The sequence below is a fragment of the Arsenicicoccus sp. oral taxon 190 genome, from assembly GCF_001189535.1.
Lineage (GTDB): Bacteria > Actinomycetota > Actinomycetes > Actinomycetales > Dermatophilaceae > Arsenicicoccus.
Genome location: NZ_CP012070.1, coordinates 2,927,115 through 3,040,680, shown reverse-complemented (window position 1 = coordinate 3,040,680; position 113,566 = coordinate 2,927,115). Strand labels below are relative to the sequence as shown.

The 113,566-nt window shown below is 73.6% G+C and carries 98 protein-coding genes, 3 tRNA genes, 1 other RNA gene, 2 pseudogenes and 2 riboswitches (2 of these 106 only partly in view); of the genes and pseudogenes, 51 read left to right on the top strand and 53 right to left on the bottom strand.

What is annotated here, in order from left to right:
- Window positions 1-276, top strand: partial view of a tRNA dihydrouridine synthase DusB gene (dusB, locus tag ADJ73_RS14140; protein ID WP_050348797.1) — the final stretch only. It extends 912 nt beyond the left edge of the window; the window shows 276 of its 1,188 coding nt (coding positions 913-1,188); the start codon falls outside the window, past its left edge; it ends in the stop codon at window positions 274-276.
- Between the two features lie 39 nt (window positions 277-315).
- Here dusB and ADJ73_RS14135 read toward each other — a convergent pair whose 3' ends face one another.
- Window positions 316-1,182, bottom strand: a complete 867-nt coding sequence (locus ADJ73_RS14135; RefSeq protein ID WP_050348796.1) for a sulfurtransferase — start codon at window positions 1,180-1,182, stop codon at window positions 316-318.
- Between the two features lie 43 nt (window positions 1,183-1,225).
- Complete coding sequence (locus ADJ73_RS17740; protein ID WP_301280698.1) at window positions 1,226-1,357, bottom strand: hypothetical protein; 132 nt, start codon at window positions 1,355-1,357, stop codon at window positions 1,226-1,228.
- Between the two features lie 138 nt (window positions 1,358-1,495).
- On the opposite strand from ADJ73_RS17740, the gene ADJ73_RS14130 reads away from it, so the two are divergent.
- From ADJ73_RS14130 to ADJ73_RS14115, 4 genes are all read left to right on the top strand, one after another.
- Window positions 1,496-2,779 carry a deoxyguanosinetriphosphate triphosphohydrolase gene (locus tag ADJ73_RS14130; protein WP_082177019.1) on the top strand — a complete coding sequence of 428 codons (1,284 nt, stop codon included), beginning with the start codon at window positions 1,496-1,498 and terminating at the stop codon, window positions 2,777-2,779.
- A gap of 53 nt (window positions 2,780-2,832) precedes the next feature.
- Complete coding sequence (gene dnaG, locus ADJ73_RS14125; RefSeq protein WP_050349482.1) at window positions 2,833-4,737, top strand: DNA primase; 1,905 nt, start codon at window positions 2,833-2,835, stop codon at window positions 4,735-4,737.
- A complete protein-coding gene (locus ADJ73_RS14120) occupies window positions 4,737-5,375 on the top strand; it encodes a hypothetical protein (RefSeq protein ID WP_050348795.1) in 639 nt (212 codons plus the stop codon). Before dnaG ends, ADJ73_RS14120 begins: the two co-directional genes overlap by 1 nt.
- Window positions 5,376-5,459: 84 nt before the next feature.
- Window positions 5,460-5,532: transfer RNA gene (locus tag ADJ73_RS14115), tRNA-Asn, on the top strand.
- A gap of 97 nt (window positions 5,533-5,629) precedes the next feature.
- Here the strand turns inward: ADJ73_RS14115 and ADJ73_RS14110 are convergent.
- Entirely contained in the window at window positions 5,630-6,451 is an 822-nt protein-coding gene (locus tag ADJ73_RS14110; protein ID WP_172669733.1) for a transporter substrate-binding domain-containing protein, read from the bottom strand.
- A 118-nt stretch (window positions 6,452-6,569) separates the two neighbouring features.
- Between ADJ73_RS14110 and ADJ73_RS14105 the strand changes: the two genes are divergently transcribed.
- Window positions 6,570-7,400, top strand: a complete 831-nt coding sequence (locus ADJ73_RS14105; protein ID WP_050349481.1) for a DUF1206 domain-containing protein — start codon at window positions 6,570-6,572, stop codon at window positions 7,398-7,400.
- A gap of 12 nt (window positions 7,401-7,412) precedes the next feature.
- On the opposite strand, the gene ADJ73_RS16710 is transcribed toward ADJ73_RS14105, so the two are convergent.
- Both ADJ73_RS16710 and ADJ73_RS14100 read right to left on the bottom strand, forming a co-directional pair.
- Complete coding sequence (locus tag ADJ73_RS16710; protein ID WP_082177017.1) at window positions 7,413-8,477, bottom strand: hypothetical protein; 1,065 nt, start codon at window positions 8,475-8,477, stop codon at window positions 7,413-7,415.
- Window positions 8,478-8,514: 37 nt separating this feature from the next.
- Window positions 8,515-8,588 (bottom strand) — tRNA-Ile (locus ADJ73_RS14100).
- 357 nt (window positions 8,589-8,945) lie between these two features.
- Between ADJ73_RS14100 and ADJ73_RS14095 the strand changes: the two genes are divergently transcribed.
- The 3 genes from ADJ73_RS14095 (at window position 8,946) to ADJ73_RS14085 (ending at window position 12,601) form a co-directional block, all read left to right on the top strand.
- Entirely contained in the window at window positions 8,946-10,445 is a 1,500-nt protein-coding gene (locus ADJ73_RS14095) for a DUF1800 domain-containing protein (protein WP_050348793.1), read from the top strand.
- Window positions 10,446-10,459: 14 nt separating this feature from the next.
- Window positions 10,460-11,932, top strand: coding sequence for a DUF1501 domain-containing protein (locus tag ADJ73_RS14090; RefSeq protein WP_216593644.1), 1,473 nt, complete (start codon window positions 10,460-10,462; stop codon window positions 11,930-11,932).
- 132 nt (window positions 11,933-12,064) lie between these two features.
- Window positions 12,065-12,601, top strand: coding sequence for a DUF3145 domain-containing protein (locus ADJ73_RS14085; RefSeq protein ID WP_050348792.1), 537 nt, complete (start codon window positions 12,065-12,067; stop codon window positions 12,599-12,601).
- Window positions 12,602-12,771: 170 nt separating this feature from the next.
- On the opposite strand, the gene fabF is transcribed toward ADJ73_RS14085, so the two are convergent.
- The 5 genes from fabF to ADJ73_RS14060 form a co-directional block, all read right to left on the bottom strand.
- Window positions 12,772-14,025: a beta-ketoacyl-ACP synthase II gene (gene fabF, locus ADJ73_RS14080; RefSeq protein ID WP_050348791.1), complete on the bottom strand. Its 1,254-nt coding sequence runs from the start codon at window positions 14,023-14,025 to the stop codon at window positions 12,772-12,774.
- Between the two features lie 120 nt (window positions 14,026-14,145).
- Window positions 14,146-14,394, bottom strand: a complete 249-nt coding sequence (locus tag ADJ73_RS14075) for an acyl carrier protein (RefSeq protein ID WP_050348790.1) — start codon at window positions 14,392-14,394, stop codon at window positions 14,146-14,148.
- Between the two features lie 172 nt (window positions 14,395-14,566).
- A complete protein-coding gene (locus ADJ73_RS14070) occupies window positions 14,567-15,637 on the bottom strand; it encodes a beta-ketoacyl-ACP synthase III (RefSeq protein ID WP_050348789.1) in 1,071 nt (356 codons plus the stop codon).
- Window positions 15,634-16,587, bottom strand: a complete 954-nt coding sequence (locus tag ADJ73_RS14065; protein WP_050348788.1) for an ACP S-malonyltransferase — start codon at window positions 16,585-16,587, stop codon at window positions 15,634-15,636. Before ADJ73_RS14065 ends, ADJ73_RS14070 begins: the two co-directional genes overlap by 4 nt.
- Window positions 16,588-16,704: 117 nt before the next feature.
- Window positions 16,705-17,883, bottom strand: a complete 1,179-nt coding sequence (locus tag ADJ73_RS14060) for a PucR family transcriptional regulator (protein WP_050348787.1) — start codon at window positions 17,881-17,883, stop codon at window positions 16,705-16,707.
- A gap of 154 nt (window positions 17,884-18,037) precedes the next feature.
- On the opposite strand from ADJ73_RS14060, the gene ADJ73_RS14055 reads away from it, so the two are divergent.
- Entirely contained in the window at window positions 18,038-19,207 is a 1,170-nt protein-coding gene (locus ADJ73_RS14055; protein WP_050348786.1) for a glycerophosphodiester phosphodiesterase, read from the top strand.
- Window positions 19,208-19,518: 311 nt separating this feature from the next.
- Here the strand turns inward: ADJ73_RS14055 and ADJ73_RS14045 are convergent, their stop codons facing one another.
- Both ADJ73_RS14045 and ADJ73_RS14040 read right to left on the bottom strand, forming a co-directional pair.
- Entirely contained in the window at window positions 19,519-20,289 is a 771-nt protein-coding gene (locus tag ADJ73_RS14045) for a hypothetical protein (protein ID WP_050348784.1), read from the bottom strand.
- Window positions 20,290-20,454: 165 nt separating this feature from the next.
- Complete coding sequence (locus ADJ73_RS14040) at window positions 20,455-21,480, bottom strand: DDE-type integrase/transposase/recombinase (RefSeq protein ID WP_050346700.1); 1,026 nt, start codon at window positions 21,478-21,480, stop codon at window positions 20,455-20,457.
- A gap of 565 nt (window positions 21,481-22,045) precedes the next feature.
- Here ADJ73_RS14040 and ADJ73_RS14035 point away from each other — a divergent pair.
- Complete coding sequence (locus ADJ73_RS14035) at window positions 22,046-23,257, top strand: IS256 family transposase (protein ID WP_156188332.1); 1,212 nt, start codon at window positions 22,046-22,048, stop codon at window positions 23,255-23,257.
- A 165-nt stretch (window positions 23,258-23,422) separates the two neighbouring features.
- Here the strand turns inward: ADJ73_RS14035 and aceE are convergent, their stop codons facing one another.
- The gene (aceE, locus tag ADJ73_RS14030; RefSeq protein ID WP_050348782.1) at window positions 23,423-26,176 is read right to left on the bottom strand and encodes a pyruvate dehydrogenase (acetyl-transferring), homodimeric type; all 2,754 of its coding nucleotides are present in this window, start codon (window positions 26,174-26,176) and stop codon (window positions 23,423-23,425) included.
- 174 nt (window positions 26,177-26,350) lie between these two features.
- Complete coding sequence (gene fdhD / locus ADJ73_RS14025) at window positions 26,351-27,196, bottom strand: formate dehydrogenase accessory sulfurtransferase FdhD (RefSeq protein WP_050348781.1); 846 nt, start codon at window positions 27,194-27,196, stop codon at window positions 26,351-26,353.
- 152 nt (window positions 27,197-27,348) lie between these two features.
- Here fdhD and ADJ73_RS14020 point away from each other — a divergent pair, with 152 nt between their 5' ends.
- From ADJ73_RS14020 to ADJ73_RS13995, 6 genes and pseudogenes are all read left to right on the top strand, one after another.
- Window positions 27,349-27,777 carry a DUF3052 domain-containing protein gene (locus tag ADJ73_RS14020; RefSeq protein ID WP_050348780.1) on the top strand — a complete coding sequence of 143 codons (429 nt, stop codon included), beginning with the start codon at window positions 27,349-27,351 and terminating at the stop codon, window positions 27,775-27,777.
- Window positions 27,778-27,899: 122 nt separating this feature from the next.
- A pseudogene (locus tag ADJ73_RS14015) lies at window positions 27,900-28,378 on the top strand (peroxiredoxin).
- Window positions 28,379-28,443: 65 nt separating this feature from the next.
- Window positions 28,444-28,516, top strand: a tRNA-Val gene (locus ADJ73_RS14010).
- A 1-nt stretch (window position 28,517) separates the two neighbouring features.
- Window positions 28,518-29,492, top strand: coding sequence for a Nif3-like dinuclear metal center hexameric protein (locus ADJ73_RS14005; RefSeq protein WP_082177014.1), 975 nt, complete (start codon window positions 28,518-28,520; stop codon window positions 29,490-29,492).
- Window positions 29,489-30,229 carry a zinc ribbon domain-containing protein gene (locus ADJ73_RS14000; RefSeq protein ID WP_050348779.1) on the top strand — a complete coding sequence of 247 codons (741 nt, stop codon included), beginning with the start codon at window positions 29,489-29,491 and terminating at the stop codon, window positions 30,227-30,229. Before ADJ73_RS14005 ends, ADJ73_RS14000 begins: the two co-directional genes overlap by 4 nt.
- Entirely contained in the window at window positions 30,226-31,401 is a 1,176-nt protein-coding gene (locus tag ADJ73_RS13995; RefSeq protein ID WP_050348778.1) for a bifunctional RNase H/acid phosphatase, read from the top strand. Before ADJ73_RS14000 ends, ADJ73_RS13995 begins: the two co-directional genes overlap by 4 nt.
- Before the next feature lie 72 nt (window positions 31,402-31,473).
- On the opposite strand, the gene ADJ73_RS13990 is transcribed toward ADJ73_RS13995, so the two are convergent.
- The gene (locus ADJ73_RS13990) at window positions 31,474-32,238 is read right to left on the bottom strand and encodes a YaaA family protein (protein ID WP_050348777.1); all 765 of its coding nucleotides are present in this window, start codon (window positions 32,236-32,238) and stop codon (window positions 31,474-31,476) included.
- 32 nt (window positions 32,239-32,270) lie between these two features.
- Between ADJ73_RS13990 and ADJ73_RS13985 the strand changes: the two genes are divergently transcribed.
- From ADJ73_RS13985 to ADJ73_RS13970, 5 genes are all read left to right on the top strand, one after another.
- The gene (locus tag ADJ73_RS13985) at window positions 32,271-33,728 is read left to right on the top strand and encodes an RNB domain-containing ribonuclease (protein WP_050349479.1); all 1,458 of its coding nucleotides are present in this window, start codon (window positions 32,271-32,273) and stop codon (window positions 33,726-33,728) included.
- A gap of 57 nt (window positions 33,729-33,785) precedes the next feature.
- Window positions 33,786-34,153, top strand: an RNA gene (gene rnpB, locus ADJ73_RS16355) — RNase P RNA component class A.
- Window positions 34,154-34,220: 67 nt separating this feature from the next.
- Window positions 34,221-35,762: a GGDEF domain-containing protein gene (locus ADJ73_RS13980; RefSeq protein WP_050348776.1), complete on the top strand. Its 1,542-nt coding sequence runs from the start codon at window positions 34,221-34,223 to the stop codon at window positions 35,760-35,762.
- The gene (locus ADJ73_RS13975) at window positions 35,755-37,185 is read left to right on the top strand and encodes a GGDEF domain-containing protein (RefSeq protein WP_050348775.1); all 1,431 of its coding nucleotides are present in this window, start codon (window positions 35,755-35,757) and stop codon (window positions 37,183-37,185) included. The genes ADJ73_RS13980 and ADJ73_RS13975 overlap by 8 nt, the downstream gene beginning before the upstream one ends.
- A gap of 9 nt (window positions 37,186-37,194) precedes the next feature.
- Window positions 37,195-37,845: an MBL fold metallo-hydrolase gene (locus ADJ73_RS13970; RefSeq protein WP_050348774.1), complete on the top strand. Its 651-nt coding sequence runs from the start codon at window positions 37,195-37,197 to the stop codon at window positions 37,843-37,845.
- Between the two features lie 57 nt (window positions 37,846-37,902).
- Here ADJ73_RS13970 and ADJ73_RS13965 read toward each other — a convergent pair whose 3' ends face one another.
- From ADJ73_RS13965 to map, 4 genes are all read right to left on the bottom strand, one after another.
- Window positions 37,903-39,003 carry an RNA polymerase subunit sigma-70 gene (locus ADJ73_RS13965; RefSeq protein WP_050348773.1) on the bottom strand — a complete coding sequence of 367 codons (1,101 nt, stop codon included), beginning with the start codon at window positions 39,001-39,003 and terminating at the stop codon, window positions 37,903-37,905.
- A gap of 10 nt (window positions 39,004-39,013) precedes the next feature.
- Entirely contained in the window at window positions 39,014-39,556 is a 543-nt protein-coding gene (locus tag ADJ73_RS17345; protein ID WP_216593643.1) for a VOC family protein, read from the bottom strand.
- A gap of 131 nt (window positions 39,557-39,687) precedes the next feature.
- Entirely contained in the window at window positions 39,688-40,461 is a 774-nt protein-coding gene (gene ppgK / locus ADJ73_RS13955) for a polyphosphate--glucose phosphotransferase (RefSeq protein WP_050348772.1), read from the bottom strand.
- A gap of 47 nt (window positions 40,462-40,508) precedes the next feature.
- Window positions 40,509-41,387 (bottom strand): type I methionyl aminopeptidase, encoded by an 879-nt coding sequence (gene map, locus ADJ73_RS13950; protein WP_050348771.1) that lies wholly within the window; start codon window positions 41,385-41,387, stop codon window positions 40,509-40,511.
- A 75-nt stretch (window positions 41,388-41,462) separates the two neighbouring features.
- Here map and ADJ73_RS13945 point away from each other — a divergent pair, with 75 nt between their 5' ends.
- A complete protein-coding gene (locus ADJ73_RS13945) occupies window positions 41,463-41,678 on the top strand; it encodes a hypothetical protein (RefSeq protein WP_050348770.1) in 216 nt (71 codons plus the stop codon).
- Between the two features lie 94 nt (window positions 41,679-41,772).
- On the opposite strand, the gene ADJ73_RS13940 is transcribed toward ADJ73_RS13945, so the two are convergent.
- Window positions 41,773-42,192 carry an SRPBCC domain-containing protein gene (locus ADJ73_RS13940; RefSeq protein ID WP_050348769.1) on the bottom strand — a complete coding sequence of 140 codons (420 nt, stop codon included), beginning with the start codon at window positions 42,190-42,192 and terminating at the stop codon, window positions 41,773-41,775.
- Between the two features lie 161 nt (window positions 42,193-42,353).
- Between ADJ73_RS13940 and glnA (ADJ73_RS13935) the strand changes: the two genes are divergently transcribed.
- The 3 genes from glnA (ADJ73_RS13935) (at window position 42,354) to ADJ73_RS13925 (ending at window position 48,974) form a co-directional block, all read left to right on the top strand.
- Window positions 42,354-43,703 (top strand): type I glutamate--ammonia ligase, encoded by a 1,350-nt coding sequence (glnA, locus tag ADJ73_RS13935; protein WP_050348768.1) that lies wholly within the window; start codon window positions 42,354-42,356, stop codon window positions 43,701-43,703.
- A gap of 29 nt (window positions 43,704-43,732) precedes the next feature.
- On the top strand, window positions 43,733-46,747 hold the full coding sequence (locus ADJ73_RS13930) for a bifunctional [glutamine synthetase] adenylyltransferase/[glutamine synthetase]-adenylyl-L-tyrosine phosphorylase (protein WP_050348767.1): 3,015 nt from the start codon (window positions 43,733-43,735) through the stop codon (window positions 46,745-46,747).
- Window positions 46,748-46,943: 196 nt separating this feature from the next.
- Window positions 46,944-48,974 (top strand): PhoX family protein, encoded by a 2,031-nt coding sequence (locus ADJ73_RS13925; RefSeq protein WP_050349477.1) that lies wholly within the window; start codon window positions 46,944-46,946, stop codon window positions 48,972-48,974.
- 79 nt (window positions 48,975-49,053) lie between these two features.
- Here ADJ73_RS13925 and ADJ73_RS13920 read toward each other — a convergent pair whose 3' ends face one another.
- The 9 genes from ADJ73_RS13920 to glnA (ADJ73_RS13880) form a co-directional block, all read right to left on the bottom strand.
- Window positions 49,054-49,917, bottom strand: coding sequence for a diacylglycerol/lipid kinase family protein (locus ADJ73_RS13920; RefSeq protein ID WP_050348766.1), 864 nt, complete (start codon window positions 49,915-49,917; stop codon window positions 49,054-49,056).
- A gap of 36 nt (window positions 49,918-49,953) precedes the next feature.
- Window positions 49,954-50,877, bottom strand: a complete 924-nt coding sequence (gene citG, locus ADJ73_RS13915) for a triphosphoribosyl-dephospho-CoA synthase CitG (protein ID WP_050348765.1) — start codon at window positions 50,875-50,877, stop codon at window positions 49,954-49,956.
- Window positions 50,858-51,433 carry a citrate lyase holo-[acyl-carrier protein] synthase gene (gene citX / locus ADJ73_RS13910; RefSeq protein WP_216593642.1) on the bottom strand — a complete coding sequence of 192 codons (576 nt, stop codon included), beginning with the start codon at window positions 51,431-51,433 and terminating at the stop codon, window positions 50,858-50,860. The genes citG and citX overlap by 20 nt, the downstream gene beginning before the upstream one ends.
- Window positions 51,430-52,944: a citrate lyase subunit alpha gene (gene citF / locus ADJ73_RS13905; protein WP_050348764.1), complete on the bottom strand. Its 1,515-nt coding sequence runs from the start codon at window positions 52,942-52,944 to the stop codon at window positions 51,430-51,432. The genes citX and citF overlap by 4 nt, the downstream gene beginning before the upstream one ends.
- A 9-nt stretch (window positions 52,945-52,953) precedes the next feature.
- Window positions 52,954-53,862, bottom strand: coding sequence for an aldolase/citrate lyase family protein (locus ADJ73_RS13900; protein WP_050348763.1), 909 nt, complete (start codon window positions 53,860-53,862; stop codon window positions 52,954-52,956).
- A complete protein-coding gene (locus tag ADJ73_RS13895; RefSeq protein WP_050348762.1) occupies window positions 53,859-54,218 on the bottom strand; it encodes a citrate lyase ACP in 360 nt (119 codons plus the stop codon). The genes ADJ73_RS13900 and ADJ73_RS13895 overlap by 4 nt, the downstream gene beginning before the upstream one ends.
- A 26-nt stretch (window positions 54,219-54,244) precedes the next feature.
- Entirely contained in the window at window positions 54,245-55,411 is a 1,167-nt protein-coding gene (citC, locus tag ADJ73_RS13890) for a [citrate (pro-3S)-lyase] ligase (protein WP_050348761.1), read from the bottom strand.
- Between the two features lie 10 nt (window positions 55,412-55,421).
- Window positions 55,422-56,168: a SanA/YdcF family protein gene (locus tag ADJ73_RS13885; RefSeq protein WP_050348760.1), complete on the bottom strand. Its 747-nt coding sequence runs from the start codon at window positions 56,166-56,168 to the stop codon at window positions 55,422-55,424.
- Window positions 56,169-56,244: 76 nt separating this feature from the next.
- Window positions 56,245-57,669: a type I glutamate--ammonia ligase gene (glnA, locus tag ADJ73_RS13880; RefSeq protein ID WP_050348759.1), complete on the bottom strand. Its 1,425-nt coding sequence runs from the start codon at window positions 57,667-57,669 to the stop codon at window positions 56,245-56,247.
- 86 nt (window positions 57,670-57,755) lie between these two features.
- Between glnA (ADJ73_RS13880) and ADJ73_RS13875 the strand changes: the two genes are divergently transcribed.
- Entirely contained in the window at window positions 57,756-58,253 is a 498-nt protein-coding gene (locus tag ADJ73_RS13875; protein WP_050348758.1) for an RDD family protein, read from the top strand.
- Window positions 58,254-59,014: 761 nt separating this feature from the next.
- Here the strand turns inward: ADJ73_RS13875 and ADJ73_RS13870 are convergent.
- Window positions 59,015-59,785, bottom strand: a complete 771-nt coding sequence (locus ADJ73_RS13870; protein ID WP_082177013.1) for a DUF4191 domain-containing protein — start codon at window positions 59,783-59,785, stop codon at window positions 59,015-59,017.
- A 41-nt stretch (window positions 59,786-59,826) separates the two neighbouring features.
- Window positions 59,827-60,837 (bottom strand): lipoyl synthase, encoded by a 1,011-nt coding sequence (gene lipA / locus ADJ73_RS13865; RefSeq protein ID WP_050348757.1) that lies wholly within the window; start codon window positions 60,835-60,837, stop codon window positions 59,827-59,829.
- 161 nt (window positions 60,838-60,998) lie between these two features.
- Here lipA and ADJ73_RS13860 point away from each other — a divergent pair, with 161 nt between their 5' ends.
- Entirely contained in the window at window positions 60,999-61,505 is a 507-nt protein-coding gene (locus tag ADJ73_RS13860) for an ASCH domain-containing protein (protein WP_050349474.1), read from the top strand.
- 50 nt (window positions 61,506-61,555) lie between these two features.
- On the opposite strand, the gene lipB is transcribed toward ADJ73_RS13860, so the two are convergent.
- Window positions 61,556-62,266 carry a lipoyl(octanoyl) transferase LipB gene (gene lipB, locus ADJ73_RS13855; protein ID WP_082177012.1) on the bottom strand — a complete coding sequence of 237 codons (711 nt, stop codon included), beginning with the start codon at window positions 62,264-62,266 and terminating at the stop codon, window positions 61,556-61,558.
- 150 nt (window positions 62,267-62,416) lie between these two features.
- Between lipB and ADJ73_RS17735 the strand changes: the two genes are divergently transcribed.
- Window positions 62,417-64,042 (top strand): serine/threonine-protein kinase, encoded by a 1,626-nt coding sequence (locus ADJ73_RS17735; protein WP_050348756.1) that lies wholly within the window; start codon window positions 62,417-62,419, stop codon window positions 64,040-64,042.
- A gap of 174 nt (window positions 64,043-64,216) precedes the next feature.
- Window positions 64,217-64,567: a hypothetical protein gene (locus tag ADJ73_RS13845; protein ID WP_050348755.1), complete on the top strand. Its 351-nt coding sequence runs from the start codon at window positions 64,217-64,219 to the stop codon at window positions 64,565-64,567.
- On the opposite strand, the gene ADJ73_RS13840 is transcribed toward ADJ73_RS13845, so the two are convergent.
- From ADJ73_RS13840 to ADJ73_RS13825, 4 genes are all read right to left on the bottom strand, one after another.
- Entirely contained in the window at window positions 64,533-65,546 is a 1,014-nt protein-coding gene (locus ADJ73_RS13840) for a TIGR01777 family oxidoreductase (RefSeq protein WP_082177011.1), read from the bottom strand. The two genes, ADJ73_RS13845 and ADJ73_RS13840, sit on opposite strands and share 35 nt — an antisense overlap.
- 93 nt (window positions 65,547-65,639) lie before the next feature.
- Window positions 65,640-67,547: a 2-oxoglutarate dehydrogenase, E2 component, dihydrolipoamide succinyltransferase gene (gene sucB / locus ADJ73_RS13835; RefSeq protein WP_050348754.1), complete on the bottom strand. Its 1,908-nt coding sequence runs from the start codon at window positions 67,545-67,547 to the stop codon at window positions 65,640-65,642.
- Window positions 67,548-67,656: 109 nt separating this feature from the next.
- Window positions 67,657-69,027, bottom strand: coding sequence for a dihydrolipoyl dehydrogenase (gene lpdA / locus ADJ73_RS13830; protein WP_050348753.1), 1,371 nt, complete (start codon window positions 69,025-69,027; stop codon window positions 67,657-67,659).
- A 272-nt stretch (window positions 69,028-69,299) separates the two neighbouring features.
- Window positions 69,300-70,811, bottom strand: a complete 1,512-nt coding sequence (locus ADJ73_RS13825) for a leucyl aminopeptidase (protein WP_050348752.1) — start codon at window positions 70,809-70,811, stop codon at window positions 69,300-69,302.
- Between the two features lie 122 nt (window positions 70,812-70,933).
- On the opposite strand from ADJ73_RS13825, the gene gcvT reads away from it, so the two are divergent.
- The gene (gene gcvT, locus ADJ73_RS13820) at window positions 70,934-72,043 is read left to right on the top strand and encodes a glycine cleavage system aminomethyltransferase GcvT (protein ID WP_050348751.1); all 1,110 of its coding nucleotides are present in this window, start codon (window positions 70,934-70,936) and stop codon (window positions 72,041-72,043) included.
- Window positions 72,044-72,158: 115 nt separating this feature from the next.
- Entirely contained in the window at window positions 72,159-73,082 is a 924-nt protein-coding gene (locus ADJ73_RS13815) for a DMT family transporter (RefSeq protein WP_050348750.1), read from the top strand.
- Here the strand turns inward: ADJ73_RS13815 and ADJ73_RS13810 are convergent.
- Genes ADJ73_RS13810 through ADJ73_RS13785 form a run of 6 tightly spaced genes read right to left on the bottom strand, consistent with a single transcriptional unit; the run spans window position 73,045 to window position 78,766 of the window.
- Window positions 73,045-73,830: an adenosylcobinamide-GDP ribazoletransferase gene (locus ADJ73_RS13810; protein ID WP_050348749.1), complete on the bottom strand. Its 786-nt coding sequence runs from the start codon at window positions 73,828-73,830 to the stop codon at window positions 73,045-73,047. The genes ADJ73_RS13815 and ADJ73_RS13810 overlap by 38 nt on opposite strands.
- Window positions 73,827-74,372: a bifunctional adenosylcobinamide kinase/adenosylcobinamide-phosphate guanylyltransferase gene (gene cobU, locus ADJ73_RS13805; RefSeq protein WP_050348748.1), complete on the bottom strand. Its 546-nt coding sequence runs from the start codon at window positions 74,370-74,372 to the stop codon at window positions 73,827-73,829. Before cobU ends, ADJ73_RS13810 begins: the two co-directional genes overlap by 4 nt.
- Window positions 74,369-75,181, bottom strand: coding sequence for an ECF transporter S component (locus ADJ73_RS13800; protein ID WP_050348747.1), 813 nt, complete (start codon window positions 75,179-75,181; stop codon window positions 74,369-74,371). Before ADJ73_RS13800 ends, cobU begins: the two co-directional genes overlap by 4 nt.
- The gene (locus ADJ73_RS13795) at window positions 75,178-76,818 is read right to left on the bottom strand and encodes an ABC transporter ATP-binding protein (RefSeq protein WP_050348746.1); all 1,641 of its coding nucleotides are present in this window, start codon (window positions 76,816-76,818) and stop codon (window positions 75,178-75,180) included. Before ADJ73_RS13795 ends, ADJ73_RS13800 begins: the two co-directional genes overlap by 4 nt.
- Window positions 76,815-78,026 (bottom strand): energy-coupling factor transporter transmembrane component T, encoded by a 1,212-nt coding sequence (locus ADJ73_RS13790; protein WP_253272591.1) that lies wholly within the window; start codon window positions 78,024-78,026, stop codon window positions 76,815-76,817. The genes ADJ73_RS13795 and ADJ73_RS13790 overlap by 4 nt, the downstream gene beginning before the upstream one ends.
- A 2-nt stretch (window positions 78,027-78,028) precedes the next feature.
- A complete protein-coding gene (locus tag ADJ73_RS13785; protein WP_156188243.1) occupies window positions 78,029-78,766 on the bottom strand; it encodes an SCO2322 family protein in 738 nt (245 codons plus the stop codon).
- A 97-nt stretch (window positions 78,767-78,863) separates the two neighbouring features.
- Window positions 78,864-78,929: riboswitch (cobalamin riboswitch) on the bottom strand.
- Window positions 78,930-79,129: 200 nt separating this feature from the next.
- Here ADJ73_RS13785 and ADJ73_RS13780 point away from each other — a divergent pair.
- From ADJ73_RS13780 to cobM, 6 genes are all read left to right on the top strand, one after another.
- The gene (locus ADJ73_RS13780) at window positions 79,130-80,275 is read left to right on the top strand and encodes a hypothetical protein (protein WP_050348744.1); all 1,146 of its coding nucleotides are present in this window, start codon (window positions 79,130-79,132) and stop codon (window positions 80,273-80,275) included.
- Window positions 80,276-80,366: 91 nt separating this feature from the next.
- Complete coding sequence (locus tag ADJ73_RS13775; RefSeq protein ID WP_082177010.1) at window positions 80,367-80,771, top strand: cobalamin biosynthesis protein; 405 nt, start codon at window positions 80,367-80,369, stop codon at window positions 80,769-80,771.
- Between the two features lie 9 nt (window positions 80,772-80,780).
- Window positions 80,781-81,791, top strand: a complete 1,011-nt coding sequence (locus tag ADJ73_RS13770) for a cobalamin biosynthesis protein (RefSeq protein ID WP_253272590.1) — start codon at window positions 80,781-80,783, stop codon at window positions 81,789-81,791.
- A complete protein-coding gene (locus ADJ73_RS13765; protein ID WP_050348742.1) occupies window positions 81,788-83,287 on the top strand; it encodes a cobyric acid synthase in 1,500 nt (499 codons plus the stop codon). The genes ADJ73_RS13770 and ADJ73_RS13765 overlap by 4 nt, the downstream gene beginning before the upstream one ends.
- Window positions 83,284-84,507: a precorrin-6y C5,15-methyltransferase (decarboxylating) subunit CbiE gene (cbiE, locus tag ADJ73_RS13760; RefSeq protein ID WP_216593640.1), complete on the top strand. Its 1,224-nt coding sequence runs from the start codon at window positions 83,284-83,286 to the stop codon at window positions 84,505-84,507. Before ADJ73_RS13765 ends, cbiE begins: the two co-directional genes overlap by 4 nt.
- Window positions 84,504-85,280 (top strand): precorrin-4 C(11)-methyltransferase, encoded by a 777-nt coding sequence (gene cobM, locus ADJ73_RS13755; protein WP_050348741.1) that lies wholly within the window; start codon window positions 84,504-84,506, stop codon window positions 85,278-85,280. The genes cbiE and cobM overlap by 4 nt, the downstream gene beginning before the upstream one ends.
- On the opposite strand, the gene ADJ73_RS13750 is transcribed toward cobM, so the two are convergent.
- Entirely contained in the window at window positions 85,267-86,406 is a 1,140-nt protein-coding gene (locus ADJ73_RS13750) for a cobalt-precorrin-5B (C(1))-methyltransferase (protein ID WP_050348740.1), read from the bottom strand. The two genes, cobM and ADJ73_RS13750, sit on opposite strands and share 14 nt — an antisense overlap.
- Window positions 86,407-86,431: 25 nt before the next feature.
- Between ADJ73_RS13750 and ADJ73_RS13745 the strand changes: the two genes are divergently transcribed.
- Window positions 86,432-87,181 carry a cobalt-precorrin-6A reductase gene (locus ADJ73_RS13745; protein ID WP_050348739.1) on the top strand — a complete coding sequence of 250 codons (750 nt, stop codon included), beginning with the start codon at window positions 86,432-86,434 and terminating at the stop codon, window positions 87,179-87,181.
- Window positions 87,182-87,608: 427 nt separating this feature from the next.
- Here the strand turns inward: ADJ73_RS13745 and ADJ73_RS13740 are convergent.
- The 3 genes and pseudogenes from ADJ73_RS13740 to ADJ73_RS17050 form a co-directional block, all read right to left on the bottom strand.
- Window positions 87,609-88,375, bottom strand: a pseudogene (locus ADJ73_RS13740) (LssY C-terminal domain-containing protein); the annotation flags it as partial.
- Between the two features lie 53 nt (window positions 88,376-88,428).
- Entirely contained in the window at window positions 88,429-89,148 is a 720-nt protein-coding gene (locus ADJ73_RS13735) for a hypothetical protein (RefSeq protein WP_156188242.1), read from the bottom strand.
- On the bottom strand, window positions 89,079-89,477 hold the full coding sequence (locus ADJ73_RS17050; RefSeq protein ID WP_156188241.1) for a hypothetical protein: 399 nt from the start codon (window positions 89,475-89,477) through the stop codon (window positions 89,079-89,081). Before ADJ73_RS17050 ends, ADJ73_RS13735 begins: the two co-directional genes overlap by 70 nt.
- Window positions 89,478-89,687: 210 nt before the next feature.
- Between ADJ73_RS17050 and lysX the strand changes: the two genes are divergently transcribed.
- Window positions 89,688-92,999: a bifunctional lysylphosphatidylglycerol synthetase/lysine--tRNA ligase LysX gene (gene lysX / locus ADJ73_RS13730; RefSeq protein WP_253272589.1), complete on the top strand. Its 3,312-nt coding sequence runs from the start codon at window positions 89,688-89,690 to the stop codon at window positions 92,997-92,999.
- 28 nt (window positions 93,000-93,027) lie between these two features.
- Window positions 93,028-93,528 (top strand): hypothetical protein, encoded by a 501-nt coding sequence (locus tag ADJ73_RS13725; RefSeq protein WP_050348736.1) that lies wholly within the window; start codon window positions 93,028-93,030, stop codon window positions 93,526-93,528.
- Window positions 93,529-93,552: 24 nt separating this feature from the next.
- On the opposite strand, the gene ADJ73_RS13720 is transcribed toward ADJ73_RS13725, so the two are convergent.
- Both ADJ73_RS13720 and ADJ73_RS13715 read right to left on the bottom strand, forming a co-directional pair.
- Window positions 93,553-94,206 (bottom strand): class I SAM-dependent methyltransferase, encoded by a 654-nt coding sequence (locus ADJ73_RS13720; protein WP_253272588.1) that lies wholly within the window; start codon window positions 94,204-94,206, stop codon window positions 93,553-93,555.
- A 178-nt stretch (window positions 94,207-94,384) separates the two neighbouring features.
- Complete coding sequence (locus tag ADJ73_RS13715; RefSeq protein WP_050348734.1) at window positions 94,385-94,729, bottom strand: hypothetical protein; 345 nt, start codon at window positions 94,727-94,729, stop codon at window positions 94,385-94,387.
- On the opposite strand from ADJ73_RS13715, the gene ADJ73_RS13710 reads away from it, so the two are divergent.
- Window positions 94,728-95,291 (top strand): hypothetical protein, encoded by a 564-nt coding sequence (locus ADJ73_RS13710; RefSeq protein ID WP_050348733.1) that lies wholly within the window; start codon window positions 94,728-94,730, stop codon window positions 95,289-95,291. The genes ADJ73_RS13715 and ADJ73_RS13710 overlap by 2 nt on opposite strands.
- Window positions 95,292-95,333: 42 nt before the next feature.
- Here the strand turns inward: ADJ73_RS13710 and ADJ73_RS13705 are convergent, their stop codons facing one another.
- The 5 genes from ADJ73_RS13705 to ADJ73_RS13685 form a co-directional block, all read right to left on the bottom strand.
- The gene (locus tag ADJ73_RS13705) at window positions 95,334-95,870 is read right to left on the bottom strand and encodes a DinB family protein (RefSeq protein ID WP_050348732.1); all 537 of its coding nucleotides are present in this window, start codon (window positions 95,868-95,870) and stop codon (window positions 95,334-95,336) included.
- A gap of 185 nt (window positions 95,871-96,055) precedes the next feature.
- Window positions 96,056-97,396, bottom strand: coding sequence for an HNH endonuclease (locus tag ADJ73_RS13700; RefSeq protein ID WP_050348731.1), 1,341 nt, complete (start codon window positions 97,394-97,396; stop codon window positions 96,056-96,058).
- A 189-nt stretch (window positions 97,397-97,585) separates the two neighbouring features.
- Window positions 97,586-99,094, bottom strand: a complete 1,509-nt coding sequence (gene cobJ / locus ADJ73_RS13695; RefSeq protein ID WP_050348730.1) for a precorrin-3B C(17)-methyltransferase — start codon at window positions 99,092-99,094, stop codon at window positions 97,586-97,588.
- Entirely contained in the window at window positions 99,094-99,723 is a 630-nt protein-coding gene (locus tag ADJ73_RS13690; RefSeq protein WP_050348729.1) for a precorrin-8X methylmutase, read from the bottom strand. The genes cobJ and ADJ73_RS13690 overlap by 1 nt, the downstream gene beginning before the upstream one ends.
- A complete protein-coding gene (locus ADJ73_RS13685; protein ID WP_216593638.1) occupies window positions 99,720-101,033 on the bottom strand; it encodes a nitrite/sulfite reductase in 1,314 nt (437 codons plus the stop codon). The genes ADJ73_RS13690 and ADJ73_RS13685 overlap by 4 nt, the downstream gene beginning before the upstream one ends.
- A gap of 174 nt (window positions 101,034-101,207) precedes the next feature.
- A riboswitch (cobalamin riboswitch) is annotated at window positions 101,208-101,287 on the top strand.
- Between the two features lie 48 nt (window positions 101,288-101,335).
- On the opposite strand from ADJ73_RS13685, the gene cobN reads away from it, so the two are divergent.
- The 9 genes in view from cobN to ADJ73_RS13640 are tightly spaced (at most 30 nt apart) and all read left to right on the top strand, a layout consistent with a single transcriptional unit that may run on beyond the window.
- The gene (cobN, locus tag ADJ73_RS13680; protein ID WP_050348727.1) at window positions 101,336-105,034 is read left to right on the top strand and encodes a cobaltochelatase subunit CobN; all 3,699 of its coding nucleotides are present in this window, start codon (window positions 101,336-101,338) and stop codon (window positions 105,032-105,034) included.
- Between the two features lie 11 nt (window positions 105,035-105,045).
- On the top strand, window positions 105,046-107,142 hold the full coding sequence (locus ADJ73_RS13675; RefSeq protein WP_253272587.1) for a magnesium chelatase subunit D family protein: 2,097 nt from the start codon (window positions 105,046-105,048) through the stop codon (window positions 107,140-107,142).
- Window positions 107,142-107,756: a cob(I)yrinic acid a,c-diamide adenosyltransferase gene (gene cobO / locus ADJ73_RS13670; protein ID WP_050348725.1), complete on the top strand. Its 615-nt coding sequence runs from the start codon at window positions 107,142-107,144 to the stop codon at window positions 107,754-107,756. Before ADJ73_RS13675 ends, cobO begins: the two co-directional genes overlap by 1 nt.
- The gene (locus ADJ73_RS13665) at window positions 107,753-109,141 is read left to right on the top strand and encodes a cobyrinate a,c-diamide synthase (protein ID WP_156188240.1); all 1,389 of its coding nucleotides are present in this window, start codon (window positions 107,753-107,755) and stop codon (window positions 109,139-109,141) included. Before cobO ends, ADJ73_RS13665 begins: the two co-directional genes overlap by 4 nt.
- The gene (locus ADJ73_RS13660) at window positions 109,138-110,319 is read left to right on the top strand and encodes an aminotransferase class I/II-fold pyridoxal phosphate-dependent enzyme (protein ID WP_050348723.1); all 1,182 of its coding nucleotides are present in this window, start codon (window positions 109,138-109,140) and stop codon (window positions 110,317-110,319) included. Before ADJ73_RS13665 ends, ADJ73_RS13660 begins: the two co-directional genes overlap by 4 nt.
- On the top strand, window positions 110,316-112,082 hold the full coding sequence (gene cobT, locus ADJ73_RS13655) for a nicotinate-nucleotide--dimethylbenzimidazole phosphoribosyltransferase (RefSeq protein ID WP_050348722.1): 1,767 nt from the start codon (window positions 110,316-110,318) through the stop codon (window positions 112,080-112,082). Before ADJ73_RS13660 ends, cobT begins: the two co-directional genes overlap by 4 nt.
- The gene (gene cobA / locus ADJ73_RS13650) at window positions 112,079-113,140 is read left to right on the top strand and encodes a uroporphyrinogen-III C-methyltransferase (protein WP_050348721.1); all 1,062 of its coding nucleotides are present in this window, start codon (window positions 112,079-112,081) and stop codon (window positions 113,138-113,140) included. Before cobT ends, cobA begins: the two co-directional genes overlap by 4 nt.
- A gap of 30 nt (window positions 113,141-113,170) precedes the next feature.
- Window positions 113,171-113,389, top strand: coding sequence for a hypothetical protein (locus tag ADJ73_RS13645; RefSeq protein WP_050348720.1), 219 nt, complete (start codon window positions 113,171-113,173; stop codon window positions 113,387-113,389).
- Between the two features lie 2 nt (window positions 113,390-113,391).
- Window positions 113,392-113,566: the beginning of a serine hydrolase domain-containing protein gene (locus tag ADJ73_RS13640; RefSeq protein ID WP_253272586.1), read on the top strand. Its footprint extends 1,181 nt past the window's final position; 175 of the gene's 1,356 nt are visible here — the first part of the coding sequence; its start codon is at window positions 113,392-113,394; its stop codon lies off the right edge, out of view.

Genomic DNA, 113,566 nt, shown 5'->3' with positions numbered 1-113,566 from the left:
CGCAAGCACATCGCGTGGTACCTCAAGGGATTCCCCGCCGGCCACGAGATCCGCAACCAGCTGGCCCTGGTCGACTCCCTGGCCGCCCTGGACGCGCTGATCGCCTCCCTCGACGGCGACCAGCCGTGGCCGGGCGACGCCGCCGAGGGCCCGCGCGGCCGCGCAGGCTCGCCCAAGGCGGTGGCCCTGCCCGACGGCTGGCTGGACTCGCCGCAGATCGACGAGCGCCAGCAGCGGCTGATCGCCGAGGCGGAGCTGAGCGTCAGCGGCGGCTGATCGCGCGAGGCGGGGCGTGCGGCATACGGCCTCGGGCGCTCAGGCGCCGGTCGCGACCGGCCGGCCCGGGTCGGTGATGTAGTCGCTCCACGACCCGGCGTAGACCGCGAGGTCGCCGCTGAGGCCCACCGCCGCCGCCGCGAGCGCGACGTGGCAGGCCTGCACCCCGGAGCCGCAGTAGACCGCGACCGCGCCGCCGTCCCGGACGTCGCGGTCGTGGAAGGCCTTGGTGAGCTGCTCGCGCGGCAGGAACCGCCCCGTCTCGTCCACCAGCTCCAGCGCCGGCAGCGAGACGGCGCCGGGGATGTGACCGGCGACGGGATCGACCGTCTCGTCCTCGCCCCGGAACCGGTTGGCCGGCCGGGCGTCCAGCAGGGTCCCGCTCTGCGCGTAGCGCTGGGCCTGGTCGGCGTCCAGCACGGTGAGCCGACCGGGCGCCACCGTCACGTCGCCCTCCTGCGGGACGACCTCGCCGGTCTCCACCGGCAGGTCGGCGGCCTGCCAGGCCTGCCACCCGCCGTCGAGGACGCTCACCTGGGCGTGGCCGGCGTGCCGCAGCAACCACCAGGCCCGGGCCGCGGCGATGGAGCGCCAGTCGTCGTAGACCACCACCTGGCTGTCCGACCGCACACCTGCCGCGCGGAGCCCGGCCTGCAGCCGCTCCGGCTCGGGCAGCGGGTGCCGACCGCCACGACCGTCCTCCCGGACGTGGGCGAGGACGGTGTCGAGGTCGAGGTAGGCGGCGCCGGGGATGTGCCCCGCCGCGTGCTGCTCACGCCCGTCGGAGCGCCCCACCTGGTAGCGGACGTCGAGCACGACCGGGCGGTGCTGGTCGGGGGCCTGCAGGGCCTGGCTCAGCTCGTGGACGGACAGGAGCGGACGCTGGGTGAGCTCGGGGGCGGTCATGCCCGACAGCGTAGGCGCCGTGACGGGCGCCCGGGCGGCGGGGTCAGCGCCCGGCGGAGATGGACTGGCTCGCGCTGGTCGCGGCGTCGGCGTGCCGTGCCGCGATGCCGGCCTGGGCGCCTCCCAGCGCCAGCAGGACGATCAGGACGTAGGGCGCGATGCGCTTGGTGCTCATGTGACTTCCCCCCGAGACGAGGCGCGGAGCATCCGCGCTCACCATCCTGACATCCCAGCGGGCCATCAGGTTGCCCCGGGGTCTGTCAGTGGTCGCGACTACCGTGCGGGGCAGGTGCAGGAGGGGATGATGAGGCGTATGACGCAGCAGGGCAGGCCGGTCGCGGTGGTCGGGGTCGCGGGGGACGGCTACGAGCCGCCGGACCGTCAGCGGTGGGTGAGCGAGGACCCGGCGCAGAAGTCGGGGGACCGGGACGACTTCGCCCGCGACCGGGCGCGGCTGGTGCACTCCGCGTCGCTGCGGCGGCTGTCGGCCAAGACCCAGGTGCTGCGGCCGGGCTCCAGCGACTTCGTGCGCAACCGGCTGACGCACTCCCTGGAGGTGGCGCAGATCGGGCGGGAGCTCGGGGGAGCCCTGGGGTGCAACGCCGACGTCGTGGACACCGCCTGCCTGGCGCACGACCTGGGGCACCCGCCCTTCGGCCACAACGGCGAGGCGGCGCTGGACGAGGTGTCCGCGGACATCGGGGGGTTCGAGGGCAACGCGCAGACCTTCCGGCTGCTCGTGCGACTGGAGGCTAAGAGGTTCCACCCGGGGACGGACCGGTCGGCGGGCCTCAACCTGACGCGGGCATCCCTCGACGCCGCGACGAAGTACCCCTGGGCCCGCGGTCACGGGCCGACCGCGACCCGCAAGTTCGGCGTCTACGAGGACGACCTGGACGCCTTCGCCTGGGTGCGGGAGGGGGCTCCGACCAGCCACCGGTGCCTCGAGGCCCAGACGATGGACTGGTCCGACGACGTGGCCTACTCCGTCCACGACGTGGAGGACGCCATCGCCTCCGGGGGGCTGGACGCGCGCGAGCTGCACGCCGGGGGCGCCGTCGAGCAGGTGCTGCCCATCGCTCGTGACCGCTACGCCCCCGATATCGAGATCGGCTCGCTGGAGGAGGCCTACTGGCGGCTGGTGGTGCCGCACCTGGTCCCGGCGAGCTTCGACGGGGGCTCGCGGCGGGACCTGGCCCGGCTCAAGGACCTCACCTCCCGGCTGGTGGGCCGGTTCGCGGGGGCCGCGGAGCGGGCGACGCGGGAGCGCTACGGCGCGGGCGTGCTGACGCGCTACGCCGCCAACCTCGTGGTGCCGGCCGACGTGCGGGCCGAGGTGGCGGTGCTCAAGGCGGTGGCGGCGCACTACGTGATGCAGACCCGCGAGCGGGTCGACCTGATGGCCGAGGAGCGGGTCGTGGTGCGCGAGCTCGTCCAGGCCTACCTCGCCGACCCCGAGGCGCGGCTGGACCGCGACCTGTGGGCCGACTTCGCCGCCGCGGGGGACGAAGCGGCGCGGCTGCGGGTCGTGGTGGACCAGGTGGCAGGGCTGACCGACGCCCGCGCGCTCGCGCTGCACCAGCTGTGGAGCAGGTGAGCGGGCGTGGCCGGGCGACGGCCTAGACTCGCTGACGACGACGGGAGGTGCAGGTGGCCCTGATCAAGGCCGAGGACATCGCGCTGGTCAAGGAGCGCACCTCGATCGAGGACGTCGTGCGCGAGCACGTGACGCTGCGCAGCGCCGGGCCCGGCAGCCTCAAGGGCCTGTGCCCCTTCCACGACGAGAAGACGCCATCCTTCACGGTGCGCCCGACGGTGGGGGCCTACCACTGCTTCGGCTGCGGGGCGGGCGGCGACGTGCTGCGCTTCGTGCAGGAGGTCGACCACCTGAGCTTCGTCGAGGCGGTGGAGCGGCTCGCGGCCAAGGCGGGCGTCGAGCTGCACTACGAGGACGGCGAGGCACCGCAGCGCGAGCCCGCCGGCAAGCGGCAGCGGCTGGTGGAGGCCCACCGGGTCGCCAGTGAGCTGTATGCCGAGGCCCTGCTCGCGATGCCGGAGGCCCGGACCGGGCGAGACTTCCTGCGCGCCAAGGGTTTCAGCGGCAAGGACTGCTCGGTCTTCGGGGTGGGCTACGCCCCCCGGGGCGGCGAGGTCGTCACCGACCACCTGCGGTCCAAGGGGTTCACCGACGAGGAGATCGTCACCTCGGGGCTCGCGGCGCAGGGGCGCCGTGGTCCCTACGACCGCTTCCGCGGGCGGGTGGTCTGGCCGATCCGCGACGTCACCGGCGACACGGTTGGCTTCGGGGCGCGGCGGATCTTCGACGACGACCGCATCGAGGCCAAGTACCTCAACACCTCCGAGACCCCCATCTACAAGAAGACGTCCGTGCTCTACGGTCTCGACCTCGCCAAGCGCGCGATGGCCCGGGACCGGCAGGCCGTCGTGGTCGAGGGCTACACCGACGTGATGGCCTGCCACCTGGCCGGCGTGGAGACCGCGGTCGCCACGTGCGGCACCGCCTTCGGGGTCGACCACATCAAGACGCTGCGCCGGATCCTGCGCGACGAGGCGGGACAGGCGCCCGCCAAGGTGATCTTCACCTTCGACGGCGACGCCGCGGGGCAGAAGGCTGCCATGCGCGCCTTCGCCGAGGACCAGCGCTGGGCGTCCCAGTCCTTCGTCGCGGTCGCGGACGCAGGCCAGGACCCCAACGAGCTGCGGCAGCGGGGCGGCGACGACGCGGTGCGCCACCTCGTCGAGGACGCCGTGCCGATGTTCGAGTTCGCGGTGCGCACCACGATCGGCCGCTTCGACCTCGGGACGGCGGAGGGTCGGGTCATGGCGATCCGGTCCGTCGCGCCGATCATCGCCGGCATCCGCGACGAGGGGCTGCGCCCGGAGTACATCCGCACCGTGTCCGGATGGCTCGGCGTGACGGTCGAGCAGGTGGCCCACGAGGTGTCGGTGGCCGGGACCGCCGCCGCCCAGGTGCCCGTCACCTCCAGCCGCGCCCAGCGGCCGGAGCCGTCGCAGGAGGCCGGGAGCACCGCGCTCCCGCCGCCCGACCTGCGCGACCCCGTCGTCTTCGCCGAGCACCAGCTGCTCCAGTGCCTGCTGCAGTACCCCTCGCTCTTCGACGTGGCCGAGGTCGACGCTATCGAGCCCGAGGCCATGGTCGCGCCCGCCTACCAGCTCGTCCTCGAGGCGGTGCGCGCAGCCGGGGGGCTGTCCACCGCCGTCGCCCTCTCCGGGCAGGGCTGGATCTCCCGGGTCGGCGAGCACGCCGACGAGGAGGTGCGCCCCCTCGTCACCGAGCTCGCGGTGGCCCCCGTGCCCGCGAGGCTGGACGGCGCCACCGGGCTGCCGGGACGCCGCTACACCGACGAGCTGGTGCGCCGGGTCCGCGAGGTCACGCTGCGCCGTCGCATCGCCGACGCCATCAGCGCGCTGCAGCGCATGGACCCGGCCCAGGCCGAGGAGTCCCGCGCGCTCGGCATCCGCATCCAGGGGCTCCAGCGCGAGCTCGCCGTGCTCCGATCGGAGATGACCTGATGGCCTGGCTGCGACGGGTGCGCCCCCAGCTCTCCCCGACCGACCGGGACCGGGTCGGTCTCTCGAAGGGGGACGAGCTGCTGGCCCTGCTGGAGCTCCCGCAGGTGCAGGCCCGGCTCCTCGTGACCACCCACCACGTCGTGCTGCTGCCCGACGCGGGCACCCCGGTCGCCAGGCCCTGGCACCTCGTCGACCGGGCCGGCTGGGCCCGCGACGAGGCGGCGCTGACGATCAGCTGGGTCGACGACCTCACCACCTGGCGTCTCACGATCACCGACCCGGAGCCGCGGGCCCTGCAGGCCCTGCGCGAGCGGGTCCAGGCCAGCGTGGTCGCCCACGAGGACGTCTCCGCCGGGGCCCGGGGGAGCGTGCGGGTCGTGGTCCGCCAGGACCTCGCCACGCGCGAGCTGCTGCTGCAGACCCTCTATGCCCGCGGCGCGCGCCCGCAGGACCCGGGCGTGCGCGACGCGGTCGCCCGAGCCGACCGGGCGCTGCGCGACGCGGTGGGCCTGCCACCCGCGGACGCCCCTCTCGACAACCGCCTCGACAGCCCCCTCGACAGCCCCTCGGACCGCCACCCGGGCAGCCCCTCGGACGCACCCGTGGACCGTGCCGCCGGGGGCACGGTCCACGGGTGAACGCCCGGCGACCTTCGGGTGTCGACGGATTCGGATCCAGGCGCCGATCCTGATACAGTCTCACTCGCGCCGGACGCGGCGCGATCCCCTGTAGCTCAATTGGCAGAGCAGCCGGCTGTTAACCGGCAGGTTATTGGTTCGAGTCCAATCGGGGGAGCAGCCACGGCCCTCGACCCCCAGCGGTCGGGGGCCTTCGTCGTGCCCTGCCTTCGTCGTCCCCTGCATCTGACTCGAGCGGCCGGCCTCGGTGCCCGTCAGCCGGTGCAGCCCGTGATCGCGCGCGGCGGCGCCGGCACCCGCTCGGTCACGCCGGTGCGCACCAGCTGCTCCTCGTAGGCGCGCGCCCAGCCGCCGTCCGCCACCGCTGCCGTCAGGGCGTCCTTGACGCGGCCGCAGAGCCGGGGGTCCTTGCGCCGCACCGCGAGGTAGTAGTCGAACGTGGCGATCGAGACGCCGGCGACCCTGATCGTGCCCCGGAAGGGCTGCTCGGCGGCGTAGCCGCGCAGCGCCAGCCGCTCGTCGGTGACCGCATCCACCGTCCCGCGCCGCAGCTCGGTCAGGCACGTGGACAGCGTGCTGCGGTAGGCGATCGTCGCGCCGGGGAAGGCGGTGGGGGCGGTCCGGCCGATCTCCGATCCCGCCACCGCGCACACCCGACGCCCGGCCAGCGAGGTCGCCGAGACGGCATCCCGCTCGTCGGCCCGCACCGCGAGGTCCTGCACGCCCGAGAGGTAGGGCCCGACGAGGTCGGCCTTCGCGCGCAGCGCGTCGGTGGCGGGGTAGGCGGCGACCAGCACGTCATACGGCAGCTCACCGGTGGGGGGAGTGGTGCGGCGCTCGGGGACGTTGATCAGGGAGACGTCCTTCTTGCCCGGGTGCCCGAGCCGCCGGGCGAGGTCGCGTCCCAGGACGGTGTCGAAGCCCGAGAAGTCGTTGCCGGCCCGGATCGCCAGCCCCGGGCGGTCGTAGGAGACCCCCAGCGTCAGCACGCCCGGACCGCACCCGCTCACCACCCCGACCGACAACCCCGCGAGCACCGCGGCGAGCACCCGTCGCGGGCGAGACCTCACGGTCATGGGCATCCTCTCCACGGGTGGTCGACAGGCTTACCGTATCCGCCACGCGGGTCACTTCACGCCACCGACAACGCCGAGGTGACCACGCGGACGGCTCCCCGGCGTCATGATGTCCTCCATGAGTGATGGCACACCGCGGCGGGGGTCCGGCAAGAACCTCGGCGGACGCCTCGAGGACGCGGCGCAGACGGCGGGCAACCACCCCGCCCTGGAGAAGGCCGCGCGGGCCGGGTACGCAGTCAACGGGCTGCTGCACCTCGTGATCGCGTGGATCTGCCTGCAGCTGGCCATGCTGCGGCCGACCGGCGACGCCGACCAGTCCGGGGCCCTCGCCACGCTGGCGTCCACCGGTGCCGGCCTGCTGGCGCTCTGGCTCGGGGTCGTGGGCTTCGCGGGGCTGTGCCTGTGGCAGCTCACCGAGGTGCTGGTGCCCGGGCTCGCGGGCGACAGCTGGCAGTCGCGGGCCAAGGACGCGGCCAAGGCTGTGATCTACCTCGTCCTCGCCGTGTCCTGCTTCGGCTTCGCGACCGGCGAGCACTCGTCGGGCAAGAACCGGATCCGCGACCTGACGACCGCGCTGATGCGGGGGTTCGGCGGCCGGCTGCTCGTGGCGATCATCGGGCTGGCCATCATCGGCGTCGGGATCTACCACGTGGTCAAGGGGCTGCGGAAGAAGTTCCTCGCGGACAACGAGCGAGACCCGGGCCCGCTCGCCGTCTACGCGGGCATGCTCGGCTACCCGACGCGCGGCGTGGCGCTCGGCGTCGTGGGCCTGCTCTTCGTGCTGGCCGCCATCGACAACTCGACGGCCCAGGCCAGCGGTCTGGACGCGGCCTTCCGGTTCGTGCTGGAGCAGCCCTACGGGCGGGTCCTGGTGGGCTTCATGGCGCTCGGGTTCGCGGCCTTCGGGATCTACCTGTTCTTCCGGGCGCGGCACGCCGACGTCTGAGCGGGCGCCGGCCTACGGCTTGCCGTAGTCGACCGGTAGCACCTCGAGCCGCTCCAGCGGGAACGGCTGCTCACCCTGGCCCGGGTCCCCGTGCAGCGCCTCCCACCCCGTGGCCACCCCGAAGAGGCCGGGGTAGGGGTCGGTGACGAAGGCCGACGGGTTCTCCGCGCGGAGGCTCACGTTGCCGGCCGTGTCCCAGACGACGAGGCCGTAGTCCTGGGCCGCCTGGGCGACGACCCGCGCGGTCCGCGACAGCCGCAGGCTGTCCAGGTCGAGGTCGGCGGGCAGCCGCAGCCGCTGGCCCTGCCGCAGCACCTGGTAGCCGCGCGGGTTGCGCCCGTCCGAGCGCGACGCCGGCCAGCTGTGCGCGGGGGCGGAGGCGGCATACGGCACCGCCAGCCCGAGGACGTGGTCGATGTGCCCCCGCTGCAGCTCCGCGACCCGGATCATGCCGCCCCCGAAGGGCAACCCCGTCGCGGTCGTCCCGATCGGGAACGGGAACCGGCCGTCGCTGCGCCGAGGGTTGGCGATCGAGCCGCCCCCGCACGCCGTCCAGCGCCCCTGCCCGTCGCGCCGCACCCGCCACAGGTCGGTGTAGCGGCGCGCCTGCGGGTCGAAGAGCGTCACCTCCGCGTCCGAGCCCCCCGCGGGTCGCAGGTCGGCAGGCACGCGTATGCCGCGCAACGTCGCCGCCACCTCCGGGTGCAGCGAGCAGCCCGGGCCGGCCACGACGTCGACCGTCGGGGCGTCGGGCGGGACCGTGACGAGCGGCGGGGAGTAGTCGGCGGTGTTGATGCCGACGTTGGCGAGCGTGCCGTCGCCGTGCTCGACCGCCGCCCGGTGCAGGTCACGGACGATGTCGGCGCTGCGCGGGTCGGTGGGCGTGCTGCGGGGGAGCGGGTGGTACCAGAACGACGTCTCCGCGAAGACCCGGTCGGGCAACGCCGGCCAGCGACGCTGCGGCTCGGCGGTGGGGCTGCCCGCAGAGGTGGTGGGTGGGCGGTGCGCCGGGGCCGAGCAGGCGAGCAGCGTCGCCGCGCACAGGGCCGTGACTGCCACGGCTGGGGTGGGACGCATCACCGGAGCCTGCCTGCGTCGTCGGACGGTGGTCGGGTAGGACGGGTCGGGCTTGAACCGACGACCGACGGATTATGAGTCCGCTGCTCTGACCGACTGAGCTACCGTCCCGGGCCCCGCTGGGCGGGTCTCCCAGCCTACCGGCCGCGCGGAGGAGGTCGGTGCAGCCCGACCCGGGCATCCGGGGTTCGTCATCCGGACGGCCATGACGCGGTGTGCATGAATCTCGCCCGACAAGACCCCCAAACGAGGTAGAAGGGCTCACTATCTGGCTTTGATCGTTACAGAATGTGCACATCCCCTCTGTGAAGGTGTTGCCCCATGCCTGCTCCCACCATCCTCGGCCGACTCCTCCCCGGCTCGCCCACACCCCCGCCGCCCGCCCCTCGGACGGCCGGCACCCGACCTCCCACCCAACCTCGGACGGGGCGCCCAGACCCCCGGCTCGGGCACCAGGTCCCGGCGCAGGTGACCTCGGCCTTCGCGGCCTCCCTGCCGCTGCGGACGACACCGGCCTGGCACCTCGCCCGCCGGGCAGCGCAGGCGCCCACGGCCGCGATCGTCGCCGACATCGAGCGCCTCGGCACCCGCGCCTGGCTCGACCAGCAGCTCGACCCGGGCCGGCTGACCGACCCCGCCTGGGACGCCATCGTGCAGCAGAGCTTCGCGTGGCTGCCGATGACCAGCAAGCAGGTCGACGACGTGACGGGCGGGCAGGGCTTCCGCGGCGGCCCGGTCATGGCCCACGCCCAGGCCGTCCGCCCCCTCTTCACCACCAAGGTGCTGTGGGAGAACGTCGTGACGATGTGGGGCGACCTGCTCTACGTCCCCTACCGCAGCAAGGCCGACGCCTTCGTCCTGGAGTACGACTGGGCGGTGCTGCGTCGCCACGCCTTCGGCCGGTATGCCGACCTCCTGCACGCCGCCGTCACGCATCCCGCGATCCTGCGCAACCTGGACAACGACGTGAGCTCGGCGGACAACCCCAACGAGAACCTCGGGCGCGAGCTGCTCGAGCTCTACACCGTCGGGGTGGGCAGCTACACCGAGACGGACGTGCGGCAGTCCGCGCTGCTGCTGACCGGCCACAGCATCGACTGGACGACCCGCACCTACCGCTTCGACCGGTGGGCGCACCACGTGGGCCCGGTCAAGGTCATGGGCTTCAGCCACCCCAACGGCTCCGCCGACGGCGGCCCGGCGGTGCTGCGCGCCTACACCGACTACCTGGCCAGGCACCCGCGGACCGCCCGGCACGTCGCCCAGGTGATCGCCACGAGGTTCGTGTCGGACACGCCGAGCGAGTCGTTGCTGCAGACCCTCGCCTCGACCTACCTGGCCGCCGACACCGCCATCGTGCCGGTGCTGCGCCGCCTCTTCGACCACCCGGAGTTCTGGTCCTCGGTGGGCGCCAAGTGGAGCCGCCCGGCCGAGCTGTGCGCCCGGTCCGTGCGGGCCGCCAAGCCCACCGGCTACAGCTTCGAGCAGCCGATCACCAGCAACCCCTGGGCGATGAGCAACTACTTCTGGTTCCTCTACGAGTGCGGTCACGCCCCCCGCGACTGGCCGCGCGTCGACGGCTACCCGGACACGGCGCTGGAGTGGCGCACCACGATCGCCACCCTCTCCTCCTGGAACATGACGCACAGCATCGCCTGGGGCTGGGGCGACGGCCCCAGCTACCCCGCCCAGGTCGACCCGAAGGACACGAACAACCGCCCCCGCTGGGACCTCGCGCTGCAGGCCAAGCTGGGCGACAACGTCCTCGCCACCGCCCGCCGCATCACCCGCGACCTCACCGGCTACACCTGGCGGGACCAGGACATCGCCCCGATCGCCTCGTGGCTGTGCAGCTACGGCGACCGCCCCGCCACCGCCACCGACGTCCTCAGCGCCGACGCGCTTACGTGGTGGCTGCCCGAGGCCGTGCGCCTGGTCCTCGCCAGCCCCTACTCCTTCCTGCGCTGACCCCGGAGCCTGCCGTGACCACACCTGACCCTGCCGTGACCGCACCGGACCCCTACAGCCCGCTGCTGCACGAGGACCTCGTCACCCCCATGCACCACCACGACGAGTCCCGCAACCACCTCGTCGTCCGCACCGAGGACGGCGACCGCGTGATGTCGGCGGCCGACGCGGCGGCATACGTCTCCCACGCACGGCCGGGACCGTGCCCGCACGAGGTGACCGAGGCTGCCGGCTGGCGCGGGCCGCTGCGGCGGCGCACCGTCCTGCAGGGCGCCGCGCTCGGCCTCGGGGCGCTGCTGGCCGAGTCCGCGGTGCCGCGCTACGCGTTCGCGAGCACGGCGACGCAGCGCGACCTGCTCGTCGTGATCTTCGTGCGCGGCGGCGCCGACGGGCTGTCGCTGGTCCCGCCGCTGACCGACAGCGCCTACCTCGCCGCACGGCCGACCATCAAGGTGACCGCACAGCAGGCGCTGGCGCTCGACGGTCGCTACGGCCTGAACCCCGCGATGGCCAGCCTCAAGACGCTCTACGACGCCGGGGACCTGGCCGTGGTCGTCGGGGCCGGCAACCCGGGCGTGCTGCGCTCCCACTTCGAGGACATGAACGCGATGGAGTGGGCCGCACCGGCCAACATGCGCTCCGGGTGGCTGGCGCGGCACCTCACCAGCTCCGGACCGACCACCGGGACCCTGCGCGCCATCACGCGCGGCCGCCAGGTCGCCCTGTCCCTGAGCGCGCCCTCGCTCGAGGTGCCCGCCGTCGCCGAGCTCGCGAGCTTCGGGCTGCAGCCCACCTACACCACCGACGGCATCACCCGAGAGCGGATCAGCGCCATCGTCGACGGGATGTACGCCCGCGCCGGCGGTGCCGCCGCCGCGACGGCTCGCTCGACGCTGGACGCGGTGGCGCGACTGGCCGACCAGCGCGCCATCGCCGCCGCGAAGGGCTACCAGCCCTCCGGGGGAGCGGTCTACCCGGACTCCACCTTCGGCAAGGGAATGCAGGACATCGCCCAGATCGCCAAGGCGGGCAAGGGCCTGGAGGTGGCCTGCATCGACAGCGACGACTGGGACATGCACCACGACCTCGGGTCGGCGCAGGACACGGGGGCCTGGATGTGGCGCCGCGCTGCGGACCTGTCCGCAGGCATCGCCGCGCTGCGCACCGACCTCGGGGCCCTGTGGGCGCGCACCACGGTCGTGACGATGAGCGAGTTCGGCCGCCGCGTGCAGGAGAACGGTGACCGGGGCCTGGACCACGGCCACGGCAACGTCATGTTCGTCGCCGGGGGCGGGATCAACGGCGGGAAGGTCTACGGCACCATGCCGGCCCTGACCCCGGCCAACCTGGTGCAGGGCGACGTCCCCATCACCACGGACTACCGCCTGGTGCTGTCCGAGCTCGTCGAGAAGCGGCTGCTCAACGGCGCCAACCTCGCGACGATCTTCCCGGGCTACACCCCGACGGCTCGGCTGGGTCTGGCCTGAGCCCCGGGCGTGTCGTGCCGGGGCAGGGCTGGTCTCGACCGCCATCATGGGGCATGATTGACGACGCAGAGTGACCGTGCCTGCTGGTCCGAGGTCGTTGGGGAAGACGTCCCTCGCACACAGGAGGTCCGGATGTCTGTTGCAGCAGATCTGCATCGTGACGGGGACACCGTCCCCACGACGCGAGGCGTGGTGTTCATCCACAGCGCCTCCACTGCCCTGTGCCCGCACGTCGGGTGGGCGCTCGAGGGTGTCCTCGGCGCTGCCGTCACCCTTGACTGGACCAGCCAGCCCGCGGATGCCCGCGCCATGCGCACCGAGGTCAACTGGGTGGGCCCGGCGGGCACCGGCGCCGCGCTGGCCAGCGCGCTGCGCGGCTGGGACTCGCTGCGCTACGAGGTGACCGAGGAGCCCAGCCCCGGCTGCGACGGCTCGCGCTGGTCCCACACGCCCGACCTGGGCCTGCACCACACCTGGATCTCGGCCAGCGGCGACGCGGTGGTCAACGAGAGCCGGCTGCGTCACGCCGTGGCCCAGGCGCAGGGCGACCCGCGCGTCTTCTCCGACATCGTCGACCAGATCCTCGGCGGCTCCTGGGACGCCGAGCTCGAGCCCTACCGCGAGGCCGGGGAGGGCGCGCCGGTGCGCTGGCTGCACAAGGTCGGCTGAGCGCGACGAGACGATCCCGGCCGGCAGTGTGCGTGCCGCCGGGAGACCGGACGTATGACGGAGGGCCGGGGGCACCACATTCCTGTGGTGCCCCCGGCCCTCCGTGCGTCCTCGATGCACCTACCGGCGGCCGCACGATCAGCCTGGTGAAGGGAGGCCGGTCGATCCTCCTACCGCCGGTAGGTCTTGAGGACGAGGGCGACGTTGGCGCCGCCGAAGCCGAAGGAGTTGTTGAGCGCGGCGAGATCGCCCTCGGGCAGCGGCCGCGGCTCGCCGGTCACCACGTCGAGGTCGATCTCGGGGTCCTGGTGCTCCAGGTTGATCGTGGCGGGGACCACGCGGTCGCGCAGCGAGAGCAGGGTCAGGACCGACTCCAGAGCCCCGGCCGCCCCGAGCAGGTGCCCGGTCATCGACTTGGTGGCGGTCACCGCGAGCGAGGGCGTGTGGTCGCCGAAGGCCCGGTGGATCGCCCGGGTCTCCGCGACGTCCCCGACGGGCGTGGACGTGGCGTGGGCGTTGACGTGGCAGACGTCGCTCGGCGTCAGCCCGGCGTCCTCGATCGCCTCGAGCATCGCGCGCGCCGCCCCCTTGCCCTCGGGCTCGCCCGCGGTGATGTGGTAGGCGTCCGCGGACGCGCCGACCCCGGCCACCTCGCCGTAGATCGTGGCGCCACGAGCGAGCGCGTGCTCCTCGGACTCCAGGACCAGGATCGCGGCGCCCTCGCCGAGCACGAAACCGTCTCGCTCGGTGTCGTAGGGACGCGACGCGCGCTCCGGGGCGTCGTTGCGCGTCGACAACGCCTGCATCGCCGCAAAGCCGGCGACCGGCAGCGGGTGGATGGCGGCCTCGGTGCCACCGGCCACCGCGACGTCGACCTTGCCGCTGCGGATCAGGTCGACCGCCTGGCCGATGCCCTCCGCGCCGGAGGCGCAGGCGCTCACGGCGGTGTGGGCGCCGGCGCGGGCACCGAGCTCGAGCGAGACGGCGGCCGACGGGCCGTTGGCCATGAGCATGGGCACGGCGAGCGGGAAGACCCGGCGGGGGCCCTTCTCCCGCAGCACGTCCCACTGGTCCAGCAGCGTCTGGACGCCGCCGATGCCGGTCCCGATGCAGACCGCGAGCCGCTCCGGCTCGACCTGCGGCTCGCCGGCGTCGCTCCAGGCCTCGCGGGTGGCGACCAGGGCGCTCTGGGTGCTGGGGTCGTTGCGGCGCACCTCGACCTTGGACAGCACCTCCGAGGGCGGGACGGCCAGGGTCGCAGCGAAGTGGACGGGCAGGGAGTACTCCTCCACCCAGTCGAAGGTCATGGTGCGGGCGCCGGAGCGGCCCGCGAGGATCGCGTCCCAGGTGTCCGGGACGGTCCCACCGACGGGCGTCGTGGCACCGAGGCCGGTGACGACGACCTTGCGGTTGCTAGTGGTCATCTCGCTGCTCCTTGTGTGGTGGGGCTGGCTCGGCGGCGAGCCGTGGTTGCCCGGGGCGGGCCGGAGCCGTCCTGGTGAGGACCGGTCCCGACCCGCCCCGGGGCACGCGCGGCTGGTCGCTCAGCCCTGCGCCCCGGCGATGTAGGTGACGGCGTCGCGGACGGTCTTGAGGTTCTTGACCTCCTCGTCCGGGATGCGCACCCCGAACCGCTCCTCGGCGTTGACGACGATGGTCATCATGGACAGCGAGTCGATGTCGAGGTCCTCGGTGAAGGACTTGTCCATCTGCACCTCGCCGGCGTCCAGGCCGGTCTCCTCGTTGACGATCTCGGCGAGGCCCTCGAGGATCTCGTTCTCGGTCATGGCCATGTCGGGCTCCTTCTCGTTGACCGTCGCCTGCGGCGACGGGGTCTGTGGGTGATGTCGGTCGTGCAGTCTCCCGATGGGTCCCGTCGGGAGGCGGGAGTCGAGGTCGTATGCCGCCCCGCCGTGGCCCGGGTCGTGGCACCGGGTCGTGGTCCGCGGCGGCGCGGCCCTGGCGTCACGGCAGCACGATCACCTGCGCCGCGTAGACGAGGCCGGCGCCGAAGCCGATCTGCAGGGCGAGACCGCCGTGGGGCGCCTGCCCCTCGGTGAGCATCCGGTCGGTGGCCAGCGGGATCGAGGCCGAGCTGGTGTTGCCCTGGTGGCGGATGTCGTCGGCCACCGGCACGTGCTCGGGCAGCTTGAGCTGCTTGACGAGGGCGTCGACGATGCGGATGTTGGCCTGGTGCGGGATGAACGCGTCGAGCTGGTCGGCGGTGATCCCCGCCGCGTCCAGCGCCTCCCGGCACACCGGGGCCATCGCGTAGACCGCCCAGCGGAAGACGCTCTGCCCCGCCATGGTCAGGTAGGACCAGGGCATCGGGTCGCGGGGGCTCTGCTCCTCGAGGCTGCCGACGTGGGCGTGGTCGCGCAGCTGCACCCAGGAGTACTTGTTGCGGATGACGTCCCAGTCCTCGCCCTTGGAGCCCCACACGGTGGGGCCGATGCCGGGGAAGTCGCTCGGGCCGACGACCGCGGCGCCGGCGCCGTCACCGAAGATGAACGCGGTGCCGCGGTCGTGCCGGTCGGTGAAGTCGGAGAGCTTCTCGACCCCGATCACCAGCACGAACTCCGCGGTCCCGGCCTTGACCATGTCGTTGGCCAGCCCGATGCCGTGGCAGTAGCCGGCGCAGGCGGCCGACAGGTCGAAGGCGGCGGCGGGCGTCGCGCCGATGCGGTGGGCCACCGCGGCGGCGGCGCTCGGCGTCTGGAAGGGGTGGGTCACGTTGGCGACGATGACGGCGCCGAGCTGGTCGGCGCGCACGCCGGCCTTGGCGAGCGCGTCCTCCGCGGCCGCGCAGCTCATGTCCACGACCGACTCGTCCTCGCGGGCGAACCTGCGCTCCTCGATCCCCGAGCGGGTGCGGATCCACTCGTCGGAGGAGTCGATCCACTCGCACACCTCGGCATTGGTGACGACCCGCTCAGGGCGGTAGCCGCCGACACCCCAGACGCGGGCGTGCGGGGCGCCGGCCCGCTGCTTGAGGGTGGGTCGGGTGCGACCCTCGGTGGCTGGGCTGCTGGTCATGCGTCCTTCCCCGTCCCCGGCTGCTCGCCGTGCTCGCGGACCATGCGGTGGGCCGCCTCGAGGTCGTCGGGCGTCTTGAGGGCCAGCAGCTCCACGCCGGGCATGTTGCGCTTGGCGAGGCCGGTGAGGGTGCCGGCGGGCGGCACCTCGATCAGGCCGGTGACCCCGTGCTGCACCATCGTCTCCATGCACAGGTCCCAGCGCACCGGGCTGGCGACCTGGCTGACGAGGCGCCGCAGCACCTCGCCGCCCTCGCGCACCACCTGACCGTCCTTGTTGGAGACCAGCGGGACGCGGGCGTCGTGGGAGGTGACCCCGCGGGCCAGGACGGCGAGGCGCTCCTGGGCCGGGGCCATGTGCTCGGTGTGGAAGGCGCCGGCCACGGGCAGCGGGATCACGCGGGCCTTGGCCGGCGACTCCGCCGCCAGCGCCTCCAGCTGCTCCACCGTCCCCGCGGCCACGGTCTGGCCGCCGCCGTTGACGTTGGCGGCCGTCAGCCCGTGCCGCTCCAGCGTGGCGGCCACGTCGTCCGGGGCGCCGCCCAGCACCGCGCTCATGCCGGTGGGGGCGAGGGCGGCGGCGCGCGCCATACCGGCCCCGCGCTCGCGGACGAAGACCAGCGACTGCTCGGCGGTGAGGACACCCGCCGCGCACGCCGCGGTGATCTCGCCGACGGAGTGGCCGCCGCCGATCCCGATGACCGGGTAGCCGGCGGCGGGGTGCTCGAAGAGGGCCAGCAGGCTCAGCAGGCCGGCCCCGACGATGAGCGGCTGGGCGACGGCGGTGTCCTTGATCGTGTCCATCTCCGAGACGGTCCCGTGGGCCACGAGGTCGTGGTCGACGACGGCGGAGAACCACTCCAGCCGGTCTCGGAAGCCCGGCAGCTCGAGCCACGGGGCGAGGAATCCGGGGGACTGGGAGCCCTGTCCAGGGCACACGATGGCTAGCACGGTCCTACTCTGTCGCGGCCCCGCCCCCGCCGCCTCGCGCGATGCTGGCCAATAACCCGGGGGATCTTTGGAGGATCCCTACAAAACGGTGGGGGTACGCGCGGGTAGGCTCGCGCGTCAGCGCCACGGGGCGGTGGGCGGCGTGGACAGGCGGCCCAGGGCGAGGGCGACGCGCACCGCGTAGGCCTCGCGGGGCAGCGCCAGGTCGTAGCCCGTGATCTCGGCGATCCGCCCCAGGCGGTAGCGCACGGTGTTGGCGTGGACGAAGAGCGCCCGCGCCGTGGCCTCCAGGCTCACCTCGTCCAGGTAGCGGTCGGCGGTCTCGAGGAGCCCGCCGCCGGCCCGCAGCAGCGGGGCGTGGATCCGGTCCAGCAGCGCCTTGCGGGCCTGGTTGTCGCCGGCAAGGACCCGCTCGGGCAGCAGCTCGGCGGCGTCGGCCGGGCGCGGGACCTCCGGCCAGGCCCGGGCGGCGGCGAGCCCGGACAGGGCGGTCCGGGCCGACCGACCCGCCGCGAAGAGGTGCGGCACCGTCGGGCCCAGCACCACCGGCCCGTCGCCGAAGTAGGCGAGCAGCTGCTCGGTCGCGCCGCGCGGGTCCTCGGTGCCACCGAGGATGACCAGCAGCCGCCGGCCCTGGACCGCGCTCAGCGCCTCGACGCCGAGCCGGTTGGCCGCCCGGCGCAGCGAGGTCATGACGTGGGCCGTCTCCTCGCGCGGGCTGGGCCCCGCCACCACGGTGACGTGCTCGATCGAGCCCCACCCGAGCGCGGTCGCGCGCGAGCGCAACGAGTTGTCCGCCTCCCCACGGATGACGGCGTCCACCACGAGGGACTCCAGCCGCGCGTCCCAGGCGCCCCGGCTCTCGGCCGCCTCCGCGTAGATCTGGGCCGCCGCGAAGGCCACCTCGCGGCTGTAGCGCAGCACCGCCTCCCGCAGCGCCGGCTCGTCGTCCTCCGCGGCCAGCTCGTCCACCCGCTCCTCGACGACGCCCACCACGCTGCGCACCAGGTCCAGGGTCTGGGCCAGCGTCACCGACCGGGTCAGCTCGCGCGGCGCCGTCCCGAAGACGTCCGTGGTCACCATGGGGGCCGAGCCCGGGTCCCGCAGCCAGGTCAGGAAGCTGCCGATGCCGGCCTGGGCCACCAGGCCGACCCAGGACCGGTCCTCCGCCGAGAGGGCGCGGTACCACTCGTGCCGCGCCTCGATGCGCGCGGTCGCGGCGGTGGCGAGCGCACCGGCGCTGGACTGCACCCGCCGCAGCGACGCGGGGCTCGGCATCGGCGGGGCGGAGGGCATCACCCCACTCTAGTTGTCCGACCTCCACAACCGGCCACGGGAGGCGGCATACGGCGCCTGGGCTGCTCGGGTGACACGAAGTCGACACCCGGTGCACCCAAGTGTTCATCCGGGTGACCGATGGGTGACGCCTGGCGTCCCTAGGGTCGCGGCCATGAAGCGCACCCACGTCGCCGTGGCCGTCGTCGCCGCGGCCGCCATGATCCCCGTCACCGCCCTGTCCTCCGCCGCCCGCCCGCAGACCGACGACGGTCACGGGCAGGGTCGCGGGCACGCCTACACCGACGCGAAGGGCATGCCGCAGCCGCTGGTCGTCGCCCACCGCGGGGCGTCCGGCTACCGCCCCGAGCACACCATCGCCGCCTACGAGCTCGCCGTCGCCATGGGCGCCGACTACATCGAGCCCGACCTGGTGATGACCAAGGACGGCCAGCTGGTCGACCGGCACGAGCCCGAGATCTCGGGGACCACTGACGTAGCGTCGCACCCGGAGTTCGCGTCCCGCAAGACCACCAAGAAGCTCGACGGCGTCGACGTGACCGGCTGGTTCACCGAGGACTTCACCCTCGCCGAGCTCAGGACGCTGCGCGCCAAGGAGCGCCTCGCCACCGTTCGGCAGCGCAACACGATCTACGACGGGATGTACCAGGTCCCGACCTACGAGGAGGTGCTGCAGCTGCGCGAGCGGCTGTCCCGGAAGTACCGCCGCACCATCGGCATCATCCCGGAGATCAAGCACTCCACCTACTTCCACGCCAAGGGGCTCAACCCCGAGCCGGCTGTCGTGCAGCTCACCGAGAAGTACGGCCTCAACAAGCGCAACGCGCCGATGTGGATCCAGTCCTTCGAGATCACCAACCTCAAGGACCTGCGGTTCCGCTACGGCTACAAGGCGAGCTCCACCTTCCTCGCGTGGACCGGGACCGGCCCGCTGGACGGCCCCTACGACCTGATCTCGCGCGGCGACAAGCGGCTCTACCAGGACTGGATGACGCCGAAGGGCCTGAAGGAGATCTCCCGGTTCGCCAACGGGATCGGGCCGGAGAAGTTCTTCGTGATCCCCAAGAAGGCCGACGGCACGCTGGGCCAGCCCACCTCGCTGGTCGGTGACGCGCACCGGCTCGGGCTCAAGGTGATCCCGTGGACCTTCCGCAACGAGAACCAGTTCATGGCCAAGGACCTGTGGAACGGCGCCAACCCCGCCGACTACGGCAAGGCGGTCCAGGAGCAGGTCACCTACCTCAAGACCGGTCTGGACGGGCTCTTCACCGACAACCCCGACACCGGCGTGGTGGCCCGGGACGTCTTCTGGTCCAACCGCTGACCCCCTCCCTCTCCCTCCCTCTCCTTTTCCCGACAACGTGGTCTGTTTGGGCCGTATGGCGACCAAACCCGTCCACGTCGGCGAGGGGCCGGAGGGGTTGACGCGGCCTCACGACGCTCGCCGAGCTCGTGGGGCCGCGTACTCGCAGGACGGGCACGGCGTCAGCTCGCCGTCCCACCCCCGGGAGCGCAGCATTATCGCGAACTCCCGCGCCGTCTCGCAGGCCCGGTAGGTGACGGACGCCCAGTCGGCCCGGAAGGTGGCGTAGGACAGGGCGGCGTGCTGGGCGTCAAGGCGGGTGTCGCGGAACCTCACCTCGTCGCGATGGAACGCCGCCCCGTCCAGCTCCAGCAGGGTGCCGGTGGGGCGGTGCAGACCGTCCGCCGCGTGCCCGGTCTGCGGGACGACATGCTGCCGCTCCAGGGGGGGAGACCGTGCGGGCGCTCGACGTCGTCCACCCAGCGCTTCGCGAGGTGGGAGTGCACGCCCGCGGCGACGTCGAGCAGGATCTCCTTGAGCAGGCGACGGTGGCGCACCCGCCGGCGGCCGGCCATCCGCCCCAGCAGCAGCTCGGCGGTGGTCAGACGGCGTTGGCAGGCGCGTGCGAGCCGGGTCAGCGTCTGGCGCTCACCACCCTCGCCGCACAGGTCCAGCACGGTGTCCTCCGGCTGGGTGCACGGCAGGCCACGAAACACGGCTGACGCGAGACGAACTCGAGGTCGCTCCCGGACGAAGGCGATCCTCGGGTGGCGGCCGCGGGGTCGATCGGTCCAGGGGTCGAGCACCTCGACCACGTCCGGCTCCTCGTCCACGAGACCCTGGGGGTACCCGGCGCTGCGACCCCGCAGCCGAGAGCCATCGCCGGCCGCGAGCAGACCGGCGCGAGCCCGCTGCCGGAAGGTCAGCGGTCTGCCCGCCCGGACCGCCACATAGACGCCGGCGAAGGGATGCTGCCAGTGCCGGGAGAGGCCCCTGATGCGCCCCGGGCTCAGACCGAGCTGGAGCAGCTGCTGCCGGGAGACGACCTCGTCCTGAGCGAGCAGCAGGGCGTCGACGGGGTCGGCACTCGTGTCGATGATCATGTCCGCAGGGTGGCTTCGGCGGGGGAGTCATGGCTATCGAGGGGAGCCCGCCTGTGGATGACGGCGACGCCCCATCACCCTGCCGACGTGGACGGGTTTGGTCGCCATACGGCTGTGCTGTCCGGATACATGTGAGACGTGGTGTCCGGATAGATGTGAGACAGGTTAGGCCGCGATTCGTCCTTGGTCGGTGGTGTCCCAGTCGATGGTGAGGTGCCCGATCCAAGTGCCCTCGTGATCGTGGACATTGGCGTGGTTGCCGTCGACAAGGATCGTGACGGTGCTGCCGGCTCGGGATCGTCCGACGCTGAACCGCAGCCTGCCGAAACGGACGCGGCCCTCGGTGCTGACCTTCGCTGCGCGGATGTCAGCGTCTCGTTGGGCAGGCAGGCGGGTCGGGCCGCCGAGATCGCCGCGCGCGGCGGCCTCGGCCCACGCCTGGGCGGGTGTGCTGTTCAAGGCAGAGTGCCAGCGGCGCTGGTTGTAGTACTCCTGGTACTGGTCCACGAGGGCCTGGACGTCGGCGATGCAGGTCGGTGGATGACCCGCGGCGGTGAGCTCACGCACACGGCGAGTCAGCCACTGCTTGCTGGTCTGGTGGTGCCGCTCGCACTTGCCGCAGGTCTGCGGGTGGTACGGGCTGGAGTGGATCAGTCGTGTCCCGTGCCGGTCGACCAGCTCGAAGAACTTGGTCGGCGCCGGGGTGGCCCCGGCGCGGGAGTGTCTGGCGAACGCGGCCCCGTTGTCGGACAAGACGATCCCGGGCGCGCCGAAGGCCGCGATGGCCCTGGTCAGCGCGGCCCGCGCGTCAACACTGGTCTCGGCGGCGCACACGTGCGCGGCGACCAGGGTGCGGGTGGCGTCGTCGAGGACCTCGATGATGCACACCGTGCCGGTGCCGAACCCGAGCCCGGTCAGGTTGGTGCCGTCGATCTGGTAGCAGTCCCGCGGGCGGGCGTAGGCGAACCGTCGATAGGACGACCGAGGTCGCTTCTTGGGATTGGTACGCAGCATCCCCGCCCGTTTGAGGACCTGGTTGATCGTCGAGCGGGCCGGCACGACGAGCCCCTTGCTCGCCCACTGGTCGCGCTCGGCCTCGGCGATCAGCACCGCCCGGATGAAGTCCGCGCCCTCGTCCAACTCGGCCCCGGCGCGCAGCGCCACGATCCGCCCGGCCACGAAGTCGGGCACCTGCTTGGGACTGGACCCAGGACGGCGCGACCGGGGCTGCCACGACCCTTCCCGCAGCGCCCTTTCCCGGTGCCGGTAGGCCGTAGCCTTCGGTATCCCATGGGCCCGCGCGAAGGCGGCGAACCCATCCGGGAACGCCGCCTTCGTGCCGTACTGCGCCTCGATCCTGCACGCGTTGTCCAACAGAGCCATACGCGCCGCCTGCTTCCCCGCCATGCACTACGCATAGCGATCAAGCACGCCCCACACGCCTAGAACAGCAGTCTCAGATCTCTCCGGACATCCCGGTCTCACATGTGTCCGGACTTCACAGTCGCCATACGGCACAAACGGTCCACGATCGCGGGGGGAGGGGGGTCTGTCGCTCTAACGGTGTAAGTGGCCTGATCGCCCTGGAAGGGGCAGGAGGGTCGTCATGACCGAGACACTGAAGCACGTGGACGAACTCGAACCGCAGGAGCCACTCGAGGACGCCTCGGGTGAGGCGTTCGGCGCGGCAGCGCCGGACGGGCAGCCCCCGGCTGGGCAGGATCTGTCGGCAGCGAACGCGGCCGTGATCCGGCAGATGGTGCTGGCTGCCAAGGACGCCGGGATGGACCTGACCGGCCCGGATGGGCTGCTCAAGCAGCTGACGAAGATGGTCGTCGAGACAGCTCTGGATGAAGAGATGTCCGAGCACCTGGGCTACGACAAGCACGACCCGGCAGGGCGTGGCAGCGGCAACTCCCGCAACGGGATGCGGTCCAAGACCGTGATCACCGACAACGCCGGCCCCGTCGAGATCGAGGTGCCCCGGGACCGCAACGGCTCGTTCGAGCCGCAGCTGGTCAAGAAGCGCCAACGCCGCCTGGGTGACCTGGACGCCATGGTCCTGTCCCTGTACGCCAAGGGACTGACCACCGGCGAGATCTCAGCTCATCTGGCCGAGGTGTACGGGGCATCGGTGTCGAAAGACACCGTCAGCCGCATCACCGACCGCGTCGTGGAGGAGATGACCACGTGGTGGGCGCGGCCGTTGGAGAAGGTCTACGCCGCGGTCTTCATCGACGCCATCGTGGTGAAGGTCCGTGACGGGCAGGTGCGTAACCGGCCGTTCTACGCCGCGATCGGGGTGGATCTGAACGGCTGCAAGGACGTGCTGGGGATGTGGGCCGGTGACGGGGATGGTGAGTCGGCCAAGTACTGGCTGGCCGTGCTGACCGAGCTCCGCAACCGCGGGGTCAAGGATGTCTTCTTCGTCGTGTGCGACGGCCTGAAGGGGCTACCCGACAGCGTGAACGCGGTGTTTCCGCAGGCCATCGTGCAGACGTGCATCATCCACTTGATCCGCAACACCTTCCGCTACGCCAGCAGAAAGTACTGGGACTCGATCAGCAAGGACCTCAAACCGATCTACACCGCCCCCACCGCGGCCGCGGCACGGGACCGGTACGAGGAGTTCGCCGAGAAGTGGGGCAAGGCCTACCCCGCGATCCGCACCCTGTGGGAGAACGCCTGGGGTGAGTTCATCCCGTTCCTGGACTACCACGTGGAGATCCGCAAGGTGATCTGCTCGACCAACGCGATCGAGTCGCTCAACGCCCGGTACCGACGCGCGGTCCGTGCCCGAGGGCACTTCCCCAACGAGCAGGCCGCGATGAAAGTCCTGTACCTGGTGACCAGGAGTCTGGACCCCAAGGGCACCGGCCAGACACGATGGACCATGCGTTGGAAGCCAGCGCTGAACGCCTTCGCCATCACCTTCGCCGACCGCATGCCGGCCGCCGAAGACCGCTGAGTATGAAAACGCCACTTACACCGCTAAGCGGACAGTCCCGGGGAGGGGGGGGAGAGGGGGAAGGAAACGGGCCGGCGGGTCAAAGAACGTGGACCCTTTTGGCAGCGGGGCTACCAAAAGGGTCCACGATCGCGGGTGAGGTGGGTGAGGTGGGGTCGGGCGGGGTTAGGCGTCGCCGCCCGCGTTGCCGCTGGTGCCGGCGGTCACGTCATGCAGGGAGTACTTGTCGATGGCCTGACCGACCACCGCCTTGTCCACCACGCCCTGCTTGGCGAGCGCCTCCAGGGTCCGCACCACCATCGACGGGCCGTCGATGTGGTAGTAGCGGCGGGCCGCGGCGCGGGTGTCGGAGAAGCCGAAGCCGTCCGCCCCGAGCGTGTAGTAGTCACCGGGGACCCACTCGCGGATCTGGTCCTGGACCGCCCGCATGTAGTCCGACGTGGCGACGACCGGGCCCGGCATGTCCTGCAGCCGCTGCGTGACGTAGGCGACCGGGGCCTCCTCGTCGGGGTGCAGGAAGGCGCGCTCGTCGCAGGCCAGGCCGTCGCGGCGCAGCTCGCCCCACGAGGTCACCGACCAGACGTCGGCGTCCACGCCCCAGTCCTTCTTGAGCAGCTCCTGCGCCTCGAGCGCCCACGGCACGCCGACGCCCGACGCGAGCAGCTGGGCCCGCTTGTCGTTGCCGGTGTCCTCGGCGGGCTTGAAGAGGTACATGCCCTTGACGATGCCCTCGGCGTCGACGTCCTCCGGCTCGGCCGGCATCACGATCGGCTCGTTGTAGAGCGTGAGGTAGAAGATCACGTCCTCGGCGTTCTGGCCGTACATCCGCTCGAGGCCGGACTTCATGATGTGGGCGATCTCGAAGGAGAACGCCGGGTCGTAGGCCACCAGCGCCGTGTTGGTCGAGGCCAGCAGCGGGCTGTGCCCGTCCATGTGCTGGGTGCCCTCGCCGGTGAGGGTGGTGCGCCCCGCGGTCGCGCCGAGCAGGAAGCCGCGGCTGAGCTGGTCGGCGGCGGCCCAGATGGCGTCACCGGTCCGCTGCAGGCCGAACATCGAGTAGAAGATGTACATCGGCACCATGGGCTCGTCGTGCGTGGAGTACGACGTCCCGGCGGCGGTGAAGGCCGCGACCGACCCGGCCTCGTTGATCCCGAGGTGCAGGATCTGGCCGTTCTTGGCCTCGCGGTAGGCGAGCATCAGCTCGTGGTCGACCGGCGTGTAGTTCTGCCCGTGGGGGTTGTAGATCTTGATCGTCGGGAAGAACGAGTCCATGCCGAAGGTGCGCGCCTCGTCGGGGATGATCGGGACGACCCGCGAGCCGAACTCCTTGTCGCGCATCAGGTCCTTGAGCAGCCGGACCCAGGCCATGGTCGTGGCGATCTGCTGCTTGCCGGAGCCCTTCTTGACCGTGGCGTAGGCCTTGTCCTCGGGCAGCTTGAGGGCCTTGCCGCCCCGGCGCCGCGAGGGCAGCCCGCCGCCGAGCTCCTGGCGCCGGGCCATCATGTAGCTGATGCGCTCGTCGTCCTGGCCCGGGTGGTAGTAGGGCGGCTGGTAGGGGTCGTCCTCGAGCACCTGGTCGGTGACGGGGATCTCGAGCCGGTCGCGCAGGTCCTTGAGGTCGTCGAGCGCGAACTTCTTCATCTGGTGGGTGGCGTTGCGCCCGGCGAAGTGCTGGCCGAGGAAGTAGCCCTTGATGGTGTGGGCGAGGATGACGGTCGGGACGCCGGTCGTCTCCGTCGCGGCCTTGTAGGCGGCGTAGACCTTCTGGTAGTCGTGGCCGCCGCGGGTGAGGCGCCACACCTCCTCGTCGGACCAGCCCTCGACCATCTTGGCGGTGCGCGGGTCACGGCCGAAGAAGTGCTTGCGGACGTAGGCGCCGTCGTTGGCCTTGAAGGTCTGGTAGTCGCCGTCGGAGGTGGTGTTCATCAGGTTGACGAGCGCCCCGTCGCGGTCGGCGGCGAGCAGCGGGTCCCACCCGCGGCCCCACACGACCTTGATGACGTTCCACCCCGCGCCGCGGAAGAAGCTCTCCAGCTCCTGCATGATCTTGCCGTTGCCGCGGACCGGGCCGTCGAGGCGCTGCAGGTTGCAGTTGATCACGAAGGTGAGGTTGTCGAGCTCCTCGTTGGCGGCCCACTGCAGCGCGCCGCGCGACTCGACCTCGTCCATCTCGCCGTCGCCGAGGAAGGCCCAGACGTGCTGCTGGGAGGTGTCCTTGATGCCGCGGTGGTGCAGGTAGCGGTTGAACTGCGCCTGGTAGATCGCGTTGACCGGGCCGAGCCCCATCGACACGGTCGGGAACTCCCAGAAGTCCGGCATCTGCCGGGGGTGGGGGTAGGACGGGAGGGCGCGGACCTTGCCGTCGACGACGTGGGAGTGCTCCTGGCGGAAGCCGTCGAGGTCGGTCTCGTCGAGCCGTCCCTCGAGGTAGGCGCGGGCGTACATGCCGGGGGAGGCGTGGCCCTGGAAGAAGATCTGGTCGCCGCCGCCGGCGTGGTCCTTGCCGCGCCAGAAGTGGTTCATGCCGACCTCGTAGAGCGTCGCCGCGGACGCGTAGGTCGAGATGTGGCCGCCGACGCCGATGCCGGGGCGCTGGGCGCGGTGCACCATCATCGCGGCGTTCCACCGCAGCAGGCGGCGGTAGCCGCGCTCGATCTTCTCGTCGCCGGGGTACCACGGCTCGCGCTCGGGCGGGATCGTGTTGACGTAGTCGGTGGAGGTCAGGGAGGGGACGCCGACCTGGCGCTGACGGGCCCGCTCGAGGAGCTTGAGCATGACGTAGCGCGCCCGCTGACGGCCCCCTTCGTCGATGATCCCGTCGAGGGACTCGATCCACTCCTGGGTCTCGTCCGGGTCGATGTCGGGGAGCTGGTTGGGCAGTCCGTTGATGATCGGACCGACGCCCTCGCGTGCTACCACGCCTCACGTCCTTTCGTTGATGGACCCGGTCGGCGCGCCAGGGGTCGGGCGCGGCGGCGGGACGACTGTGCCCCAGTCTCCACCCAAGGTGGGGTCCAGGTCACACCGGGGCACGGGGCGCCCACGGGTCGAGACTATTTGCTCCTTTTTATCCGGTGCAAAAGGTGACGCACCTCAGTCGGTGCTCACCCGGTCAGGCCGCGCGTATGCCGTGAGCCGGGGCTCGCGCACGAAGGCGGCCAGCGTCAGCCCGACCTCCCGCGCGAGGTCCACGGCCAGCGACGACGGCGCGGACACCGCCGACAGGACCGGCAGCCCCGCCATCGCGGCCTTCTGGGTGAGCTCGAAGCTCGCGCGGCCGCTGACCTGCAGGACATGGCCCGTGAGCGGCAGGCGTCCCTCCCGGGCGGCGGCCCCCACGACCTTGTCAACGGCGTTGTGCCGCCCGACGTCCTCGCGCAGCAGGAGCAGCTCGCCGGCCGGGGTGAACAGGCCTGCCGCGTGCACCCCGCCGGTCTTGTCGAAGGCGCCCTGGTGCTCGCGCAGCGTCTGCGGCATACGCACGAGGTCCCGGGCCCGGACCGTCACGGGGTCCTCGCCGACCGGGTAGGGGAGCCGCGTGCGGATCGCGTCGATCCCGGCCTTGCCGCAGACCCCGCACGAGCTCGTCGTGTAGGTGCTGCGGGTCGCGCTGGCCAGCGCCTCGGCGGACCCGGCACCCGGGCGCAGGGTCACGTCGACGACGTTGTAGGTGGGCGAGCCGTCCTCGCCCTCGTCCAGGCAGTGCATCATCCCGAGCACGTCGTCGGCGGACGTGATGACGCCCTCGGTGAGCAGGAAGCCGACCGCGAGGTCGAAGTCGTCGCCCGGGGTCCGCATCGTCACCGCCACGACCTCGCCGGCGACCCGCACCTCCAGGGGCTCCTCGACCGCCAGCGTGTCCGGCCGCGGCCGCTGCTCGACCGCCTCCTCCGCCACGACGAACCGTGTCGCCGGCACCCGCGTCGTCACCCTTCCCATGGCGTCAGGGTAGGTGACGCGCCGCCCCCGAGCGGGCGCACGTCCTTGCCAGATGCCTCGGGATTCGGTGGACTAGAGGGCACCACCTCGCAGGGAGGGGGCCCGCGAGGCCGGTTGTGCCGCCGCGGCGAGACGGAAGGACGACGACGACAGTGACACCGACCGCGGAAGCGGCCGCTGCGGCAGCCCACCTCACGAAGCTCGGGCTGACCGAGGGCACCGTCGTGCAGGAGCTCGGCTACGACGACGACGTCGACCTGGACCTGCGCGAGCAGCTGATGGACCACATCGGGGGCGACCTCGTCGACGGGGACCACGGGGACGTGGTGGACGCCGTCCTGCTGTGGTACCGCGACGGGGACGACGACCTGGTGGACGCGATCGTCGACGCGCTCACCGACCTGGAGGACCAGGGATTCATCCTGCTGATGAGCCCGCGGGCGGGCCGTCCGGGGGAGGTCGAGCCCTCGGACATCGCCGAGGCCGCCGGCACCGCCGGGCTGCACGTGTCGGGTGCGCTCACCGGGTCGCGGGACTGGGCCGGCGCCCGCCTCGTCCCCGCCCGCACCAAGCGGCGCTGACGGCCGCTGTGCGCGGCTGACGTCCGCCGTGCGCCGCTGAGGGGGCGGCGACCTGCGTCGTCGGGACGAGCCGCGCCCGCCGCCAGGGTTGCGGCCGCCGCGAGGGTTGACAGACTGGGGTCATGAGCGACTCCCAGACCGCACCGTCCGTGGGCTCGAAGGCCCCCGACCTCACCCTCAAGAACCAGTTCGGCGAGGACGTGACGCTGTCCTCCTTCCGGGGGACAAGAACGTCGTCCTGGTGTTCTACCCCTTCGCCTTCTCCGGCATCTGCACCGGCGAGCTGTGCGAGATCCGCGACAACATCGCCGGCTTCCAGGGCGAGGACGTCCAGGTTCTCGCGATCTCCTGCGACCCGATGTTCACGCTGCGCGCGTGGGCCGAGGACCAGGGCTACGACTTCCCGCTGCTGTCCGACTTCTGGCCGCACGGCAAGGTCGCCCAGGACTACGGCGTCTTCGTCGAGGGTGGCGGCCTGGCCAAGCGCGGCACCTTCCTCGTCGACAAGGAGGGCACCATCGCCTGGACCCTGGTCAACGAGCCCGGCCAGGGGCGGGACTTCACCGGCTACCACGAGGCGCTCGCCGCGCTGCGCGGCTGACGGACGCGCCGCGCTCGCGGGCTGGCACAATGGTCCGTCGCGGCGCCGTCCCCGGCGCCGCGACGGGGCCTGTAGCTCAGCTGGTAGAGCACTGCGTTTACACCGCAGCTGTCGTCGGTTCGATCCCGGCCGGGCCCACATGGACAGCCTGACCCTCGACGACGTGCTGGCGACGCTGCGCGGGCTCTACCCCGAGGACACCGCCCAGTCGTGGGACCGCGTCGGCCTCGTCACCGGTGACCCGGCCCAGCCCGTCCGGCGGGTGCTGCTCGCCGTGGACCCGACCCTCGACGTCGTCGAAGAGGCGGTCGCGGGCGGCTACGACCTGCTGGTCACGCACCACCCCCTGCTGCTGCGCGGCGTGCACTCCGTCGCGACCACCACCGCCAAGGGCGCCGCGGTCACCCGGCTCGTCGTCGGCGACGTGGCCCTCTACTGCGCCCACACCAACGCCGACGTCGCCGACGACGGCGTCTCCCAGGCGCTGGCCGAGGCGCTGGAGCTGCGCGACGTCCGACCCCTCGCCGTGGAGGAGGGCCAGCCGCTCGGCCGCGTCGGCGAGGTCGACCCGATGCCCTTGCGGGACCTCGCGCGGCGGCTGGCCGCCGTCCTGCCCGCCACCCCGGTCGGCCTCCGGGTCAGCGGGCCGCCGCAGGCTGAGGTGCGGACCGTCGCCGTGCTGGGCGGCGCCGGCGACAGCCTCTTCGACGCGGTGCGCTCCGCGGGTGCGGACGTCTACGTCACCAGCGACCTGCGGCACCACCCCGCCCTGGAGGCTCGGGAGGAGGGACGCGGCGGCGCGCCATACCTGGTCGATGCCGGGCACTACGCCACCGAGGCGGTCTGGCTGACGGTGCTGCGCGACCGCCTGGTCGAGCGGCTGCCCGACCTCGAGGTGACCACGAGCGCCCGGGTCACCGACCCCTGGACCTTCCTCGTGGCCACGGACGGGCCCGCGGGGCTCACCGCTGCCTCAGCCGCCACCACTGCCGACACCGACGGCACCACTGCCGATGCCAGAGCCGGCACCACCACCGTCTCCGACGGCACCACCGCCGTCCCCACCGCCGTCCCGGGCGCCCGCCCCGGACCGACCGAAGGAGTACGCCCGTGAAGGCTGACGCCTCCCGCCAGTGGCGCCTGCTCGACCTCGCCGAGCTGGACACCCGCCTGGACCAGATCACCCACCGGCTGCGCTCCTCCGACGAGCAGCGCGCGGTCGACGCCGCCACTCGGCGCCGCGCCGACATCGACACAGACCTGGTCCTGGCTCGCACCGCGGTCAGCGACGTGGACCGCGAGGTCAGGCGGGCCGAGGACGAGGTGCAGCTGGTGCGAGATCGCCTGACCCGCAACCAGTCTCGTCTGGACTCCGGACAAGGCACCGCCAAGGACCTGCAGGCCCTGCAGCACGAGATCGCCTCCCTCCAACGGCGCCAGAGCACCCTGGAGGACCAGGAGCTCGAGGTGATGGAGCGCGCCGAGGGGCACCAGGCCACGCTGGACCGGCTCGAGGCGCGTGCCGCCGAGCTGGAGGCCGAGCTCGCCGAGACGGTCTCGGCGCGGGACGCGCTGGTCCGCACGCTGGAGGCCGAGCGGGAGCAGGTCACCGGGCGCCGCGGCGACGTTGCCGGCGGTGTGGGGGAGGACCTGCTCGCGCTCTACACGACGATCCGCGAGTCGGTGGGCGGGGTCGGTGCGGCCGCGCTGCGGCAGCGCCGCTGCGAGGGCTGCCACATGGAGCTCAACCAGGTCGACCTGGGCCGGATCCGCAGCGCCGCCGACGACCAGGTGCTCCGCTGCGAGGAGTGCCGCCGCATCCTGGTGCGCACCCCCGAGTCCGGGCTGTGACGGCGCGCCGGCTCGTCGTCGAGGCCGACGGGGGCTCGCGCGGCAACCCCGGCGTCGCCGGCTACGGCGCCCTGGTCCGGGACGCCGACACCCGGGCGGTCCTGGCGGAGCGCGCCGCCCCGCTCGGCAAGGCGAGCAACAACGTCGCGGAGTACTCCGGCCTCATCGCCGGGCTCGAGGCGGCAGCCCGGATCGACCCGGCCGCCGACGTGGAGGTCCGGATGGACTCCAACCTCGTCGTCGAGCAGATGGCCGGGCGCTGGAAGATCAAGCACGAGGACATGCGTCGGCTCGCGCTGGCGGCCCGCGAGCTGTGCTCGGCGCGGTCCGCGGCGGGCGGGTCGGTGACCTTCACCTGGATCCCCCGCGCCGACAACAAGGCCGCCGACGCGCTGTCCAACGACGGCATGGACGGCCGCACCATCGACCGCTCGTATGCCGCGCCCGACGCTGCTCCCGGGGCGGCGCCGGACGCGGCCACCCCGGCCACCAGCGCCACCACCACGGTCGCCGAGGCGCCCGTCGAGCCGCGGCAGAGCGAGCCCGACCTCACCCCGCCGACCCGTGTCCTGCTGGTGCGCCACGGGGTGACCGACCACACCCTGCGCGCCCAGCTGGACGGCCGCGGCGGGGGCGACCCCGGCCTCAACACCCAGGGCCGGGAGCAGGCCTCGGACGTCGCACGCGCCGTCCGCGCCCTCGTGGGCCGCGACGTGCGGGTCGTGACCAGCGGGCTCTACCGCGCGCGCCAGACCGGCGCCGTCCTCGGCGAGCGCCTGGGGGTCACGCCGACGGCCGACGACCGCTTCGACGAGCAGGGCTTCGGCGACTGGGACGGCAAGTCCATGGGCCAGATCAGCGCGCGGTGGCCGGACGAGCTGGTGCGGCTGCGCACCGACCAGACCTACGCCCGCCCGGGCGGGGAGAGCCACGAGCAGCTGCGCGAGCGGGTCCTCGCCGGGTGGCACGACCTGGTCGCGGCGGGCGGCACGACCGTGCTGGTCGGGCACCGCAAACCCTTCCTGGTGATCCTGACGGACCTGCTCGGCATCGCGCCCGAGGGCTTCTGGAGGCTCGCCCTCGCCCCGGGCTCGCTGACCGGGGTCGAGGTGTGGCGCGATGGCAACGCCGTGGTCTCCTTCGTCAACCGCACCGACCACCTCGGCGACTGAGCGCCCGGGCCGCGAGGCCGAGCCCTCCGTCCTCGGCCCTCCGTCCTAGGCCCTCCATCCGGGCCTGGCGTCCTACGCGCGGTAGGTCGCGTCGAGGACCCAGGGCCGCCCGGGACGGGCCGGGGGAGTCAGGGCCACGGCGAGAGTGCCGGGACCACCGTCCCCCTCGAGGGCGTGCGCCAGGGCGGCGGGGCTGCGCGGCGTCGTCGGCAGATCGCAGACCGCTCGCGTGACCAGGCCGCGGGTGTGCTTGGCGAGGTGGGTCGCCCCGGGCACCCTGACATGCACCCATCGACCGGCGACGTCGCCGGACGGTGACCACGCGGCGGCATACGTGCTGGAGCGGCAGTCCACGACCAGCCCGGTGCCGGCGGCTGCCGACAGGACCGGCGCGAGCCGGGGGCGCCACCAGGCGGCCAGGGGCCCGAGGGCGCCGAGCGAGACCCCCATCGACAGGCGGTAGGGCGCGACCCGGTCGGCGAGGCGCAGGGCGCCGTGCAGCGCCGACTGCACCACGACGAACCTCCGCGCCCGCCGCATCCCGTCCGCACCCAGCGTGGGCAGGTCCAGCGCGTCGTAGAGCACCCCGGTGTAGAGCTCGGCGACGGGTACCGCGGGCGCCGTGTCGAGCACCAGGTTGCGGGCCACCTCGGCGCGCAGGCCCTCGGACACGCCGAGCCGGGCCGGGGCGTCCGGGGCGGCGCTCGCCGCGGCCAGCTGCGCCGCCACCTCCGCCCGTGCCGGGGCGAGCTCGGGCCACGACAACGACTCGGGACGGCTCGGGCGACCGCGGCGGCGGGAGGACTTCGACTCCGACGGGGGCAGCAGGATCAGCACCGGGACAGCCTAGGGACCCTAGAGTGAGCGCCATGGCTGCGACCCGCATCAGGCTGACCTCCGACCCTGGCGACGACGAGCTGCACCGCACGTTCGACGCGATCCGCGCCGAGCTGGAGGTGCCGACCGACTTCCCGCCCGAGGCGCTGGCGGAGGCGGAGCGCGTGGCCCGGGAGCAGCGCACCACCGGCACCGACCTCACGGACGTGCCCTTCGTGACCATCGACCCGGTGGGGTCGATGGACCTGGACCAGGCGATGCACCTCGAGCGCGACGGGCAGGGGGTGCGGGTGCGCTACGCGATCGCCGACGTGCCGCTGTGGGTGGACCCGGGCGGAGCCGTCGACGCCGAGGCGAGGCGGCGCGGCCAGACCGTCTACGCGCCCGACCAGCGCACCCCGCTGCACCCCACGGTCCTGAGCGAGGACGCCGCGAGCCTGCTGCCCGGGGTCGTGCGGCCGGCCTTCGTGTGGGACCTGCGGGTCGACGCCGACGGCCAGGTCCGCCTGGAGGGCCTGGACCGGGCGATGGTGCGCTCGGCGGCCCGCCTGGACTACGACGGGGTGCAGCGGGACCTGGACGACGGCCGGGCCGACGAGCTGCTGCTCCTGCTCCGCGAGGTGGGCCTGAGCCGGATGGCGCAGGAGCGGGCCCGGGGTGGCGCCAGCCTTCCGATGCCAGAGCAGGAGGTGCACCCCGACCCCGCCGGCGGCTACACCCTCGAGCTGCGCCCGCTCGCGCCGGTCGAGGACTGGAACGCCCAGATCTCCCTCATGACCGGCATGGCGGCCGCCTCGGTGATGCTCGAGGGCGGCGTCGGGATCCTGCGCACCATGCCGCCGGCGGCGCCGCGCGACCTGCAGCGGCTCCGCCGCCAGTGCGCGACGTTGGGGGTGCCGTGGCCCGAGGACCAGCCGTATGGCGAGATGCTGCAGGGCCTCGACCGTCGCGACCCCCGCCACCTCGCCGTGATCCACGCCGCCACCAGCCTCTTCCGGGGCGCGTCCTACACCCCCTTCGACGGGCAGCCGCCCGAGCAGACCCAGCACGCGGCCCTGGCGGCGGACTACGCCCACGTCACCGCGCCGCTGCGGCGGCTCGTCGACCGCTTCGGCCTGGCCGTGTGCGAGGCCCTGGTCGCCGGGCAGCCGGTCCCGGACTGGGCCCGCGCCGCCCTCCCGGACCTGCCCGAGCTGATGAAGGCCAGCGACCGCCGCGCCAAGGGCGTCGAGCGCGCCTGCACCGACGCGGTCGAGGCGGCCGTGCTGCAGCCGCACGTCGGCGAGGTCTTCGCGGCGGGCGTGGTCGAGCAGGGCGACAAGGGGCCGGCGCTGGTGCAGCTCACCGGCCACCCGATCCTCGCGCCGTGCCGCGGCGAGGTGGAGCTCGGGCAGCAGGTCCAGGTGCGGCTGGTGGAGGCCTCCGTCGCCGAGCGGCGGGTCACGTTCGAGGCGGTGGGCCCCGGAGCCAACGAGCAGCGGACGGCGTGAGCGGCATACGGGACGAGCGGTGGACGGCCCGGGCGGCCCGCTAGACTGGTCGGCGGATGAGTCGGTCGGGCGATCGCGTCACCGTCAGGTGCCGAGGAACGTCCGGGCTTCACAGGGCAAGGTGGTGGCTAACGGCCACCCGGGGCGACCCGCGGGACAGTGCCACAGAAAGCAGACCGCCACCCGGCTCCGGCCGTGGTGGTAAGGGTGAAACGGTGGTGCAAGAGACCACCAGCGGTGCAGGTGACTGCACCGGCTCGGTAAACCCCACCTGAAGCAAGCTCAGACAGTGCACGTCCGAGGGCGGCCCGCCCGAGTGCACGGGTAGAGCGCTAGAGGTGTCCGGCAACGGCCACCCGAGATGGATGATCGCCCATCCTCCGCGAGGAGGGGGACAGAACCCGGCGTACAGACCGACTCATCCGCACCACCGTCGTTACACTCGGTCGCGGCACGGTCTCGGTGCGCGGCCGGGGAAGCGAGGTGGAACCCGTGGGACGCTGGTCAGCCGCCGCCGCGCTCGCGGGGTGGTACCTCCTGCTCGTCGCCGTGCTCCTCGTGACCGAGCTGGGCCGGATCGGGCAGGACCCCACGCACTCGCTGCGCTACTACCTCTACGTCGGGGCCTACACCACGCTGCTGCTGTCCAGCGCGCTCGCCATGGTGCGCTACCCGCAACGACGCAACTACTTCACGATGTCGGTGCTCGCCGCCTGGGCCGCCTATGTCATCGGGGACACGGTCAGCGACATCGCGACGGACACGATCTTCGCGAGCAACCGGCAGCTGTCCGACCCGGGGGACGCGCTCATGCTGGGCGGCTACGCGGTGCTGCTGACCGGCTTCGTGCGGGTCGCGCACCGGCACCGGGACCTGGTCAACCTGGACCGGGTCATCGACGGCGCCATCGTCGCCGTCGCCCTCGGCACCCTCGTGTGGGTCAGCCTCATCATGCCGGGGATGCGTTCCCCCGCCCTCGCGCAGTCCCCGCTCAACGCCGTCGTCACGTCGCTGTTCCCCACCCTGGACCTGGCACTGGTCGCCCTCGGCTTCGCCTACCTGTCGGGGCAGCGCCCGGTCAGCTGGGCCGCGCTGGTCGGGCTGCTGTCCCCGGTGCTCCTGCTCGTGGCCGACGTGCTCGACTTCGTCAACCTGATGCACCACCGGCAGGAGCCGCTGCTCGCTCACGTCTGCTGGTTCCTCGCCTACGGCAGCGCGGCGGTGGCCATGATGGTGCCGCCCGGCGCGCACCTGTGGCGGGGGTCGCGCGAGGTCGCGGCGACCGGCCACGGCCGGCGGCGGGTGCCGTGGATCTTCGCCACGGGTCTGGTGCCCGTCATCGTCTACGGCTGGCAGCTGGTGCGGCCCGGCGAGGCCGGCGGGGTGCAGGACGGCACGACCCTGTCGATCGCGATGCTCCTGATGTTCATGCTGGTCGTGGCCCGCGCGGCGGGGATGATGCGCACCGCCGACGAGCAGTCCGGTGACCTGGCGGTGCTGGCCCGCAGCGACCACCTCACCGGGCTGCCCAACCGGCGCACCGCCGACGCCGAGCTGGCCCGGGCGCTCGCCCGGGCGGGCCGCACCGGGGAGCCGGTCAGCGTGACCATCGTGGACCTGGACCGGTTCAAGGCGTTCAACGACACCTACGGGCACCACGCCGGCGACGAGCTGCTGTCGGGCTGCGCGCACCGGTGGTCCGACCTGCTGGGACCGGCGGAGGTCCTGGCCCGCTACGGCGGCGAGGAGTTCGTCCTGGTGACGGTGGGACTCCCGACGTCGGCGGTCATCGACCTCGTCGACCGGCTGCGGGCCGTCACCCCGCGGGACCAGACCTTCTCGGCCGGGATCGCGGTGTGGCGCCGGGGCGACACCGCCGCGGAGATGCTCTCCCGCGCCGACGAGGCGCTGTATGCCGCCAAGGCCAACGGCCGGGCCCGGACCTACCTGTGGCAGAACGACGGCGACCGCAGCGACCGCGAGCCGGGCCGCGGCCTGACCCCCGCGCTGCCGGGCGGTGGGGACGATGCGTGAGGGGCTGCTGAGCTTTCGCTCCGCGCTGGTGCTGGCCGTCGCCGTCGTCGTGACCCTGCTCTGGCTGCCCCCTGGCGGTCAAGCCCACATGGTGGTGGGCGCCAACGCCGTCCTGCCGCTCGTCCTGTGGTGGGGCATCCGGCGCCACCGGCCGGCCCGGGCGGGCGTGTGGTGGTGCATCATCGGCTGCACGGTCCTGTGGGGGCTGTCCCTGCTGCCGCTCGCCCCGGTCCAGGGGCGCGTCCTCGGCCCCGCCACCGGGCACGACGTCCTGTCGCTCGGGGGCTACGCCGTGCTGATCGTCGGGATCCTCGGGGCCGCCCGGCGTGCCTCCAGCGACCGGCCCGCGCAGTTCGTCGTGGACGCGACCATCTTCGCGATGGGGTGCGTCAGCGTGATCTGGTCCTTCGCGGCGCGACCGGGTCTCGGGACCGAGGTGCCGCTGACCACGCTGTCGTCGCCGTTCCTCGACGGGCTGGCGCTGATGGCGGCCGCCCGGCTCGTCATGATCGCGGGCGGGGCGGCGTCCCCGACCCTGCTGCTGCTGGCCCTCGGCGCCATGACCGTGGGTGACCTGGCGTCCCTGCAGGCCGTGCGGGACCAGGGCAGCGACGGCTCGCACCAGGCGGCGATGGTCTGCTACGTCACGAGCTGCCTGCTGGCCGCGCTGGCGGCGCTGCACCCGTCGATGGTGAGGTTCGGCAACCGCGGCCGCCCGGCGACGCCCCACCTGGAGCGGCTGCACCTGACCGCGGTCGCGATCGCCGCGGTGATGCCGCCGCTGATGCTGCTGCGCGAGCGCGACCACCCGACCATCTCCACCGCCGGTCCGCTGCTCGCGATGTCGGGGGTCGTCTTCACGCTGGTGGTGCTGCGGCTGGAGCGGATGATGGGGGTCGTGGACGGGCAGCGCGTCCAGCTGGAGTCGCTGGCCCGCACCGACCACCTCACCTCCCTGCCCAACCGCCGCACCGGGGAGGCCGAGATGCGCCGCATGATGCGGGAGGCGATCGACCAGGAGGCGTCGCTCGTGGCGGTGCTGCTGGACCTGGACCACTTCAAGGCCTACAACGACCAGCACGGGCACCCGGCGGGGGACCGGCTCCTCGAGTCGACGGCGTCGGCGTGGCGCCGCAGCCTGCCGACGGACGTCTTCCTGAGCCGGCACGGGGGGGAGGAGTTCCTGCTGCTGGCCAAGGGCCGGCACCCCGACAACGTGCGGCTGCTGCTCGAGGGGCTGCGGGGTGCGGCGCAGACCGGCCAGACCTTCTCGGCCGGAGCCGCCGTGTGGGACGGGGTCGAGTCGCTGGTGACGCTGCTGCTGCGGGCGGACGTCGCCCTCTACGACGCCAAGGCGTCCGGCCGCGACGCCGTGAGGTTCGCCCGGCACCGCCCCGTGGTCCTCGGCCGGGTCGACGCCTAGGCTGGGGCCATGCGCCTGACCCACCTCGGACATGCCTGCCTGCTCGTCGAGATGGCCGACAGCCGGATCCTGCTCGATCCCGGGACGCTCGCGGCCGACTGGGAGGAGCTGCGCGACCTGGACGCCGTCGTGGTGACCCACCAGCACCCCGACCACCTCGACCCCGACCGGCTCCCCGCGCTGCGGGCGGCCAACCCCGACGCGGCGTTCTACGTCGAGGCCGAGGCCCGTGAGGTCGTGGACGTCCCGGGCGCCGAGACCTTCGCGAGCGGCGCGCAGCTGCAGGTCGGGGAGGTGACGCTGCGCGGCGTGGGGGAGCAGCACGCCGTGATCAACGAGTTCATCCCCCGCATCCGCAACACCGGAGCGGTGCTGAGCGCCGAGGGCGAACCCACCGTCTTCCACCCCGGAGACGCCTACGACGCCGACCCCGGCCCGGTCGACGTCCTCGCCTTCCCGCTCAACGCTCCCTGGTGCGCCAGCAAGGAGACCATCGCCTTCCTGCGGCGCATCGCACCGCGGGTCGCCGTGCCGATCCACGACGGGCTGCTCGCGCCCGCCGGGCGGCAGGTCTACCTGGGGCACGCCTCGAGCTTCAGCCCGGAGCAGACCGAGGTCCGTGACCTCGCCGGGGCGGGCGCCCGGGAGATCACCCTCTAGCAGCCCGTATGCCGCCCCCGCCGCGCCCCCGCAGCCCGGCGGTGGGGGGGGGGGCCCTCAGCGAGGCAGCACCAGCGGCAACCCGGCGAGCCGGAACCAGTGCGGCTCGAACCACCCCACGACCTGGTCGATGAGCCCGTCGTCGTCGACGTGGAGCACCTGCAGCTGGAAGGCCTCGTGGTCGCGGCCCTTGCGGAGGTACATCCGCACCGCGGGCTGACCGTTGGCCAGCGCCCGCAGGAACCTCAGGTCGCCCGGACCGCGGGCGGGGCAGTGGGTCCAGGACAGCCGGGCCGCGGCCAGGTTGCCGGAGTACCACCGGTCGAAGGGCGGCATCTGCCAGGTGCAGTCCTCGGCGAGCGCGGCGACGACGGCGTCGAAGTGGTGCGCCTCGAAGGCGTCGACGAAGCCGGCCACGGCACGCTCCTCGAGGGCGTCCCGGTCGCCCGGGGACCGGGTCCCCCGTGACGTCTCCGCCGGCGCCCCTGCCGAGGTCGCTGCCGAGGTCCCTGCCGACGCCCCCGACGAGGTCCCTGCCGACGCCCCCGCCGACGTGCCGGGGGCGCCGTCGGTCGGGTCGGTGCCGACCGCGGCCCGGCCACGCTGCAGCGCGGAGTTGACCGAAGCCACGGACGTGCCGAGGGTCTCGGCGGTCTCGGCCGCGCTGAGCTGCAGGACGTCGCGCAGCAGCAGCACGGCCCGTTGGTTGGGGGAGAGGGTCTGCAGCGCCGCGGTCCAGGCCAGCGCGAGGTTCTCCCGCGCCAGGAGACGCTCCTCGGGCGTGGGTGCTGCGCCGGACCACAGCAGGGCATCGGGCAACGGCTCGAGCCAGGCGTGGTCGCCTCGGTGGAGCGGCGCCTCCGGGTCGCCGGGCGGTGCGCCCAACCCGCTCGGCAGGACCCGCCGCGACGCGGAGGCCAGGTGGTTGAGGCAGCTGTTGGTGGCGATCCGGTAGAGCCAGGTGCGCAGCGACGCACGCCCGTCGAAGTCGGGCAGACCGCGCCAGGCCCGCAGGTAGGTCTCCTGCACCTGGTCCTCGGCGTCGACGGCGGAGCCCGTCAGGCGGTAGCAGTGGGCCAGCAGCTCGGCGCGCAGGGCGAGCGCCTGCTGCTCGAAGTCGTGCCGGCTGGGGACCGCCCGGGGCTCCTCCGTCGTCACCGTCGCCGCCTCACTCGCCGAGGGCGCCGGCCTGGGTCGCCGCCGCGACGTCCATCCACATGATCTCCCAGACGTGGCCGTCGGGGTCGGTGTAGGACCGGCCGTACATGTACTCCTGGTCGTCGCCGGTCCGCACGTCGGTGGCGCCGGCCGCCGCGGCCCGGTCGACGATCTCGTCGACCTGCTGCCGGTCCTCGGCCGACAGGCACACGAGGGTCTCCGAGGTGCCCGGACGGGCCGTCTCGTGGTCGTGGAAGCGGGCGAAGAACTCCGGCACCAGCAGCATGGCGTAGAGGTTGTCGCCGAGGCGCACGCCCACGGCGACCTCGTTGGACATGCGCTCATCGATCTCGTAGCCGACGGCGGTGAAGAAGTCCCGGCTGCGCTGCAGGTCGGCGACCGGTAGGTTGACGAAGATCATCTGGTGGGCGAGGCGAGCGCCGCCCGCCCCGGCCTGGCCGGTCGAGGAGGTCGGGCCGGTCGAGGTGGTCTGGCCGGTCTGGGTGGTCTGGCCGGTCGAGGTGGTCTGGCCGGTCTGGGTGGTCGTCTCCATCGTCGATGCTCCTGTGCTCTGCGGGCCCCGGGGTGGGATCCCGTCATACAGGTAGACCGGACAGCCTCCCCGGACTCATCGCGGCCGGCGGACCGATCCTCGGCCAGCCGGCCGCTGACGGTCGCGGGGGCTCAGCGGCGGCGGGCCGACTCGTCCGCTGCGAGCGCGGCGGCGCCCACGATCCCGGCGCTGTTGAGCAGCGTGGCGGGGATGATCGGGGTGCGCAGGTCCAGCAGCGGCAGGAACTTTCCGGCCTTCTTGGAGACGCCGCCGCCGACCACGAAGAGGTCGGGCCACAGGAGGTTCTCCAGGTGGGAGTAGTAGCGCTGCAGCCGCTCGGCCCACTCCTCCCAGGACAGGTCCTTGGCCTCGCGGGCGGCGGAGGAGGCGCGCTTCTCCGCGTCGTGCCCGTCGAGCTCGAGGTGGCCCAGCTCGGCGTTGGGGATCAGCACCCCGTCGTGGATCAGGGCGACGCCGATGCCGGTGCCGAGGGTCGTGAGGATGACGAATCCCTCCTTGCCCTTGGCGGCGCCGTAGCGTACCTCGGCGACGCCGGCGGCGTCGGCGTCGTTGACGACGTGGACGTCGCGCCCGAGCCGCTCGGTGAAGAGCTTGTCGGCGTCGCAGTCGAGCCAACCCTTGTCGATGTTGGCGGCGGACCGCACGACGCCGTGGGTGACGACGCCGGGCACGGTGATGCCGATGGGGGCGTCGGGGCCCACCTCGTCGAAGGCGTCGATGATCTCCGCGATCACGTCGGCGACGGCCTCGGGGGTGGAGGTGTCGGGCGTGGGGATCCGCACCCGCTCCGCGGCGAACTCCCCGGAGGTCAGGTCGACGGGGGCGCCCTTGATCCCGCTGCCACCCACGTCGATGCCGAGCGGCAGGCTCTTCTTCGCAGTCATGGCCGACAGACTACGTCGCGCGCGCGGGCCGAGCCGGGCGGAACCGGTCAGACCTGCGTCAGGATCTCGGCGCCGGTCTCGGTGACGAGCACCGTGTGCTCGAACTGCGCGGAGCGGCTGCGGTCGGCGGTGACGACGGTCCAGCCGTCGTCCCACAGGTCCCACTCGCCGTCGCCGCCGAGCGTCAGCATCGGCTCGATCGTGAAGGTCATGCCGGGCTCGATGACGGTGTCGTAGGCGGGCGCGGCGTCGTAGTGGGGCACGACCAGGCCGCTGTGGAACTCCGTGCCGATGCCGTGGCCGGTGTAGTCGCGGACCACGCCGTACCCGAAGCGCTTGGCGTAGGACTCGATGACGCGGCCGATGACGTTGACCTCGCGACCGGGGCGGGCCGCCTTGATCCCGCGCATCATCGCCTCGTGGGTGCGCTCCACGAGCAGCCGCGACGCCTCGTCGACCTCCCCAACCAGGTAGGTCGCGTCGGTGTCGCCGTGGACCCCGTCGACGAAGACGGTGACGTCCAGGTTGACGATGTCGCCGTCGACCAGGGCGCGGGAGTCGGGGATGCCGTGGCAGATGACCTCGTTGACGCTGGTGCACAGCGACTTGGGGAAGTGCTTGTAGCCGAGCGGGGACGGGTAGGCGCCCGCGTCGACGATGAACTCGTGCACGGCCCGGTCGATCTCGTCGGTCGTCACCCCGGGCGCCACCAGCGCCGCGCCCACCGCCATCGCCTGCGCGGCGATGCGGCCCGCGACGCGCATCCGCTCGATCGTCCCGGCGTCCTTGACCAGCGCGTCGCCGTCCTCGCGGATGTCCTCGCCGCGGTCCACGTAGTGGGGCCGGGCGATGTGGCCGGGCACCGGCAGGCGCGGCGACACGGTCCCAGGGGCCACGGAGACATCGACGGGAGGGAGCTTCGGCATAGGGTGCAGTCTAGGTAGCCGCCTCGCCGGCGCCCCAATCGCGAGTCCGCAGCCCAACCCGCTCGAGGAGGAGCCATGGCCTACTGGTACAACGTCAGGACCCGTCAGGTGGAGACCGACGACGACCGCGCCCGCGACGAGGACGTCATGGGCCCCTACGACACCCACGAGGCCGCCAGCAGCGCCCTCTCCTCGGCGCGGCAGCGCACCGAGGCCTGGGACGAGGAGGACGAGCGTCGCGCCCGCGAGGACGGCGACGAGCCGGACACGCCCAACGCGCTGGGTCTCTAGACCGTATGCCGAAGGCCCGGTGCCCCCTCACCGAGAGGGTGGCACCGGGCCTTCGGCATACGGCCCGACCGGCGTCAGCCGGTGACGGGAGCGGTCACAGGGCGTCCTGGTCGATCCGCTCCAGCGCGGTGGTCCAGCGGGCCTTCAGGGCACCGCGGTCGGCGCTGCTCGGCAGGTTGCTGTGCGTGAGGTCGAGGCGGGTGGCCGCGTCGCCGTCCTTGCTCAGGTCGAGCTCGACGATGCTGGCCGGCGTGTCGGTGGAGTCGTCGGGGTGCCACGAGAACCGGATCTGCTCCATGGGATGGAAGCTGCGGGCGACGCCGTGGCTGCCGTCGGTCGCGTGCCAGGGCTCACCCTTGCTGCCCAGCTCGCCGCCCTCGCCCAGCAGGGCCTCGGCGCCGTGCGGCTTCATCAGGACGTTCCAGACGCTGTCGATGGAGTGGGACACCACGCGGCTGACGCTCACCGTGGTGCCCGTCACGTCGGGGGCGGTCTCGCTGCTCTGCTCGGTCATGACGGACCTCTTCCGATATCCGATCCTCGTCGACCGGTCCGGGGTGAACCGGCCTGATGTCACAGTACCCCGCAGGTGGGGCCCCCGGGCCGGTGGGGTGGCCACCCGGCGACGCGGCGCGGCGTAACCCGGTCGAAACATCGGTGGGCCAGGCTAGGGACATGAATCGTCAGGAGGAGTTCGTCCTGCGCTCGATCGAGGAGCGCGACATCCGTTTCGTGCGGCTGTGGTTCACCGACGTGCTGGGGACGCTGAAGTCCGTGGCGATCTCCCCGGCCGAGCTGGAGGCGGCGTTCTCGGAGGGCATCGGCTTCGACGGCTCCGCGATCGAGGGCCTGACCCGCGTCAACGAGGCCGACATGCTCGCCAAGCCGGACCCGACGACCTTCCAGGTGCTGCCGTGGCGGGGTGAGTCCCCCGGCACCGCCCGGATGTTCTGCGACCTGCGCTCCACCGACGGGCAGCCGTCGCTGGCGGACCCGCGGCACGTGCTGCACCGCCAGCTCACCAAGGCGGCCGACATGGGCTTCACGTTCTACGTGCACCCCGAGATCGAGTTCTTCCTCTTCGAGCAGGACCAGCCGGGCAACCGCCGCCCCTCCAACCCGCCCCGGCCGATCGACGAGGGCGGCTACTTCGACCACCTGCCCCAGGGGCAGGCCCACGACTTCCGGCGCGCCGCGATCACGATGCTCGAGTCGATGGGCATCTCGGTGGAGTTCAGCCACCACGAGGGCGCGCCGGGGCAGAACGAGATCGACCTGCGCTACGCCGACGCCATGACCATGGCCGACAACATCATGACCTTCCGCACCGTCATCAAGGAGGTCGCGCTGGAGCACGGCGTCTACGCCTCCTTCATGCCGAAGCCGCTGTCGGTCCACCCCGGCTCCGGCATGCACACCCACGTGTCGCTTTTCGAGGGCGACAACAACGCCTTCTACGAGCCCGGCGCCCGCTACCAGCTGTCCAAGGTGGGGCGGCAGTTCGTGGCCGGGGTGCTGCGCCACGCCCCGGAGATCACCGCGGTCACCAACCAGTGGGTCAACTCCTACAAGCGGCTGTGGGGCGGCGGCGAGGCCCCCGCCTACGTGTGCTGGGGGCACGCCAACCGGTCGGCGATGGTCCGCATCCCGATGTACAAGCCCACCAAGGGCCAGGCCACCCGCGTGGAGATCCGCACCATCGACACGGCCTGCAACCCCTACCTCACCTACTCGGTGCTGCTGGCCGCCGGGCTGCGGGGCATCGAGGGCGGCTACGAGCTGCCCGAGGAGGCCGAGGACGACGTCTGGGCCCTGACCGACGCCGAGCGCGCCGCCCTCGGGATCGAGGCGCTGCCGAGCTCCCTGGGCCGCGCGATCGACGTGATGGAGCGCTCCGAGCTCGTCGCCGAGACCCTCGGCGAGCACGTCTTCGACTTCTTCCTGCGCAACAAGCGGGCCGAGTGGGCGGAGTACCGCTCCCAGGTCACGCCCTTCGAGCTGCAACGCCTCCTGCCGCGGCTGTGACGAGCCGGACCTAGGGTGGGCGCGTGACGATGGCACGACCGGCGTCGACGTCCGGCACCCTGGCCCGCCAGGGCTTCTCGGACCCCGAGCGGGCGCAGCGCCTGCTCGAGGACCGGGTGCTGGCCGGCCTGACCGACGACGAGCGCGCGGGGCTGGTCGGCGCGCTCTCGGCCACCGCCGACCCCGACCTGGCGCTGCTGGCCGCGGTGCGGCTGCTCGAGGCGGCCGCGGGCGACGGCCGCTCCACCACGGAGGTCGACGCGCTGCGGGGGGTGCTGGGCTCACCCGGCCCGGAGCGCGACCGGCTGCTCGCCGTGCTCGGGGCCTCGTCGGCCCTCGGGGACCACCTCGTCAGCCACCCGGGACACTGGCGCCGGGCCACGGGCGCGCAGCGGCATACGGCCGAGGAGCTGAGCGCGTCGCTGACCGGCGCGGTCCGCGGGCTGGCCACGGGGGCGGCCCTGGACGCGCTGCGGTCCACCTACCGCCAGGAGCTGCTCGCCGTCGCGGCCCTGGACCTGACCTCCCCGGACCCGCTCGTGACGCTGCCGGACACCGCGCGCTCGCTCGCCGACCTCGCGGCCGCCGCGCTGGAGGCCGCCCACGTGGTGGCCTGCGCGGAGGTGCCCGGCTCCGAGACGATCCGGCTCGCCGTCATCGGCATGGGCAAGTGCGGCGGCCGCGAGCTCAACTACGTCAGCGACGTCGACGTGATCTTCGTCTGCGAGCCCACCGACCCGGACGTCGCCCCCGGCAGCCCGCAGGAGGCCGAGGCGCTGCAGGTCGGCACCCAGGTGGCGAGCGCGGTGATGCGGGCCTGCGCGACCTCCACCGGCGAGGGCACGCTGTGGCCCGTCGACGCGGCGCTGCGCCCCGAGGGCAAGAACGGCCCGCTGGTCCGCACCGTCTCCAGCCACCTCAGCTACTACCAGCGGTGGGCCAAGACCTGGGAGTTCCAGGCGCTGCTCAAGGCCCGGCACGTGGCCGGCGACGCCGAGCTGTCGCGCCGCTACCTCGAGGCCGTGACCCCTCTCGTGTGGCAGGCGTCCTCGCGGGAGCACTTCGTCGAGGACGTGCAGGCGATGCGCCGCCGCGTCGAGGAGCACGTGCCCGCCAAGGAGGCCGACCGGCAGCTCAAGCTCGGGCCCGGCGGGCTGCGCGACGTGGAGTTCAGCGTCCAGCTGCTGCAGCTCGTGCACGGTCGCCTCGACGAGACGCTCCGCTCCGGCACCACGCTGGAGGCGCTCGCTGCGCTCGCCGCAGGCGGGTATGTCGCCCGCGACGACGCTGCGGTCCTCGACGAGAGCTACCGCTTCCTGCGGTCGCTGGAGCACCGGGTCCAGCTCTTCCGCCTGCGCCGCACCCACCTCATGCCGACCGGCCCGGCCGAGCTGCGCCGGCTCGGCCGCGGGCTGCACGTCGACGGGGACCCCGCCGCGGAGGTCGAGGCGCTGTGGCGCCGCCGGGCCCTGGAGGTCCGCCGGCTGCACGAGCGCCTGTTCTACCGGCCGCTGCTGTCCGCCGTCGCGCGGCTGTCGGCGGGCGAGGCGCGGCTGACGCCCGAGGCGGCGGGGGAGCGGCTGGCGGCCCTCGGGTTCCGGGACCCCAAGGGGGCGCTGCGGCACCTGGAGGCGCTGACCGAGGGCGTCTCGCGCCGGTCGGCGATCCAGCGGACGCTGCTGCCGGTCATGCTCGGCTGGTTCGCCGACGGCGCGGACCCCGACGCCGGGCTGCTGTCCTTCCGGAAGGTCAGCGACGAGCTCGGCACCACCCACTGGTACCTCAAGATGCTGCGCGACGAGGGCAGCGCCGCCGAGCGGCTAGCGCAGGTGCTGAGCTCGAGCAGGTTCGCCGCCGAGCTGCTGGAGCGCACGCCGGGCGCGGTGGCCGTCCTCGGTGACGACGTCGGGCTGCAGCCGCGGACCCTCGAGTCGCTGCGTACCGTCATGGGCTCGGCGGCGCAGCGCAAGGACACCCCCGAGGACGCGATGCTCGCCGTCCGGGGGGTGCGGCGCCACGAGCTCTTCCGGGTCGCGGTCGGCGACCTGGTCGGGACGCTCGACGTCGCGCAGGTGGGCGAGGCGCTGACCGCGATCACCACCGCGACCCTCGAGGTGGCCCTGGACACGGCGGTGCGCAAGATCGAGATGGAGCTGCGCGAGCCCCTCGGCACCCGGCTGGTCGTGATCGGCATGGGGCGTCTCGGCGGGGCGGAGCTCGGGTGGAGCAGCGACGCCGACGTGATGTTCGTGCACCAGCCGGACCCGCAGTCCCCGCACGACGACGCCGAGCTGCAACGACGCGCCACGGCGGTGGTGCAGGAGCTGCGGCGGCTCACCTCCTGGGGCGGGCCCGAGCCGGCCGTCGGGATCGACGCGGACCTGCGCCCCGAGGGCAAGAACGGCCCGCTCGTGCGCACCCTGGACTCCTACCGCACCTACTACGAGCGGTGGGCGCTGACGTGGGAGCGCCAGGCCCTGCTGCGGGCCCGCCCGGTCGCGGGCGACGCCGAGCTCGCCGAGCGCTTCGTGGAGCTCGCGGACACCCTGCGCTACCCCGCCGAGGGGTTGTCGGCGGGACAGCTGCGCGACATACGGATGCTCAAGGCGCGGATGGAGAGCGAGCGGCTGCCTCGGGGGGCCGACCGGCGCACCCACCTCAAGCTCGGCACCGGCGGCCTCAGCGACGTCGAGTGGACCGTGCAGGTGCTGCAGCTGCAGCACGCCCACGAGGTGCCGGGGCTGCGCACCACCGGGACCCTCCCGGCCATCGAGGCGGCCCGGGAGGCGGGGCTGCTCGCCGAGGACGAGGCCACGCTGCTGGTCGAGGCGTGGGGATCGGCGTCCCGGCTGCGCAACGCCGGGATGCTGTGGCGCGGGCGGCCCATGGAGAGCGTCCCCTCCGACCTGCGCGACGCCGAGGGCATGGCCCGCATCGTGGGGCGACCGCCGGGCGAGGGTCAGCAGCTCGTCGACACCTACCTGCGGATCGCCCGGCAGGCGCGCGCGGTCGTGGACCGGCTGTTCTACGCCCGGTCCGCCTGAGCCGTCACCCCACGTGGTCGGCCCGTCACGTCTCGGGCGGGCCTTTCACGGAGCGTTCACCCGGCAGCCACCTGACCGCTCTCCCGGGGCGTCGGGGCGCTGGCTAGGTTCGGCGGCAACGCCGGCACCCCCCGTGCCCGACGCCCCACCACGACCAGGGAGAGACATCGTGACCGAAGACCGCCGACTCCTGCCGATGGCCGGCATCACGCACGCCAACCGCAGCGCCGTGACCTGCCACCTCCGGTGCGGCGATGCCTGCTCCAGGCCCGTCCCCAACGAGTCCGCCCACGAGACCTTCGCCTCCGTGGCTGCCGGCGCGCTGTCGCGCCGCTCGGTCCTCGGTGGCGCCGGCGCCCTGGCCCTGGCCTTCGGGGCGGTCGCCACCACCACGGCCGAGCCCGCCGCCGCCCTCGCCGGCGGCAAGGACGACGGCCGCGGCCGCGGCAAGGGCCACCCGCAGCGCGTCTCCGGGCTGTCCTTCATCGGCATCGCCCCGGTCCCGGCCGGCACCGACCGGCTCACCGTGCCCGGCGGCTTCGAGTACCACCCGATCATCCGGTGGGGCGACCCGATCCTCAAGGGCGCCCCGATGTTCGACCCCGAGCACCAGACCGCCGAGGCGCAGGCCATGCAGTTCGGCTTCAACAACGACTACACCGACATCATCGTGACCGACAAGCGCGGCACCAAGGCGCTGCTCGTCTGCAACCACGAGTACACCAACGAGAACACCATGTTCCCGCCCACCATGGACAAGACCGAGGCCATCAAGGTCGCCTGGGCCGCCCACGGCCTGTCGGTGGTCGAGCTGACCCGCCCGGCGGCGGGGGAGCGCTGGAGCTACCGCCGCGGCGGCCGGCTCAACCGACGCATCACCCTGGACACGCCCTTCGCCGTCGACGGCCCCGCCGCCGGCTCGCGGCTGCTGCGCACCAAGGAGGACCCGACCGGTCGCCGGGTCCGCGGCACCATGAACAACTGCTCCGGCGGCACCACGCCGTGGGGCACGGTCGTCTCCGGCGAGGAGAACTTCAACCAGTACTTCAAGGTGACCGGCACCGCCAAGGAGGAGAAGCGCTACGGCCTGTCCGCGACCCAGGACAGCCGCGGCTGGTCCACGGTGGACCCCCGGTGGGACGCCCGGTCGGAGGACTTCCGCAACGAGCCCAACCGCTTCGGCTGGATCGTGGAGGTCGACCCCATGGACCCGACCTCGACCCCCGTCAAGCACACCGCGATGGGCCGCTTCAAGCACGAGGGCGCCAACATCATCCTGTCCGACGACGGGCACGCGGTCGCCTACATGGGCGACGACGAGAAGTTCGACTACATCTACAAGTTCGTGTCCCGGCGCCGCTACGACGACCGCCCCGGCAACGCCGCCCGCAAGCACAACCTGCAGCTGCTCTCCGACGGTGACCTCTACGTCGCGCAGTTCACCGGCGACGGCCTGGAGGACAAGGTCAGCGACGGCAGCGGCGAGTGGATCCCGCTGACCCGACGCGGCCGCTCGATGGTCCCGGGCTTCACGCTCGAGGAGGTGCTGGTCTACACCCGGCTCGCGGCCGACGCCGCAGTGGGCAGCAACGGCAAGGGCCCCACCAAGATGGACCGCCCCGAGGACGTGCAGCCCAACCTGATCACCGGGCGCATCTACGCCGCCTGCACCAACAACTCCGACCGCGGCAAGGAGGGCAAGCCCGGCACCGACGAGGCCAACCCGCGCGTCACCAACAAGGACGGGCACATCGTCGAGATCACCGAGGTCGGCGGCGACCACACGGGGACGAGGTTCACCTGGGACCTGGTGCTCATCTGCGGCGACCCCAAGACCGCCGGCACCTACTTCGGCGGCTACACCGGCCCGGTCGCGCCGATCTCGTGCCCCGACAACGTCGCCTTCGACAGCCGCGGCGACCTGTGGATCGCGACGGACGGCATGCCGAGCTCGCTGAAGCTCAACGACGGCCTCTTCCACGTCGAGCTGGGCGGCCCCGAGCGGGGCCGCGTCACGCAGTTCCTCGCGGTGCCGGCCGAGGCCGAGACCTGCGGGCCCGTCATCCACGACCGTGACGGGTCGGTCTTCGTGGCCGTGCAGCACCCCGGCGAGGACGGCACCTGGGCGGACCAGCACTCGTTCTTCCCGGACTACGTCAAGCAGTCCGGGGGCGGCCGGTTCGCCGGTCCGCGCCCGACGATCGTGCAGGTGCGTCGCACCCGCTGACCAGCCCGTATGCCGACGCCCCCGCCCGGCCTCGCCGGCGGGGGCGTCGCGCTGGGTCAGCGCGGGGCGTCGCGCTCGGTCAGCGCGGCGCGAGGACCCGCACGGCCCCGGGCCGCAGGCTGATGCGGCAGGGCGTGGTCGCGAGCAGCTCGCCGTCGGCGTAGCAGTCCAGCGGCACCGGGGAGGAGACCTCCACGAGGCGGGCCCGGGCGCGCCATACGCCGGGGAGCCCCACCTGGCGTCGTACCAGCGTGGCCAGCAGGGTCCCGACGAAGCCCGGCCAGGTGCGCGCCCGGTAGACCATGACGTCCAGCACGCCGTCGTCGACGACGGCCAGCGGGGCAGTCGTGATGCCCCCGCCCTGGCAGCGCGTGCCCGCGACCGCGACGAGCCAGGCGGACGCGTCATGAGGCACCCCGTCGAGCCGCAGCGTCACCGGGTCGGGGCGGGCGCGCAGCAGCAGGGCGAGGGCCGCGAGGACGTAGATCCAGGGACCCCGGCGGTGCGCCCGGTTGGCGGCGGCGTTGATCCGCGCGGTGAAGCCGAGCGCCGCGATGGTGAGGAACTCCCGGTCGCCGACCAGGCCGAGGTCGATCGGGCGCTGCCGCCACCCGGACACGGCGCGGGCCGCCTGCACCGGGTGCAGCGGGACTCGCAGGTGACGGCACAGGTCGTTGCCGCTGCCGCCGGGGAGCGGGGCGATCACCGCGCCGGAGCGTGCGGCTCCCGCGGCGGCGGCGTGCAGCGTGCCGTCGCCGCCCAGCACGACCACGACCTGGCCGGGTGCTGCTGCCGCGGTGAGGTCGGTGACCTCGGCGAGGGAGCGGCTGCGGATGACGGTGGGGGCGGCATACGGGCCGTCGAGGGCGGTCGCGACCCGCGCGACGAGGCGCGGGTGACGCCCCCGGGCGGAGGCCGGGTTGACCAGCAGGACGACGCTCACGGGGCCTCCCGGGGTGGGGCGACGGACGCGGGCAGCCTAGCGGTCGAGCCGGGCGAAGAAGGCCGTCACGGCGAGCAGGTCGGCGCAGCCTCCCGGGCTGAGCTGCCGCGCCGACAGGTCCTCGTCCAGCGCCACCACGCGCGCGGTGATGTCGGGCGCCAGCGCGCCGCCCACCTGCAGCAGCTCCCGGGCTCGGGCCTGCACGTGGCGCATCCCCTGCAGCGACCCGGTCTTGACCAGGGTGGTGTCGTCGGTGCCCGCCATGAGCTCGAGCAGGGCCTGCAGCAGCGCGAGGTCCTCGCGGCCGGTGCGCGCCAGCACCTGGTGGTAGGCCGGCAGGGCGACGTCCACGACGGACCGGTATCCGCTGGCCGCCTCCCCGCGCGCCCCGGTCAGCCCGTGGTCGGCGTAGGCACGCTCGCCGTAGGTCCGGGGCCGGCCGAGGTGCCCGAGCTCCTGGCCCACGATGGTGCTCGCCATCCGGGCGGTCATGTGGCTGAGGGACGCGACGGTGACGGGTTCGCCGGCGGCGGACAGCCGGCCCGCGCACCCCAGCAGCAGCCCGAACGCGAACACCGCCCCCTTGTGCGTGTTGACCCCGCCGGTCGCCGCGAACATCGCGTCCTCGCACGCCTGCCCGGGCCCGCGCAGCCGCGCCACGAAGGCGCGACGCCCGTCCCGGTGGCCCGCGCGCCCGGTCTCGTGGAAGACGGGGAACCACGGCCGCATCGCGGCGATGCTCGCGAGGAAGGTGTGCACGTCCATGTCGTCGTGCGCCCCGCACGAGAGCGGGTCGACCAGGCCGGGCTTGGGGCTGAGCTCCACCTCGGCGAGAAGGGCGCGCTCGGCCAGGTCGGCGAGGTGCTCGGCCTGCCGCCGGTCGTGCAGGGCCGTCACCACGCGCGTCGACCGTCCGGGCAGGACGGGCGTGGGCAGGGTGTCAGGGCTGACGTCGGGCACCGAGGACCTCCACGGCGGTCGTGAGCTGGTCGAGGGGGTGGGCGCGGGAGCGCGCGCACGCGTGGGCGGGCTGCTCGCAGACCAGGCACCGGCGCGGCCCGAGACCCAGGTCGGCGCGGCCCAGCGGGGCATTGCCGGCGAAGACGTCGAGGTCCCACAGCCGGCCGATCGGATGGTGGTCCTCGAGGTGCACCAGCGCCTGCTTGAGCTCCCCGGCGCGGGCGGCCACGGCGAGGAGTGCCTCCGGGCCGCTGGGAGCGTCCTCGGCCGCCCGGGCGAGGACCCGCCAGCGGTGCAGCGCACAGACCCGTATGACGCCCCTGACGCCGTCGTCGCGCACCGCCTCGAGGGTGGGTGAGGTCTTGACGGGGCCCGGGACGACGAGCGTCACCGCCACCACCGTGACGCCCGGGCCGGGGTGGGCGGCCTGCAGGGCCCGGCGGCGCGCGACGCGGCGGTCGCGGGCGTCCAGGAGCTGGTGCGGCGCGACGGGCACGCCGCCGGCCACGCCGCCGGGCACGCCGCTGGGCACGCCGACCGGCGCGGTCCGGGTCACGACGGCACCACCTGGCGGACCACGTCGATCACGCTCCCGTCGCGGTAGCGGACGACGCCGACCACGGTGTCGGTGCGCTCGATGGGCCGGGGGACGCCGGTGAGCGCGACGGCCCGGTCGTAGAGCTCGTCCATGGTGGTGACCGGCAGCCCCGCGCCGCGCAGCCGCTCGGCGAGCTCGGGCCGGGCGGGGTTGACGGCGATGCCGTGGTCGGTGACGAGCACCCCGATGGTCTCGCCGGGGGTCACCAGGGTGGTGACCCGATCGACGACGGTGGGGATCCGGGAGCGGATCAGCGGCGCGACGACGATGGGCAGGTTGGCGCCGGCCGCCACGTCGCAGTGCCCGCCGGAGGCGCCCATCATCAGGCCGTCGGACCCGGTGATGACGTTGACGTTCATCTCCCGGTCGACCTCCAGGGCCGAGAGGATGACGACGTCGAGGCCGTCGGAGCAGGCGCCCTTGGACAGGGGGTTGGCGTACTCGTTGGCGCTGATCTCGACGTGTCCCGGGTCGCTCGCGAGGGACTCGACGGCGACGGTGTCGAAGTCCTGCACGTCCAGGACCCGGCCGACCAGGCCGCGACGGTGCAGGTCGACGATGCCGCCGGTGATCCCGCCCAGGGCCCACCCGGCGCGGATCCCCTTACGCTCCATGCGCGGCCCGAGGAACTGCGTGACGGCCGTCGCGCTCGCGCCCGACCCGGTCTGCAGCGCGAAGCCCTCCTCGAAGTAGCCGGAGTGCTCGATCACGTCCGCGGCGTAGCGGGCGATCAGCAGCTCCTTGGGGTCCTGGGTCAGGCGGGCCGCGCCGACCGCGATCTTGGACGGGTCGCCGACCTCGTCGACGAGCACCACGTGGTCGACCTGGTCCTGGCTGATCGAGGCGGGGGTGCTGGGGTAGGGGACGAGCTCCTCGGTGAGCATCACCACCTGGTCGGCGTGCTGCGCGTCGACCATCGCGTAGCCGAGCGAGCCGCAGTGGGACCGCCCGGTGACGCCGTTGGCGTTGCCCATGGGGTCGCAGGCCGAGACGCCGAGGAAGGCCACGTCCAGGTGCAGCTCGCCGGAGTCGATGAGCGCGGCCCGCCCGCCGTGGCTGTGGACCGTGACGGGGTGCTCGAGCAGGCCGGCGCTGACCTGCCGGGCCAGCTCGCCGCGCATCCCGCTGGTGAAGATGCGGGTGATGACGCCGGCGCGGATGTGCTCCACGAGGGGTGCGTGGCAGCGGTTGAGCGAGGAGCTGGCGAGCGTGAGGTCGCGAAAGCCCATGCGCGCCACCGTGTCCACCACGCGGTTGATCGACTTGTCGCCCTCGCGGAAGTGGTGGTGGAAGGAGATGGTCATGCCGTCGCGCAGGCCGCTGCGCTCGATCGCCTCCTCCAGCGAGGACCGCACCTTGCGACCCAGCCTGGGGCCGCCGTCGACCAGGTGGGGAGTGGCGGCCGACCACCCGGCATACGGGCGCAGACCGGGGACCTCGCTGCCGGAGACGCGGGACGGGACGGTCATCGTGAGCTCCTAGCGGCGGACGCCGGAGGCGTCCGCGAAGGCGATGGTGCGGCGGGCGGCGGCGATGATCGGCGCGTCGATCATCTTGCCGCCGAGGGAGACGACGCCGAGGCCGTCGCGGGCGGCCTTCTCGGCGGCGGACACGACCAGGCGGGCATGGGCCAGCTCGTCCTCGGTCGGGGCGTAGGCGTTGTGCAGCAGGGGGATCTGCCGCGGGTTGACGAGGGACTTACCGTCGAAACCGAGCCGCTTGACCAGCTCGACCTCCGCGAGGAATCCGGCCTCGTCGTTGACGTCGGACCAGACGACGTCGTAGGCCGCGATGCGGGCCACCCGGGCGGCGTGGAGCACGGCGCAGCGGGCGTAGAACAGTTCGGTGCCCTCCGGCGACCGGGTGGTGCGCAGGTCGATGACGTAGTCGAAGCCGGCGAGGGCGATGGACACCATCCGAGGGCTGGCCGTCGCGATCTCGACGGCGTTGACGACGCCGCCGGCGGACTCGACGGCCGCCATCAGCCGGGTGGACCCGACCTCCCGGCCGCAGTCGCGCTCGATGGCCTCGACCTCGTGCTCCAGACGCCGTATGTCGTCGGCGGACTCCGTCTTGGGCAGCCGGATCGTGCCGGCCCCGGCCCGGACGGACGCCTCCAGGTCGGCTCGGCCGTAGGGGGTGTCGAGCGGGTTGATCCGCACCACGGTGTCGGTGCCCTGGTAGGCGGGGGAGCCGAGGGCGTGGAAGACCATGAGGCGCGCGGAGTCCTTCTCGCGCAGCGCGACCGCGTCCTCGAGGTCGAACATGATCGCGTCCGCGCCGTAGACGTAGGCGGTCGTGAGCATCGACGCGTTGGACCCGGGGACGAAGAGCATCGAGCGGTGGGGGAGCGTCCCCGGCTCGCGCATCGTGGCGTCGGTGATCATGCCCGGGCCTCCGCGAGCGCGGCCCAGTCGGGGTCGGCGTCGCAGGCGCGCAGCAGCGCGGCCTGCAGCCGGGCCCGGATCGCCCAGTCGAGGGCGCCCTTGTCGTCGACGACCACCTGGCCGGCGGTGACCTCGAGGGCCGCGAGGACCTCGTCGACCACGGCGCGGATCTGGTGGCCGAACTGCGCCATCACGGCGCTCGTCACGATCACGTCCAGGGTCTCCGGCTCCTCGGGCGACACCTCCGCCTGTCGGCCTGGCGACTCCTCCGCCTGCCGGCCCGGCGGGGGCAGCACCGTGACCATGACGTCGCTGCTCTCGAGCGTGCCCGCGATGGCTTCGTGGACGATGCGCATGGACGACCTCCTCGTCGTCGGTGGGGCTAGCCGACGGCGGCCGGGACCAGGGCGGGTCGCGGGTCGTCGGCGTGGGTCGGGGGAGTGAGGCTGGGCGTGCTGGCCGTGCCGGCCGTGCTGGCCGTGCTGGTCTGGCTCGTCGGCGTGGTGCTCGTCGGGGTGGCGGCCTGGATCTTGGCGGTGAGCAGCGCGAGGGTCGGGGCGGGGACCAGCCCGGCCAGCGCGACGAGGTCCTTGTTGGCGAACCGCCGCCGCACCTCCGATGCCGAGATCGGCACGCCGCCGCGCTCGAGGCGGGGGATCTCGCGCACCTCGACGGGCGGCGCGGCCAGCGGCGCGTCCTCGAGCCACCGGTGCATGTCGGCGTTGTAGGCGCGGGTGACGGGGCAGAAGGGTTCGCTGCCGACGTAGCGGTGGGTGATCCCGAGGGACGGGGCGATGTGCTCGCGGAAGATCGTCAGGTCCAGCCCGGTGCCGGCGCGGTCGACGACCCCGGAGTCCTTGAGGAAGTAGCTCGGGAAGGTCGCCTTGCTCACCAGGTAGGGCGAGCCGCGGTGCACCATGATGTGGTCCCGCTCGGGCAGCTCGGCGACGCCGGCGGCCACGAGACGGTAGCGCTCGTCGAAGGTGAACGTGCGGCTCTCCTCCGCCACCACGAAGACGTGCAGCACGTCGCAGTCGTGCGCCGCCTGCTGCAGCAGGTAGCGGTGGCCGAGGGTGAAGGGGTTGGCGTTGAGCACCACCGACCCGACGCGGTCCCGCAACCGGCGCAGGTGGGCCAGCCCCTCGCAGCACGCGAGCAGCCCGCGCGGGGTGTTCTCCAGCAGCGTGACCGTCCCGGGCACGGTCGCCAGGTGGTGGTAGCCGCACGCCTCGAAGTGCTCGCGGTACTCCGGCTTGGTGTAGATGAACAGGTGCGTGACGCCGTGGTCCAGCGCCAGGTAGGTCATCTCCGTCATCAGCGGCAGCAGCACCTCCCGGCCCTGCAGGCTCGGGTCGATCGCGACGCACTTGACGACCTGACCCTGCAGCCCGGCGCAGGCAAGGACCCGGCCGTAGTGCTGGAAGGTCACGAACTCCTCGACGCCGCCGTCGATCTCGAGGTCCTGGCTCGCGAGGAGCGCCGCGATGCGGCGGGCCGCCGCGGGGTCCTCCGTCGGGTCCACGCAGATGATGTCGAGGTCGTCATCCACATCGTGGACACTATCCAGCGCGGCTGCGGTCCTCGTCGGCGGGGTGGCCGTATGCCGCCCCCCGGCTCGCGTGGTCGAGGGCCTGCCGCACCGCCGGGTCGTGGGCGTCCGCGTCCTCGGGGCGGGGGCGCACCAGGTCGCCCAGCACCTTGACGCCCGCGAGCCACTCCCGCAGCTCGCCGTAGACCCAGGTCGCCGGGTCGGTCGCCGGGTGGTCCCGGACGGTCCGGTCCGCCACCCCGATCGCGTCGAGGCCGGTGGCGCGGGCGATCCCGAGGGCCCGCGGCAGGTGGTAGGCCTGGCTGACCAGCGCGACCCGCCGCAGCCCGTAGACCTGGCGTGCCCGACGGCAGGTGGCGTAGGTGTCGACGCCCTCGCGGTCCTCGACGACGAGCCGCGGGTCGACGCCCCGCTGCTCGAGGTAGTGCCGCATCACGCGGGGCTCGTCAGCGTCCCCGACGACCGCACCCGAGACGACCAGGACCGCGGCCCTGCCCGCGCGGTGGAGCTCCAGCGCGCGGTCCAGCCGCGAGGCGAGGTAGGTGCTCGGCCGCCCGTCCGGCAGTACGCCGGCGCCGAGCACGACGGCCACGTCCACCGCGGGCGCCTCGGCGGCCGAGAAGATCCGGCCCCGGGACGCCAGCAGGGCCCAGCCCCGCGAGACCGCGACGCCGAGGCCGGCGAGTGCCAGGCCCGCCGCGGCGGTGCGGGCGGAGCCGCGCACGACGGTGGTGGGGGAGACGGGGGGCGTCGGCATACGGCTGATCCTGCCACCCGACCCAGCGCGAAGGCGTCCACCTGCAACCAGCAGGTGGACGCCTTCGCGTGACGGCTCAGATGGAGAAGTACATCTCGAACTCGTAGGGGTGGGGGCGCAGCCGCAGCGGCACGACCTCGTTCGCGGTCTTCCAGTCGATCCAGGTGCGGATCAGGTCCTCGGTGAAGACGTCGCCCTCGAGCAGGAACTCGTGGTCCTCCTCCAGCGCCTGCAGCACCGCCTCGAGGGTGTAGGGCACCTGCTCGATCTGCTCGTGCTCCTCCGGGGGCAGCTCGTAGAGGTCCTTGTCGATCGGCTCCGGCGGCTCGATGCGGTTCTTGATGCCGTCGAGGCCGGCCATGAGCTGCGCGGCAAACGCCAGGTAGGGGTTGGCCGACGGGTCCGGGATCCGGAACTCGATGCGCTTGGCCTTGGGGCTCGTGCCGGCGATCGGGATGCGGATGCACGCCGAGCGGTTGCGCGCCGAGTAGACCAGGTTGACCGGCGCCTCGAAGCCCGGCACCAGGCGGTGGTAGGAGTTGGCGCTCGGGTTGGTGAACGCCAGCAGCGCCGGGGCGTGCTTGAGCAGGCCGCCGATGTACCAGCGCGCCAGGTCGGACAGGCCCCCGTAGCCCTGCTCGTCGTAGAAGAGCGGCTTGCCGTCCTTCCACAGCGACTGGTGCGTGTGCATGCCGGAGCCGTTGTCGCCGAAGATGGGCTTGGGCATGAAGGTCGCCGTCTTGCCCTCGTCCCACACGGTGTTCTTGACGACGTACTTGAACTTCATCATGTCGTCGCCGGAGTGGAGCAGGGTGTTGAACCTGTAGTTGATCTCCTGCTGGCCCGCGGTGCCCACCTCGTGGTGGCTGCGCTCGACCTCGAGGCCGACCCGGTCCAGGTTGAGGCAGATCTTGTCGCGGGTGTCGGCGAAGTGGTCCACCGGCGGCACCGGGAAGTAGCCGCCCTTGAACGCCGTCTTGTAGCCGCGGTTGCCGCCCTCCTCGTCACGCCCGGAGTTCCACGCGGCCTCGACCGAGTCGATCGCGTAGAACGAGCCCTTGGCCTCCGAGGCGAACCGGATGTCGTCGAAGACGTAGAACTCCGCCTCCGCGCCGAAGTAGGCGGTGTCCGCGATGCCCGTCGACTGCAGGTAGGCCTCCGCCTTGGCGGCGACGTTGCGCGGGTCACGGCTGTAGGGCTCGTCCGTGAACGGGTCCACGATCGAGAAGTTCATGATCAGGGTCTTCTCCACCCGGAACGGGTCCAGGTAGGCGGTGCGCACGTCCGGCAGCAGCTTCATGTCGGACTCGTGGATCGCCTGGAAGCCACGGATCGAGGAGCCGTCGAAGGCCTGGCCCTCCGTGAAGAAGTCCTCGTCCAGCGACGCGGCCGGCACGTTGAAGTGCTGCATGACGCCCGGCAGGTCGCAGAACCTGATGTCGACGAACTTGACGTCCTCGTCCTTGATGAACGTCAGGACCTCTTCAGGGGTGCTGAACACATCGTCCTCCATGGGTGTGGCCGACCCTTCTGGCCGACCTGTCGACCCCGACGCTACGGCCCCGCGGTTTCCCGGCCATGACTCGAATGTTTCCCGCGTGTTACGCAGGTAGCCTTGCGCGCGTGGATCGCAAGGACATCGGTGGGTGGCTCGACGGGCCCGGTCAGCTGACGCAGCAGGGTGCGTATGCCGGGGAGCGCCTCGGGCTCCCCCCGGAGGGGCCGGGGGCCATGGCGCCGCTGGGTCGACGGGTCCTGGCCCTGCTGGTCGACTGGCTGCTGTGCCTGACCATCGCGATCGGGCTCTTCCGGATGCCGATCGGCGCGACCGGCGGGCAGTCCTTCATCCCCCTCGCCGTGCTGTACGTCGAGTACGTCCTGCTCGTCGGCACCCTCGGCGCCACCATCGGGCACCGGCTCCTCGGCCTGCACGTCCGTCGCGTCGACGGCGGGCCGGTCGGCCTGGTCGGCGCTGCGCTGCGGACCTTCCTGATGGTGCTGGTCATCCCCGCCGTGGTGTGGGACGGCGACGGTCGGGGCCTGCACGACAAGGCGGTCGGCACCGTCATCGTGCGGACCCGCTGAGGCTCGTCTGGGGTTGCCGCTCCGGTCTGGGGTTGCCGCTCCGGTCTGGGGTTGTGTCCTCCGTCTTGGGTGGCAGCCTCTGTCTTGGGCTGCAGCACAAGACGGGAGCTGGCCATCCAGACCGGCGACGGCCACCCAGACCGACGACGGCCGCCGAGACCAAGGACGGCCACCCAGACGCCAGCGGGACCCGAGCGGCTGGTCAGGGCCTTCACGCTGCGGACCCGCTGAAGCTCGTCTGGGGTTGCCGCTCCGGTCTGCGGCTGTGTCCTCCGTCTTGGGTGGCAGCCTCTGTCTTGGGCTGCAGCACAAGACGGGAGCTGGCCGCCCAGACCGACGACGGCCGCCGAGACCAAGGACGGCCACCCAGACGCTGGTTGGTGTCGCCGCGGTGCGGGCCAGCTGAGGCTCGTCTGGGGTTGCCGCTCCGGTCTGGGGTTGTGTCCTCCCTCTTGGGTGGCAGCCTCTGTCTTGGGCTGCAGCACGAGACGGGAGCTGGCCGCCCAGACCGACGACGGGCACCCAGACCGGCGACGGCCACCCAGACCGACGACGGCCGCGTGACCGAGGACGGCCACCCAGACGCCGGCGAGACCCGAGCTGCTGGCTAGGACGGCCGAGGGCCCCGGGCGCTAGCTCGCCCGGGGCCCTCACCATCTGCAGATGTCCGTCGTCAACGACGTGCCTTGTGGGTCGCTTCCTCGGTTCCGCTACGGGCACGATCCTCGTACCTCGGATCCGGCCCTCCGCTGCGCCCGTCGTCAGCGACCGCGCATCCCCTTGCGGTCCACCCGCGCCCGCGTCGGGTCCATGCCTGCCGGGATGCCGGTGCGCAGACCGCTCATCGCCTTGAGTCGCTTGTTGACGACCGTGACCTCTTCCTTGGTGAGGACGGGCTTGAGCCGCTGCACCTTGCTGGCCAGCTTGCGCACCGAGATCTGCTCGGGGTCGTCGGACTCGCCCTCCGCCACGCGCAGCGTGATCACCGGGGCGCCGGACGCGAGGCGCTCGACCTTGCGGCGCTCCTCCACCAGCAGCTTCTTGGCGCGAGCCGTGGGGCCCTCGGCGACCAGCACGACGCCGGGGCGTCCCACCGCGCGGTAGAGCGTCGCCACGCCGGTGTAGTCCTGTCCTCGGGGCCGCCCGTCGGCCGCGATCGGCTGCTGCTCGATGTACCACCCACCGCGGCGGATCGACGACAGAGCGGCCATCGTCGCCCCGGGCTTGCCCTCGATCATCGCGTAGGCGCCGCGGTCGGTGCGACGGCTCATGACGAGCAGCGCGGCGAGGGCCGCGAGCGGGATCCCGATGATCAGGAAGTACCACGGGTGGCCTGTGATGAGGCCGATGGCCACCATGACCAGCAGCACCAGCGCCGCAGCCCCGACCATCCACTGCGTGATCTTGGGGTCGACCTGCTTGGCGAAGCCGTAGCCCTGCTTGATCTGGGCGAACCGTCCAGGCTTGCTGGGGTCCTTGGGCTTGCGGGCGAAGCGGGACACCTTGGTGCTCCCGGAGGTCTGTCGTGCCATGCGCGAATCGTACCGTCCTGTGAGGTCGCCAGAGGTGAGCGTCAGCGGGACGCGAGCAGCGACGACGCCTCCTGGCGGGTCGTCTGGTCGGCCGCGTCGGCGAGGTGCGAGAGGTGCTCGGGCAGCGGCCGGCCGAACTCCCGCATCGCCTGGCTGTAGAGCTTGCCCGAGCGGTAGGACGAGCGGACCAGCGGCCCCGCCATGACGGCCTTCATGCCGCGGTCGAGCGCGAGGTCGCGCCAGTGCACGAACTCCTCGGGCTTGACCCACCGGTCGATGGGGTGGTGCAGCTTGGAGGGTCGGAGGTACTGCGTGACCGTCAGGATGTGGCAGCCGGCGTCGACGAGGTCGCCGATGGCCTGCTCGATCTCGGCCTCCTCCTCGCCCATCCCGAGGATCAGGTTGGACTTGGTGATGAGGCCGGCGTCCTGCGCCATCGACAGCACCCGCAGCGACTTGTCGTAGGTGAAGGCGGGCCGGATCCGCTTGAAGATCCGCGGCACGGTCTCCAGGTTGTGCGCGAACACTTCGGGTCGCGCGTCGAAGACCTGACCCACCAGCTCGGGCCGCGCGCCGAAGTCCGGCGGCAGGATCTCGACGCCGGTGGTGGGGTTGAGACGGTGGATCTCGCGGATGGTCTCGGCATACAGCCAGGCGGCGCCGTCGGGCTGGTCGTCACGCGCGACCCCCGTGACGGTCGCGTAGCGCAGCGCCATCGTGGCGATGGACTCGGCCACCTTGGTCGGCTCGCCGCGGTCGAGGGCCTGCGGCCGCCCGGTCGCGATGTCGCAGAAGTCGCAGCGCCGGGTGCACACGTCACCGCCGATGAGGAAGGTCGCCTCGCGGTCCTCCCAGCACTCGAAGATGTTGGGGCAGGACGCCTCCTGGCACACCGTGTGCAGGCCCTGGCCCTTCACGCGGGACTGCATCTCGGAGTACTCCGGGCCCATCTTGGCCGTCGTGCGGATCCAGCTCGGCTTGCGCTCGATGGGGGTCTCGGCGTTGCGGGCCTCGACCCGCAGCAGGCGGCGTCCCTCCGGTGCGACGGTCATGGTGCTCCTCGGCGTCGTGTGCGTCAGGCCGTATGCCGACCCCTAGCAGCTGCGGTGTCCCCGACCAGGGGGTCCACCGGTCTGACAGCCTACGCCGCGGCACCGACACACCCCCAATGCAGCCGCTGCGCCCGGGTGCGACCGCCATTACGCTCGACGCCATGGACGATCGTGCCCGCAGCCCCGAGCCCCACGTCGTGGACGCGTTCTGGGCGGATGCCCGGGTGCGGTCCGGCCTCGCGGGCGAGGAGATCTATCAGGGTCGGTCGTCGGCGGCGGCGCTGTGCCCGCCCGCCTGGGCCTTCGGGGACTCGCGACGCATGGCGGACGAGCTGTGCCGGCTGGTGCTGGACGGCACCAAGACGGCGACGGCGGGCGCGTGGTGGGAGTTCGGCGACGAGCCGCTGCCCGACGCGGGCGAGCTGAGCATCGTGTGCGACGGGGACGGCCGTCCCCGCGCGCTGCTGCGGCTGACGCGGGTGCGTCGGGTGCGCTTCGACGAGGTGGACGCGGAGCACGCCCGCGCCGAGGGTGAGGGTGACCGGTCGCTCGAGTCGTGGCGCCGCGATCACCAGGCGTTCTTCGAGCGGATCGACGACGGCGAGCACCCCTTCCGCCCGGACATGGAGGTCGTGCTGCAGGAGTTCGAGGTGCTGGCCCGCGCGTGACGGTGGTGCGGCCCGCGGCGGGCGCGGCGGCATACGCCGTATGACGAGGGTCAGTGCAGCAGCTCGGGCAGGACGGTCGTCCCGGTAGCCGTGCCGCGCCGGCGTGCGGCCTCGACGGCCTCGTCGGTGGTCATGTCGAAGACCCGGGCGAGGTGGCGCTCCGCGAGGGGGAGGACCTCCTGGACCGTGACGTCGCGGTCCAGCTCGCGCGACAGGCTGGTCACGCCGGCGTCGGCGATGCCGCAGGGGACGATGACCTGCGCCCACGACAGGTCGCAGTCGCAGTTGAGCGCGAAGCCGTGCATGGTGACGTCGCGGCTGACGCGGATCCCGATCGCGCCGATCTTGCGGTCGCCGCCACGCTCGTCGGCCAGCACCCACACGCCGCTGCGCCCCGCGACCCGGGCGGTGCGAACGCCCAGGTCGGCGCAGACGCCCATCATCATGTCCTCGAGACGCCGCACGTGGGCGACGACGTCACGGTTGCTCGGCAGGTGCACGATCGGGTACCCGACGAGCTGACCCGGGCCGTGCCAGGTGATCTTGCCGCCCCGGTCCACGTCGACCACCGGGGTGCCGTCCCAGGGGCGCTCGTGCGCCTCGGTGCGCTTGCCCGCCGTGTAAACGCGCTCGTGCTCCAGCAGCAGGGTGGTGTCCGGGATCTCGCGGGCCACGACCCGGGCGTGGACCTCGCGCTGGTGGTCCCATGCCTGCTGGTAATCGACGAAGGCCGGGGCGAAGCCGAGGTGCTCGAAGCGCATGGCTCCACGATACGACCGGGGCGGCGGTGCTCTGTCCACAGGTCTTCGAACGTTCAACCCGTGGCCTGTGGATGACGGACGACGCGGTGGGCGGCGGCGCGGGACAGTGGTGGGGCGTCATACGACCAGCCAGCGACCAGGAGGCGACCGATGAGCAGGCCGACGGTGCCGGGATACGAGGTCGAGGCCATCCTCGGCGAGGGCGCATCAAGCGTCGTATGGCGCGCCCGGCGCCTGGCCGACCAGGTGCTCGTCGCGCTGAAGGTCACGCGTGAGCCGCTGCGCCGGCCCGACCCGTGGCTCTCGGGCTGGTCCGTCGGCCCGCAGGACGCCGAGGCCGTCGTCGCCGAGCTGCAGTGGCTGCGGACGCTGCGACACCCCGGGGTGGTGACGCTGCTCGACGCCCTGGTGCTGGACGACCGACGACTCGTGCTCGTGCTGGACCTCGCCGAGGGGGGCTCGCTCGCGGACCTGGTCACGTCCCGCGGTCACCTGACCCAGGAGGAGGTCACGACGGTGCTGCTGGGGCTGGCGGCGACGCTGTCGGACCTGCACGACCTGGACCTGGTGCACGGCGACCTGGCCCCCGGCAACGTGCTGCTCGACGCCGACGGACGCCCCCTGGTGGCCGACCTCGGCACCGTGTCGGTGCTGGGTGACCTGGTCGACGACCCATGGGGGACCACGGGATTCGTGGCCCCTGAGCGGTCGGTGGGTGAGGACCCGTCGGGCGCATGCGATGTGTACTCCCTGGGCGCGCTCGGCTGGTTCGCCCTGCTGGGGGAGGCGCGGCAGACGGCGACCGACCCGCTCGAGCTTGCGGCTCGGTGCCCCGAGGTCGACCCGGCCCTGGTGGAGCTGATCGGTGCCTGCCTCGCACCGAGCCCGCGGGACCGCCCGGCCCTGACCGAGGTGTCGCGCCGCCTCGAGGAGCTCGGGGAGCCGGTGACCGTGGACGTGGCGGCGACTCCCCGACCACCCGACGTCACGCGCCGGGTGCGCGAGCAGGCGCTCGAGCAGCAGCGGGCGCAGACCCGGGCCCGGGAGCGGGCCGCCAAGCTGGAGGCGGCGCGCCGCGACCTCCGGCGCCCGGCACTGGTGCGGCACCGGACCCTGGTGGTCGCCGCCGTGGTCGGGCTGGTGGCGGGGATCGGCGGCGGCAAGGTGTGGCTCGACCGCGCCGGGACTGCGACCGAGCTGGTGAGCGCGACGAGTCCCGCGACGGCTGGATCGCCAGCACCACCAGCACCATCGGCTTCCACCGGACCGTCTCCGGCGCGGGCGTCCGCTGCGGGCGGGCGGGGAGGAGCAGCGGTCGGGTCCCCGACAGCCAGCCCGTCACCGGCGGCCGCGGCGCAGCCGGCGGCGAGCCGGGCCGAGGCGGTGACCGTGGCCCCGCGCGAGGTGGTGCAGGAGCTCCTCGACCACCGCAGCCAGGCCCTGATGGCTCGCAACGCGGCTCGGCTGGGGGCGGCCGACCTCCCCGGCTCGTGGGCGATGCGCCAGGACGGCGCGACCATCGCCGAGCTCGCGCGCCGGGGCCAGCGGCAGCAGGGGCTGAGCTTCCAGGTGCGGTCGGCCTCGGTCGTGCGGGCCTCGGCGACGGAGAGCACGATCCGTGCGGACGTGCGGCTGGCGGACTACTCGTGGACGGACGGGACGGGACCGGCGCGGGTGCAGCCCGGCCACGACGGACGCACCTCCGACTACGTGCTGCGGTGGACGCCCGCAGGCTGGCGGCTCGACACCGTCCGCGACGTGCCCCAGGGGAGGTGAGCCGCGTCCGCGACGTGCCCGCAGCGGAGCAGCACCGGCGTGCCGCAGGAGAGGTGAGCACCCGCCTGGCGCGGCGGAGGTGAGCGCCGGCCAGGCGGTCGTCTGGGCACATGTGCTCAGGCCGTGGGTCGTGTCGCTTCCTACGCTGGCAGGACCGCCGAGCAAGGAGTGCGCATGAGGGTCCGTGCCGTTGCCGCCGTCATGATCGGGGCGCTAGCCGTGGTGGTGTGGTTGTCCGGAGGGATGCGGGCGGGCACGGTCCCCGCCTGGCAGGTCCTGGGCTGCGGCGCCACCGTCGTCACCGTGACCGTCCTCGCGTCGTGGCAGCGCCGCGCCGGGGTGGCCGTGCGCACCGTGGCGGTGCCCATGGCGCTCGGCGCGACGGCCGCGTGGACGGCGCTTGCCCACGGGGACGAGACCGGGCTCTACCTCGTGGGGATGCTGATCATGGCGATGATCAGCCTTGCGGGCCTGTGCCTGGTGGCCGTCCTCACGGCGTCCTCGACCGCGGGCCGTCGGGCCTGATCTCCGGCACCGACTCAGACGGCAGCGACTCGGACGGCAGCGACCCAGACGGCGTGGACTCCCACGCCAGCGACTCCCACGGCCCGACGACCGCGGCCACCGCGTCGCGCAGCCGCGGCTGGATCCACGAGTAGCCGCTCTGCTCCAGGGCCGTCGGCACGACCTGCTGGCTGCCCAGGACGTCGTCGGCCAGACCGCCCAGCGCGAGCCGCACCGCGACCGCCGGAGCAGGCAGCACCGCCGGCCTGCGCAGGGCCCGGGCGACCACCCGCACGACCTCCGCCTGCCTCGCCCGGCCCGGTGCCACCAGGTTGACCGGTCCGGACACCTCGTGGTCCAGCAGGTGCAGCAGCGCCGACACCTCGTCGGCCATCCCGATCCACGGCCACCACTGGCGCCCGTCCCCGAGCGGACCCGCGAGCCCGAGCCGGGCCAGCGGCAGCATCGGCCCGAGGGCACCACCCCGGCGCGACAGCACGAGCCCGGTGCGGGCGAGCACGACCCGCTGCCCGGCATCCGCCGCAGCCTCGGTCGCCGCCTCCCACTGCTGGACCACGTCGGCCAGGAAGGTCGTGCCGGGCGAGCTCGCCTCCGTCAGCAGCTCCTCGCCCCGGTCGCTGCCGTAGTAGCCGACCCCCGAGGCGTTGAGCAGGACGCACGGCCGGTCCTGCCTCGCGACCAGCGCCGCCGCCGTCCGCGTCGCGGTCACCCGGCTGTCCAGGAGCTCGCGCCGGTAGGACGCGGTCCAGCGCCGACCGACGGGGGCGCCGGCGAGGTTGACCACCGCGTCGACCGCGCCGAGACCCGGGTCCACGACGCGGGCCACCGGGTCCCACCGCCTCTCGTCCGGGGCGGTGGGGTCGCGACGCACGAGGCGGAGGACCTCGTCGCCCCGGGCACGCAGGGCCTGGACGAGCTCGGTGCCGATCAGCCCCGAGGCGCCGGTGACGGCGATGCGGCGAGCGGTGGCGGGCGGCATACGGGCCTCCTGGGAGGGGGAGAAGGAGCACGGGCCGCGACCCCCGGCGGGGTCGCGGCCCGGTCGGGTCACGTCGACGGGTGAACCGTCAGGTCACAGCCCCAGCGAGGACTCGAAGCGGCCCTCCTCCAGGCGCGCCTTGAGCGCCGAGAGGAACTTGCCCGCGAGCGCACCGTCGACCGCGCGGTGGTCGTAGGTGAGCACGAGGTACATCATCGAGCGGATCGCGATCGCGTCGTTGCCCTCGGCGTCGGTGATGACCGCGGGACGCTTGACGATGGCGCCCGTGCCGAGGATGCCGACGTTGGGCTGGTTGATGATGGGGGTGTCGAGCAGCGAGCCGTTGGACCCGATGTTGGTGATCGTGAAGGTCGCGCCACCCAGCTCGTCCGGACCCACCTTGTTGGTGCGGGTGCGGTCGGCGAGGTCGGCGATCTTGCGGGACAGACCGGCGATGTTGAGGTCACCGGCGTCCTTGATCACCGGGACCAGCAGGCCCCGCTCGGTGTCCACCGCGATGCCGACGTGCTCGGCGCCGTGGTAGACGATCGAGTCGCCGTCGATGCTGGAGTTGAGCTGCGGGAACGCCTTGAGGGCCTCGATCGCCGCCAGCGTGATGAACGGCAGGTAGGTGAGCTTGACGCCCTCGCGCTGCTGGAACTCGTCCTTGGCGCGGGCGCGCAGCCGCACCACCCGGGTCATGTCCACCTCGACGGCCGCGGTCAGCTGGGCCGAGGTCGCGAGCGACTCCACCATGCGCTGCGCGATGACCTTGCGCAGGCGCGGCATCTTCTCGGTGGTGCCACGCTTCTCGGCGGACACGGGGTCCGGGGTCGGGACCGCCGTCGGCGCCTGCGCGCCGGCCGACGGAGCCGACGGAGTCGCGGCAGGGGCTGCGGCGGCGGGCTCGGAGGCCTTCTTGGCGGCGTCGAGCACGTCCTGCTTGCGGATGCGGCCACCCACGCCGGTGCCGGTCAGCGTGGACAGGTCCACGCCGTTGTCGGCGGCGAGCTTGCGGACCAGGGGAGTGACGTAGGCGGACGCGTCCGACTCGCCACCCTCCGCGCGGGGCGCCGAGGCCTTCTGAGCGTCCTCCTTGGGAGCCTCCTTCTTCGGAGCCTCCTGCTTGGGAGCCTCCTCCGTGGGGGCTTCCTGCTTCGCCTCCTGCTTGGGCTCCTCCTTCGGAGCCTCCTGCTTCGGCTCCTCCTCGGCGGGCTGCTCGGGCTCGTCCTGCGAGGAGTCGTCCTGAGCGGAGTCGTCCTGCGAGCCGCCGCCGGACGCGTCCCCACCGATGATCGCGAGGTCAGCGCCGACCTCGGCCGTCTCGTCCTCCTGCACCAGGATCGTGGTGAGCGTCCCGGCGAAGGGGGAGGGGATCTCGGTGTCGACCTTGTCCGTGGAGACCTCGAGGAGCGGCTCGTCGACCTCGACCTCGTCGCCCTCGGCCTTGAGCCAGCGGGTGACGGTGCCCTCGGTCACGGACTCGCCGAGCGCCGGCATCGTGACCCGGTCGCCACCGGAACCCGACCCGCCCGAGGAGCCGCTGCCGCCCGAGGAGCCGCTGCCGCCCGAGGAGCCGTTGCCGCCGGAGTCGCCGGAGGACTTCTTGGGCTCTTCCTTCTCGTCCGAGGGGGTGGCGGAGGTGGTCTCCTCGACCGTCTCCTCGGTCTCCGGCTCCGAGGACTCGGACTGCTTGGCCTGCTCGGCGGCGGAGGTGTCCTCGGAGGCGTCGTCGCCCGAGGAGTCGTCCTTGGCCGGGGCGTCACCGTCGCCGATCACGGCGAGGTCGGCGCCCACGGGCACGGTCTCGTCCTCCTCGACGAGGATCTCCTGGACCGTCCCCGCCACCGGCGAGGGGATCTCGGTGTCGACCTTGTCGGTCGACACCTCGAGCAACGGCTCGTCCACCTCCACCGCGTCACCGACGGACTTGAGCCAGCGGGTCACGGTGCCCTCGGTCACCGACTCGCCAAGGGCGGGCATCGTCACGCGTTCAGACATGTGGAAGTTTCTCCTTCGGTGAGCCGTAGACGTTCGTCGACCACCCTACTGCGATACCTGGTGTCGTGCGGGGCGCGGCGAGCGCGCGGACGCGCACCTCGGAGCGCGGTCAGGCGTGGGCGTGCAGGGGCTTGCCGGCGAGGGCGAGGTGTGCCTCGCCGAGCGCTTCGTTCTGGGTCGGGTGGGCGTGGATCAGCGGGGCGACGTCCTCGGGGAGGGCCTCCCAGCCGTAGATGAGCTGCGCCTCGCCGACCTGCTCGCCCATCCGCGCTCCGACCATGTGGATGCCGACGACGGGCCCGTCGATGCGGCGCACCAGCTTGACGAAGCCGCTCGTGCCGAGGATCTGGGACCGGCCGTTGCCGCCCAGGTTGTACTCGTAGCACTCGATCTCGCCGAAGGCCTCCCGGGCCTGCGCCTCGGTGTAGCCGACCGACGCGATCTCGGGGTCGCAGTAGGTGACCCGGGGGATGCCCTTCTCGTCGATGGATGCCGGCTCCTGCCCGGCGATGGCCTCCGCGACGTAGATGCCCTGGGCGAAGCCGCGGTGCGCGAGCTGCAGACCGGGGACGATGTCGCCGACCGCCCAGACCCCCGGCACGGAGGTGCGGCAGTCGGTGGCGAGCACGAAGCCGCGATCCATCTCGACCCCGATCTCCTCGTAGCCCAGCCCCTCGGTGGCCGGCCCGCGCCCCACGGCCACCAGCAGCAGGTCGGCGTCGAGGGTCTCCCCGCCCTCGAGGGTGACGGTGACGGAGTCCTCGGACTGCGCGGCCGACTCGAAGCGCACGCCGGTCTGCACGCCGATCTTGCGCTTGCGGAAGGACCGCTCCAGCTGCTTGGAGACGGCCTCGTCCTCGGCCGCGACGAGCCGGGGCAGCGCCTCCACCACGGTCACCTCGGCGCCGAAGCTGCAGAACACCGACGCGAACTCGACGCCGATGACGCCGCCGCCGAGCACGACCACGCGGGAGGGCACCTGCTCGAGGTGCAACGCCTGCTCGCTCGTCATGATCCGGCCCCCGATCTCCAGGCCCGGCAGGGTGCGGGCGTAGGAGCCCGTCGCGAGCACGAGGTTGCGCCCCACCAGCCGGCGGCCGTCGACCTCGACGGTGTCCTTGGCGACCACGCGGCCGGTGCCCTCGACGTAGGTGACCTGGGCGGCCTTGACCAGCCCCTGCAGACCCTTGTGGAGCCGGGAGACCACGCCGTCCTTGTAGCTGTGGACCCCCGCCATGTCGATCGCCTCGAAGGTCGCCCGCACCCCGAACTTCTCGCTCTCGCGGGCGCTGTCGGCGACCTCGGCCGCGTGCAGCAGCGCCTTGGTGGGGACGCAGCCACGGTGCAGGCAGGTGCCGCCGAGCTTGCCCTTCTCGACCAGCGCGACGGTCAGCCCCAGCTGGGCCGCCCGCAGCGCGCACGCGTAGCCGCCGCTGCCGCCGCCGAGGATGACGAGGTCGAAGGTGTCCTGCTCAGCCATGGTGCGCTCCCTTGCGTGTCGGCCGGGTCCGTATGGCGCCGGGCCTGCTCGTGGCGGCTCGGGCCGGCGTCATCCTCTCATCCGCGCGGCGACCAGGCGCAAGCGGACCCGGGGCGCCCCGGCCGGCCGCCGGGCGGGACGAGGCCGGGCGGGGGAGCGGCATACGGGCCGGAGACGAGGCCGGGCGGGGGAGCGGCATACGGGCCGAGGACGACGACGCCCGCCACGAGCGTGGCGGGAGTCGTCGGGAGAGCCTGGGGCTCAGGGACGGGTCAGGACTGGCTCAGCAGCTCGGCCAGCCGCACCAGGGTGGCCACGCCGAAGCCGGTGCCGCCCTTGGGGGTGAACCCCCGGGGACCCTGCTCGTTGAAGGAGGGGCCGGCGATGTCGACGTGCGCCCACGGGATCGCCTCGCCGTCCACCTGCGGGACGAACTCCTGCAGGAAGAGGCCCGCGGTCAGCATGCCGCCCGCCGGGCCGCCCTTGTGCGCGATGTCGGCGACCTCGGTGTCCAGGCCCTTGCGGTAGGCCGCCGGCAGCGGCATCGGCCACAGGTCCTCGCCCATGTCGTCCCCGGCCGAGCACACCCGGGTGCGGAACTCGTCGTCGTTGCCCATGACGGCCGCGACCTCGAGGCCGAGCGCGACGACCTGGGCCCCGGTCAGGGTGGCGATGTCGACGATGGCGGTGGGCGACTCCTCGCCGGCGAGGGTCATGACGTCGGCGAGCACCATGCGGCCCTCGGCGTCGGTGTTGAGGATCTCGACGGTCATGCCGTTGTGCATCGTGACGACGTCGGAGGCGCGCTGGGCCGACCCCGAGGGCATGTTCTCGGCGAGACCGAGCCAGCCGGTGACGCGGATCGGCAACCCGAGCTCGGCGATGGCGAGGACGGCCCCGGCGACGGCGGCGGCCCCGGCCATGTCGGACTTCATGTTGGCCATGTGGTTGGCCGGTTTGATGTCCAGGCCGCCGGAGTCGAAGGTCATGCCCTTGCCCACCAGCGCGAGGTGGGGGAGCTTGCTCTTCTTGCCGGCGGGGGCGTAGGAGAGCGACACGATGCGGGGCGGGTGGACCGACCCCTGGCCGACACCCACGATCCCGCCGAACCCGCCCTTGACGAGCGCCTTCTCGTCGAGGACCGCGACCTTGACCTTGGTGCCCGCGGCGCGCTGCTTGACGGAGTCAGCGAAGGTCTGCGGGTAGAGCAGGTTGGGGGCGGTGTTGACCAGGTCGCGGGCGTAGCCGACGGCCTGCGCGACGGCCGACGCGCGGCTCACGGCGGCCTTGACGGCCGAGTCGCGGCCTCGCTCGCTGACGATCGTGATGGTGTCGACGACGGTCGGGGCGTCGCTGGTGCCGCGCTGCGCCGTGAACCGGTAGGCGCCGAGCGCTGCGCCCTCGGCGACCGCGGCGACGTGGTCCGCGCTCGGCACGGGCAGGGCGACCGCGACGCGCTCGGCGTCGATGATCGAGCGCAGGGCCGCGCCGACGCTGCGGCGCAGCACGGCCGCGTCCAGCGCCTTCTTCTTCTCCGGGCGCGCGCCCAGGCCGACCACGACGACGCGGCGGGCGTCGAGGCCCGGCACGGCGACCAGGACGACCGAGGACTCGGCGGCGGCGGTGAACCCCAGGGCGGACAGCGCCGTCGTGAGGTGGTCGAGGGCCGCGGCGGGGAGGTCCACGGCGAGGGTGGGGGCGTCGCCGCCGCTGAAGGCACCGAGGACGACGACGTCCGCGGAGAGATCAGCGACGGAGCGAGCGGTGACGGCGAGCGAGGTCACGACGGCTCCTAGCGATGTAGCTGTGTGGTCGATGGCGACGACGTCACGCCCGGCGTGACGTCGTCGGGCCAACCTACCTCCCCCCGCGCCGGGTGGGCGGCCAGGCTTGTAAGGTCGGCGCCATGACGGAAACTTCACTGAAGAAGTCCCCCCTCCACGAGAGGCACGTCGCGCTCGGCGCCAAGATGGCCGACTTCGGCGGCTGGGAGATGCCGATCGAGTACCCCGGCGGCGGCGTGATCCGCGAGCACACCGCGGTGCGCGAGCGCGTCGGCATCTTCGACGTGTCCCACCTGGGCAAGGCGAGGGTCGTCGGCGAGGGCGCCGCCGACTTCGTCAACTCCTGCTTCACCAACGACCTGCGCAAGGTCGAGCCGCCCAAGGCGCAGTACACCATGTGCTGCGACGAGCAGACCGGCGGCGTCGTCGACGACCTGATCCAGTACGTCAAGAGCGACGACGAGGTCTTCCTCATCCCCAACGCTGCCAACACGACCGAGGTCGTGCGCCGGATGCGCGACAAGCTGCCCGAGGGTCTGGAGCTGACCAACCTGCACGAGGAGTATGGCGTGATCGCCGTGCAGGGGCCCCGCGCCGAGGACGTGGTCACCGCCCTGGGCCTGCCCACCGACCTGGAGTACATGTCCTTCGCCGAGGCGGAGTGGAACGGCCGTCCCGTCATCGTGTGCCGCACCGGCTACACCGGCGAGAAGGGCTACGAGCTGCTGCCGACCTGGGACAACACCCCGGCCCTGTGGGACGCCCTGGTCGAGGCGATGGCGCCGCACGACGGGCTGCCGTGCGGCCTGGGCGCGCGCGACACGCTGCGCACCGAGATGGGCTACGCGCTGCACGGTCACGAGCTGTCGATGGACATCACCCCCAACATGGCGCGCGCCGGCTGGGCCGTCGGCTGGGGCAAGGACGCGTTCTGGGGCAAGGAGGTCCTGGAGGCGCAGAAGGCCGCCAAGGACTGCCGCCTGTCCTGGGGCCTGAAGGTCACCGGCCGGGGCATCCCCCGCAAGGACTGCGTCGTCAAGGACGCCGAGGGCCGCGAGATCGGCGTCGTCACCTCCGGGACCATGTCGCCCACCCTCAAGCAGGGCATCGCGCTGTGCCTGCTCGACCGGGGCGCCAAGGAGGGCGACGAGGTCGTCGTGGACGTGCGCGGCCGCGAGGTCGCCGCCGTGGTCACGAAGCCGCCCTTCGTCCAGGGTGGTGCCGCGAGCTGATCGCCGGGTCGCCCCCTGCGGGGCGAGCCACCTCGCGCCGGGCCGGTCGTATGCCGACGGGCCGGGCGCGTGGCCATCCCCGCCGCTCCGTCGTGCTCCCCGCTAGCGTGGCCCCGTGCTGCGTGGATATCTGCTGGTGCTGGCGTCGGCCGTCGGGTTCGGGATCACCCCGCTGCTCGCGACGGTCGCCTACCGCAGCGGCGTGGACGTGTCCACGGTGCTGCTCTACCGGTTCGCGATCGCCGCGGTCGTGCTGTGGGCCCTGTGCCTGGGGCGCGGTCTGGTGCGGCGGCTCCCGGGGCGCACCCTGGCCGGCCTCGCCGCCGCCGGGTTCGCCTACTTCCTGCAGGCGGCCACGTACTTCTACGCGGTGCAGCAGCTCACGGCCGGGCTCGCGGCGCTGCTGCTCTACCTCTACCCCTGCCTGGTGGCCCTGATCACCGCCCTGGCCGCCCGGGCCGTGCCGTCCCGCGCGGTGGTCCTCTCTCTGGTGCTGTCCTTCGCCGGGATCGGGCTCGCGCTCGGGCGGGTGACCGGGGCCGGCACCACGTCGGGGGTGCTCGCGGGCGTGGCCACGGCGGCGTGCTACACGGCATACGTGCTGCTCACCGACCACCTGGGCGCGACGGTCCCGCCGCTGCTGGCGAGCGCCTGGGTGTGCACCCTCGCGACGGGCTTCATCGTGGTGGCGACGGCTGCGCTCGGCACCCTCGCCCCGGGCCGGGCGCTGCTCGCCCCCGCGGCGGTGGCGGGTGTCGGTCTGGTGGGCGGGGCGCTGGCGATCGCGACGTTCTTCGCGGGCGTGGCCGCCGTCGGCGCGACCCAGGCGTCGATCGTGTCGACGGTCGAGCCGATCGTCTCGGTGGTGGGCTCGGCGGCGCTGCTGGGGGCGGCCATGACCGGGTGGCAGTGGCTGGGGGCCGCCACGGTGCTGGCCGGGGCGGCGGTCGCGGTCCTGGCGCACGCCGGTCAGCAGCGCCGCGGGGAGGTCCCGCCGGAGGTCAGCGCAGCAGGCTCGCCGCCACGAGCGCGAGGCTGAGGGACACCTCGATCGCGGCGCCGAGCACGTCGCCGGTGATGCCCCCGAGGCGCCGCACCGCGCGCTCCACCACCAGCCAGCAGCCCACGAGTCCCGCTGCCACGCAGGCGAGCCCGGCCCACAAGGCGCTCGGCCCGGCCGCCACCACCGTCACGCCCGCGACCACGGCGAGCGCGGTCAGGGCCTGCCACCGCGCGACGCTGCCCGCCACCATGTCCCCGAGGCCGCTCGGGCGAGCGCTCGGCACCCCGCGCAGGCACGCCCACGCGAGGACGTGCCGGCTGGTCACCAGGGCGACCGCGCCGAGGGTGATCCCACCTGGTGCCGGGGCGAGGGCGCCCAGGCAGGCCGCCTGGACCAGCAGCGACAGTGCGATGGCGGTGGCTCCGGACGGGCCCACGTCGCCGGTCTTCATGACGGCGAGGGCCCGCTCGCGGTCATAGCTGGCCGACAGGCCGTCGGAGTAGTCGGCGAGGCCGTCCTGGTGCATCGCCCGGGTCAGCAGCACCCCCAGCGCCACCGCGACCCCGCCGGTGACCAGGGGAGGAGAGCCGGCCCACCGGGCGAGCAGCGCCCACCCGACCCACGCCGCCACCAGGGGCAGCGCGGCCAGGGGCGCCAGGAGCATCGCGGCCCCGGCGACCGGCCGGTCCACCCTGCGGGGCGGGGGCACCGGGACGGCTGACAGCGTGCCCCAGGCCAGACGCAACCCGTCGGCCCAGCGCCCGGCGCGGGCCGGGCCGGTCACGGCACCACCGGCGCGCCGGACAGGTCCAGCACCCGCCCGGCGACCACCAGGGCCACCCGGTCGGCGACCGCGGAGACCTCGGCGTTGACCCGCCCCAGCTCGTCCCGGAACATCCGCCCCGAGGCGTGCTCCGGCACGACCCCCCACCCGACCTCGTTGGTCACCAGCACCACGTCGCCAGGCGCGGTGGCCAGCGCGGACACCAGGCGGGACCGGGCGTCGGCCACGGCGGCGGCCGCCGCCGCAGGGTCGTCCCAGGCCACCGCGTCGTCGACGACGCGGGACACCCACGTGCCCAGGCAGTCGACCAGCACCGGGGTGGTGGCTGTGGCCACCACCGGGGCGAGGTCGGCGGTCTCGACGGTGGTCCAGGTTGCGGGCCGGCGCGCCTGATGGGCGGCGACCCGGTGGGCCCACTCCGGGTCGCCGTCACCGGGCGCCGGGCCCGGCGCGACGTAGACCGCGGGCCCGGTGGCGGGGACGAGGCTCTCGGCATACCGGCTCTTGCCGCTGCGCACCCCGCCGGTGACGAGCGTGATCATCGGGGCTCCTGGGGGTCGGGGAGGAAGGTCGCGGTCGCGTCGAACCGGGCCCGGCGGACCGCCCGGCGCAGCACCCGGTCGGTCGCGGGTCCCGCGAGCCACACCAGCACGGCCGTGAGCACGCCGCGGGGCACGTCCCAGCCGAGCGAGGTGAGGACGTAGAACGTGAGGTAGTGCGAGACGTTGGTGGCCACGTCGGCGCCGGGTACGAAGCCGGCGCCCTGGGGCGCGAGGGTGGTGGCGAGGAAGGGCCAGAACCAGAGGTTCATGACGAGACCGTAGGCGAGGCCGGCCACCAGGCCGTAGAGACCGAGCACGGCGCACCGCGCCCGGACCCCCAGCCGGGCGATCGGGAGCAGCCCGGCGACGAGCGCGACCCAGCCGCACGCGATCATCTGGAAGGGCACCCACGGCCCGATCGCGCCTGTGAGCAGCGCGCCCGTGAGCAGCGACAACGCCCCGACCACGAAACCGGGAGCGGGACCCAGGACCGCGCCGGCCAGCACCAGCAGGAAGAACATCGGCTCGAGGCCGGCGGTGCCTGCGGAGAGCACCCGCAGCCCGCCGCCGGCGGCGCACAGCACCCCCATCACGGCGACGGTCTTGGCGTCGAGCCCCTCGGAGGTGACCTCCGCGAGGCACACGAGCGCCAGCAGCCCCAGCAGCGCCGCGAAGACCCACGGCGCGTCGTGGGCGTGCGCCAGCACCGCGGGCGAGGTCGTCACGAAGGGCCACAGGAACGCCGCGGCGCAGACCACGCTCACGAGCAGCAGGGTGAGGGCGGGCACCACCCGCAGCCGGACCGTCACGACCCCGCCCGTATGACGCCCGCCCGCACCGCCGCGTCGACCGCGGCGGGCACGGTCAGGATCGGCAGGGGGTGCAGCACCTTGGCGACCTGGGGCGCGAAGGCGGTGGAGGCCGAGAGGATCTCGTCGGCGGGGCCGTCCGCGACGACCTCGCCCTCGGCGAGCACGACGACCCGGTCGGCGACGTCGGCGGCCAGCTCGACGTCGTGGGTCGCGAGCAGCACGCAGTGGCCCTCGCGCGCCAGCTCGTCGAGGACGGCGGTCAGGCGGGCCTTGGCGGTGTAGTCCAGCCCGCGGGTCGGCTCGTCGAGCAGCACCACGGGCGGCGCGGCGGTGAGGACGACGGCGAGGGCGAGGAGCAGCCGCTGCCCCTCGGACAGGTCGCGCGGGTGGCGGTCGTCGAGGCCGGGCGGCTCGGTCGGGCCGAGCAGCCGCGAGGCCAGGGCTCGGCAGGTGCCCGGGGTCGCCCCGAAGTCGGCGTCGGCCTCGCGGCACTCGCGTGCCACGGTGTCCGCGTGCAGCAGCGTCGCGGCGTCCTGGGGGACGAGGCCGACGTGGCGGACGAGCTCGCGGGCCCGGCAGCGGCGGGGGTCGACGCCGGCCACGCTCACCCGTCCCCGCCCCGGGCGCAGCGTGCCGGTGAGGACGCGCAGCAGGGTGGACTTGCCGACGCCGTTGCGCCCCATGAGCGCGACCACCTCGCCGGCCCGGGCGGTGAGGTCGACGCCGGCGAGCACCGCGCGGCCGCCCCGGACGACGGCGAGCCCCTGGACCCCGAGCCGGGTCTCCCCGGTGGGGCGGGGCGCGTGCCCCCCGCGGGTGGCGGCGCCGATGCGGTCCCGCACCGGGCGGACCGCGCGGCGGGCGTCCCGCACGGACAGCGGCAGGGGGGACCAGCCGAGGGCACGCCCGAGGCCGACGACCGGGGGGTGCACGGGGGAGCGGAGCATCGCGGCGGCCGGCGCGAGGACGTCGCTGCTGCGGCCGTCGGCGACGACCACGATGCCGTCGGCGTGGTGCACCACGCGCTCGAGCCGGTGCTCGGCGAGCACGACGGTCAGGCCCAGGTCGTGGACCAGCCGGGTGACGGAGGACAGGACGTCCTCGGCGGCGACGGGGTCCAGGGCGGAGGTGGGTTCGTCCAGGACCAGCACCTGCGGGCCGGCCGCGAGGACCGCCCCGATCGCGACGCGCTGCTGCTGCCCGCCGGACAGCGTGCGCAGCCCACGGCCGCGCAGCTCGGCGAGGCCGAGCAGGTCAAGCGTCTCCTCGACCCGGCGGCGCATCGCGGTGGGGGACAGCCCGATGGCCTCCATGCCGTAGGCGAGCTCGTCCTCGACGGTGTCGGTGACGAAGGACGCGGCGGGGTCCTGCACCACCATGCCGACGACGTCGGCGAGGTCCCGGGGCCGGTGGGTGCGGGTGTCGCGGCCGGCGACCCGGACCCTGCCGGAGACGGTGCCGCCGCTGAAGTGGGGCACGAGCCCGTCCAGGCTGCGCAGCAGCGTCGACTTGCCCGAGCCGGTCTCGCCGACGACCAGCACCAGCTCGCCCTCGTCGACGTGCAGGTCCACGGCGTCCAGGGCGGGCCCGGACGCCTCGTCGTAGCGCACGCTCCACCGGTCGACGTCGATCATGCGGCGACCTCGGTGCGGGGGCGGTCGGGGGTGTCCGCCGGTGCCTGCGGCCGGTCGGTCGGCGACCCGAGCGCCTCGTCCGCGGGGTGGTGGCCGGTACGGGTGCCGCCGGGGGCGTGGCTGGCCGGCAGCGGGGGCGCCGCGACGCCGGCGCCGGCGGCCACCAGCACTGCCAGTAGTGCGGCGGGCACCAGCGGCGGCGGGGCGAGCGGCACGGTCGGCATGGCCAGGCCGGCAGCACCCGTGGCGGCCAGCACCGCCAGGACCACCGCGGGGGCGAGCCCGGCCGCGGTGACGGCCCACTCCGCCCAGCCCCACCGGTCGCGGCGGTAGCGGGTGCGGGTGTCGGTCTGCGCGCCCAGCCACAGCGTGGTGCCCGACAGGAGCACCCCGGCGGCAAGCAGCGGCCAGCCGTATGCCGAGGCGACCGACCCGTCCAGCAGCGCGTAGAGGCCCCCGACCAGGCCGATCAGGCCGAGCACCGTCACCGCGCCGGCGGCCCGGCGGCGTCGGGTGGCCCCGAGCGCGTGGCGCCCGTAGCCGCGCGCCTCCATCGAGGCGGCGAGGTCGAGGGACCGGTCGAAGGCGGCCTCCAGCACGGGGACGACGGTGCGGGACAGCTCGCGCAGGCCGCGCCCGTCGTGCCCCCGCAGGCGGCGGGCGGCCCGGACGGCGCGGGCGTCGACGACCATGCGCGGTGCGAAGGACAGCGCGACGACCACGGCGGTGCCCACGTCGTACAACGTCGCCGGGACGTGGCGCAGCAGCCGTCGCGGGGACGCCAGCGCGTTGGCCGCGCCGATGGCGACGAGCATGGTCGCGAGCTGCAGCCCCTGCCACAGCGAGGCGAGGATCCCCTCGAGCGACACCGGTCCGCCGAGCCGGACGCTGCCCGCGGCCTCGGGCAGCGGCACCCGCGGCAGGGTCACCAGCACCGTGGGCCCCGCGACGCCACCCCCGAGCACGACGCCCAGGCCGACCCGCAGCGCCAAGGCGACCAGGCCGAGCGTGACGAAGAAGCCGAGCGGTGCGTCGGCGTGCGGGTCCTCGCGCAGCGCCACGACCAGCACGGCCACGGCGACGATCGCCAGCAGCACGAGCGGGTTGTCCGTCCGGGACGCCGCGGCGGCGAGGCCGAGCGCCCACAGCCACCAGGCCATGGGGTGCAGCCGGCGCGGGACCCGCCACGTCCCGGAGGGCCGGGACACCGTCAGCGCTCGTCCGCGCGGCGCCGGCGGGACATCGCGAAGGCGGCGGCCGCCAGCGCGGCGAGGACGACGACCCCGGAGACGACATACGTCGTGGTGCTCGACGAGGAGGTGCCGGACGACGACGAGGGCGCGGAGGACCCTCCGGTGGCCGAACCCGACGCAGACGCCGAGCGGTCCCGGACGGCGATGGTGGCGGGCTCGTCGGCGGCCCGGGCGGCCGCGGTCATGTCCTTGACGACGTCGCTGCACCCGCTCGCGGGGTAGCCGTCGATGCCGCACACCATCGACTTCTCGACGCGCGGCTGGGCGGCGGCGCCCAGGACCTGGACGGCGGTCGCCGCCGGGTCGACGGTCACGCAGGTGGCGTAGGGCGCGGGGACCTGGGTCTCGGGCCTGGCCGCGTCCGCGCCGCGGCCGAAGTCGACCACCACACCGACCCGCTTGCGGCCGGCCGCGGCCGGCGTGGAGCCGCAGACCTGCGCGAAGGTCATGATCGCCCGCGGGTTGCGCGGGGTGGACATGTCGCTCACGGCGTAGCGGAAGCCCTCGACGGTCCCGTCCGCGGGCGTCGTGGCGGCCGGGCCGGTGGTCGCGAAGGACCAGGTGCTGCCCGACAGGTGGTAGTAGCCCCAGTAGCGGTAGGCGTCGGCGGCGTGCGCCGGCAGCGTCCCGAGCAGCGGGAGCAGCAGGCCGAGCAGCGCGGCGAGGACACCGGTGCGGAGGGAGGAGCGGGACACGGGGCGACCTTCCTGGCGGGCAGCAGCCGCCCGGGTCACCGGGTGGGCCCCACCCGCATGCCACGACGGATAGATGGAGCCGAGGCGTGGGGCGGGCGGTCCGGCTCGCCCATGGGTGCGGGCTCACGGTTGCGGGTCAGCGCCGGAGTCGCACCGGCTTCCCCACCTGCACGGTCGGTGACGAGAGCCTACCAAGCGCCAGGCGTGGGCCCCGGCAGGGGGTGCGTCGGGGCCCGATCAGGGGTAGACCCGGGTGAACCCCCTGCTGGGCCCATGTCCAGACCCAGGCTCACCCGGTAGGTTGCTGGTAGCAGGCGGTGCCCGCCCGGGCGCGCCTGGCAACCGATGCAAGGGGGAAGCACGATGCACAAGGGCACCACGATCGTCGCCGGCCTGGTCGCCGTGCCGCTGCTGGCCGGGTCGCTGGCCGCGTGCGGTGGTAGCAAGGCGGAGCCCGGCTCCGCCAAGGCGGCGGCCCAGGGGGGCGACGCCAAGTCCCGGTTCCTCGCGGCCGTCGACAAGACGCAGGACACCCAGAAGCAGCGCATGACGCTCAAGCTCGACACGTCGCCGGAGAACCTCGTCAAGCTCGCCGCGAGCGGTGCGAAGTCCGGGTCGACGTCCAAGCCGATGGATCCCAAGATCGCCAAGCTGATCGCCTCGTCGCAGCTGGTCATGGACGTGCGCTCGACCGGCAAGTCGCTCAAGGAGGAGACCGACCAGTCCAAGGTCAACATGGCCATGGCGTGGAAGACCGACTCCGACCTGGTCAACTTCGTGATGGCCAACCAGAGCGCCTACTTCAAGCTGGACCTCGCCAAGATCGCCGACCAGACCGGCGCCTTCAAGATGAGCGACGTGCAGCCGATGCTGTCCTCGGCCCCCGCGTGGGTGCAGGACGCCATCAACGGCCGGTGGGTGGGCTTCGAGAAGGCCACGCTGGAGCAGCTGGCGAAGTCGGGCGGGGCCAACGTCAACGCCGCGGCGGGGGCGATGTCCCCGGAGCAGAGCAAGCAGCTGGCGGACGCCATGCGCAAGAACCTCGACGCCAACGCGACCTTCACCGGTGACGGCGACGACATCAAGGGCGAGATCAAGCTGAAGCCCTTCGCCGAGGCCACGATCAACGACCTCAAGCGGATCGCGCCGAAGCAGTTCGACGAGGCCACCAGCAAGAAGATGCTGGAGGGTCTCGGTCAGCTCAAGCAGGGCTCGGCGCTCACCTTCGACAGCACCCTGTCGGACGGCAAGCTGAAGTCCGTCCGCATGGACGTCATGCAGGCGCTCGGCTGGGTGGACGAGTCCAAGCTCAAGACCGATAAGGACAAGCAGGAGTTCACGCAGCTGAAGTCCCAGAACCCCAGCCTGCCGGTGGCCGTGGAGTACTCCGAGCCCGACCAGGACGTCTCGGCGCCCTCCGGGGCCCGCGTGGTGACCCAGGCCGACCTGCAGCAGCTCATGGGTGGGGCGCGCGGCGAGATGACCCCGGCGCCCACGCCGACCTCCTGACCGAGCCGGCCACGCCTGCTCGCGAGCCCGTCCCCGACCGGGGGCGGGCTCGCGCGCACCCCGGGCCGGTCGCCGGTGGCAGGATCGACCCGTGGCTACGTTGGTCGTCGGGGTGGGGACGCGCGCGGGTGCACCGGCCGGTGACCTGGCGCGCCTCGTCGACGCGCTGCTGCGCGACCTGGGCGCGGGCGCAGGCAGCGGGCCGGGTGAGCCGGCCCGCGTGGGCTGCGTCGCCACGGCCGAGCGCAAGGCGGCTGAGCCCGCGATCGTCTCCCTCGCGGCCCACCTCGGCGTCCCGCTCGTCACGTATGCCGACCCCCAGCTCGCCGCCCAGCCCGTCGCGGCTGCCAGCGCCACCGTCGCCCGTCGGGTGGGGGTCCCGAGCGTCGCCGAGGCCGCGGTGCTCACCTCGGGGTGCGCGGTGCTCGGGCGGGCGCGGTCGAGCACCGCGGTGGTCGTCGTGGGCCGGCGTGAGGGCGCCCCGGGCGCCGGATAGGGTGAGCGGGTGCAGACGGGTGAGCGGGTGGCGTGGTGGCCGCGGGCGGCCGGGCTCGTCCTCGGGCACCTCGCGGACGTCGTGCTCGCCGACCCCCGGCGCGGTCATCCGGTGGCGGCCTTCGGCCGGGCGGCGACGTGGGTCGAGCGCGCCACCTACCGCCCCGAGCGGGGCGCGGGCGTCGGGCACGTAGCGGTGCTCGTGGTGCCGTGCGTCGCCGTCGCCGCACTCGCCGAGCGCCGGCTGCGACGACGGCCGGCGGCGCGGGCCGTCACCACCGCGGTCGTCACCTGGGCCGTGCTCGGCGGCACGAGCCTGGGTCGGGAGGGAGCCGCGATGAGCAGGCTGCTGACGGCCGACGACCTCCCCGGCGCGCGGCGACGGCTCGGGCACCTGTGCTCCCGGTCGGCCGACGACCTGGACGTCGCCGAGCTGGCGCGGGCGGCCACGGAGTCGCTGGGGGAGAACACCTCCGACGCCGTCGTCGCCCCGCTCCTGTGGGGTGCCGCCCTGGGCCTGCCCGGCCTCGTCGGCTACCGCGCGGTCAACACGCTCGACGCGATGGTGGGCTACCGCAACGATCGCTACCGCGAGTTCGGTTGGGCCGCAGCGCGGCTCGACGACGTGATCAACTACCTGCCGGCCCGGGCGTGCGCCCTGCTGGCCACGGCGCTGGCGCCACTGACCGGCGGCGACCCGCGCGAGTGCCGGCGGGCCTGGCGCGAGGACGCGCCCCACCACCCCAGCCCCAACGCCGGGCCGGTCGAGGCCACCTTCGCCGGCGCCCTCGGCGTCCGCCTCGGTGGCAGCAACCGCTACGACGGTCACCGGGAGGACCGCGGCACGCTGGGGCGCGGCCGACCCGTCGTCGTGGCCGACCTGGCCCGGGCGGTGCGGCTGTCCCGGGCCGTCGGGACGGCGGCCCTCGGGGTCGCGGTGGTGGTCGCGGCGGTGGCGGACGGCATACGGGACCGCAGGGTCGGCGCGCGAGGCGCCACGAGCGCAGGAGGACTCACGTGACCCGCGGGCTGCTCGTCGCCGGCACCACCTCCGACGCGGGCAAGTCCCTCGTCACCGCGGGGATCTGCCGCTGGCTGGCCCGCGAGGGGGTGCGGGTGGCGCCGTTCAAGGCGCAGAACATGTCCAACAACTCCATGGTCTGCCCCGACGGCGCCGAGATCGGGCGGGCGCAGTGGGTGCAGGCCCTCGCCTGCGGCGTCACCCCCGAGGCGGCCATGAACCCGGTCCTGCTCAAGCCCGGCTCGGACCGCCGCAGCCACGTCGTCCTCATGGGCCGGCCCTGGGGCGAGCTGCAGGCGGGGGAGTGGGCGACGGGGCGTCGGGCGCTGGCGGGCGCGGCGTTCGAGGCATTCCGCGACCTCGCGTCGCGCCACGACGTCGTCATCGCGGAGGGGGCGGGCTCGCCCGCCGAGATCAACCTGCGCGCGGGCGACTACGTCAACCTCGGTCTGGCTCGGGCCGTCGACCTGCCCGTCGTGGTGGTCGGCGACATCGACCGCGGCGGGGTGCTGGCCGCGTTCTACGGCACGCTGGGGATCCTCGACCCGGCGGACCAGGCGTGCCTCAAGGCCTGGATCGTCAACAAGTTCCGCGGCGACCTCGGGCTGCTCGAGCCGGGGCTGCGGATGCTCGAGGAGCGCACGGGCGGGCGCCCGGTGCTCGGCGTCGTCCCCTACCTGCAGGACGTGTGGCTGGACTCGGAGGACGCGCTGGCGATCTCGGGGTGGCGGCATGCCGGGTCGGCCGCGGCCCGGCCGGTCACGGACGAGCCGCTGCGGGTCGCCGTGGTCCGCTTCCCCCGGGTCAGCAACGCGACCGACGTCGACGCGCTCGCCATCGAGCCCGGGGTGCAGGTGGAGGTCACGGCCGACCCCGCCGTCGTCGCCGCCGCGGACCTCGCGGTCCTGCCGGGGTCGCGGGCGACGCTGAGCGACCTGGCCTGGGCGCGCGAGCGGGGCCTCGACCGCGCGGTCGTCGCGCGCGCGGAGGCCGGGCGGCCGGTGCTCGGCATCTGCGGCGGCTACCAGATGCTCGCCGAGCAGATCGTGGACCGGGCCGGGGTCGAGGCCGGGAGCCCGGCCGAGGTCGCGGGGCTCGGGCTGCTGCCGACGCGGGTCACCTTCCAGACCCACAAGCACCTCGGGACCCCGACCGGGCAGTGGCACGGGCACCGGGTGCGCGGCTATCTGATCCACCACGGCGTCAGCGAGCGCACCGACCAGCCCCGGTCCGAGCGGTATGCCGAGACCACGCCCTTCCTCGACGGGTGGCACCGCGGGTCGGTGTGGGGGACCACCTGGCACGGCGCCTTCGAGAACGACGGCTTCCGGCGCGGCTTCCTGCAGGTGGTGGCCGAGCGGGCCCGCCCGGCGTGGCGGCCCGACCCGGGCGCCCCGGCCTTCGCCGAGCAGCGCACCGCGATGCTCGACCGGTTGGCCGACGCGATCGCCGACCACCTGGACACCCGTGCGCTGAAGGAGCTGATCGGACTGTGACCGCACCCGTGGTGGTCGTCGGGATCGGCGCCGACGGGTGGGCCAGCCTGGCCGACCGGGCCCGCGCCGCCGTGACCGACGCCGACGTCCTCGTGGGCAGCCCCCGCCAGACCGACCTGGTGGCCGGGCACCACGACGCCCGGGTCCTGCCGCTGCCGACCCCGCTCCGCGAGGGGCTGCGGCCGCTGCTCGACGGGCTGGGCGACGCCCGGGTCGTCGTCCTGGCCAGCGGCGACCCGATGCACCACGGCATCGGGCGCACCCTGGCGGAGCTGCTGGGCACCGACCGGGTCGACGTGATCGGGGCGCCGTCGTCGCTGTCGCTGGCCTGCGCCCGCCTCGGGTGGGGGTTGGAGGACGTCGACGTGGTGTCCGCGGTGGGCCGGCCGCTGCAGCGGCTCGCCGTGGTCGCGCACCCGGGCCGACGCGTCCTCGTGCTGTCCCGAGATGCGCTGACGCCCCAGGCGGTGGCCACGCTGCTGACCGAGCACGGCCTGGGGGACAGCCTGATGTGGGTGCTCTCGGACCTCGGCGGGCCGGCCGAGCGCGTCGTCGAGGGCGTCGCCGCCTCGTGGGACGCCGACCCCGGCAGCCCGCTCAACATCGTTGCGGTGCAGTGTCTCTCGTCATACGATTCGCTGGTGGGGCTGGTGCCGGGGCTCGCGGACGAGCTCTACGAGACCGACGGGCAGCTCACCAAGCAGCACGTGCGCTCCGCGACGCTGGCGGCGCTGCGCCCGGCGCCGGGGGAGCTGCTGTGGGACATCGGGGGCGGCTCCGGCAGCATCGGCATCGAGTGGCTTCGCGCCCACCCCACCTGTCGCGCCGTCACCGTCGAGCCCCGCCCCGACCGGGTCAAGCGGATCCGCCGCAACGCCGACCGGCTCGGCGTGCCCGGCCTGCAGGTCGTCGAGGGGCTGGCACCGGACGCGCTCGCCGGGTTGTCGCGGCCGGACGCCGTCTTCGTCGGTGGGGGGCTCACCGCGCCGGGGCTCGTCCCCGCCGTCCTGGACGCGTTGCGGCCCGGTGGCCGGCTCGTCGCCAACACCGTCACCCTCGACTCGGAGGCGTTGCTCTTCATCATGTTTCGCCGGTATGGCGGGTCGCTCACCCGGCTCGAGGTGTCGCACGCCGACGCGGTGGGGGGCTTCACGTCGTGGAGCCCGTCACGGCCCGTCACCCAGTGGTCCGTCGTCCGACCCGAGGAGCTGCCCGCATGACCGTCCACTTCATCGGCGCCGGACCCGGGGCGGCCGACCTCATCACCGTGCGGGGGCTGCGGCTGCTGCAGGCGTGCTCCGTCGTGCTCTACGCCGGGGCGCTGGTGCCGGAGGAGCTGCTGGCCGAGTGCCGGGCCGACGCGCGCCTGGTCGACACCGCCCACCTGGACCTGGACCAGATCACCGCCGAGATCGTCGCCGCCCACGAGGCGGGGCACGACGTGGCGCGGCTGCAGTCGGGCGACCTGTCGATCTTCTCCGCGCTGGCCGAGCAGGTGCGGCGGCTGGAGGCCGCGGGGATCCCCTACGCCATGGTCCCCGGGGTGCCCGCCTTCGCCGCGGCCGCGGCGGCGCTCGGGCGTGAGCTCACCGTCCCCACCGTCGGGCAGACCGTCATCCTGACCCGGCTCTCCCGCAACGCGTCGGCGATGCCGGAGCACGAGACGATCGCCAACCTCGGGGCCGCCCGCGCCCTGATTGCGCTGCACCTCGCCACCCACCTCGCCGACGAGGTGGTAACCGAGCTCGCCCCCCACTACGGGCTCGACTGTCCCGCCGCGGTGGTCGCGATGGCGAGCCGGCCGGAGCAGGTCGTGTGGCGGGGGACCCTCGGCGAGCTCGGCGACGCGGTGCGCGACCACGGGCTGCGGCGGACCGCGGTGATCCTCGTCGGGCAGGTGCTCGCGGCGTCGGAGTTCCGCGACTCGCACCTCTACTCGACCGAGCGGGACCGGCACGACTGCGCGCTGCCGCCCCCGATCACGTCCCGCTGACGGACCCCGCGGGTTCGGTGCGTCCGACGATCGTGCCGGCCCGGTCGATGCAGACCACGTCGACCTGCACCGGCGCGCCCTGTAGCACCTCCAGGGCGGTCCGGCGGGCGGCATACGCGACCTGGTCCCCGAGGGGGACGCCCGCGGCCTGGCACCGGGTGAGCGCCTCCAGGCCGGTGTTGACCTCGTGCAGGTCGGCCACGAGATCGGCTGGGGCGCCGGCCTGCTCGGCGAGCGACGCCAGGTGCGCCTGGTCCACCTGGGAGCGCCCGGAGTGCAGGTCGAGGTGGCCGGCCGCGAGCTTGGAGAGCTTGGCGAAACCGCCGCAGATCGTCAGCCGCGGGCGGGGGTGCGCTCGGAGGTACTTCAGGACGGCGCCCACGAAGTCACCCATGTCGAGCAGCGCCGGCGTCGGCAGGTCGTAGAGCTCGGTCACGACGCGCTCCGAGGTCGAGCCGGTGCAGCCCGCGACGTGCGGCAGGCCGAGCGCCTCCGAGACGTCGATGCCGCGGCGGATGGAGTCGATCCACGCCGCGCAGGAGTAGGGGACGACGACCCCGGTCGTGCCGAGGATGGACAGGCCGTCGACGATGCCGATGCGCGGGTTCCAGGTGTGGCGGGCCATCTCGACGCCCTGGTCGACGCTGACCTCGATGGCCACGTCGGGGTCGGGCGCCCCCTCGGCCACCCCGACGACCTCCCGCACGGCCTGACGCATCAGCTGCCGGGGGACCGGGTTGATGGCCGGCTCACCGACGTCGAGGGGCAGGCCCGGCAGGGTCACCCGCCCGACCCCGTGGCCGCCGCGGAAGACGACCCCCGTGCCCGGCGCGCCGTGCCGCACGCGGGCCCGGACGACGGCGCCGTGCGTCACGTCGGGGTCGTCGCCCGCGTCCTTGGTGACCGCGGCCTCGGCCCAGCCGTCGCCCCGGGCCTCCGCGGTCAGTGCGAACGCCGGCGTCCGGCCCTTGGGCAGCGTGATCGTCACCGGGTCGGGGAAGTCACCGGCCAGCAGCGCCGTCCACGCGGCCTTGGTCGCGGCGGTCGCGCACGCCCCCGTCGTCCACCCGGGTCGGAGCCCGGTGTGCTCCAGCTGCCCCTCGCGACCGCCCGTGACCTGCGCCATGGCGGCATTGTCGCACTGTGATGGGATGGGTCCCGTGACCAGTCGCGTGCTCCTCCTCGGCGGGACCACCGAGGCCCGTCAGCTGGCGGCGCTCCTCGCGGAGCGCCCCGAGTCGTATGCCGTCCGCTACTCCCTCGCCGGGGTGACGTCCGCGCCGCGGGTCCCCGACGTCGTGGTCCGGGTCGGGGGCTTCGGTGGTGTGGCCGGGCTGACGGCATACCTCCGCGCGGAGCGCGTCGACGTGGTCGTCGACGCCACCCACCCCTATGCCGCCCGGATGAGCGAGCATGCGGCGCAGGCCTGCTCGCAGGTCGGCGTGCCCCTGGTGGCGCTGCGCCGGCCGGGGTGGGAGGAGCAGGACGGCGACAACTGGCACCGGGTGCCGACGCTCGCGGACGCCGCCCACATCGCGGCGTACCTGGGGCGGCGGCTGTTCCTGACGATCGGGCGCCAGGAGGTGGGGGAGTTCGCGTTCCTGCACGACACCTTCTGCCTGGTGCGGTCGGTGGACCCGCCTGCGGTGGTCCCGCCGTATGCCGAGGTCGTGCTGGCTCGAGGGCCGTTCCGCGTCGAGGGGGAGCTGGCGTTGTTGCGCGAGCACGCGATCGACGTGGTGGTGACCAAGGACAGTGGGGGCACGGCCACGGCCGCCAAGCTCGAGGCGGCGCGGCGGCTCGGCCTGCCGGTCGTGATGGTCGACCGACCGGACGTGGCGGACGTGCCGACCGTCGATGACCCCGAGGCCGCCGTGGCGTGGCTGGAGGCGCGGCGATGAGGATCATCTCGGCCGACGAGGCGCGATCGGCCTGCGCAGGCTCGGCACACGGGGAGCGTTCCGGGTGCGCCAAGGTGCGGCGACCGCCCTGGCCGTCCTGGTGGGGCTGACCCTCCTCGAGGACCTGCGCCAGGGCCAGGTCGGTGTCCGGTGGTGGATCCAGCTCGTGCTCGTCATCCTGCTCGTCTCCACGACGGTCCACGCCGTGCTGGAGTGGCGCTCACGGGCCCGACTTGCCCGCGCCCCAGGCGATCTCGCGGCGATGACCGTGGCCCCTGAGGTGCACACCACCCACCACCGCCTCGTCGGTGCCACCGGTGAGGTGTGGGATGTGCCGTGGTCCGGGGTGCACGCGACGACGGGCCAGCAGGTGTGGGTCACGCCGTTGGCTGCCGGGCGCCCGTGCTTCCTCGTCGTCCCGGGAGCCGGGCAGGTCCCCGTCGGTCATCACGGCGTCGCCGCCGCGTTGCGGTGGTGGTGGCCCGTGGAGAAGTCCTCGATGACCGAGACCCCGACCTCGGGGACGGCATACGTGAGGGTGTCGACGATGTAGTCGCGCTCGACGTCGATGTCCCGGTCGATCTTGTGGGTCACCTGGAAGGTGAAGAGGGACAGCCCGACCGAGCGGTCGTAGGTGCCGGCGGCGAGCCAGTCGACGCGGTGGCCGCCCGGCAGCAGCCACCCCGGCGGGCACGGCCAGAAGCGCACGTGGTGCCGCTGGGCGGGGTTGCCCTCGACCTCCTGCTGGTAGGCGAACGCCTGGATCTGGCCGAAGAGCAGCAGCGGGCTGACGGGCGCCTCGGGATAGCTGCGACGGGTGAGGGAGGACGACACGATCCGCGCGCTGGAGTGCAGGTCGACCGGGTCGGCGAGCACCCACCCGGCGCGTTGCATCGCGGCGTGGATCTGCTCGTCGCTGCCGGTCAACGCGAGGTTGACGGGATCACCCAGGAGGCCGTCGGCGGTGCGGGCCCGCCCGATGAAGTAGTCCGGGACGTAGATGGTGGTGAGGATCCGGTGCAGCCGCGGCAGCGCGAGGTAGGCCATCGCCGCCCAGAACACCAGCAGGTAGGCGCCGTGCACCAGGCTCGTCGTGCTCTCCCGCAGCAGCACGACGCCGAAGGCGAGGGTCAGCGCGGTGGCGACGGCGAAGAAGAGGTTCTCCAGCAGCCCGACGAGCCGGCGGCCGCACAGGCTGCCGTCGCTGCCCTTGACCGGCGGGTGGTCGTAGACCGGCTTGCGCACGCTCACGGGGTCGGCTCGGAGCGGCGGGCCTCGAGGTAGGCGTCCCGCACGTCCAGGTTGTCACGGACCTCGTCGAGGATCGGCTCGACGAACGCCGCGCGGTAGGCGGGGTCGACCCCGGCGGTGGCGATGAAGCTGAGCGAGCAGAACGCCGACAGCATCAGGCACACCTGCACGAGCGGCCGGGTGATCGGCAGCGGGGCGAGGGGACCGTCGAACTTCGCGGGTGCGGCGCCGATCCACTGCTTGGCCGTCTCCGCCGACACCGAGAGCTGCCCGAACGCCACGAAGAAGCAGAAGACCACCACGGCGAGCAGCGTGACCGGGATGAGCGTCACCATGACGCTGACCAGCAGCACGCTGAAGCGCTCGGCGCGCTGCAGCGGGTGCTCGTCGTGGTCGAGGTCCTCGTGGTGGTGGTGGATGACCCGCTGCAGCTCGTCGCGGGTGTTGACCACGGCGAGCGCGACGCCGAGCAGCCCCATCACGGCGAACGCGGCCCAGGTGCGCTGCATCGACAGCTGGGCGGCGACCTGCCAGATCTCGGCGTTGTAGAAGCAGAACAGCACGGTGATCATCAGCAGCGGCAGCACCCGGCTCAGCAGCGGGCCCAGGCTGGACAGCTCGCGCCAGGAGCGACGCGCGGCCCAGCTCAGCATGGACCCCAGACCCCAGTAGCCGGCGAGGAGCGTGACCAGGACCAGCACGATGCGTTCCACCATCGTCGGACCCTGCGCCAGGGCGGGGAGCAAGGGCTGTATGACGATCGCCGCCGTCGCCACGAGTGCCGTGACCGTGCGGCCATCGGCGGGACCCAGCGGCGCACCAGCCACGCCAGCCACCACAGGACCGGGCTCGCCGCGAGCACCAGCATCGCGATGGTGAGGGTGAGCAGGCGGGGGTCGTTGTCCGGGAGGTAGTAGTCGTCACCCTCCAGCCCGGCGAAGGCCGTGTCCGCCAGCGCGATGGACCCGAGCCCTACCGCCAGGGCCAGCAGCGCCGGGTAGCAGCGTCCGAGCAGGCCCTCACGGCGGGCGGCCGGCTCCAGCACGAGCGGCAGGCCCCGTCGGCGCAGCTGCTCGCGCAGGTGGTGTCGCTAGTCCATGCAGTGTTCCTCCCCAGGGCCGCCTCGTCGAGCGCGACCTTCGTCCGGCCCTCAACCACTTGCCCGCGTGACGCGTCCCCGAACTGATAGGTCCGAGGTCGTGGAGTCAATAGGGTACGCGGCATGACACAGAGTAGTCAGAGGCGGGGAGCTGTCATGAGCCGACTGCCCAAGGTCGCCGGAGCGGTCGTCACCTGGGGGGCGATCTGGTCGGTGCTGAGCATCTTCCTGCAGCGGTTCGACTGGCCGACGTGGGTGGACGAGGCGTTCGGGATCCTCGGGGTGCCGACGGGTCCCAACCTCTTCCTGGCCGCGCTGCTGCTCATCGTGGGGGAGGCGCTGCGTCGGGGGCTGCGCGTGGCGTGGGTCATCGCCATGCTCGTCGAGGCGTTCAGCGTCGTCGTCTACGTCTCGGGGCTGGGCTTCCTGGCCGCGGCCTACGGTGAGATCGCCACGGAGGTGAGCCCTGGCGACGAGAGCTCGCTGGACGTCTACATCGCCATCTCCGTCATCAGCGCGATCACCAGCGCCGTGCTCCTCATCATCTTCTGGCGCAAGCGGGCCGCCTTCCCGGCGCACCGGCCGGTGGGGTCCTTGCGCGAGTCGCTGATCATCCTGATCGGCGGCCTGCTCGCGGTGATCGCCCTGGTCTTCGCCCTGTCGTGGGTCGCGCACGGCAACCTGTCGGGCCCGAGCGAGGCGCTGTGGTGGACGATCCAGGCGACGCTCGGCTTCTCGCTGCCGCTGGGGCTGCAGCCGACGGCGCACAGCGCGTCCGCCTGGCTGGCCACGCTGGCCGGGGTCCTCGCGGCAGCGGTGCTGCTGATCGCGATCTGGCGCTTCCTGCACTCGGCGCGGCGGGCCGACCTGATGTCCGACCGCGACGAGCTCGCCCTCCGCGGGCTGCTCGCCCGCAACGGCGACCTCGACTCGCTGTCCTACTTCGCGACCCGCCGGGACAAGTCGGTGGTCTTCGCCCCCGACGGCACGGCCGCGGTCACCTACCGCGTCGTGGGGCCGGTGTGCCTGGCCTCCGGCGACCCGGTCGGGCCCGTCGAGGCCTGGCCCAAGGCGATCCGCGCCTGGCTGGAGCACACCCGGCACCACGCCTGGCACGCCGGGGTGCTGTCCGCCTCCGAGACCGGTGCGAGGGCGTATGTCGAGGCCGGGCTGCGGGCTCGCACCCTGGGCGACGAGGCCGTCATCGACGTCGACCAGTTCAGCCTCGAGGGGCGCGCCATGCGCCCCGTCAAGCGGGCCGTGGCCCGGGTCCGGGACGCCGGCTGCTCGGTGACGGTCTCGCGGCACGCGGACCTGTCCGCGGACACCCTCGCCGAGATCACCCGGCTCGCCGACGAGTGGCGCGGCGAGGGGCCGGACCGCGGCTTCTCCATGGCGCTCAACCGCATGGGCGACCGCAGCGACGGCCGCAACGTCGCGGTGGTCGTGCGCGACGCCGAGGGTCAGATCATCGCCGTGCAGTCCTTCGTGCCGTGGGGCACCCGCGGCCTCTCCCTGGACCTCATGCGCCGCTCCCCGTCCGCCGTCAACGGCGTCAACGAGGCCATGGTGGCGGCGCTGGTCGACGCGGCCCCCGACCTCGGGGTGCGCCACGTCTCCCTCAACTTCGCGATGTTCCGCTCGGTCTTCTCCGGCGCCGACAAGGTGGGCGCCGGGCTCGGGGTGCGGGTCGCGGACCGGATCCTCAACCTCGCGAGCCGGTTCTGGCAGCTGGAGTCGCTCTACGAGGCCAACGCGAAGTACCTCCCGCGCTGGGAGCCGCGGTTCGTCTGCTTCGAGTCCGCGTCGGTGCTGCCGCAGATCGGGCTGGCCGCCGGCGTCGCGGAGGGCTTCCTGCCGGGGCGGGCGATCCACGTGTCGCGGACCGGCGAGGACCTCGTGGTCGTGGACGGGGCCGAGCCCCGGCCGCTGGCCGACCTCATCATCGACCAGGACCGTGAGCTGCTCACCCCGCCCAGCCCGACCCGGCGCGTCAGCGAGCAGCAGAAGGTGCGCCTCGACAAGCTCGACGTCCTCCGGGACGCCGGGATGGAGCCCTACCCGGTCGGGGTGCCGCGCACCTGCTCGGTCGGGCAGGCGCTGGCCCAGGTCGGCCGCGACGGCGCGTCGCACCCGGTGTCCGTGACCGGGCGCGTCCGCTCGGTGCGCGACCTCGGCGGCGTCGTCTTCTGCGTCGTCGAGGAGCACGGCGCGCACATCCAGGGCGTCCTCGAGCGGGACGTCGTCGAGCCGCAGCTGCTTGCGCTGTGGCGGCATACGGTCGATGTCGGTGACCACGTGTCCCTGACCGGGCCGGTCGGCCGCAGCCGCAACGGCGAGCCGTCGGTGCTCGTGACCTCGTGGGCGATGGCCTCCAAGTGCCTGCGCCCCATCCCGGACTCCCGCACCGGCTTCACCAACCCCGAGGCGCGGGTGCGGCAGCGCTACCTCGACCTCATCGTCAACCGCGAGTCCACGCTGATGCTGCAGGCCCGGTCCCGCGCGGTCGCGGCGATCCGGCACGGGTTCGCACAGCGGGGCTACATGGAGGTCGAGACCCCCATGCTGCAGGCGGTCCACGGGGGCGCGAGCGCGCGGCCCTTCCGCACGCACATCAACGCCTACGACGCCGACCTCTACCTGCGCATCGCGCCCGAGCTCTTCCTCAAGCACCTGTGCGTGGGCGGGATGGACCGCATCTTCGAGCTCAACCGCAACTTCCGCAACGAGGGGGCGGACGCCACGCACAACCCGGAGTTCACCTCGGTGGAGGCGTATGCCGCCCACGGCGACTACAACACCATGCGGGAGCTGACCCGGGAGCTGATCATCGAGGTCGCTGCGGCCGTCCACGGCGAGCCGGTGGCGGTGCGGCCCGGCGCCGACGGCACGGTCGACCGGATCCGGCTCGACGGCGAGTGGCCCGTCGTCAGCGTCCACGAGGCGGTCTCGCGGGCGTCCGGCGTGGAGCTGACCTCCGCCTCCACGGTCGAGGAGGTCCGCGCGGTCGCGGACCGTCACGGCGTGCACCACACGTCGGCCATGACCTCGGGCGAGATCGTCCTGGAGCTCTACGACGAGCTCGTCGAGGGCCAGACGACGTTCCCGACCTTCTACACCGACTTCCCGCTCGAGACCTCGCCACTGACCCGCACCCACCGCACCGACCCGCGACTGTCCGAGCGGTGGGACCTCGTGGCCTTCGGCGCGGAGATCGGCACGGCCTACAGCGAGCTCGTCGACCCCGTGGACCAGCGCAACCGGCTCACCGAGCAGTCCTACAAGGCCGCCGCGGGCGACCCGGAGGCCATGGAGATCGACGAAGGCTTCCTCACCGCGCTGGAGTACGCCATGCCTCCCACCGGGGGCCTCGGGATCGGCGTGGACCGGCTCGTGATGATGCTGACCGGGGCCAACATCCGCGCCACGCTGGCCTTCCCCTTCACCAAGCCAAGCGAACGCGGCTGAGGCCGCACCCCCGGGCTGCATCATCGACGTGTCCGCTCTCCACCACGACGACGCCCTCGTCCTCCTGACGCGCCCCCGGCCGGCGAGGAAGCATCTCGCGGACCTGGGGCTGGTGGCGCTCGGGGCCTACCTCGTGGTGCGTGGAGGTCTCGACCTGGTGCGGGGAGCGATCGAGCCCTATGTCGTGGCCGGCGTCGTGGCCGGACTCGCGCTGGTGTTCGTCGGTCTGCGGACCCGTCACCGACGGAGGACGTCGCCGACGCAGTTCTCCGCGGTCAGGCAGCTGCACCACGTGCGCTACGAGCAGCACCGGCCGTCCGGCAAACGGATCCTGCGGGACAACGCAGGCCAGGCGTGGCTGCCCGTCAGCATCCCGCCAGGCGTGGAGTTCGGTGACCTGCTGTGGGCGACACCGATCCGCGACGGCGAGCCGTTCGCGCTGATCCCGCTGTCCGGCGCCGCGGTGCATCGGGTGGCCGCAGCGCACCGGTGGGTGGACGCCCCGCTCGGTCCGACCGGCCCCGGCTGATCGTGCTCGACCGGGCTTGCCAGCTCAATCGGCGGAGGTGCGTCGCCGGGCCCGCAGGACGATGTCGCGGTGGTGGTGGGCGCCTGCTCCGGCGGCCACGTCGCGCTCACGGCGCTCCCGCGTGACCACCTGCCAGGAGTCGTCGAGCACCTCGGCCACGTCGTCGGGGCCCACGTAGTCGTCCGGGTCGAAGCCATGGGAGAGGGACCGCTCGCGGTCGATGTCGGCGTGGTGCACCACGAGCAGCGTGCCGCCGGGGGCAACGAGATCGCTCAGACGGTGCTCGGCGGCCCGGTTCAGGGTGGCCTCGAGAGCTGGGTACAAGACGCTGACCAGGTCGAACGACGCCGGCTCGAGGTCGGCCTCCAGCAGGGGCGCGGCGACCCCGGTGATCGACATACCGGCCTGGCGGGCGGCGGCGGTGGCGCGCTCGACCGCCTTGGTGGAGATGTCCAATGCGGTCACGTCCCAGCCCTGGCCGGCGAGCCACACGCTGTCGGCCCCCTCGCCGCACCCGACGTCCAGGGCGCGGCCGGGAGCGAGGTCCCGGGCCTCGGTGACGAGGGCCTCGTTGGGGTTGCCGCTCCACACCTGCTCGCCGGAGTATCTCTCGTCCCAGTCCTGCGCGGTCTGCGCCATCGGCCGGCCCTGGTGGTGGTGCTCGTCCTGCTGCGTCATGACCGCCATTGTGCCCGGGCCGGACAGCGAGGCATCCAGGTGACGTCCAGCGTCTGGGGATGTGGGTCACTGATGCGGCGCAACTCCCAGCACGCCGGGAGAAGTCATGGCTCCTGGCGTGCAACTCGGACAGGGGGCTCCGGTCGTCGTCAGGGCAGAGTCAGGCGATCCCGCCGGTTCAAGAACGCACAGGGGGAAAACACATGCGTGCGACCGCACTTCGCATCGCGACCGGCGCCGTCCTGGCATCCCTGACGGCCTGCGGCACGGCCACGTCTGCCACCACGGCCGACTCGCCGGCAGCGTCGGCCATCAGCGCATCCGCGGCCCCGGCCGCCAGCTCGAGCGCAGCGTCGGCCGCCAACGTGTCCGCGGCCCCGGCCGCCAGCTCGTCCGGGACGCCCGCCGCCACCTCGTCCGTGCCGTCCGCCACGGGTCGGGCCGCTGCGAGCTCGTCCTCGGCCGCACCGTCGGCCACCCCCAAGGCCGCGACCACGCGCGCCACCACGACGGGCGCCCACATGACCCTCGCCAACCTGCCGGCCAAGCGCGACATGTGGTGGCACCGCGCCGGGGACTGGAAGATCTCCGCTCCCGACGACGGCAAGACCAACCTGGAGTTCTCGCCCTGCCTGCAGGGGGTGTGGGTGTCGCACGACGAGGTCGGCCGCAGCTATCACATCGGCAACGACGGCCAGAAGGCCGAGGCCATGGCCTTCCAGCTGCCCGACCGGGCATCGGCCGTCGCCGCCGAACGCCACATCCGGACGCAGATCGACAGGTGTGCCCTGACGGCGGGGGACGTCGGGCACCGGCAGCGGCCGACGTGGCACGACGTGCGCACGCGGGTCGGCCACGCCGGCTGGACCGAGATCATGCGCCCGGTCGACGGCTCGCACCCGGGCCAGGACTACGGGATCTTCGAGTCCTATGGGGTCTACCGCGACGGCAACCGGGTCGGCCTGGTGATCATGGACGTCGTCGGCCAGGACAACAACTGGGACACCGAGCCGGGCGGTCCGGTCGGTCAGCTGCACCCGATGATCCACAACGTCAAGGCGTCGGTCGAGCGGCTGCGCGCCTGACCGACGCGGCAAAGGACGGGCTGCTGGTCCGGGTCGACCGGATCAGTAGCCCGTCCGGCCGTCGATGGCCTCGCGGAGCAGATCCATGTGGCCGAGGTGACGGGCGTACTCCTCGATGAGGTGCACCAGGATCCACCGCAGGTTGACCTGCTCGCCGCGCCGCAGCCCGCGGACCGGCCCGTCCAGGTCGGACCAGCTCGCCTGAGCAGAGCGCGAGACCTCCAGCTGCGCGACGTACGCGGCCACGTCCCCCTCGGCCGACGCCGCAGTCCCGTCCTCGAAGTCCGCCTCGGGTCGGTCCGGGGTGCAGTAGCGGTCGGGGACGTCGTCGCCAAGGAGCACCACCCCCAGCCAGTACTCCTCGACCTCGGTCAGGTGCCGTATGACGCCCAGCAGGCTCAGGCTCGACGGCGGGACCGAACGTCGGGCCAGCTGCTCGCCGTCGAGGCCGGCCACCTTGTGCAGCACCGTCTCGCGGTAGAGCTCGAGCCAGCTGTCGAGGCTCTCGCGCTCGTCGGCGAGCTTGGGCGGGTCGACGCGCTCGTCCGCGCGCTCGGGGACGACGTGGTGAGTGGGCATGCCAGGAACGCTAGCGGAGCGGCTGGCGGGAGTCGCCGACGTTGTCCGGCCGCCGGGCCCGTCGGGGTCCCCTCGTCTGGCCGGTGCCATGTCCATCCCGTGCCCCGTCCACCCGGCCACTCTGATCGTGCTGTCTGGCCGGTTGCCCCGTCACTCTGGTCGTCCTGTCTCCCTGGCCCTCCTGTCTAGCCGGTCGCCTTGCGGGGTGGGGAGGTGTGCCGGGTGCCGGTCGGGGTGATCACGGTGAGGACGCCGTCCCGGTCGAGATGTCGGGCGAACCCGGGAGCCTCCATCGCGTAGTTGTGCGCCTCGCACATGCCGACCGCGTTGTCGGCACTGGTGACGCCACCCTGGGCGTAGGGATCGATGTGGTCGACGTGTCGGATGGGCGCGTCGCAGTAGGGGACGCGACAGGTCCCGTCGCGCCATACGACCAGGCGGCGGACGATCCCGGTGACGGATCGTCGCCTCGCGTCGATGGCGGCCAGCTCACCGGTCTCGGGGTCGGTGTAGAGCCGACGCAGCCACACGCTGGCCTCCCGGCACCCCTGAGCGGCGGCTCCGTCACCCGGCGTGGCGCCGAGCACCAGCGCACGAGCGAGCGGCGCGGGGATGGGGCCGTAGCCGGGGACGGTCGCGGGGTCGTCCGCCCCGTCGAGCATGGCGCGGTCGGTCATGATGAGCCCCACCTCGACGCTGATCGCCGCGGAGGACCGCCCCGTCACGGGCTCGACCAGGGTGTCCGCCATAACCTGCGAGCGGGTGCGCTCGTCCTCGGGCGGTCGCGGTGCGGCGGCAGCCTTGATCAGGGCCGCGTGCACCGCCACTCCCTCCTTGACGGGGAGCAGGGCGGTGAGGCGCACCATGCAGTCGGGCGCGGGCCTGGTCGTGACGTAGCGGTCCGCGGCGGCCCTCGCAGCAGCTCGCACCGCGGCCTCGGGGTCGAGCGCGTAGGCGATCGCCCGCGCCCGCTTGCCCGCCTGGGCCCACGTCAGAGCGGGCAGCTCGGCGGCGAGGTCCTGGTCGGCCCGCAGCCGGTCCATGCGCCCGAGCGGGGCCAGAGCGATCACCACCTGGGCAGCGGTGGCCTCGTCCATGAGTCCGGCGGCGTGCAGCAGGTCGCAGTGGGGCAGGTCCTCGCGCAGGGTGCGGGCGAGGCCGAGCCGCCGGGACGCGGACCCTGCCGAGGCGCGCGTGGCCAGCCCGACCTCGGCGGCCAGGCCGGCCGGGGTCCGGTCTGCGGGCGTGCCCTGCTCCGCGCGGCGGGTCGTCTCGAGCCCCAGCATGATCCTCAGCTGGGCCGCCCCGGCGGCGTGCCGGATCCGCTCCAGCAGGGCGAGCTGCTCGACGGCATGGGTCGGGTCCTCGCCGCTCTCGACCTGGCGGATGAGGTGCAGGACCCCAGCCAGGCTCTCCGGCTCGACCTCCTGCGGAGGGGCGCCGGCGAGGGCGTCGTGCACCTCAGGTGGTCGCCGGGGCGTGCTGCCGGTCAGCGGCACCACCTCGGCGTAGGCCTCGGGGGTCATGGTCAACTCCTCGTCGAGTCGCGGTCCCGCCACGCGGGGGATGGGCGCCCGAGAGGTAGGAGACGCGCGCCGCAACGCGGGTGAGGAGACGTCTCGAGCTGCTCCACACGCTAGAGGCGACCACTGACATACCTTCTGACCTGCACGGATGCGGTCGTCGGCGCTCAGTCCAGATGCAGTCGTGAGCGCTCAGTCGGGATATCGGCGCGGCGTCCACGCTACGACTTGTGCCTCACCGCCGGGCCGACGGGTGACCATCTGGGTCTGCGACGACCCGACGAGCAGCAGCGTCCGCATGTCGACCTCGTCGGTGGGCAGGTCCGCGAGCCGCATCACCCGCACCCGCTCCTCGGGGCCGCCGACGTCGCGAGCGACCACCACCGGCGTGTCGGGCCTGCGCAGGGACAGGGCCAGCGTCTTGAGCTCGACGACCTGCTGGCGGCGCGACCGGGACGCGGGGTTGTAGATCGCGACGACGAGGTCGGCCTCCAGGGCCGCCCGCACCCGCGCGGAGACGACCGACCACGGCTTGAGCCGGTCGGACAGCGAGATCGTGGCGTAGTCGTGCCCCAGGGGCGCGCCCGCCCGCGCGGCCGCGGCGTGCGCCGCCGTCATCCCTGGGCAGACGCGCACCGGGATGTCCTGGTAGCCAGGCGCGCTCGCGACCTCGAGGACCGCTGTTGCCATGGCGAAGACGCCCGGGTCGCCCGACGAGACCACCGCCACGTGTCGCCCGCGGCGGGCCAGGTCGAGCGCGAAGGCCGCCCGCTCGGACTCCACCTTGTTGTCCGACTCGTGCCGGATCTGCCACGGCCGCACCGGGACCCGCGCGACGTAGGTGACGTAACCCACGAGATCCGTTGCGGCGGCGAGGACTCCGCGGGCCTCCGGGGTCAGCCACTCGGCTCCCGCCGGACCCGTGCCGACCACGGTGACCGACCCGAGCGGTACCTCGGCGCCGACGGCGGGCAGGGGAGCGGGCGTGCGCGGCATACGGCTGGGCAGCAGCACGACGGAGAGGTAGGGGACCTCGGCGGGATCGACGTCGCGCGCGGGCAGGGCGCGTTCGCCGGTCATGGTGGCTCGCTCGACATAGATGGCGTCGTCGAGCCGCCCCGCGCGCTCCAGCGCTTCTCGCACCGCCGCGAAGGTGCGGCCCAGCTTCATGATCACGGCGGTGTCGGTCGAGGAGATCGCGGCGACGAGCTCGTCTGCGGGCAGCGTGCCGGGGACGACCGTCAGCAGCTCGGTGTCCTCGACCAGGGGGGTGCCCGCGACGGCAGCGGCGGCCGTGATCGAGGTGACCCCGGGGATCACGGACGTCTCGTATGCCGCAGCCAGCCGCTGGTGCAGGTGCTGGTAGGAGCTGTAGGTGAGGGGGTCGCCGAGGGACAGCACGGCCACCGTGCGGCCGGCGTCGAGGTGGACGGCGAGGCGGTCTCGGCACTCGTCGTAGAAGACGGACATGAGCCCGTCGTAGTCGGCCACGGACTCGGTGGTGACGGGGTAGACGAGCTGCTCCTCGATGACCCCGTCGCGCAGGTAGGGCTCGGCGATCTGTCGTGCGGTCGACCTGCCGTGCCGGGCGGAGTGGTAGACGACGACGTCGGCGCCCTCGATCGCGCGAACCGCCTTGAGCGTCAGCAGGTCCGGGTCGCCGGGACCGAGACCGACGCCGATGAGCCGGCCGGTCGGCATCACTCGACCTCGGACGCGATGGCGTTGAGCGCCCCGCAGGTGATGGCCGACCCGCCCCGACGGCCGTGCACCACGAGGTAGTCCAGGCCGAGGGTGTTGGCGGCGAGGGCCTCCTTGGACTCGGCCGCCCCGATGAAGCCGACCGGGATGCCGACGACCGCCGCGGGACGAATCTCGGTGTGCTCCAGCATGTCCAGCAGGTGGAAGAGCGCGGTCGGGGCATTGCCGATGGCGACGACGGCGCCGTCGAGGCGGTCGCCCCACAGCTCGAGCGCGGCGGCCGACCGGGTCGTGCCGAGCTCGGCCGCCAGCCCCGGGACGCGCGGGTCGTTGAGCAGGCAGAGCACCTCGTTGTCCGCCGGCAGCCGCTTGCGCGTGACCCCGGACGCCACCATCTGCGCGTCGCAGAGGATCGGCGCCCCGGCCTGCAGCGCGGCTCGTGCGCGCTGGATCACGGTGGGGGAGTAGACGATGTCGTCCACGAGGTCGACCTGGCCGCTGGCGTGGATCATCCGCACCGCGACGTAGGCGACGTCCTCGGGCAGGTGGTCGAGCCGCGCCTCGCGCCGGATGGTCGCGAAGGACTGGCGATAGATCTCGGCGCCGTCCTTGATGTAGTCGTGCGTCACGCAATGCTCCCAGCGGTCGTCAGCAGGGCGATGGCCTGGCCGGAGGAGACTCTCTCACGGCTCGGGCCCTGCTGCGGCGCGTGGGAGCCGTCGTGCAGGAACATCTCGAACTCGTCGGTGTCGGTCGCCACGAGCGCGTGGTGGTCGGTCGCGGGGTGGCCGCACTGCCGGGCGCAGCCGGACCACATCACGGGCAGGCCGGTCCAGGGCTGGGTCCCCAGCGAGTCGACGAGGTCTCGGGCGCGGCCCTGCACGTCCGCGTGCGATCGGGCGCACAACGGCAGGCCCGTGCAGGCGTGGACGTCCAGCCACGGGTCGGCCGGGTCCGTGGCCCACCCGGTCTCGGCGAGCCTCGCCCGCAGGGCATCGGCCTGGTCAGCGGGCACAGCTCGTATGACGATCGCGTGCCACGGCGTGACCCGCAGCTGACCGTCACCCTGCTCCGCCACGTCGCAGGCGGCTCGCCAACCGGCGCTGCTGACCGCGGCCATCGGCGCCTTGGCCAGCACGGCGACCCGCCCGTCACCGTCGGGCACCGCTCCGGCCAGCCGGGGTTGCTCGGTCGCGCGACGCACCGCGTGGTCGCCGTGCTGCAGGGACTCCCCGACCCGGTCGTGCAGGTCGTCGCGGGCAGCGGTGGACAGGTCGTCGATGTTCCAGACGTCCTCCCCGTGCTCGGCCCGCACGGCGAGCCAGACGCGGCAGACGGCGGCGAGGGCCGCGGCTGCGGCGGCAGGGTCGGCGAGTGGGGCCACGGCATACGTCTCGTCGTCCCGCCCGGACCCCAGGGCGAGGACCAGCCGGTCGTGGTGCACCTGGGCGGTCAGGTCGAGCGGCAGGGAGGCGACGTCGCCGGAGCCGTCGTCGAGGCCGATCAGGAACCTGCCCGCCAGGCCCGTGAGCTCCGGCGTCGCGCAGATGGCCTGGTCCAGGGCGCGGGCGACCGGTATGACATCGGCCCGCCCGTCGACCCCGGTCAGCGGGCTGACGACCACGTTGCGGGTGCGCTCGTGGGTCCGGGAGGGAAGCAGGCCGGCGGCCTCGACCCGCTCCGGGAACTGCGCCGCCTCGGACTCGTCGAGGCCACGCAGCTGCACGTTGGCCCGGGTGGTGAAGAGCACGTGGCCGTCACCCAGCTCGTCGGCGAGCTCACCCAGGAGCCGAGCCTGGGCGACCGTCATGGGGGAGCCGGCGAGGCGGACCCGCGCGATCTTGCCGTCCGAGGCCTCGAACATGCGCAGGGCGCCGGGGCACTTGTCGGGCACGGCGTGGCGCTCGAGGACGGGCGGGACGGCAGAACCACTGGTCACCATGGTCGCCAAGCCTAGTGAGGCCGTGACGACCCGCCGCGGGCGGGGTCGTAGCGCTTGGCTGGGCCACCGCCAGGGCGGCACGGCTTGGTGCTCGGGTGGCGGCATACGGGCTGCTAGGCTCCCGACGAGCCGGGGTGACCGCCCTGGCGCATACCGCTGACGGCATCAGCGGAGGAAGCCGGTGAGACTCCGGCGCGGTCCCGCCACTGTGAGCGAGCCGGGCGCAGCCCGAGCGCGTGAGCCAGGAACTCCCGCCGTCGACGCCACCCACGGGCGAGGACACCCGGGATAGGACCTGCATGCTGACACTGCTGTCCACGTCGGACACCGACCTGCGCAGCGCACGAGCGGCCGACGGCCCCGTGACCTGGCGCTACGCCAACCCCAACCGCGTCTCGATGGGCGAGCTCGACGAGCTGCTGGACGGCACCGACCTGGTCGTCGTGCGTCTCCTTGGCGGGCGCCGTGCGTGGGAGGAGGGGCTGGACCACCTGCTGGCCGGCTCCCGACCCGTGGTCGTGCTGACGGGGGAGCAGGCGCCCGACGCCGAGCTCATGTCGGCCTCCACGGTCCCGGCCGGGGTCGCGGCGCAGGCCCACGCCTACCTCGCGCACGGCGGGGCCACCAACCTGGCCGAGCTGGGGTCGTTCCTGTCCGACACGGTGCTGCTGACCGGTCACGGCTTCGCGCAGCCGCAGGCCGCGCCGTCGTGGGGACCGCTCGACGACACCGTCGCGCTCGAGGCTCCTGAGGGGGACGACCGCCCTTGCGTGGCCGTCCTCTACTACCGCGCGCACCAGATGAGCGGCAACACCGCCTTCGTGCGCGACCTCGCCGACGCGCTCGAGGCCGCCGGGTCTCGGGCCCTGCCGCTCTACGTCGCCTCGCTGCGCACCCCCGAGCCCGAGCTCATGGCGACCCTCGCCCAGGCCGATGCCGTCATCACGACCGTGCTGGCCGCCGGCGGCACCACCCCGGCGGCGGCGCAGGCCGGCGGCGACGACGACGCCTGGGACGCGGGCGCTCTCGCTGACCTCGACGTCCCCGTCATCCAGGCGCTGTCGCTGACCTCCTCGCGGGCCGAGTGGCTGGCCAACGACGACGGCACCACCCCGCTGGACGCCGCCACCCAGGTCGCGGTGCCTGAGTTCGACGGGCGCCTGATCTCGGTGCCGTTCTCCTTCAAGGAGATCGACGAGGACGGCCTGCCCGTCTACGTCACCGACCCCGAGCGCTGCCGTCGCGCCGCGGGGATCGCGCACGCCCACGCCCGGCTGCGCCACGTCCCGCCCGCCGAGCGTCGCATCGCGGTCGTGCTGTCCGCCTACCCGACCAAGCACGCCCGCATCGGCAACGCCGTCGGTCTCGACACCCCCGCGTCCACCCTGGACCTGCTGCGCGCCCTGCACGACCACGGCTACGACATCGGGCCGCTCACGGGCGAGGACGCCCTGCCGGGCCTGGAGTCCGGCAACGGTGACGACCTGATCAAGGCGATCATCGCCCGCGGCGGCTACGACCAGGCCTGGCTGACCGAGGACGAGCTGGCGGCAAACCCGTTGCGGGTCAAGGCGTCCGACTACGTGCGGTGGTTCGCGGACCTGCACGAGGACTTCCGCGACGAGATCACCCAGGGCTGGGGCGAGGCCCCTGGCGAGATGTACCTCGACACCTCCCGCGCCGGGCGCGGTGAGCAGGGAGACCTGGTCTACGCGGGCCTGCAGGCCGGCAACGTCGTCGTGCTGGTCCAGCCGCCGCGCGGCTTCGGGGAGAACCCGATCGCGATCTACCACGACCCCGACCTCGCGCCCTCGCACCACTACGTCGCGGCCTACCGCTGGCTGGAGGCCGAGCAGGCCGACGGCGGCTTCGGCGCCCATGCGATCGTGCACGTCGGCAAGCACGGCAACCTCGAGTGGCTCCCCGGCAAGGGCGCCGCGCTGGCCGGGGACTGCGCCCCCGACGCGGTGCTCGGCAACCTGCCCTTCATCTACCCCTTCCTCGTCAACGACCCCGGCGAGGGCACCCAGGCCAAGCGGCGCGCGCACGCGACGCTCGTCGATCACCTGGTCCCGCCCATGACGAGGGCCGACTCGTATGGCGACATCGCCCGCCTCGAGCAACTCCTCGACGAGTACGCCACCGTCTCGGCCATGGACCCGGCCAAGGCACCTGCTGTCCGCCAGCAGATCTGGACGCTCATCCAGGCCGCTCGCCTCGATCACGACCTCGGCCTGACCGACCGGCCGGAGCTCGACGACGCCGACGCCTTCGACGAGTTCGTGCTGCACGTCGACGGCTGGCTGTGCGAGATCAAGGACGTTCAGATCCGCGGCGGCCTGCACATCCTCGGCCAGGAGCCGACCGGCGAGGCTCGCGTCTCGCTGGTCCTGGCGATGCTGCAGGCCACCCAGATCTGGGGCGGCGACCGGGCCCTGCCGGGGCTGCGCACCGCGCTCGGCCTGGATGAGTCCGCCAAGAAGCGCGGCGAGACCGACGCCGTCGAAGCCCTCGCGCGCGCCCTCGTGGAGGCCATGGAGGAGCGTGCCTGGGACGGCGGAGCCATCGACGAGGTGGTGACCACGGTCCTGGACGGCCCCGACGCCGAGCCCCGCGCGGAGAGCTCACGCCGCCACGCGGAGGGCGCCGCCATACGCGCCGTGCTGCAGTTTGCCGTGGACGAGGTCGTGCCGCGCCTCGCGGGCACCGGCGGCGAGATCGACGCGGTGCTGCACGCCCTGGACGGCGGGTTCATCCCGAGCGGGCCGTCCGGGTCGCCGCTGCGCGGCCTGGTCAACGTGCTGCCGACCGGGCGCAACTTCTACTCCGTCGACCCGCGCGCCATCCCCAGCCGGCTCGCCTACGAGACCGGGGTGAGCCTCGCCGAGTCGCTGGTGCACCGCTACCGCGACGACAAGGGGGAGTGGCCCGACTCGGTGGGCCTGTCCCTGTGGGGCACCTCCGCGATGCGCACCGCCGGTGATGACATCGGAGAAGCCCTGGCGCTCATGGGGATCCGCCCGATCTGGGACGACGCCTCGCGCCGCATCACCAGCCTTGAGCCGATCCCGCTGGAGGAGCTCGGGCGCCCGCGGGTGGACGTGACGCTGCGGATCTCCGGCTTCTTCCGCGACGCCTTCCCGCACGCGGTGGGGCTGCTCGACGACGCGGTCCAGCTCGCCGCCTCGCTCGACGAGCCCGCCGCGGACAACTTCGTGCGCGCCCACGTGCAGGCTGACCTGGCGCAGGGGACGGAGCAGCGCAAGGCGACGACGCGCATCTTCGGCTCGCGCCCCGGCACGTATGGCGCGGGGCTGCTGCAGCTCATCGATTCCCGCGACTGGCGCACCGACGCTGACCTGGCGGAGGTCTACGAGGTGTGGGGCGGCTATGCCTACGGCCGCGACCTCGAGGGCGTGCCGGCGCGCGACGAGATGCGCTCGGCCTACCGCCGGATCCGCGTGGCCGCCAAGAACGTCGACACCCGCGAGCACGACATCGCCGACAGCGACGACTACTTCCAGTTCCACGGCGGGATGGTCGCGCACGTGCGCTCGATCACCGGGGAGAGCCCCGAGGCCTATATCGGCGACTCCACCCGCCCGGAGCACGTCGCCACCCGCACCCTCGTGGAGGAGACGTCCCGCGTCTTTCGCGCCCGCGTCGTCAACCCCAAGTGGATGTCGGCGATGCGCCAGCACGGCTACAAGGGCGCCTTCGAGATGGCCGCGACCGTCGACTACCTCTTCGGCTACGACGCCACCACCGGAGTCGTCGCGGACTGGATGTACGACCGGCTCACCCAGGAGTACGTCCTCGACGAGACCAACCGCGAGTTCCTCGCCGAGGCCAACCCCTGGGCGCTGCACGGGATGGCCGAGCGGCTGCTGGAGGCCGTCGAGCGCGGCATGTGGGCCGAGCCGGACCCGGAGACGCTCGCCGAGCTGCGCGCCGCCTATCTCGACGCCGAGGGCGACCTCGAGGGGGCTGACGAGTGATGAGCAGCCTTGTGACACAGACCTTCCCGTTCTCCGCGGTCGTGGGGATGGACGACATGGGGCTCGCCCTGTGCCTGTCCGCGGTGTCCCCGGCCATCGGCGGCGTGCTCGTGCGCGGCGAGAAGGGCACCGCGAAGTCCACCATGGTGCGCGCCCTCGCGTCCGTGCTGCCCCCGGTGAGCGTCGTTGCCGGGGACCGGTTCTCGTGCGACCCGACGGCACCGGACCCTGACTGCCCGGACGCGGCCAGCCATGCCGCAGGAGGTGCTCAGACGCGGCCGGTGCGGCTGGTCGAGCTGCCCGTGGGGGCCTCGGAGGACCGGGTCGTCGGCTCGCTGCACCTGGACCGGCTCCTGACGTCGGGGCGGGTGGAGTTCGACCCGGGCCTGCTCGCGCAGGCGCACCGGGGCGTGCTCTACGTCGACGAGGTCAACCTGCTGCCCGACCACCTGGTCGACACGCTGCTGGACTCCGCGGCGATGGGGCGCGCCCGCATCGAGCGCGAAGGCGTCTCCGTCACGCACGCCGCGCGGTTCGTCCTCGTCGGGACGATGAACCCCGAGGAGGGCGAGCTGCGCCCGCAGCTGCTCGACCGCTTCGGTCTCGCCGTCGACGTCACCGCGTCGCGCGACCCGCGGGTGCGGGTCGAGGTGGTCCGGCGCCGGATGGCCTTCGAGGACAACCCTGCTCGCTTCCGCGAGACGTATGCCGCCGCGGAGACGTCGCTCGCCTCCCGCATCTCCGCGGCCCAGGACCGACTGAGCGCGGTGGTGCTCGGCGACGAGGCCATCGAGCGGATCGCCGCCATCTGCGCGGCCTTCGACGTGGACGGGATGCGCGGCGACCTGGTGACCGCCCGCACGGCCGTCGCCCACGCCGCCTGGTCCGGCCGAGAGGCGGTGTCGGACGAGGACATCCGCGTGGCGGCCCGGCTGGCGCTGCCGCACCGCAAGCGGCGCAACCCCTTCGACGACGGCGCCGACCACGACCTCGAGGACATCCTGGACGAGACCGTGCCGGAGCAGCCCGAGCCGCCGGAGGCCCCGGATCCGACCGACCCAGAGGGCGGCCCGTCCGGCGACGACCCGGGCGACGGACCCCGTGACGGTGGACCCGACGATGGCGGGTCCCATGACGAGGGCCCCCCGCAGGAGGCGCCCGCCGACCAGCACCCAGCGCCGGGTGCCGCCGAGGAGGCTCCCGCGGGGGCCGGGCCCGCGACCGCGCGACCGGGCGGCACGACGGGGGAGCGGGCCGGATCGGCATACCAGGCACGGCTGCTCACCCTGCCCACCGCGGGCACCGGTGTGGCGGGACGACGTTCGACGGCCGACACCGCGACCGGGCGGCACGTGCGCGCCGTCGCCCCCGACGACCCACGAGGGCAAGGGATCTCGCTCACGGGCACCGTCCTGAGCGCCGCCTCGCGGGTGGTGGCGGGACGGGTCGCCGGTGACCCGCTGGGTCTGCACCCCGGCGACCTGCGTCGCAGCGTGCGTCGCGGCAAGGAGGGCAACCTCGTCGTCTTCGTCGTCGACACGTCCGGCTCGATGGGCGCGCGACAGCGGATCCGCGAGGTCAAGACGGCCTGCGTGTCGCTGCTGCTCGACGCCTACCAGCGCCGGGACAAGGTGGCCGTGCTGACCTTCGCGGGGAAGCGGGCCGACCTGGTGCTGCCCCCCACGACCAGCGTCGAGCTCGCCGAGCGGCTCCTCGCCCAGGTCCCGACCGGTGGCCGCACGCCGCTGGCTGAGGGGCTCACCGCCGCCTACGAGCTCGTCCGCCGCGAGCGGGCCAAGGACTCGCACCGCCGCGCGCTGCTCGTCGTGCTGACCGACGGCCGGGCGAGCTCCGGTGGGCGGCAGGCGATCCCGCGCGCCCACCGGGTCGCCGACGGGATCGCCCACGCCGGGATCGCCGCCGTCGTCGTGGACTGCGAGGAGTCCCGCGCTGGGTTCCGCCTCGGCCTGGCCCGTGACCTCGCCCAGCACCTGGGCGCGGAGCACCTCGACCTCCGACAGCTCGCGGCGGAGCAGCTGTCGGGCGCCATACGGCAGCGAACCCGCGCCGGCAGCACCGAGACTCGCAACCCGAGGAGTGTGGCCTGATGCCCCAGGGAGTCCCCACCACCGTCCCCAAGGACGGCCTCACCACCCGCCAGCGCCGCAACCGTCCGCTGGTCGTCGTGCACACGGGCGAGATGAAGGGCAAGTCCACGGCGGCTTTTGGCCTCGCGCTGCGCGGCTGGAACCAGGGCTGGCGCATCGGTGTCTTCCAGTTCGTCAAGAGCGCGAAGTGGAAGGTCGGCGAGGAGAACGCCCTCAAGGCGCTCGGCCGCCTCCACGAGCAGACCGGCGAGGGCGGCCCCGTCGAGTGGCACAAGATGGGCGAGGGGTGGAGCTGGACCCGCAAGGCCGGCTCGGACGAGGACCACGCCCAGGCCGCGCTCGACGGCTGGCGCGAGATCCAGCGCCGCATCGCGGCGGAGACCCACGACGTCTACGTCCTCGACGAGTTCACCTACCCCATGAAGTGGGGCTGGGTCGACGTCGACGAGGTCGTCGCCACGCTGCGCGACCGTCCCGGCCACCAGCACATCATCATCACGGGTCGCGACGCCGACCCCCGGCTCGTCGAGGCCGCCGACCTGGTCACCGAGATGACCAAGGTCAAGCACCCCATGGACGCCGGGCAGAAGGGCCAGCGAGGCATCGAGTGGTGAGCGGCTCCACGCGGCTGCCCCGCATCGTCATCGCCGCCCCCGGGTCGGGCAGCGGCAAGACGATGCTGACCACCGGCATACTCGCGGCGCTCACCCGGCGCGGCGTCACGGTGTCGCCGCACAAGGTGGGGCCGGACTACATCGACCCCGGCTACCACGCGGCCGCGTGCGGGCGGGTCGGCCGCAACCTCGACGCCCACCTGCAGGGGGTCGACCGGATCGTGCCGCTGCTGCTGCGCGGGGCGCTGACCCCCGAGCCGGCCGACGTGGCCGTGATCGAGGGCGTGATGGGGCTCTTCGACGGGCAGCTGGGTGGGCGCGGCTTCGCCTCGACGGCCCATGTCGCACAGCTGACCTCGTCGCCGGTCGTGCTCGTCGTGGACGGCGCCCACACCTCGCGCTCGGTGGGCGCGACGGTCCTCGGCTTCTCCCGCTACGACCCCGGCGTGCGGATCGCGGGCGTGATCCTCAACAACATCGCCTCCCCACGCCACGAGGCGGAGGCGCGAGACGGCATCGAGGAGACCGGGATCCCCGTCATCGGGTGCGTGCCGCGGGTGCCCGAGGTGGTCGTGCCGTCGCGGCACCTCGGTCTCGTCCCCGCCGCCGAGCGCTCCCCGGAGGCCGACGCCGCCGTGGATGCTCTCGCCGACATGGTCAGCGCCCACGTCGACCTGGAGGCGCTGCTCGAGATCGCCCGCACGGCACCGGATCTGGCGGCCATGCCGTGGGACCCCAGCGTGGAGGTCGGCTCGCTGGCGGCCCCGGCGGGCTCCCGAGGGCGGGTCGCCGTGGCGGGTGGCCGGGCTTTCACCTTCGCGTATGCCGAGACCACCGAGCTGCTGGCCGCCGCGGGGCTCGCGGTGGAGGTCGTCGATCCCCTCGTGGACCGCGAGCTGCCCTCCGGCGTGGCCGGGCTCGTGGTCGGTGGCGGATTCCCCGAGGTGCATGCCGTCGAGCTGGCCGCCAACCGGTCCCTGCTGCAGTCGATCCGGTCGCTGGCGGCGGCCGGGGCACCGGTCTCCGCGGAGTGCGCCGGGCTGCTCTATCTCGGGCAGACCCTCGACGGGCACGCGATGGCCGGGGTGCTGCCGACTCACGCGGAGTTCGGACGCCGGCTCACGCTGGGCTACCGCTCGGCGGTGGCGCTGACCGACTCGGTGCTCGCCCCCGCCGGGACCCGGGTGACCGGGCACGAGTTCCACCGCACCCAGGTCGTGTCGGCCGACGGGGAGGCGCAGCCCGCCTGGGCCTGGGCCGACCGCGACGGCGGCTCCCGCGTCGAGGGCGTCGTCCAGGGCAACGTCCACGCGAGCTACCTGCACGTGCACTGGGCCGGGCAGCCAGGTCTGGCGCGGCGGTTCGTCGAGGCACTGGCGTCGTGAGCCAGCCGCAGCCCGCAGGGCGGCCCACCGAGCAGCCCGCCGACATCGGGCGGTCCAGGCGCGTCGACGCCCGCCACCACGTCGTCGACGCCCGCCACCACGTCGTCGGCGCCCGCCACCACGGCGACGTCGACGCGCGGGGAGCCCGCAGCGACTTCGCCGTCAACGTCGCCGTGGACACGCCTCCGGCCTTCGTGGCCGAGGCGATCGCCGCCGAGATCCCTCGGCTGGCGTCCTATCCCGACCCGGCGCCGGCCACCGAGGCCCTCGCGGCCGAGCTCGGCGTGCCCACCGGGTGCGTGCTGCTCACCAACGGCTCGGCCGAGGCCTTCACGCTCGTGGCGCTGCTGCGCCGGTGGGTCGAACCGGTCGTCGTGGAGCCGCAGTTCACCGAGCCTGCGCAGGCGCTGGTCGGCACGGGCCAGCACCCGGCCCGCTGGACCCTCGACGACGCCAGCGGGTGGGCGCTCGACGCCCCGGCTCTCGCGACGGCCCACCCCGGGGCGGACCTCGTCGTCGTCGGCAACCCCACCAACCCCACCTCGCGGCTCCACCCGCGCGACGCCCTGCTCCACCTCGTCGACCCCGCGGTGTCGCCCGACGAGCGGGTGCTGCTCGTGGACGAGGCCTTCCTCGACGTCTCGACGGACCCGGGGCAGAGCCTCGTCGCCGACGCCGCGAGCCGGGGCGGGGCGCCGCACGCCGGCGCGGACATCCTCGTCACCGGCAGTCTCACCAAGACCTACGGCCTGGCGGGCCTGCGCGCCGGCTACGTCGTCGGCTCGCCGCGCACCATCGCGCAGCTGGGCGAGCTGCAGCCTCACTGGTCGGTCAACGCCCTCGCCCTGGCCGCCGTGCTCGCGGTGTGCACCGACGAGGGCCGGGCCTTCCGCGCGGAGCAGCGACAACGGCTGCGAGCCAACGCCGCTCACCTCGCCGCGACGCTGCGCGACCTCGGCCTCGCGGTCCCGGTGGAGCCAGACGGGCCCTTCGTCCTCGCCCGCCACCCCCGCGCCGCCGCCCTGCGAGAGGGCTTGCGCGCCAAGGGCATCGCGGTCCGCCGGGGCGACACCTTCCGGGGGCTGGACGACGCCTGGCTGCGGTTCGCCGCGCGAGACGCCGGCCCCGTGTCCGAGCTGGCGGACGGCATACGATCCGTCCTGGAGGAGCTGCCATGAGCGCCAACGCCTTTCCTGCCGCAGACAAGCAGGCGGTGTATGACGTGATCCGCGAGCGGCGCGACATCCGCTCGACGTTCACCATGGACCCGATCGACGACGCGACCCTGATCCGGGTCCTCGGCGCGGCGCACCTGGCGCCGAGCGTGGGCTTCAGCCAGCCGTGGGACTTCGTGCTCGTCCGCGACGAGGCACGCCGCCGACGGATCCAGCGCCTCGCGCAGCGGCAGCGGGACGACTTCGCGGCGAGCCTGCCCAGCGACCGGCAGCGGATGTTCGACGGGCTCAAGATCGAGGCGATCTGCTCCACGCCGCTCAACGTCGTCATCACCTGCGACCCGACCCGCGGCGGGCCGCACACCATCGGCCGCCACGCCGACCCCAGGATGACGAGCTTCTCCACGGCCACCGCCGTCCAGAACCTCTGGCTCGCCGCCCGCGCCGAGGGACTCGGCGTCGGCTGGGTCAGCTTCTTCGACCCGCACGAGCTGGCCCGCGAGCTGGAGCTGCCTGAGCACCTCGAGGTCGTGGCCTACCTGTGCGTCGGGCACGTCAGCGCGTTCCCGCCCGCACCCGAGCTGCAGACGACGGGCTGGGCCCGCCGCCGCCCCCTGTCGTGGGCCGTCCACGACGAGACCTGGTCCAGCCGCACCCTGCCCGGAGGAGTCACCGTGTCCCTGCTCGACGAGACCGTCGCCGCCATCACCCCCGCCGACCCCGCCGTCCTGGCGCGGGCCCAGGAACGCCAGGCCCAGCTCACCAAGCCCGCCGGCGCGATGGGGCTGCTCGAGTCCACGGGCGAGCGCGTCGCCGCCGCGGTCGGCGAGTGGCCCCCGCCGATGCCGTCCCCGGTGGCCATCGCCGTCTTCGCCGGGGACCACGGGGTGCACGCGCAGGGCGTGTCGCCGTGGCCGCAGGAGGTCTCGGTGCAGATGGCCGCCAACATCGCCGCCGGCGGCGCGGTCGTCAACGCCGCCGCCCGGCAGGTGGGCGCCGAGGTGGACGTCGTCGACGTCGGGCTGGCGGCCGACCTGCCGCCCATGCCAGGACTGCTTGTGCGCAAGGTCGCTCGCGGCACCGCCGACGCGACCCGCGGCCCCGCCATCACCCCCGAGCAGTGCCAGCAGGCCATCGAGGTCGGCATCGACGTGGCCCGCGACCTCGTGGCGCAGGGCAACAGGTTGCTCGTCGCCGGCGAGGTCGGCATCGGCAACACGACGCCCGCCGCCGCCCTCGTGTCCGTCTTCACCGGCCGCACCCCCGACGAGGTCACGGGCACCGGAGCCGGGCTCGACGAGCCCGGGCGCGCCGCCAAGGCCGCCGTCGTCGCCCGCGCCATCGAGGTCAACCGGGCGAGCGCGGACGACCCGCTGCACGCCCTCGCCGCGGTCGGCGGCCTCGAGCACGCCGCCATGGTGGGCTTCCTGCTCGCCGCCGCCGCCCAGCGCACCCCCGTCGTGCTCGACGGCGTCATCTCCTGCTCCGCGGCGCTCGTGGCGCAGGCGCTGGCCCCCCAGGTCACCGACTACCTCGTCGCCGGGCACGCCGGCGTCGAGCCCGGCATCCTCGCGGCGCTGTCGACCCTGGGCCTCGAGGCGCTCGTCGACCTCGACCTGCGCCTCGGCGAGGGCTCCGGCGCCGCCCTCGCGGTGCCGCTCGTCCAGATGGCGGTGCGGATGCTGCGGGAGGTCGCGACCTTCGAGTCCGCCGCGGTCAGCGGCAAGGACGAGACGCCGGCGCGGGTCACCGAGGTCGAGGCATGACCCCGGCCGGCTGGCAGCTCGACGGCGTCCCCGTCCTCGTCGTCGGCGGCAGCGCCCACGCCCTCGGGGAGGTGGTGCGGCTGCGCGAGCAGGGCGCCCACGTCACCGTCGTCGCCGACGAGCTCGCTCCCGCGCTCGACGACCTCGTCGACCGCGGCCTCGTGCAGCGGGGCGCCGACGTCACCGAGCCCGAGCTCGTGGCCGAGTCCCGGCTCGTCGTCGACGCCCGCACCCCCGACGAGCGCGCCGGCGGCCCCGACGTGCGGCGGCTGGCGCGGGAGGCGGGCGTGCCGGCATACGGGGTGAGCGGGCAGGACGCGGCGAGCCCGGGGGAGAGCGGCGGGTCCGTGGTCCTCGTCGGGGGCGGCCCGGGTCACCCCGGTCTGCTCACCCGGGACGGGTATGCCGAGCTCCTCGCCGCCGACGTCGTGGTCACCGACCGGTTGGCGCCGGTGAGCCTGCTCGCGGACCTGCCCGGGGACGTCGAGGTGATCGACGTGTCCAAGATCCCGCGCGGCCGGTTCACCCCGCAGCAGGAGATCAACGCGATCCTCGTGCGCGAGGCCCGGGCCGGGCGCCGCGTGGTGCGCCTCAAGGGCGGCGACTCGTTCGTCTTCGGGCGCGGCTTCGAGGAGGTCGAGGCGTGCCGCGAGGCCGGCGTGCCCGTCACCGTCGTGCCCGGCGTGACCTCGGCCGTCTCGGTGCCCGAGCTGGCGGGCATCCCCGTCACCCACCGCGGCGTGGTGCAGGGATTCACCGTCGTGAGCGGTCACGCCGCCCCGGACGACCCCCGCTCCACCGTCGACTGGGCGGCCCTCGCGCGGGTCGGCACGACGATCGTGGTGCTCATGGGCGTCGAGACGCTGCCCGCCATCGCCCGCACCCTGCTCGACGCCGGCCGCGCCCCCGAGACCCCGGTCGCGTGCGTCATGGACGGTGGCCTCCCGTCGATGCGGGTCGCGCGCTCGACCCTCGGGCGGCTCGTCGACGACGGCCTGCCCGACGGGATGAAGCCGCCCGCGGTCACCGTGATCGGCGAGGTCGCGGCCCTCGGCTGAACCACCCGGCCGCCGGGCTAGGGTGAGGGCATGAGCGACGTCGCCTACACCTGGTCCTATGTCGACGAGACCGGCCGCGCGGTCGAGACCGGCACCCCCAGCCCGAGGTTCCCGTCGCAGGGGGAGGCCGAGGCGTGGTTCGCCGAGGAGTGGGAGCAGGTGCGGGCCGCCGGCGTCGACGCCGTGGTGCTGCGGCACGGCGACGAGGTCGTCTACGGCCCGATGTCGCTGCAGGCGATGGGGGAGTGACGGTGACCGACCTGCTCCCGGCCGACCTCGCCCGCCAGCTCGCCCACCTCGTCGGCACCGCCCAGCACGAGTGGCGCGCCCCCGGCGTCAGCGCCGGCATCGTCCGTGACGGCAGGCTGGTCTGGTCCACGCACGTGGGCAGCGCCCGCCTCGAGCCCGCCCGCACCGCCGACGACG

What these genes read in the sequence shown, in the direction of transcription:
- ADJ73_RS14070 (WP_050348789.1), bottom strand. Translation starts at nt 15,637, where the DNA reads ATGACCAGCAGCCCAGCCACCGAGGGTCGCACCCGACCCACCCTCAAG.
- citF (WP_050348764.1), bottom strand. Translation starts at nt 52,944, where the DNA reads ATGACCGTCCCGTCCCGCGTCTCCGGCAGCGAGGTCCCCGGTCTGCGC.
- ADJ73_RS13735 (WP_156188242.1), bottom strand. Translation starts at nt 89,148, where the DNA reads ATGGTGGAACGCATCGTGCTGGTCCTGGTCACGCTCCTCGCCGGCTAC.
- ADJ73_RS13705 (WP_050348732.1), bottom strand. Translation starts at nt 95,870, where the DNA reads ATGCCCACTCACCACGTCGTCCCCGAGCGCGCGGACGAGCGCGTCGAC.
- fabF (WP_050348791.1), bottom strand. Translation starts at nt 14,025, where the DNA reads ATGACCACTAGCAACCGCAAGGTCGTCGTCACCGGCCTCGGTGCCACG.
- ADJ73_RS14060 (WP_050348787.1), bottom strand. Translation starts at nt 17,883, where the DNA reads ATGCCCTCCGCCCCGCCGATGCCGAGCCCCGCGTCGCTGCGGCGGGTG.
- ADJ73_RS17740 (WP_301280698.1), bottom strand. Translation starts at nt 1,357, where the DNA reads ATGAGCACCAAGCGCATCGCGCCCTACGTCCTGATCGTCCTGCTGGCG.
- ADJ73_RS14005 (WP_082177014.1), top strand. Translation starts at nt 28,518, where the DNA reads ATGGACAGCCTGACCCTCGACGACGTGCTGGCGACGCTGCGCGGGCTC.
- ADJ73_RS14105 (WP_050349481.1), top strand. Translation starts at nt 6,570, where the DNA reads ATGAGTGATGGCACACCGCGGCGGGGGTCCGGCAAGAACCTCGGCGGA.
- cobN (WP_050348727.1), top strand. Translation starts at nt 101,336, where the DNA reads ATGCTGACACTGCTGTCCACGTCGGACACCGACCTGCGCAGCGCACGA.
- cobU (WP_050348748.1), bottom strand. Translation starts at nt 74,372, where the DNA reads ATGATCACGCTCGTCACCGGCGGGGTGCGCAGCGGCAAGAGCCGGTAT.
- ADJ73_RS13750 (WP_050348740.1), bottom strand. Translation starts at nt 86,406, where the DNA reads ATGGCGCAGGTCACGGGCGGTCGCGAGGGGCAGCTGGAGCACACCGGG.
- ADJ73_RS13840 (WP_082177011.1), bottom strand. Translation starts at nt 65,546, where the DNA reads ATGCCGCCCGCCACCGCTCGCCGCATCGCCGTCACCGGCGCCTCGGGG.
- ADJ73_RS13970 (WP_050348774.1), top strand. Translation starts at nt 37,195, where the DNA reads ATGCGCCTGACCCACCTCGGACATGCCTGCCTGCTCGTCGAGATGGCC.
- ADJ73_RS13975 (WP_050348775.1), top strand. Translation starts at nt 35,755, where the DNA reads ATGCGTGAGGGGCTGCTGAGCTTTCGCTCCGCGCTGGTGCTGGCCGTC.
- ADJ73_RS14075 (WP_050348790.1), bottom strand. Translation starts at nt 14,394, where the DNA reads ATGGCCATGACCGAGAACGAGATCCTCGAGGGCCTCGCCGAGATCGTC.
- cobJ (WP_050348730.1), bottom strand. Translation starts at nt 99,094, where the DNA reads ATGCCGACCGGCCGGCTCATCGGCGTCGGTCTCGGTCCCGGCGACCCG.
- cobO (WP_050348725.1), top strand. Translation starts at nt 107,142, where the DNA reads ATGCCCCAGGGAGTCCCCACCACCGTCCCCAAGGACGGCCTCACCACC.
- cobM (WP_050348741.1), top strand. Translation starts at nt 84,504, where the DNA reads ATGACCGTCCACTTCATCGGCGCCGGACCCGGGGCGGCCGACCTCATC.
- lpdA (WP_050348753.1), bottom strand. Translation starts at nt 69,027, where the DNA reads ATGGCTGAGCAGGACACCTTCGACCTCGTCATCCTCGGCGGCGGCAGC.
- ADJ73_RS13860 (WP_050349474.1), top strand. Translation starts at nt 60,999, where the DNA reads ATGGACGATCGTGCCCGCAGCCCCGAGCCCCACGTCGTGGACGCGTTC.
- ADJ73_RS14045 (WP_050348784.1), bottom strand. Translation starts at nt 20,289, where the DNA reads ATGATCATCGACACGAGTGCCGACCCCGTCGACGCCCTGCTGCTCGCT.
- fdhD (WP_050348781.1), bottom strand. Translation starts at nt 27,196, where the DNA reads ATGGGAAGGGTGACGACGCGGGTGCCGGCGACACGGTTCGTCGTGGCG.
- ADJ73_RS14110 (WP_172669733.1), bottom strand. Translation starts at nt 6,451, where the DNA reads ATGACCGTGAGGTCTCGCCCGCGACGGGTGCTCGCCGCGGTGCTCGCG.
- ADJ73_RS13870 (WP_082177013.1), bottom strand. Translation starts at nt 59,785, where the DNA reads ATGGCACGACAGACCTCCGGGAGCACCAAGGTGTCCCGCTTCGCCCGC.
- ADJ73_RS13700 (WP_050348731.1), bottom strand. Translation starts at nt 97,396, where the DNA reads ATGACCCCCGAGGCCTACGCCGAGGTGGTGCCGCTGACCGGCAGCACG.
- ADJ73_RS17735 (WP_050348756.1), top strand. Translation starts at nt 62,417, where the DNA reads ATGAGCAGGCCGACGGTGCCGGGATACGAGGTCGAGGCCATCCTCGGC.
- ADJ73_RS13745 (WP_050348739.1), top strand. Translation starts at nt 86,432, where the DNA reads ATGGGTCCCGTGACCAGTCGCGTGCTCCTCCTCGGCGGGACCACCGAG.
- ADJ73_RS13845 (WP_050348755.1), top strand. Translation starts at nt 64,217, where the DNA reads ATGAGGGTCCGTGCCGTTGCCGCCGTCATGATCGGGGCGCTAGCCGTG.
- gcvT (WP_050348751.1), top strand. Translation starts at nt 70,934, where the DNA reads ATGACGGAAACTTCACTGAAGAAGTCCCCCCTCCACGAGAGGCACGTC.
- ADJ73_RS13895 (WP_050348762.1), bottom strand. Translation starts at nt 54,218, where the DNA reads ATGCGCATCGTCCACGAAGCCATCGCGGGCACGCTCGAGAGCAGCGAC.
- ADJ73_RS17345 (WP_216593643.1), bottom strand. Translation starts at nt 39,556, where the DNA reads ATGGAGACGACCACCCAGACCGGCCAGACCACCTCGACCGGCCAGACC.
- ADJ73_RS13875 (WP_050348758.1), top strand. Translation starts at nt 57,756, where the DNA reads ATGTTTCCCGCGTGTTACGCAGGTAGCCTTGCGCGCGTGGATCGCAAG.
- ADJ73_RS14120 (WP_050348795.1), top strand. Translation starts at nt 4,737, where the DNA reads ATGGCCTGGCTGCGACGGGTGCGCCCCCAGCTCTCCCCGACCGACCGG.
- lipB (WP_082177012.1), bottom strand. Translation starts at nt 62,266, where the DNA reads ATGCGCTTCGAGCACCTCGGCTTCGCCCCGGCCTTCGTCGATTACCAG.
- ADJ73_RS13985 (WP_050349479.1), top strand. Translation starts at nt 32,271, where the DNA reads ATGGCTGCGACCCGCATCAGGCTGACCTCCGACCCTGGCGACGACGAG.
- ADJ73_RS13930 (WP_050348767.1), top strand. Translation starts at nt 43,733, where the DNA reads ATGGCACGACCGGCGTCGACGTCCGGCACCCTGGCCCGCCAGGGCTTC.
- ADJ73_RS14035 (WP_156188332.1), top strand. Translation starts at nt 22,046, where the DNA reads ATGGTGCTGGCTGCCAAGGACGCCGGGATGGACCTGACCGGCCCGGAT.
- lipA (WP_050348757.1), bottom strand. Translation starts at nt 60,837, where the DNA reads ATGACCGTCGCACCGGAGGGACGCCGCCTGCTGCGGGTCGAGGCCCGC.
- map (WP_050348771.1), bottom strand. Translation starts at nt 41,387, where the DNA reads ATGCCGAAGCTCCCTCCCGTCGATGTCTCCGTGGCCCCTGGGACCGTG.
- ADJ73_RS13940 (WP_050348769.1), bottom strand. Translation starts at nt 42,192, where the DNA reads ATGACCGAGCAGAGCAGCGAGACCGCCCCCGACGTGACGGGCACCACG.
- lysX (WP_253272589.1), top strand. Translation starts at nt 89,688, where the DNA reads ATGAGCCGACTGCCCAAGGTCGCCGGAGCGGTCGTCACCTGGGGGGCG.
- ADJ73_RS13900 (WP_050348763.1), bottom strand. Translation starts at nt 53,862, where the DNA reads ATGATCACCGACGCCACGATGCGCGAGCCGGGGACGCTCCCCCACCGC.
- ADJ73_RS14130 (WP_082177019.1), top strand. Translation starts at nt 1,496, where the DNA reads ATGACGCAGCAGGGCAGGCCGGTCGCGGTGGTCGGGGTCGCGGGGGAC.
- ppgK (WP_050348772.1), bottom strand. Translation starts at nt 40,461, where the DNA reads ATGACTGCGAAGAAGAGCCTGCCGCTCGGCATCGACGTGGGTGGCAGC.
- ADJ73_RS13720 (WP_253272588.1), bottom strand. Translation starts at nt 94,206, where the DNA reads ATGACGCAGCAGGACGAGCACCACCACCAGGGCCGGCCGATGGCGCAG.
- cobA (WP_050348721.1), top strand. Translation starts at nt 112,079, where the DNA reads ATGACCCCGGCCGGCTGGCAGCTCGACGGCGTCCCCGTCCTCGTCGTC.
- ADJ73_RS13795 (WP_050348746.1), bottom strand. Translation starts at nt 76,818, where the DNA reads ATGATCGACGTCGACCGGTGGAGCGTGCGCTACGACGAGGCGTCCGGG.
- ADJ73_RS14135 (WP_050348796.1), bottom strand. Translation starts at nt 1,182, where the DNA reads ATGACCGCCCCCGAGCTCACCCAGCGTCCGCTCCTGTCCGTCCACGAG.
- sucB (WP_050348754.1), bottom strand. Translation starts at nt 67,547, where the DNA reads ATGTCTGAACGCGTGACGATGCCCGCCCTTGGCGAGTCGGTGACCGAG.
- ADJ73_RS16710 (WP_082177017.1), bottom strand. Translation starts at nt 8,477, where the DNA reads ATGCGTCCCACCCCAGCCGTGGCAGTCACGGCCCTGTGCGCGGCGACG.
- cobT (WP_050348722.1), top strand. Translation starts at nt 110,316, where the DNA reads ATGAGCGCCAACGCCTTTCCTGCCGCAGACAAGCAGGCGGTGTATGAC.
- ADJ73_RS13710 (WP_050348733.1), top strand. Translation starts at nt 94,728, where the DNA reads ATGACCCTCGCCAACCTGCCGGCCAAGCGCGACATGTGGTGGCACCGC.
- ADJ73_RS13925 (WP_050349477.1), top strand. Translation starts at nt 46,944, where the DNA reads ATGGCCGGCATCACGCACGCCAACCGCAGCGCCGTGACCTGCCACCTC.
- glnA (WP_050348768.1), top strand. Translation starts at nt 42,354, where the DNA reads ATGAATCGTCAGGAGGAGTTCGTCCTGCGCTCGATCGAGGAGCGCGAC.
- ADJ73_RS13885 (WP_050348760.1), bottom strand. Translation starts at nt 56,168, where the DNA reads ATGCCGACGCCCCCCGTCTCCCCCACCACCGTCGTGCGCGGCTCCGCC.
- ADJ73_RS13780 (WP_050348744.1), top strand. Translation starts at nt 79,130, where the DNA reads ATGCACAAGGGCACCACGATCGTCGCCGGCCTGGTCGCCGTGCCGCTG.
- ADJ73_RS14055 (WP_050348786.1), top strand. Translation starts at nt 18,038, where the DNA reads ATGAAGCGCACCCACGTCGCCGTGGCCGTCGTCGCCGCGGCCGCCATG.
- ADJ73_RS14085 (WP_050348792.1), top strand. Translation starts at nt 12,065, where the DNA reads ATGTCTGTTGCAGCAGATCTGCATCGTGACGGGGACACCGTCCCCACG.
- ADJ73_RS13645 (WP_050348720.1), top strand. Translation starts at nt 113,171, where the DNA reads ATGAGCGACGTCGCCTACACCTGGTCCTATGTCGACGAGACCGGCCGC.
- ADJ73_RS13715 (WP_050348734.1), bottom strand. Translation starts at nt 94,729, where the DNA reads ATGTGGGCGCCCGTCGTGGTGGCGCGCGTGGTCGCGGCCTTGGGGGTG.
- ADJ73_RS13945 (WP_050348770.1), top strand. Translation starts at nt 41,463, where the DNA reads ATGGCCTACTGGTACAACGTCAGGACCCGTCAGGTGGAGACCGACGAC.